This window comes from Acinetobacter sp. 1294243 (genome assembly GCF_000588015.1).
GTDB classification, from domain to species: domain Bacteria; phylum Pseudomonadota; class Gammaproteobacteria; order Pseudomonadales; family Moraxellaceae; genus Acinetobacter; species Acinetobacter pittii.
In genome coordinates this window covers 115,344-230,686 of sequence record NZ_JFXG01000003.1, presented here as the reverse complement: position 1 = coordinate 230,686, position 115,343 = coordinate 115,344, and the positions used below count along the sequence as shown (strand labels likewise).

Genomic DNA, 115,343 nt, shown 5'->3' with positions numbered 1-115,343 from the left:
TAATAAACCAAATCAAAATCAATATTGAAAAATATGGATTACAAGTTATGGGAATTAGTGCAACGAACTATTTACCTTCTTTCAGTTACAGTGTGGGTTTATATGAGAGTTATCAGCATCCTGAAATTATTTGTTTTGGATTACCTACGGATCTAGCTCATCTCATTATTAATGATGTAGCAAACCTAATTAAAAATGGCGAAAAAATTACCTCCTATCAAGATTATGATGATCAGTTTTTTAAAGAAAGTCGTGCTCAGTTTTTACCTGTAGACTTCAGGAATATTGATGATTATTTTGGTGGGGCGTTAAATTATTACCAACATAATAAATTCTCAGCTTTACAATTAGTCTGGACTGATCGCAATGACAAATTTCCTTGGGAAGATGGATATCAAGAAGAGTTTATTTATGATCAGCCTTTACTAGATCGAAATGCTGATTTTAAATTTAGAGAGGCCAAAAATTTAGGGGTTTTCACCACTCGACAGTGTCTGGAGTTCAATCAACCTATTTTAAGAGTTGTACATGATCATGATGGAGATTGGCAATTTTTGACAGGTAATCAAGAACCTGAAGATATTCGTCTTGTCGCCTTAGAACAAATGATATTAAGAGATTCGAGCTTAAATGAAGTTTTTGATCTTGACTACGGCCAAACTGCTGAGAGAGACTCCATTAATAATTCATGGCAAATAACAAATCTTGATGAGTAAAAAGATTTATAAAATAATACTGTAATCTATAAAAATCTTATCGTAGCCAAAAACCCCTAAATTTCGTATTATACGTCTTTTAAATCATGGTGCTTTTTTATGGCCGCGTGGACTCCTCATGTCACTGTTGCTACAGTCGTAGAAAAAGACGGACGCTATCTGTTTGTAGAAGAGCATAGCGAAGGTTTTGTACACACAGTATTTAACCAACCTGCTGGTCATGTGGAATGTGGTGAATCATTAACAGAAGCTGCCATTCGAGAAACACTTGAAGAAACAGGCCATCATGTTGAAATTGATGCCTTGCTTGGTATTTATACTTATACCCCGCCCATGTTTCCGGACCGTACCTATTACCGTTTCTGTTTTCTAGCGCATGTAACTCAGGTTGAAAGTGATCCTCAACTTGACACAGATATTGTGGCTGCTGTGTGGATGACACCAGATGAACTCAAAGAATCTGCCCGTGCTCGCAGTCCTCTTGTGCTAAAAGCAGTTGAAGATGCTATGAAAGGCCACCATTATCCTTTATCGCTTATTTATGAGCACCCCTTCTCTCCCTCATTAACTTCTCATTTGGATGCCTAGTCCTATGCAACAACGTGTCATCGTCGGTATGTCTGGTGGTGTAGACTCTTCTGTTTCTGCAGCACTTTTACTTCAACAGGGTTATCAAGTTGAAGGTCTTTTCATGAAGAACTGGGAGGAAGACGACGGCACGGAATACTGTACGGCAATGGAAGACTTAGCTGATGCCCAAGCAGTAGCTGATAAAATCGGTATTAAGCTGCATACAGCAAACTTTGCTATGGAATATTGGGATCGAGTGTTTGAACTTTTCCTAGCTGAATATGCGGCTGGTCGCACACCAAACCCAGATATTTTATGTAATAAAGAAATTAAATTCCGTGCATTTTTAGATCACGCCATGACTTTAGGTGCAGACTTCATCGCAACGGGTCATTACGCACGCCGTGGTGAAACTACATATAACTCTAAAGGCGAAGCATATGCACCATTATTACGTGGTGTAGATAACAATAAAGACCAAACCTATTTCTTGCACGCTGTTCATGGTAGAGAAATTAATAAAACATTATTCCCAGTAGGTGAAATCGAAAAACCTGAAGTTCGCAAAATTGCTGAAGAACTTGATCTTGCTACAGCCAAGAAAAAGGACTCAACAGGAATCTGTTTTATTGGGGAACGTCGTTTTAATGACTTCCTTAAACAATATTTACCCGCTCAGCCTGGGAAAATTGTACTTGATACAGGTAAAGAAGTTGGTGAACATCACGGTCTGATGTACTATACGCTCGGTCAACGTGGCGGAATTGGTCTAGGTGGTTTGAAAGGTGCAGCAGAAGGTGCATGGTTCGTACTACATAAAGATCTGGCCAATAATCGCCTCGTTGTTGGTCAGGGACATGAACATCCACTCATGCAAAGTACTCAACTGTGGAGTGAGTCAATTGACTGGGTAGCTGGTGAACAAAATATTCCAGTTGAAGGATTACGCTGTACAGCTAAAACGCGTTATCGCCAACCTGATCAGGCATGTACAATTTTTATTGATGAAAACACTGAACACGGTGTTCGCGTTGAGTTCGATGAACCTCAGCGTGCTGTTACACCGGGTCAAAGCGTTGTATTTTATTCAGATGAAGTTTGCTTAGGCGGGGGGGTCATTCACCATACAAATGCCCCTACACCAAATTTTATTTAAGGGAATGAATGGCATGGTGGAGTTACCATTTCAACAATCACAAGCCTTGAATGTTCGCCAAAACCGTGCCCTTGCCTTGGCTGGGGTATTTCAGGCCACTCAGCTCACCCATATGACAGCCATGACGGGTCAGCAAAGTATTGGTGAAAGTGGTAACTTCTATTTTGAACTATTAATCAAAGCAAGTTTAAATATTCGCCCTACAGCCAACAATGGTGTTCAAACCTTAGATTTTTTTAATCAGTTGGCAGATATTTCTTTAGGGCTTAAAACACTCGAAAATTGTATTACTCAACCTTTTTCGAACATGCCTAAGTCTCGCCTTCCAAAAATGGGCACGGCCAAATTGCCAATGTCCTATGCGATGTCGCTCTTACAGCTAGAAAAAAAGGTTTATAGCAACCCTGAATATGTCGCAATCATTGAAAAAGCTCAGCAGAAAATTTTAAAACAGCTGTCTTTTTTTGATAATAACTACCTACACCCAAGCATTTTAGCCAATTTGGCGCAAACTTATGTTGATACGGCTGGCCAGATTAACCCACGCATTTTAGTTCGTGGTAATGCAGAAGCATTTAAAGATACCAACCATACTAACCGCATCCGTGCTTGTCTGTTTACTGGCTTACAAATGGCCCATTTATGGCGACAACTCGGCGGTAGTTCATGGAACATGATTTTTAGCAAACGTAAATTGCTACAGGATATTCAAGCACTTGCTCGTTTACAGTACCAAGTCGTTTAAGACTATAAACGAGATTTTTTAGTTTTATGTTTATTCCAACATTAAGGAATCGTTATGAACGCTTTAACCGCACTATCACCATTAGATGGACGTTATGCCAGCAAATGTGATGCGCTACGCCCTTTTCTTTCTGAGTTTGGTTTAATCCATGCTCGTGTCACTGTAGAAGTGCGTTGGTTACAAGCACTTTCTAACCGTCCGGAAATTGTTGAAGTTGCACCTTTTTCAAACGAAACAAATGCAGCTTTAGATGCAATTGTTAGCAACTTCTCTGAAGAAGATGCAAATCGTATTAAAGAGATTGAACGTACGACTAACCATGACGTTAAAGCAGTTGAGTATTTCTTAAAAGAGAAAATTGCTGGTATCGCTGAATTACAAAATGCGGGTGAATTCATTCACTTTGCATGTACTTCTGAAGACATCAACAACTTGTCTCATGCGCTTATGCTTAAAAATGGTCGTGAAGTTTTAGTATCAAGCATGAAGCAAATCCTTAATGCGATCTCTGCTTTGGCAACGACTCACGCTGAACAGCCAATGTTGTCTCGTACACACGGTCAAACTGCTAGCCCAACAACTTTGGGTAAAGAAATGGCGAACGTGGCATACCGTTTAGCTCGTCAAATCAAACAATTTGAAAACGTTGAGTTACTTGGCAAAATCAATGGTGCTGTAGGTAACTACAATGCTCACCTTTCTGCTTATCCAGATGTTGATTGGGCTGCTCATGCACAAGCTTTTGTTGAATCTTTAGGTTTAACATTCAACCCTTATACAACTCAAATCGAACCACATGATTACATGGCAGAGTTGTTTGATGCGTTACGTCGTTTCAATACGATTTTAATCGACTTTAACCGTGACGTATGGGGTTACATCTCTTTAGGTTACTTCAAACAAAAATTGAAAGAAGGCGAAGTTGGTTCATCAACCATGCCACACAAAGTTAACCCAATTGACTTTGAAAACTCTGAAGGTAACTTAGGTATTGCAAATGCAGTATTGGCTCACTTAGGTGAAAAATTACCAATTTCACGCTGGCAGCGTGACTTAACTGACTCAACTGTATTACGTAATATGGGTGTTGGTTTTGCACAAAGCTTAATTGCTTTCGATGCGTGCTTAAAAGGTGTTGGTAAACTTGAGTTAAATGCAAACCGTTTAAATGAAGATTTAGACCAAGCTCAAGAAGTTTTAGCTGAACCAATTCAAACTGTAATGCGTCGCTACAACATTGAAAAACCATACGAAAAGTTAAAAGCATTAACTCGTGGTCAAGCAATGACTCGTGACATGATGGTTAATTTCGTAAATGGTGATGAACTTTCTCAAGTACCAAGCGAAGAACGTGCGCGTTTAGCTGAACTTACTCCTGCAACTTATACAGGTAATGCAGCTGAACAAGCGAAACAAATTAACGATTTAATTAGCAAAATTTAATTAAAAAGTTTACAAAAAGCGGAGCTTAGGCTTCGCTTTTTTATTACACTCATATAAATCACAATAAAGACTTCATAAAATGAACGAAAAACAATTTAAACTTAAACACTATATTGCTCTTGGCTTGCTTTTGATTGCGATTGTTATTTCAGCTATTCAGCCTCTTGAATTTGAAGCCTATTTACTTCACCAAGCGGGCACTGTGTTTATGTTGATTTTGCTCTTTGTTATTTTTAAGAAGATTGGACTCGATTTTTTAAGTTTTACTTTCTATCTGCTGTTTTTGCTCATCCATATTGTTGGTGCACATTACCTGTATTCATACGTTCCATACAATGATTGGATACAACAAGCATTCAATTTTAACTTAGATCAATACATGGGTTGGTCCCGTAATATGTATGATCGTTTGGTTCATCTTGCCTATGGTATTTTTCTCTACCCTCTTACTTATCGCGTGTTTCAGGTGTGGTTACCATCAGTAAAGCCATTCAGTCTATTTTTGCTAGTGGTTCAATTTGTCATGGCATCAAGTGTTTTATATGAACTTATTGAATGGGCAATTGCTATCGGATTATCTCCCGAAGAAGCCGAAAATTATAATGGGCAACAAGGCGATATGTGGGATGCCCATAAAGATATGCTGTTAGCGACCATTGGTGCAATTTTCTATGGACTTCTTGCACTCATGATTCCATCTAAAACAAATAACTCATAAATAAAAAAGCGCTCAATGAGCGCTTTTTTTTAAGATCACTTTAGACAACAGGATAGGTTTGTTCTAAAAGGCTTTGTAAAACCGAAGAAGTCGTATCAGGCAAAACATGCTCAAGATTGGGAGTAATATTACTAGCGTTCGTAGTTATATCACTCTGATCATTTACCTGAGTAGGCTTTAATGCCGCTGAAGATAAAAGAGTTTCAATTGGGTCTGGTTCACTAGATGTAGAGCTTTTTAACAAATAATCTAATGGCAAAGATTTCTGCTGCTGGCTATCCGTTTCATTTGTTGTGCTTTGTACTAACTTTAATGTGTTTAACCCAACACTATCAGCAACAGATACAGTTTCTGTATGAGCAGTATCAACAGCTACCTCACTTAAACTCGCAACCTTTGGAGCGACCACGTCAAACGTAAAAGGTAAACTCACTTCACTGGTAAACCCTGCCTCATCGGTTTGCATTAAGGTAATAGTATGTTTACCAATGGCTAAAGTTTTATCAAGTGTAAATGACCACTCACCACTAGCATTTACTTGACCTATTTTAATAATTGAAATTGCTACTCCGTTATCGTAAATGGTCAAGGTCGCATTGGATTCAGCTTTGACAGTAAATTTTGGGGTCGCATCATCTGTTTCAGAGTTAGCAAGGATTTGTTTTATAGCGGTCCCATTATCATCATATACCTTAAAACTCGGTTTATCAGGAGGCGTATCCTTTGTACCATTGATTTCCAGAGCTACAGAACTATTGCCAGAGGTATCTATAGCAGATACAGAGGCCTTATCTTTAACAGTTAAAGCGGGTGAAATCGTAATTGTAAATTTCCCATCCGCATCAGCTACTCCACTACCAATAACCTTAGTACCTATTGTTATTTGTATTTTTGCATTAGCTTCGGCAGTTCCTGTTACTGTTGTGCCATCAGCATTAATTTGGGCTGTAGGTTTATCCGGTGCAATAGTATCATAGCCAGCTTTAATTTCTAAAGGCTTAGAGGTATTACCTGCTGCATCTTCAACAACAACTGTTGCCTTTTGGGACTCTTTTAATGCAGGCGAAAGCGTGATTTGAAACTCACCTTGTGCGTTTGCGGTACCAGTTCCAATCACTTTACCATCAGCATCTTTTATCTGAACTTTTGCATTAGGCTCAGTTTGTCCTTCGACTGTGGTACCTTCTTTATTAACTTCAACTAAAGGTACATCCGGAGCGAAAGTATCCTTTCCGGCAATAATTTTAGTTGGTTCAGATTTATTGCCTACAGCATCTTCAGCTATAACTTTTCCACCCGCGTCACTCGTCAATGGTGGAGTAAGCTTTAAAGAAAAAATACCATCTTTATTTGCAGTTACAGTGCCTAGTACATTACCACTAGCATCATAAACAGTGATTTTTGCATTTGGTTCAGTTCTACCATCTAAGATTGAACCATCTTCACTTAACTGGGCGCGTGGGGCATCTGGAGCAATTGTGTCTTTGGGACCTGTAATAGAATAAGCACTAGACTCTTTACCACCTTCATTTTGAGCAGAAACATTTAATTTATTTCCATCTGTCAAAGGTTTATCTAGCTTAATCGTAAAATTACCACTTGCATCTGCGTTACCTGAAGCAATCACATTTCCACTTAAATCTTTAATATAAATTTTTGCATTAGCTTCGGCTTTACCTGTGACCGTAACAGCATCATCTGCAAGTTTTACTTCTGTTGGTTTCGCAGTGGTTGGAACATTAACAGGCGAGTCATCTTTGTCATCATTATCAAAAGCCCAAAGATATAAACCTTCAGCAGCTAAAACAGCCAAACCTGCTTTTAGCACATTACCCATCGAAAAAGTTGGGGAATCATCAACTGCCATTGTCGAAGCTGGTTGGCTCGTGCTGGTATAGGCTAAATCTGTGACATGGTTTAAACCTGTATAGTCGATCACCTTACCCTGAGCGTCAAATTGTGCTTCAACAAATTTTCCATGTTCAGTCGGAAGAACAAGTGAATGTTCTGTTGTATTCGTTACTTCATTAAAGAAATTTTCTAAGACAATAGTCTCTCCATTTTTTAAATGGACGACTAGATTTCCACCTTGTTTTTCCACCGATGCTATATCTTTTTGACTTACACCAATTTGAATAATAGAAGGTTTACTTAACACGACCTTATTGAGCTGACCATCTTGCAGAACGTCCAAACCCTCTTTGGATGCTACAATTATTCTTGTCATTATTTCCTGTCCTAAATTTCAGTTATATTTTTAAATGTCTAACTTTTTAAATATTTCATTTAAAAGCTATTTTATTGTTGTTTAAAATATCAAAACCATGTGTTTATCACAATTCAAAAATTATATTTATCAATATTTATTTTTTACTTTCCATTAAAAATCTAAGCGTATTTAATAAGACAATTTTGAATATTAACTTTATAAAAAAACCAGCATTTAAGCTGGTCTTTTATAACATTTGAATTAGATAAACTTATAGTTTTGGATCACGTACCTGTACAAGCATCGTGTTCGCTTTTGCTAGGCTTTCCATGACTTTGCCGATTACAGTAGGAATCAAACTATCGGCCATTTGCGCTGCTTGTAAACCCAGCTTTTCACCTAAAGTCGCTTTCTTACGTGTATTAATGACATACACATCATGTTGCGGCAATAAAGCTAATAAGTACTCATCAGATGTTTGTAATTTATCAACAAGGTTCAAATCTAGAGCATCTTCACCATACCAATGCTCACCTGTCGCTACCTTATCAACATTAAGCTGTGGGCGATATTTTTCTACAAAGTGCTTAAATAAGACATGAGTTTGTTGCAACTCTTCTTCGAACTTCGCTTTACCTTCAGGCGTATTTTCACCAAACATAGTTACAGTACGCTTATACTGCCCTGCTGTGTAAAGCTCAAAATCCACATTGTGTTCTTTTAAAAGGCGATTAAAGTTTGGAACTTGAGCAACCACACCAATTGAACCCACAATAGCAAACGGCGCTGCAATAATTTCATTTGCAATACATGCCATCATATAGCCACCACTTGCAGCGACTTTATCAACACAAATTGTTAAATGAAAACCTGCATCGCGTAAACGCACCAACTGAGCTGCTGCTAGACCATAACCATGCACCATACCACCTGGGCTTTCAAGACGAACTACGATACGATCACGTCCTGCTTTAGCAGTTGCTAAAATCAGGGTAATTTCTTCACGCAAGTTTTCAACTGCCGAAGCTTGAATATCACCTTTGAAATCTAAAACAAAAATCTTCTGATTATTTTTACGGCGAATTTTAGCTTCTTTAGCAAGTTGTTGAGCTAATTGTAAAAGTTCTAAACGGCTTGCTGTAGTTTGCGCAATTTTTTTTCTCTGTTCATTGACACGTGCATTTAAATGGCTGACACGTATTTCCGCAGGGAGTTTAGGCAAATGGAATAACATAAAATTCTAAGCTCATAAGTTTATCTTTATAGCCTTAAGATGTGGTCCTTTTGATTAAAATTCAATAGCGATTTTGCAAAATAGAGTCATTTTCATTTATAAAATAAAAAAAAGAGCACATGGCTCTTTTTCTTTTATTGTTTATTAATCAACCGAAGCGACCAGTAATATACGCTTCCGTTAACTGATGGTCAGGTTGAGTAAAGACTTTTTCAGTTGAGTTGACTTCAATTAAATCACCTAAATGGAAATAAGCAGTACGATCAGAAACACGTGCCGCTTGTTGCATTGAGTGAGTCACAATCACAATTGTGTATTGATTCGACAATTCAGAAATGAGTTCTTCTACTTTTGCTGTTGCAATTGGATCGAGTGCAGAACACGGCTCATCCATTAAAATTACTTCAGGACTAACAGCAATGGTACGTGCAATACATAAACGTTGTTGCTGACCACCTGATAAACCTGTACCTGGCTGGTTCAAACGGTCCTTAACCTCATCCCACAAACCAGCTTTACGTAAGCTATTTTCAACAATTTCTTCTAGGTCATATTTATCACGTGCTAATCCGTGAAGTTTAGGACCATAAGCCACGTTGTCAAAAATAGATTTAGGGAATGGGTTTGGCTTTTGGAACACCATACCAACCTGAGCACGCAATAATACAACGTCTAGATTTGGGTCATAAATATTGTGGTTATCGAGGGTAATTTTACCTGTTACGCGGCAACCATCAATCGTATCGTTCATACGGTTTAACGTACGAAGAAACGTTGATTTACCACAACCTGAAGGACCAATAAATGCGATCACTTCATTTTGATAAATATCTAGGTCAATACCCTTGATAGCTTCAAAATCACCATAATAAACATGGGCATCTTGTGCACTAATTTTAATTTCGTTTGAGTTCTGTTTTTTTGAAGTATGTGGTTCAAAATGCGAAACATACGAAGTGCCATGATTCAGCGATTTATCTGTAAATTGAGATTGTTCAGTATTCACTAACTTATCCTTTTCTAAGGAATTCGTAATATCAATAGTATTCATGATTTATCCTCTATTACCAACGCACTTCGAACTTTTTACGTAACCAAATTGCAAGACTGTTTAAACCAATCATTAATGCAAGTAGTACGATAATCGCAGCAGCAGTACGGCCTTCGAAGAAGTTACGCAACTCATTCCCCTGCCATAAATAAACCTGTACAGGTAAAGCAGTTGCTTGATCAAATGGAGTTGATGGAATACTTGCAACGAATGCACTCATCCCGATTAAAAGTAAAGGTGCGGTTTCACCAAGCGCATGTGCAACACCAATAATTGCACCTGTCATAATGCCCGGTAATGCCAACGGTAAAACATGATGGAAAATCGTTTGGAACTTAGAAGCTCCCAAACCAAGTGCCGCTTGTCGAATAGAAGGTGGCACTGCTTTTAATGAAGCGCGTGTGGTAATGATGACTGTTGGTAGTGTCATTAAGCTTAAAACCAAACCACCCACCAACGGAGCTGATAAAGGCAAATGCATCCAGCCAATGAAAATTGCAGCACCGAGTAGACCAAATACAATTGAAGGAACAGCAGCAAGGTTATTGATGTTAACTTCAATAATGTCGGTAAGAACATTTTTTGGAGCAAACTCTTCGAGATAGATTGCGCTGGCAACACCAATTGGGATCGCAATGATGATCACGATGAGCATCATGAATAATGAACCCATGAATGCACCTGCAAGACCACTAATTGCTGGAGAACTACGTGAGTCAGGGTTCTTAAATAAGTTCAAGTTAAATGTACTTTCAAGAACGCCTTTTGCTTTTAAGTCATCTGCAAGCTTACGCACTTCTGGATCGAGTTGTTGCTGATCATCTGGTAATGAACGATCAATATTACCTTTTAACCAAACATCGACGTTCGCATCACCCAAGAAGGTAATATTTTCTTTTTTACCAATGAGTGATGGATCTGCAAAAACCATATCACGGAGGCGATAAGCTTCCGAGCTTGCATATAAGCTGCTTAGGTAGTCACGTTGCGATGCAAGTGCAGGATCTTTAGCAATCATTCCATTTACAATGATGCCATCCCAATCGACCATACCCATTTTAGTTTGCCAATCAACATAACGTTCTTGGTAATGTGCAGGTGTTTCACCTTGAGTACGTACAGGTACTGGTCCTGCATCAATCACTTTAGGGTCAAAGTAAATTGGAACATTCATACTGGTTTGCCAAAAAGCAGGTAAACCTTTTGCCAAAATACTACCGAACAAGAGAGCAACGAATGCAAGACCAATAATGACTGCCGAGAAACCCGCAAAACGGAAAGCTTTTTCTTTACGATGACGTTTAGCTAAGGATTTTTCAATAACCTGTTTACGTCGTTCACGTGTTTCGGCAGCAGTTTTCGGATCAAATACGTTCTGATCCATAGGAGACGATGTATTTGATGTACTCATTCGTATTGCTCACGGTATTTACGCACAATGTACAGTGCTACAATATTTAATCCCAAGGTAATAACAAATAGTGTTAAACCTAGCGCGAATGCAACCAATGCTTGTGGACTTGAGAAGTCTGTATCTCCAGTCAACTGTTTTACAATAGTTACTGTCACTGTCGAAACAGCTTCAAATGGATTTGCGTGTAAAAGTGGACTGTTCCCTGCTGCTAAAACCACAATCATGGTTTCCCCAACAGCGCGAGAGACTGCCAATAAGAAAGCGCCTGTAATACCCGGTAAAGCTGCCGGTAATACGACTTGACGAATTGTTTCAGACTTAGTCGCACCAAGTCCTAAAGAACCGTCACGTAGTGCACGCGGGACTTGAGTAATAATGTCATCTGACAAAGATGACACAAACGGGATAATCATAATTCCCATTACAAAGCCAGCAGTTAAAGCACTCGTCGCATTAATCTCTAAACCAACATATGCACCCGCTGCTTTAAAGAATGGCCCAATAATCATCATGGCAAATACACCATAAACAATTGTTGGAATACCAGCTAAGACTTCAATTGTTGGTTTTGCCCATGAGCGGAACCATGGTGAAGCATATTCAGCTAAATAAATTGCGATCATTAATCCAACTGGTACAGCAACGAGTAGAGCGATACCACTGACCATGAGCGTACCCCATAGCAATGGCAATAAACCATAACTGCCTTCAGCATTACCAGAAGTACTAAAGCCCGGATTCCATTCTGTACCAAAGAAAAAGTCCATTGGACTGACAAAACGGAAGAAGTGCATTGCTTCACCAAACATCGACATAACGATACCGATGGTTGTTAAAATCGCAACACCAGAACATAAAATCAAACCAACATTAATGGCACGTTCAACTTGGTTACGAGCACGATATTGTTGGCTGATTTTTTTCTTTGCCCAAACCAACCCCAATAAAGCAGCACAAATTACAACAGCAAATTTGGCAAAAGAGCCAATGGTTTGAAATTTTGCAAACTGTTGAGCAGCAGCTAATTCGTAGGCTGCCGGTTTATCGCTCACCCCAAAACCTGAAGCAATTGATTGAACACGATCAACCAATACACTTCTACCCGCTTCATCAAGAGAAGCACTTACAGACGCCGGAATATTATTAAAAATAATATGATTTAAAATACTTGGTTCAACCAAGTTCCAAATGATCAAAATTAAAAAAGCAGGGATACCGCACCAAAGACCAACCAGTGCGCCATAATAACCAGGACGAGAATGTAACGTCGCCGAGTTGCTTCCCTTACCTGCTATGTTACGGCTCTTTCTCAGCCCAAGTTGATATGCAATTGCCACGAGGGCTAACAACACACCGATAAGTAGCAGATTCATGTACTCTCCACTGTTTTCTCAATTGTCATAATTTGGAAAAACAAGTTAGACAAAAAGGCTGATGAACTCTTAAGATCACCAGCCTTCATTCAAACTAACTTATTTAACAGTTTTACCTGCTTTAAAGTCAGCCAAAACTTTTGCACGTTCAGCATCAGACATCGCGATTAAACCATCACGCTCAGCTTTAGAACCTTTACCAGTTGCTTTCTTGCTTACGAAATATTCTACATATTGCGGTAAGCCTTTAACTGATTTTAAGTGTTCGCCTTTCACGTAGAAGTACAATGGGCGAGATACAGGGTATGTACCATTCAATACTGTCTTCTCAGATGGAACAACGTTGTTTACTGTTGCTACACGTAACTTGTCACGGTTCATGTCATAGAAACTTAAACCAAACACGCCTACAGCACTTGGAGAAGTTTTTAAGCGCGCTAATGTTTCTGTATAGTCGCCAGCGATTTCAATTACACGGCCATCTTTACGGAAAGTAGAACATGCTTTCTTCTGAGCATCTTTATCTAAGCTCTTGAAGTATTCATATGCTTCACAACCAGCTTCAACCATTTTCTCTTGGAAAACTTCACGAGTACCGTGGTTAGATGCAGGGATTACAAGAGTAATCGGTTCATTTGGAAGTGTTTTATCAATTTGATTCCAGTTTGTATATGGGTTTGGAACCAATTTACCTTTTGATGGTAACTGTGCAGCTAAAGCAGCAAACACATGGTAAGGTTTTAATTTATAAGCTGCTTTGTGTGAGTTAGACGCGAATACAATACCGTCATAACCGATTTTGATTTCTTGAATTTGTTTTACACCAGCTTTGTTACAAGCTTCGATTTCAGTGCTTTTAATTTTACGAGAAGCGTTAGCAACGTCGATCGTGTTATCGCCAACACCTTGACAGAATTGTTTCAAACCAGCAGAAGAACCGCCAGAACCAACTACAGGAGTTTTAAATTGAGGGAAAGTATTACCAAACTCTTCAGCTACAACGCTGGCAAATGGTAATACAGTTGAAGAACCAGCAATTTGAATCGTATCACGAGCTGCATTTGCAGTCGTTGTTACAGCTGCCCCAGTTACTGCTAACGCAATTGCGATTTGACGTGGATTTAAGCGCATTCTGTTCTCTCTCATTAATGCAATAGGTTGTACGTCACTTTTTGTTGAGTGCTTGTACGCTCTTCGATAGCTGCATTGTGAATAGAAAATATGACAATTAAGTTACAGTATGATGACGCTTTAATGATTTCGATATTGTTAACTGTCACATTAATATTTTTTATGTACTATCAATTAGTTATTTTAAATATAGAGATTATTTTACCTTCTCTATCAATCTATATTATGACATTAACTAAAAATATTAAATTTTTATTTTTTATAAAATATAAAAACAAAAGGTATTATAAATATATTAAAAAACGGTAATTTAGTGATTTATTAATTTTATTATTTAAATATTTTCTGTCATTAAAATTATTATTAAAAATTTCTAGAAAAAATAATTTCTTTGTAACATGAAAATAATATGACAAGAGATAAAGGGTTACCAACCTTAAGGCTGATAACCGCAATATCATTGTCAATTTAAAGGATCAATTCGATTGTACTTCTGGCAAAACAACCATTTTTTTACGATATTTTAAGAAGTACATCACAGCTAAAACAGCAAGCCAGATTGGCCCTAAAATAACTGCCAATCTCATATCTGGAGTCATCGCCATAATAATAAGAATAAAGCATACAAAGCTAATGGTTAAATAATTACTCCAAGGACTCATAATACTTTGGAATTTAGTTTGGCGTCTTTGCAATTTCATTGCTTTAGTAAACTTCAAATGAGTCACTGAAATCATGAGCCAGTTAATAACAAGTGCAGCCACCACAAGCATCATGAAGAGCTGAAAAGCTTGACCAGGAATCAGATAATTCACGACCACACATATTGCTGTGATAGATGCAGAAACAACTGCTGCTGGAACCGGAATACCGCGACTGTTTACTTTTTTCAAAATTGCAGGAGCATTACCCTGCTCTGCCAAACCATGCAACATACGACTATTACAATAGATACAGCTGTTATAAACTGAAATAGCAGCAATCAAGACCACAAAGTTCAGAACGTTCGCAACACCGTTACTATTGAGTGACTGGAAAATCATGACAAATGGACTGCCGCCTTCTGCCACCATGTTCCATGGATAAAGACATAAAAGAATACCGATTGCACCGATATAAAAAATTAAAATACGGTACACAATCTGATTTACTGCTTTAGGAATAGTCGTTTCAGGTTTCTTCGTTTCAGCTGCAGCAATACCAATTAATTCCAAGCCACCAAATGCAAACATAATGACAGCTAAAGCCATGACAAAACCGTGAATCCCGTGCGGGAAGAAACCACCGTGTTGCCATAAATTTGCAACACCCGCTTGCGGACCTGCTGAGCCTGAAAGTAAAAGATAAGCACCGAAACCAATCATACTTAAAATGGCAACAATTTTAATGCAGGAAAATAAGAACTCGGATTCCCCAAAAAAGCGGACATTTACCAAGTTAATGCCGTTAATTAAAATAAAGAAAAATAAAGCAGTCAGCCATGTCGGAATTTCAGGCCACCAAAACTGTATAAACGTCCCAATCGCACTCAATTCAGCCATGCTGACGAGTACATATAATCCCCAATAGTCCCAGCCAGACATAAAACCCGCCATTTTGCCCCAATATTTGTTCGCAAAATAACTAAAAGAACCACTGACCGGCTCTTCAACAACCATTTCACCTAAATGGCGCATAATTAAAAAGGCAATAATTCCTGCAATTGCATATCCTAATAAAATTGAAGGACCAGCCAATTTAATTGTTTGTGAAAGACCTAAGAATAATCCTGTACCAATCGCCCCTCCGAGTGCGATGAGTTGAATATGCCGATTGGATAAGCCTTGTTTTAACTCGTGCTTATTGTTTGCATCCATAACATTATCTCCAATGTTGGTGTCACTTCCTGTACACCTTTATTCAGCACCATATCCGAAGGCCAGAACCCGGCCTTCGGAAATAAGTAGCTTTAATATGAGTCCATTTAATTTTTGAGAAGACTTGTCCTGTCTTCTATTTAAAAAGAGATTGCATCCTTACATTTAATCGGTTGGGAACGCTCCTTTAAAATTTCGTAACCGCGATCACCGTAGTCAAAACGAGCAATCACAGAAGCAAATTTTTTCAAACTTACCGGCGCATCCATTGCTGGTAGTTTTAATTCAATGAAAGTTAACTGATCATTTTGCTGAACATTTTCTAAAACGCTCTTGAGCTGGCCAGCGGTTTCAACCACATAAGTTGTATGGCCTTTTTTACCGTTAAATACCGCAGGAATTTCAGTGTATTTCCAGTTTTGCACGTCGTTATAGGCCGCGTTTTCACCCATAATTAAGCGCTCAATGGTATAGCCGCCATTGTTCAGCAAGAAAATGATTGGTTTTAAACCATGACGGATAATTGTAGAAAGCTCTTGTACCGTAAGCTGGAAAGAACCATCGCCAATAAATAAAATTTGACGGCGTTCAGGAGCTGCCAGCAAGCTACCAAGTAAAGCTGGCAAGGTATAACCAATAGAACCCCAAAGCGGCTGAGCAATATATTTAGCTGTAGCAGGAAGTTTGATACCTGACAAAGCAGAGTTTGATGTTCCTACCTCACCAATAATCACATCATCTTCTTTTAAGAACCCTGAAATGTAATTCCAAAGCACATCTTGGCTTAGCTTTTGTTGAGCTGGAGCTTCAATTACTTTCTGAGGTTGTTTTTCAAGAAGAGGTGTTGTTGATTTACGTGGCGCAACTTTTTTATTTAGCTCGACAAGTAATTGTCCAATTTCAATACCCGGAAAATCCTGACCAAAAATATTTAGGCCATAAGATTTAATTTCGATGTAGTTTTTGGTCTCAATTTGATGAGTAAATACAGCTGAGCCTACATCGGTAAAACGTGCACCAACACCAATTAAACAGTCAGATTGTTCAATGATATTTTTCACATGCGGTTGGCTTGCCCCACCCACATAAGTTCCAATGTAACGAGGTGAGCCTTCATCCATAATATTTTTTGCAGTATTCATCCCTGCAAATGGAATTGAGCATTTTTGAGACAAATCATTTAAAAGTGAAGTTACACCAAAAACTGAAGCTTCATTATCAATAAGAAGTGCTGGGCTTTGAGCATTTGCAATAATGTCACAAAGTTTGCTTACCACACTCTGCAATAATTCAGGTTCAATAGCTGGGTAGCTTAAGTCAAGCGGACGCTCAGATACTTCAATTTTAACGTGAGTAATATCGCCTGGTAGTTGAATGTGTACAGGACGGCGTTCAAGGAAACACTGGCGTAATACACGGTCAATTTCAAAAGCTGCATTTGCTGGAGTTAAACGTGTTTGGGCAACTGTGAACTCTTTCATACAGTTCATAATATTGTCGTAGTTACCATCGACAAGCGTGTGGTGTATTAGTGTGCCCTTTTGAACCGCATGTAAAGGCGGAATACCTGAGATATGAATAAGAGGTACATTTTCTGCATAGGCACCTGCGATGCCATTAATCGCACTTAAGTCACCTACACCATAAGTAGTTGCCAAGGCAGAAAAACCGTTAATTCGTGCATAGCCATCTGCTGCATAGGCAGCATTTAATTCATTACAATTTCCAATAAATTCGAGTTGTGGGTCTGCTTCAACTTGTTCTAGATATGAGAGGTTAAAATCACCAGGTACACCAAAGAGATGTTGGATACCCATTTGTTTTAAACGAAGATTTAAAAAGTCACCGATTTCTATGAACATTGCTCTATATCCTTTGAGACCAATTTTTATTCCATAGAAAAATAATATTTCATCTATCTTTTAGATTTCGTGCATAATGAAAACGCATTTTAATAAAAATACATGATTTGTGTATCATAAAAGGATTTTATGCAATGGATAAGTTCGACTGGCAAATCATTCAGGCACTACAAAAGAATGGACGGCTCACTAATCAGGAAATAGGCGATTTAATTGGCTTATCTGCTTCGCAATGTTCAAGAAGAAGGCAGCTACTTGAGCAAAAAGGGATAATTCTAGGCTACACTGCGCGCATCCAGCAGCAGGCGCTAGGACTGGAAGTTACAGCGATGATACATATTAATCTAAGAACACACGAGGCAAAATCACAGCAGGCTTTTCAAGAACTCATTGAAGCTGAAGACAACATTCAGGACGCATTTTCAATTAGTGGTGATGCAGATTTTATTTTAAAAGTTGTTGCAGAAAACTTAGAACAGCTTTCTCAATTTGTGACTGAAAGATTACTTTCTTATAATTTTATTGGGCACATAAAGTCTTACATCGTTCTTAAAAAAATTAAAGAACAGAATCATTTTTTAATCAAACCTAAAAGCATGAGCTATCATCACTCTCAATAAAATAACTCAGCTTTTCACTCTTAAAAGTGAAAATAAAAAGGCGGATACTAGATCCGCCTTAAAATTAATATTTAGACTTTACTGATATGAACCGTTTGCCCAATCGTATTTTCAAGCAAGCCTTCCAGACCAAATTCAGCACCTAGGCCAGACATTTTCCAGCCACCAAAAGGTGCATGAGGCAGAACCTCCGCATGGGTATTAATCCAAACAGTTCCGCATTGAAGCTGACTAGCATAAGTCTGAGCGGCTTTAATATCAGAAGACCAAATTGAGCCACCTAAACCAAACTCACTGTCATTGGCACGAGCAATAGCATCGTTAATATCGGTATATTTTAAAACAGGCAACACTGGACCAAACTGCTCTTCTTGGACCACGCGGCAAGAATCAGAAACTTCAGTCAAAATAGTTGGTGCAATAAAATAGCCCTGCTCCGGTAATTGTTGTTGCCCAGACAGCGCTTTTGCACCTTGAGAAATAGCATCAGCAATAAGTGCTTTCACTTTGTTATATTGCATTTGGTTTTGTACTGGGCCAAATGTTGTAGAAGATGCCATTCCATCACCCACAACTTGGGCGTTGGCAATATCAGCTAGTTTTTGAGATAAAGCTTCATATTGGCTTTCATGCACGTATAAGCGCTTTAACGCAGCACATGTTTGACCAGCGTTTAAGAATGCCATATTAAAAATCTTAGCTGCAATTTCATCAATATTTGCATCTGGTAATACAATACCAGCGTCATTACCACCAAGTTCTAAAGTTAAGTGTTTTAGCTGCTGAGCTGCACCAGCCATAATGTGTTGGCCTGTTCGAGTTGAACCCGTAAATACAACTTTTTGTACATCAGGATGAGAAGATAATGCTTCACCAATCTCACCAGCACCAACCACAATTGAAATAACACCAGCAGGGACTTCTTGCTGAATGATTTCACATAAACGTAAAGTTGAGAGTGGTGTGTATTCAGAAGGTTTGCTGATCACAACGTTACCCGCACGCAATGCAGGCATGATGTGCCAAACTGCAATCATCAGTGGCCAGTTCCATGGCGTAATTGAAGCCACTACACCTAATGGTTGGCGATGGCGCTCGATACGCTTAGTTTCACTGTCTTCAATTACTTCTACAGGTAAATCCATTGCAGCCGCATAACGCGTCCAGCCAATTGCACCCTGCACTTCCATTTGTGCAAGCGCCAATGGCTTACCTTGTTCAAGCACAACCAGCTCCGCGAGCATTTCAGCATGCTTTTCAATGCCATCTGCAATCTTGTTCAAGATTGACTTACGCTCTTCGTGCGAGACTTGTTGCCAAGCTTTAGATGCTTGTTTAGCAGCACTCACTGCCTGATTGACTTGCGCAACCGATGCTTTTGCACAACGTGCAGCAGTTAAGCCAGTAGCAGGGTTAAGAATTTCTAGTTCACCTTGTTCACCTGAACAAAGTTGACCGCCAATAATGAGTTTAAATTCATTGAACATATTCGCTTGTTGCATTTCTTCTTCCTTGTCTTAATTGTAATTACAGCCACTTACTTTTTTCAGTTAAAGCGGGATTATTTAAAGTGAGTACGATATTGATATATCAATGCGACCCAAAATATCGGGAACATACCAATACAATAAGAAATTTGCTCCCCATAAATCATGCATAATTATTTTTGTTTTGTGAAAATATGCATGATTTGTGCATGTATTCTTTTCTTCATACACAATCCAAATAAAAACAATCTGCAATAAAAAAGCTCGGTAATAAACCGAGCTTTTTTTGTTATCAACTCAATTAGTCAATTGGTGGTACATAGTTACCAGAAGCAATTGCATCTTTAATGCGGTCAGCTTCAGCCAATACTTGACCTAAAAGGTTTTTAACGTTTTCAAATGTCACAACAGGGCTTAATGTTGTCATTTTCAATGACTGTACATTACCAACTTTTGTTACACCGATATTTGCTTCACCACGTGCAAACAATTCGTCCGCTACGTTTTGGTTCAAGCTATCGATAAACTCAACTGGATAGCCTTGTGGAACAACGCGGAATAATACCGAAGCAAACTGTGGTTCAACTAAAAGTTCTAAACCATCAGTTGCCTTGATGTAATCTGCAACTTCACGAGTAAGTTTTACACCATGGTCAATCATTGAACCATAAAGGTCTTCACCTAGTGATTCGATTGTCATCCACAATTTCAATGCATCAAAACGACGAGTCGTTTGTAATGACTTAGACACAAGGTTTGGTACACCGTGCTCTTCATCATAAGCAGAGTTCAAGTATTCAGCTTCGTAGTGCATGAAACGATAGTTCGCTTCATCTTTCAACAAGAACGCGCCACAGCTAATGCTTTGGAAATAATGCTTATGGAAGTCGAGGGTAATCGAGTCAGACAACTCAATACCATCAAGCATTGCACGATAGTCATTTGACAGAATTAATGCACCGCCCCATGCCGCATCGATATGCATCCATGAACCATATTTATTGGTAATTTCACGGATTTTCTTCAATGGGTCAATTGCACCAGCATCGGTTGTACCTGCTGTCGCAACGACACAAGCAACAACTTTACCTTCAGACTGAAGATGCGCCATCGTTTTTTCGAGAGCATCTACATCCATCTGTGCATTTTCATTCACAGGAACAGTTACAACTGACTGGAAGCCCATGCCCATCATTGCCATGTTCTTTTGCACAGAGAAATGTGCATTTTCAGAACAAATGACTTTGACGTTTTTCATTGCATCGGCAGGAATACCATCACGCTGTACAGACCATGGATTACCATTTTCGTCTTTCCAGTTTTTCGAGATGCACCAGTCACGAGCAAGTAACACACCCATCAAGTTAGATTGAGTACCGCCAGAGGTGAAAACACCTGCCTGACCAGAACCATAACCCACTTTTTGACGCAACCAATCAATGAGCTGAACTTCCATTAATGAACCCGCTGGGCTTTGATCCCATGAGTCCATAGACTGGTTAGTTGCATTAATTAACACTTCCGCGATCTGGCTCATCACCATGGTTGGGCAGTGTAAATGTGCTAATGAATGTGGATGATGTACTTTCAAGCTTTTATTCAAGAAAAGCTCAATCATACGTTGAAGAGATTCTTGTACACCCATACCTTCTTTTGAAGGTTGGAAAGAAATTGCTGAACGCAATTCTTTAATGCTACCACCAGTGTACATCTTTTCATTTTGCAACCATGCTGAAACGGCTTTTACCGCTTCGCCCATTGCTGACTCATAGTCAGCAATGGATTGTGCATCATTGCAGAGTAACGCTTTACGATGTTCTGCAAAATCCACCATACTTATGCGCCTCGTACTGCAACCAATGCTTCTGCAATTGCTTTCTTAAAGCGAGCAACTACTTCAACACACTCGTCTTGAGTGATGATTAGCGGACAAAGTAAACGAATTACCGTACCGTTACGTCCACCTTTTTCAAGCAATAATTTATTGTTGAAACAAGCAGTTTGAATCGCAGCAGCTAATTGTGAATCAGCAGGATGCGAACCAATACGATCAGCTGGTTTACGCTCGTCAACGATCTCAACACCGATCATTAAACCACGACCGCGTACGTTACCGATACATGGGAATTCTTGAGCTAATTTTTTAAATTCAGCTTGTAAGAAGTCACCACGCTCTTGCGCATTTTGAGCAAGATTTTGTTCGCTAATCGTTTTTAATACGACAAGACCAGTACCCATAGCAAGTTGGTTACCACGGAAAGTACCCGTGTGACCAGCAGGCTGCCAAGCATCAAATTTACGTTTAATACCTAATACTGCAAGTGGTAAACCACCACCTACTGCTTTAGACATTACAACAACATCAGGTTCAATACCTGCATGTTCAAATGCAAACATTTTGCCTGAACGTGCAAAGCCAGCTTGAACTTCGTCTAAAATTAAAACGATGTTGTGCTTTTCAGTCACTTCACGGATTTTTTGCAACCATTTTACTGGAGCTGTAACTACACCGCCTTCACCTTGAATCGCTTCAAGAATAACAGCAGCCGGTTTTGTTACACCGCTTTCTACATCTTCAATAAAGTTTTCAAAGTAGTAAGTTAAAGCGTCAACACCAGCTTCACCACCTAAACCAAGTGGGCAGCGGTATTCATGCGGATATGGCATGAATTGTACGCCTGGCATTAAACCGTTAACTGCATTTTTTGCACTTAAGTTACCAGTCATAGCAAGTGCACCATGGGTCATACCATGATAACCGCCAGAGAAACTGATCACTGAACTACGGCCAGTGTAAGTCTTAGCAAGTTTGATTGCTGCTTCAGTTGCGTCTGCACCAGCAGGACCACAGAACTGCAAGCAATATTCTTCTTTACCACCAGGTAAATATGCTAACAATGCTTCAGTGAATGCATCTTTTAAAGGTGTGGTTAAGTCTAAAGTATGCAATGGCAAACCACTTGCCAATGTATCTTGAATACTTTGAATCACCGCAGGATGATTATGACCTAAAGCCAATGTACCTGCCCCAGCTAAACAATCAAGGTACTGTGTACCTTCAACATCAGTAACCCAGCATCCTTGTGCTTTCGCTATCGCTAACGGTAATTTACGTGGATAGCTACGAACATTTGATTCCATTTGACTTTGGCGAGTCAAATAATATTCGTTAGTAGCATTAGTGGCAGGGTTAACGGAAGTAACGCTCATATCGGATTACCATCTCTGATAGGGGGAGAAAGAAATAAGTCTGGTGACGATTGGTCCTTTGACTCGGTGCTTTATAGAACTAGTAAAGACACTTATTTTATATCTTGTAACTAGGAGCGCGATGATACCTAATTTTACAAGAAAAAAAACGTCTTTTATGTACTTTACTCATCTAATCTTATTGAAAAAATGTATCATCCCAATAGTTATGATGAATTATCATCATACTATGTGACAACCTAAAGAAAATATTCTTTTTTTATATTACTTTGATTTTTTAAGTTACATTGAAACACTTTAATTTTAAGATTTTAATTTTTAAAGACTTTATATTTACCAAAATTTAAAAAAACCTGATCTGACTATTACAAATACGCCACAAAATCTGCAAAAGTTATGCATAAGTTATGTTTAACATTTCCTAATGAAAAAAATTAAATTTATATTAATTTTTAAAGGAAAAATTTATGCGTACTTTAGCCGTATCCACCCTTCTTTTAGGTTCTCTCCTTAGCCCTTTAGTTTTTGCTCAGGATGACAATGCTTTGAACTACAATATTGTAAATGTACAAGCGGAAGCTTCTCGCCAAGTTTCTAATGATGAAATGCATGCAACTTTATATATTGAAAAAAGTAACAAACAACCAGCCGAGCTTTCAAACCAAATTAATCAGCTGATGAATCAGGCACTTAATGTTTCTCGTAAATATCCACAAGTAAAAGTGGAAACTGGTGCTCAAAGCACTTATCCAATTTACGATAACGATAGCAATAAGTTAAAAGAATGGCGTGGCCGCGCTGAAATCCGTCTTGAAAGTAAAGACTTTAAAGCTGCTAGCCAGTTAGTAAACGAATTACAGCAAAACTTCCAAACTCAATCGATTAATTTTACGGTTTCTGATGAACAACGTAAAAAAGTTGAAAATGAGTTAATGGTAGAAGCATCTAAAAACTTCCAACAACGTGCTCAAATGTTGACCCAAGCTTGGAATAAAAACCAATATACTTTGGTCACTCTAAACCTGAACACAAATAATTATTTCCCTCAACCTGTAATGCGTGCCAGCATGGCTAAATTTGCTATGGCCGAAGCTGCACCAGCTCAAGACATGGCAGCTGGTGAGTCTAAAATTACTGTGAATGCAAACGGTTCAATTCAGTTTAAATAATTTGTTTCTCTAAAAAAAAAGCCCTGATTAGTTCAGGGCTTTTTTTTGACTTATTTTTTAAAAGGTAAAGCGTATTTAAATATACGGCCTACCACTTGTCCAAACTGTTTAGCCAGACTTGCATTGTTATAATTTAGACCATATTTTTTACATACAGCTTCAACTTTTGGAGCCATTTGGCGATAACGACGCGCTGGAATATCTGGGAATAAATGGTGCTCAATTTGATGGCTCAAATGTCCGCTTAAAATATGTAATGCTTCTGAACCTTTCAAATTAGAAGAACCACGAATCTGGCGCATATACCAGTGACCACGGCTTTCTTCTTGTAAAACAGACTTTGGAAATACTTCTGCATCTTTTGTGAAGTGACCACAGAAAATAATCGTAAACGTCCAGATATTACGAAGACCATTTGCAACCAAATTACCAGTGAATACAGGTAAAGCTGCTGGACCTGCAATTAAAGGGAAGAAAACATAGTCTTTAAAAAGTTGTTTTCCAATCTTTTTATTCACAGGTTTTAATTCTTCCAAGAATTTTGCCATGCTCTTACGCTTGTAAAGAACGCGACCAATTTCAAGATTCTGAATAGCTACGCCCCATTGGAACAATAAACAAAATGGGATGCTATAAACAGGTTGAAGCAAGAAACCTGGCTTCCAGCGTTGCTCTGGGAATAAACGAAGTAAACCGTAACCAATGTCATCATCAATACCTTTAATATTGGTATAGGTGTGATGTTTATAGTTATGAGTTTGACGCCAGTTATCAGAAGTACCGACAGTATCCCACTCGTAAGTTTGACCATTAAATTTAGGATCGTTCATCCAGTCATATTGACCGTGCATCACGTTATGACCGAGTTCCATGTTTTCCATAATTTTAGAGAAGCCTAACAGACCTGTTCCTAAAATCCATGCTGGTGGGAACCAACCTGCAAACAAACATGCACGACCTAAAAAGCTACTATAACGAATTGCAGCATAAACACGGCGGATATATTTAGCGTCTTTCTCACCCAAATCATCCAATACTTCTTGCTTGATCTGATCGAGCTCTTTTGCAAATGCATCAAGTTCTGCTGGAGTCAAATCTCGATTTTTAGGATTTTTAAAATATTCGACTTTCACGGGCATATTCATAAGAGTTCTCTCTTAAAGATCAATAACTAGATCGGATTTTGCTGAGTTCACACAAATTTTGAGTAATTGGCTTGGTTCAGTGTTTTCGCTACCGTTAAGTAAATTACGTGTTGAACCTTGGGATTTATTACAAACACATTTATTACAAATTCCCATACGGCAACCATGAGTTGGTTTAAGACCTTCATGTTCAAGGCTAACCAGAATTGACTGGCCTTTAGGAATTGCAATAACCTTATTAGACTGGGTTAATGTGACATTCACATAACCAATATCATCAGCAGAGCTTTCATTTGTTAAGCTAAATGCTTCTGTTAAAACGGCTGGAGCTTTTTCAAAAAGTTGCTCAACAGTCGCCACAAAACCAGAAGGTCCACACGCATAAATTGTGCTGTTTTCTACATCATCAACTAAAGCTAAATGCTCTGCATTTAAACGTTCATCATTTGGGGTTTCTTGTGTATAGAAAACCTGATAATTAAAGTTCGGATATTGCTGCGCAACTTTTTCAAAGTATTCAACAAAAGCTGCATCTGAACGTTGTTTTACCCAATATAAAAGTTGCACCTGAACTTTATCTAACTGCTGGCTTTGTTTAATCGCAGTAATCAAGCTCAACATTGGGGTAATACCACTACCCGCAGCCAACATAATTAAATTCGGTGTTTTGATGTTTTGTTGCATGTCACCATAAGGTTGACCAAGCTCAAAAACATCACCGATTTTGCTTTCAGAAATAAACCAGTTACTCACGATACCATCAGCAACTTTTTTTACGGTTAAACGTAAGTGCTGAGCATCAATTTGCGTCAAACTATAAGTACGTTCATAGCGACGACCAGCAATTTCTACAATCACAGGATGATGCTGGCCTGCAACGCCCATTTTCACTAAGCGGTTGCATTTTAGCGTCAGGCTCACCATGTCATGAGCGACAAATTCTTTTTTTACAATTTGAACAAGTCCGTGCTTTACAGACCATAAAGGATTAACTTTTTGTAGCCAGAAATTAGCCATTTCTTTATCAAAGATGGCTTGTGTCAATGAATTGAATAGAGAATTTCTCTTTTCGATTGCTTGCATAACTGAAGGCTCTGTCGCTCTTTTTTAATTATTATACACATGTATATATATTTGTATATACACCCGTACTTTTAATTACAATTTCACAAGTTCAGCTTCTAAGGCTATAATCCTGAGAGTTTACAAATATATTGAACAGCATGACCCAATCTTCACTTTCTCAGAACCTGAATGACACACCTCAACAACAAGATGTCATTGAAATTAAAACAGCTACGCGTTCTGTTGGAAGAAAAGCGACAATTACTAAAGAAGAACTTTTTCAGGCCGCTTTAAACCTCATTGGTCCGCAAAAAAGTATTGCGTCATTGAGTTTACGAGAAGTAGCTCGAGAAGCAGGAATTGCGCCAAATAGTTTCTATCGACATTTTAAAGATATTGATGAATTAGCAATTTCTCTAATTGACCGCGCAGGTATCGTTTTACGTAAAATTATCCGTCAGGCTCGCCTACGTGCTTCTTTACAAGAAAGTATTATTCGTAGTTCTGTCGATATTTTCCTTCAACAACTCGATGCCGATGAAGGTAATTTAAGTTTATTACTACGTGAAAGTTTTACAGGTTCTGCTTCTTATAAGGCTGCCGTAGACCGCCAGCTCAACTTTTTTCAGCAAGAGCTACAAGAAGATTTAATTCGTCTTGAACGCTTAAATAACAATCACCTGTATCACCCAGACCTTGTTGCTAAAGCAATTACTCAACTTGTGTTTCACATGGGCGCCAAAGTGATTGATTTGCCGATCAATCAACGTGCAGAAGTTGCTGAACAAACCATGATTATGATTCGGATGATTTTAGAAGGTGCACGTCATTTAGATGAAGCAAAAATTCGCTAAAATGATCTAATGAATGGCTTGTTGATGAACAGGCCATTTTTACATCTAACTCCTCTATTTTCCAATAAAAATATAATTCACTGATTGAAGCGAATAGCTTGCCAGAGTATAAATAATCATTCCGTTTGCTCTTTCTCCTATATTCCCAACGATCTCAGGGATCCACATGCAAAATTTGAATAATCGTCAAAGTCTGATTGCAAGCTACATTCTAATGGGCATCTTTTTGCTTTCGGTTATCCCATTACATCTATTAGCAAGTTTTTTTGCAGGCTTTCTCATTTATGAAATTATTATTAGTTTAAGTTCGGTTGTAGAACGTTATATTGATGGCCAAAGAGCCCGTATTTTTATTAGTATTTTACTCAGTATCGTCACCATCTCACTTATTGGTTTTTTCATAACGAGTCTGATTAGTTTTGTTGTATACGATCTAAAAGGCGTCGGATTACATAGTATTAATAGCAAGGTTGATCAAACCCTCCTTCATTTGCAAGCAGAGATCACAAAATATCTGCCAGGTTATATTCCTGATAGCGTGACAGATCTAAAAGACGAAATCTTTGCATTTATGAAAGATAACGTCACCACCTTAAAAAACACCAGTTCCGATATTTTGCATAACTTCGTGACCATGGTCATGGGATTAATTATTGGTATTTTGGTAGCAATACATGGTTTTCATCGCCGTACGCCTCAGCCTGTTTTTAAGTCACTGCTTATCCAACGTATTCAAAAACTATCAATTTCATTTAAAAATGTTGTTTTTGCCCAAATAAAAATTTCAGCGATTAACACCCTGCTCTTTATTTTATTCGCCTTTATTTTGTTGCCGCTTTGGGGAGTTCACCTTCCTTTTGCCAAAACTTTAACTATTTTGACCTTTATGTTTGGTCTCATTCCAATTTTGGGGAATCTACTTTCAAACACTTTAACGTTTATTGCAGCTCTTACAATTTCCCTAGGGCTAGCAGGAGCAGCATTACTTTACCTCGTTTTGGTTCATAAACTTGAATATTTTATTAATGCTAAAATTATTGGGCATAAAATCAATGCAAATGCATGGGAGATTTTATTAGCAATGCTAGTATTTGAGTCAATTTTTGGCTTAGGCGGTTTAATCGCAGCTCCAATTTTTTATGCGTATTTAAAGCTAGAATTAAAAGACGCTGGGCTTATCTAACTCAAAATCGATGTATAAAAAAAGCGCCCTCTCGGCGCTTTTTTCATTGTGGGTAAGTTACGGCTTAACCACAACTAACACTTGAATTGCTTCTGGTGTAACAGTTAAACCATCAAGTAAGCTCAAGCCTTCTTTTTGCAGTTTCTGTAAACGCTCAATTTCGTCTTGACGAATACTTGGGTTGAACTGTTTTAGATAAGTTAAACGGTCAATTTCATATTGCCATTTATTGCCATAATGTTCTTTTGCTTGTTGCTGAAGCTGCGGTAAATCAACTTTCGCAATTTCTAACGCTTGTTTATAGCGCTGCTCAATGATATCACGGCGAGCTTTAACTACTTGGCGGCAGCTATTGCCATCTAAATGATGTAAATATGGTTTTAAAATTGTTGGATCAATCTTTTCAGATAAATCCTGTCCATTTTCACTTAACAATACACGGATAAGCTGCTTAGGTAAGCTTGATGGCAAGTTCAAAGATTTAGGTGCAACAACATCCACTTTAAACCAGACTTCAATTAATACTGAACCCTGCTTTAAAGCATTAGATTTGAGTACAGCAACATTGGTACTACCAAATGATTGTGTACGGATCATTTCCATAACACTTTCAATGAATGGGTGCTCTAAAGTTAAATACTGAGCATCTTCACGAAGCTGAGCTTGATCGCGATAGAACGTTGCGGTCATACCTTCTTCGTCTAATGCCAAACCTTGCACTTGCATTTGGTCGGTCGGTTTAATAATCACCGTACCATTACTTTGCTCATCAAAATCGATATTGGTTGATGACATGAAACGCTTCACAAACATTGGTAGCGTAGTATTGTCGTCATAGTCTTCAAGAGCTTGAACAATTTCTTGTGCCACAATAGGACGACATGAATTATATTCAAGTAAACGATCTCGGCCAGCTTGAAGTTCAGCTTCTAAGGCTTGACGTTGAACATTCACCTCTTCAAGCAAATCTTCAAATGTTTGACCTTGGTCTGCAAGTAAACAATCTTTTAATTCAACAATAAAATTCTCTTGCAGCGTTTGCGCTGTCGGAGAAATATTGCTGAAAATATTTAGTGCTTCGTTATACCAACGGAACATACGCTCTTGAGCTGTTCCCACAAGGTATGGCACATGAATTTGGATACGGTTTTCTTGACCAATACGGTCTAGACGTCCAATACGTTGCTCTAAAACATCTGGGTTAGCTGGTAGATCAAATAAAATTAGATCACTGGCGAATTGGAAATTACGGCCTTCCGAACCAATTTCCGAACACAATAGAATCTGAGCGCCATAGCTTTCTTCAGCAAAATAAGCAGCAGCTTGGTCACGCTCAAGTAAGCTCATGCCTTCATGGAACATTGCCGTACGAATGCCTGCATGCAAACGCAACACATTTTCTAAAGATTCAACTACTGGTCCGCTACGCGCAATTAAAAGCACTTTTTTATGCTTAAGATCTTTGCGTAAAATTTCCATTAACCATGGCACACGCGGATCATTTTGCATCCATGAACCATCAATTTGTGCTTCTTCAGGCCACATCTGCTCACGCAGTTTGCCATCTTTTGACCAATCTTCTGGTGCTGGTAATGGTGCTGGTTGACAATCACGACCTGGGAAGCCCTGAATGGCTTCACGTGTATTACGGAATAAAATACGTCCAGTACCGTGACGGTCTAATAATTCGTGAATTGCTCTAAAGCGTTGGTCAGGCTGATCTTCAATGCTGTGACCTAACAAACCTTCTAAAGCAGATAAATGCTCTGGTGTTAGAGCTTGATCCGACATGAGCACTTCAGCAATTTTTGCAGTCTGCTGGTACTGAGTCTCTTCATCTAAGAAGCGCTCTAAACTACTAAAACGCTGTGGATCAAGTAAACGTAAACGTGCGAAATGACTTTCTACACCTAATTGTTCAGGTGTTGCAGTGAGTAATAGTACCCCTGCTGTATTTTCAGCGAGCTCTTCAATTAAATCGTAGCGATCATTACCGCCTTCTTCTTCGCTCCACATCAAATGATGTGCTTCATCGACGACGAGCAAATCAAAACCAGCTTCTATGGCTTTTTTACGCAAATCATCATGGTCAACCATTAAGTCAACGCTGGCAATAATGCATTGCTCAGTCAAGAACGGGTTAAGCTCTGGATCATGTTCTTTAATAGATGCGGTACGCGTTAAATCAAACAGAGAGAATTGCAAGTTAAAACGGCGACGCATTTCAATCATCCACTGATACTGAAGAGAATCAGGGACTAAAATCAGAATACGTTCTGAACGACCAGTTTTAAGCTGTTGGTGGATAATTAAACCAGCTTCAATTGTTTTACCTAAACCAACTTCATCGGCAAGTAAAACACGAGGTGCAAAACGTTTACCAACTTCATGTGCGATATAAAGCTGATGAGGGATCAGGCCAACACGTGCACCGACCATCCCACGTAGAGGACTGGTCTGCATTTGTGCTTGCATCAACATCGCTTCAATACGCAAGTCATACCACTCTTTATAGTCAACTTGACTTGCAAGCAAACGATCTAAAGGTTTAGATAATTGAATTTGCGCACCAATACGTGTTTCATTAAGCGCTTTACGCTCTTGCTCGCCATTTTCTAAAGTACGAACAACGTTGTAACGCAAAACGCCATGACGGTCTTCAACAGACTCAACGATCCACTTTTGGCCTTCTTGATCTTGAACTTCATCATTCGTATTGAAGATGATACGAGATAGTGGAGCATTATTACGTGCATATACACGTGTCTCATCACTTTTGGGGAATAAAATGCTGACAGATCTTTCATCTACATCAATAAGAACACCTAAACCGAGCTCAGTTTCTGTGTCTGATAGCCAACGTTGACCAATAGCATACTGCTGCAATTTTTCCACCTTTCTCTCAAGTTCGCACTACATATTGTACGATGCAAATTAGCTTATTTTTGCATCTTTTTATGTAGTCTTTAAAGCAAAATTTTGAAGCAAAAACCAATTAAATTGCTTTGCTACAAAAAATCACGCATTAAAATTTTTACATTAAAACGGTACAGGACAGTCAAAAGTTAATGTTTCTGCTGTGACAGGATGATTAAAACTTAACTGTTTGGCATGCAAACATAAACGCGGAACAAGTTGCTGCTCCGGTGTTGCATACAGCGTGTCACCTACAATTGGATGCCCAAGATATTGCATGTGTACACGGAGTTGATGAGATCGGCCCGTAATTGGTGTTAATTTGACACGAGTTACAGGCTGTCCCTGAATCTGAAAATGTTCTATTGCCTGCCAATGTGTTAAAGCAGGCTTATTGTGAGAAGCGTCGACAATATGTAAAGGTGGTCGGCTTGGGTCATAGATGACAGGAATATCTACAGTCCCCTCACCCTCTAAATGACCTGCGACAAGCGCTTCATATATTTTTGAAGTCTGACGATCTTGAAATTGACGTGCAATTGCACTTTGACCGCGCTTCGATAAACCAAATACTAAAATACCTGAAGTATCTCGGTCTAGACGATGAATGAGCAAAGTTTTAGGTTCAATTGCAACCAACCTTGTCAAAACGCTATCATGTAAATCACCCTTACCAGGAACACTCAAGATGTCCGAAGGTTTATGAATCACCATAAAATCATCATCACGATAGATCAGATGTTCACTTAGAAAATCACTCAAAGTTGTATTCCCAAGGTAAGATGAAAAACAAGCGGGCAATAATAAAAAGCTTACGTCCGAATTACAATGCCGTTCGGGTAAATTAACAGCAGAATTTGCAAATATTATGGATCACTTGAGGTCTATAGTCAGTCAAGGCTTCAATAACTGCATAATATGTTGCAATGTCGGTGCTTGCATTATCTCTTCAGCACTTAAGCTCGCACCATTTGCACGCCATAGATCGACCAAATAATTCACAGCAGACTGATCTAGTCCGTAGTTTCTTAAATCAATTTCAGGATGGATCTCCATAGGATGTCGCCCCACATGTTCAGCAATTGCCAATAAGATTCCTTTATCTGACAAGATATAAGAGGACGGCGTACTTAAAGACCATAACCGCATTAAGCTCTGCGTATTTAAATGTTTTATATGGTCAAAACTGATCTTTTCAACCCATTGGATATGCTGCTCTAGATTAGCCGCCAAGATCGCATCATTTACAACACTGACCTGATCTGTAATCGATAAAACAAGCTGCATGACTTGTTTAAACAGAGGCGACAAATCACCTGCCATCATAACTTGGGCTTTAGTATTTGATGACAAACGCTGACCAAGCTCCAACATGGTTTGTTGAAGCTGAGATGTCTCAATAAAAATAATTGAAATTTCAAGTGATTGAGCGCGCTTAATCAACAATTCCAAATGATTCGCCAATGGTTGCTCAGACCAATCTGGTCGTAGTTTAAGCTCATTGAGCCCAACCATGAGCAAAATACTTTGCGCTGACTCAATTGACCAATTTGAAGTACTTGCAGCTAATTGGATTTTTCGAGGTAAGGGATAAAACATTGTTCTCTACAAATATAAAAATAGCTCAAATTAAAAAGCCCGTTTAACACGGGCTTTTTTGCTTACTTCATTTCAGCGAATGTTTCTTTTGCAGCCTGAATGGTAAATTCAATATCTTCATCAGAATGTGCAGATGAAATAAAGCCTGCTTCAAATGCTGAAGGTGCCAAGTTTACCCCACGCTTTAACATGCCATGGAAGAACTTTTTGAAAGCTTCAATATCACATGCCAACATTGAGTCAAAGCTTGTAATATCTTCTTGGTCAGTAAAGTAAAGACCGAACATTGCGCCAGCTTGCTGAGTCTTAAATGGAATACCCGCTTCATCAGCTGCAGCTTGTAAGCCTACAAGTAGCTTTTCAAGTTGAGCAGATAATTTGCTGTAAAAGTCAGGTTGGCGTAAATGTTTAAACATTTCAATACCAGCACGCATAGCAAGTGGGTTACCAGATAATGTACCGGCTTGGTATACACCGCCTAAAGGTGCGATACATTCCATGATTTCACGCTTACCACCAAATGCACCAACTGGTAGACCTGCACCAATAATTTTACCTAAAGTCGTTAAATCAGGTTTAACGTTATAAACCGATTGCGCACCACCTAAAGCAACACGGAAACCTGTCATCACTTCATCAATAATGAATACAGATTTATATTCATCACAAATATCACGAATGGCTTGTAAGAAACCGTCAATTGGTTTCACCATATTCATGTTGCCCGCGACTGGTTCAATAATAACGCCCGCAATTTCATGGCCGAACTTAGCAAAGCATTCTTTTAATGCTGCAATATCGTTGTAAGGTAGTGTTAAAGTGTGTTTAGCAAAATCAACAGGAACACCTTTCGAAGTCGGTTCACCCTCACCTAAAGTAAGTAAGCCCGAACCTGCTTTTACTAAAAGTGAGTCAGAGTGGCCATGGTAACAACCTTCAAACTTCACAATTTTGTCACGGCCAGTATAACCACGCGCTAAACGAATAGCCGTCATGGTCGCTTCTGTACCCGAGTTAGTCATACGCACCAATTCAATGGATGGCATGATTTCACAGATAATATCTGCCAGTGTTGTTTCGTGTACGGTTGGTGCACCAAAACTTAAGCCATCTTCTGCTGCTGTTTGTACAGCCTTAATAATCTCTGGATGAGCATGACCCAAAATCATTGGCCCCCAAGAACCAACATAGTCAACATAACGCTTACCATCGACATCCCATAAATAAGCACCTTTGGCTTTCTCAATGAAAACCGGTGTTCCTCCAACGCCATTAAAGGCACGTACCGGAGAGTTCACACCACCTGGAATGTGTTTGCTGGCTTGTTTAAATAACTGTTCTTGCTTTGGAGATAAACTCATGGAAATGCTCGTCTTAAATATCTAAAAAATAATTTTGAAAGCTTAAGAAAATAATTGTGCCCAGGCCTGTACACGGGCAGGAATTTCAGCAGTTGATCGGCCTAATATATCACTAATGACTGCACAGAGGTCAGCCCCAGCCTCAATCACAGGTTTTGAGTTTTCAACAGTTAAACCACCAATCGCACAAATTGGTACATCATATTGGGCTGCTGCTTGCTTAATTACTTCGATCCCCACATTACCTGCTTCAGGTTTTGTAGAGGTCGCATAGACTGCACCAAATGCAATATAAGTCGCGCCATCTGCAATTGCTTTTTGTGCAAGCTCTAAAGAATTCAGACAAGTACGACCAATAATGACGCCTTCTGGTAATTGCAATTTTGCATCGGTAATTTCACCGTCACTTTGACCTAAATGCACACCTAATCCAAACTGAGCGGCCAGTTTTAGGTCATCATTAATCACAAAAGGAACTTGATATTTTTCACATAAAAGTTTGATCTGTTCAACTTCAGCAGGCTGGTCGACTTTTTCTACTTTCTTACGACGGTACTGTAAAATTGCGACCTGACGAGTTGCGAGTGCGGCATCTAGTTTTTCTAATAATAGTTGGATTGGGTCATCGTTGGTAATGAGATATAAACCGCGCATACTCTACTCTCGCTTTAAAAAACTTGGCTAGTATAACGGATTTATAGGACATCATAAGTACCGATTGATATAGGCTTACCAGTACCAATCGGTATATTTAGAATAGAAATAAATATTAGCTGGGAATTTTATCGTGCTTACGGTCAATCAAACTTAAGCGACCAGTCGCAACGTCAGACAACATTCGCCAATCAGAAATAAAGCTATAGAAAGGCTGTTTAAAACTGGCAGGCTTATTTTTTTCAAACACAAAATGTCCAACCCAAGCATTTGCATAACCCGCTACCAAACCATAGAGTACATATTTGGCTTGCTTCTTACGGACTGCTTTTGAAAAAAAGTATAGACCAATGCTACTGCCCACCACATGCAAACGTCTGCTCATGATGTTACGGTGTTCAGTTAAATAAAAACGATAAAATTCCTGATAGTTTTTAATCGGCAATTCAAACTCTGGCTGAGCTTCATGGCTAAAGTTTATTGGTGCATTCACGATCATCTTCCTGATTTTTATTTGATCAAAACGTCACCTGATTGTACACCTAAATAAAAGTGTAGCGTCATATGTTTGATTGTAACTTTCTCTATCAAAACCATTATTTTTAGAGCTAAGCTATTATACTTATTCAAGATAGTCTAAATACCTGATTCAGGGAGATATATTATGGTCGAAGTCGAACTAAAGTTTCAGTTACCTGAATCGAAGAAAAAAACTGTCCAGCAATACTTAAAAAAACACAAAGCAAAGAACATTCACTTACAGGCAAAGTATTACGATACTCCTGATCGATTACTTGCAAAAAACGGTATGGCCTTACGTTTACGTAAAGAAGATGATCAATGGGTACAAACATTTAAAGCCGCAGGTCAAAGCCATCTCCACCGTGTTGAAGAAGAAATTCATTTAGGTGTGTGTGACCAAGAACCTGACTTAAACCTTGAGTTATATCAAGATAATAAAGTGGTAACTGATTTAATTAATACGGCTTTAGGAACAGAAGCTGAAAAATTAAGTTTGCAGTTTGAGACTGATGTACATCGTACCTACCATGTGTTTGAAGCAGATAATACAGCGATTGAAGTTTGCTTAGATGATGGTGTCGTAAAAACAGCAGATGCACAAAGTGTAATTTGCGAAGTCGAATTTGAACTCAAACAAGGGGCTGTGAAAACGCTAATTCAGTTTACGCAGCAATGGATTAATCGTTACGCACTTTGGCTTGATGTAAGAAGTAAAGCCGAACGTGGCAACTTATTAGCACTAGGACAAGCTGCCTCACCTGCTGTTCATGCCAAAGCTCTGAAACTAAATAAAGATATTACTGCTCAACAGGCTCTCAAAAAGATTGTCGAAATCTGTTTAGAACAATTTTTACCAAATATGGCTGTAATTGCCGATGGCGTTGCTGAAGCTGAGCATATTCACCAAGCACGTGTGAGTCTACGTCGTTTACGTAGTGCCCTTAAGCATTTTACAGGTTGGTCAGGCGAGCTAAATCCTGTTTGGGAAGAACAAATTGCTGAGCTTTTCCGTAAACTTGGAGATACTCGTGATGAAGATGCTATTCGCACCGAAGTGTTACCTATTATTCAACAACATGGATCACCTGAGCTTTTACTACCAGTTTCAGCCCAGCCCTCAAAAGAGCTCTCAATAATCTTTACCTCTGCGGATACGATTAAGCTGTTACTCAATTTATTAGCATTTGCTTATTCAGAAGAAGATTCCAAGTCCCCAAAAGGCAGCTTAAAAAAACATATTAAAAAGAGTTTAGATAAGTTACATCATAAAGTGATTAGTAATGCTGAACACTTCTCTGAGCTTGAAGTGACTGAACAACACAAAATAAGAAAGCAAGCTAAGCAGTTACGTTATTGTGTTGAGTTTATTTCTAGTCTTTATCCAAATAAAAAAGTACAGCAATATTTAAAACAGCTACAACCTGTGCAAAATACCCTAGGTCAATATAACGATTTGTTTATTGCAGAAGGTATTTTTAACAATGTGGTTGAACAAGATCCGTCTTTTTGGTTTGCTCTAGGTTGGGTCAAAGCCAAACAGCCACAATTACAAAAGCGCTCAGCAAAAGCTTTACAGACTTTTAGTCAGGCTGAAACTTTCTGGTAATTTATAAAAAGTCGCTGTAAACGTGCAGCGACTTTTTATCGGTATTTACCAAATACTTTCCACACACCGTTATCTGCTAACGGATCACTATAACTATCACTACGTTGCTTTCTTGGCTTATCCCGAGCATCGACCAATTTAAAATGCGGCTCAACCCCTAGCACAATCCCATTCGTATAAAACCGTGAACGAGTATATTCGCTTTGCCCATGTTGAAACACATAGGTTCTTAAATCAATGAATTCACGGTGAGCAACCAAAGCCGCGGTATCATCGCTTTGCAACCATTCTTGCATTGTAAATATCTGGTCTGTTTCAAACTGTCCGCATTTTTCAATAAGACTCGCTACACCGCGGAAAGTTTTAGATTCTTTTGCGCGTGTTTTATTAATCCTTATTCGGTCTACGTGAAAAAAGAATAGCGGTAAATTTAAATGACTTGGCAGATGAATGACATCTGGTAATTCATCTTCCATAAATGGCTGAAAAAGCTCTTGTGCCCTTTCAATTAAGCCCTGCCATTGACGGTAATAATTTTCGACTTCTTGTTGCAAGCCATAATAAATCGGTAGCCCTTCAACATGCTCTAAATATTGGGGTGGGAAAACATGCTGGCGTAATAAAGCAATATCTGTCTTTAAACTTTGAATCGCAATTGCATCTTGCATATTAGTCTCTCCTACCAATACTTAGGCTATTTACAGACTAAGTCAAAGGTTTTGTTTCCGCAAGCGTTTGCCTATAATAAGCAGCTCTATTTTTGCGGGAATAAGTCATGTCTCAAAAGATTAATGCAACAGATATTACTGAAGAAGAAGCATTAAATGCTGTTTTCTTTGAGCGTGCGGATGAATTTATTAAACAGGCTAATGATTTTTGTCGCCCGCCAAAAGATAAAAAAGTTGATCCAGCTGAGCTACGTGGTCAAGTGAGTGCTGCAATGTTATTTGCTACTGCCCGCTTCAATACATGGGTCGCAGCAAATAACTTTAAAGATGGTAATGAAATGCGTGATGCGAAAGATCAGGTTATGTCTTACCTTCTTCAGCAATTTCAAATGATGCTTGAAGATAACTTCGATGAATATTGTGAACAATTCGAAAATTATTTACGTTTCCGTAAAAATGAAGATTTTCACGCGCACAAACATGATCATTAATGTGATTTAAAGACCCAAATAAAAAGCCACATTTGAGTGGCTTTTTATTTGCGAGAAGACTTTATTTCTTTGCGGCCTGACCATATTGATCAGCCATCACTTCGACCAAATGTTCAGGTTTAATATACTTCTTAATTACTCTGTTAACGTCAGCAACAGTCAATTTAGTTAACTCTTGATCATGACGAATTCGGTCTTGCAATGTTTTGTTTGTTTCAAGCTGTAGATTTAACATGCCATGAATATTACGCTCATCTTCTAATGCCGTAACTCGTTTCTTCATGATATCTGCTTTAGCAGCTTCAAGCTCTTGCTCAGTTACCCCATTTTTAACCAAGTCATTTAACACTTTGTGTATTGAAGCAGACACTTGTGCTGAGCGACCTGAAGTATAATTTGCACTAATGCTTAAGGCCCCTACATTCGTATCACGGTCAAGTTGTAGCCCACTTCCAAAACCATACACCAGCGCATTTTTCTCACGAAGCTCTTGAGCTAAACGTGATGAAATTTGAGACTCACCTAAAATATAGTTCATTAAAATGAGAGCAGATGCATCTGGATGGTTTTTCCCAACTGGAATTGAAAGCACACTTTGGTAGCTACCAAATTCACGCTGTTCAGATAAAACATGAACTTGCTGTGCTGGAAAATCAACGTGATCAATCAAGATTTTTTGATATGGCTGCTTACCGTTCCAACGACCAAATTCCTGATTCAGTAATTTTTGCATTTTTTTCGCATCAAATTCGCCTGTAATAGCAATTTGAGCATGGTTCATTGCAAAGAAACGCTCATATAACTCTTTCACTTGCTCTTGAGTTGCATTTTTCAACTGCTGTTTTGCCAGTTCAGGTTCAAAGTGATAACGCAAATCACCCGGTTGATATTCTTCAAGCAAACGTGAAAGTGTTAAGCCAGCCACGACATCTGGCTCGGTATAAGGACGATCAAGGCTTGATAAACTTTGCGATTTAATTAAATCAAATTGAGATTGCTCAAATTTCGGATTTTTCATCACATCAAGAACAAACTCGAAAAACTCATCAAATTTTTCTGATTTAGACTGAATATTAATGGTCATGCCATTGCCGTCAGCACTTGCATAAGCCGCGCCGCCCGCATCAATCGATTTATCGGCAATATCTTGCAAACTGTATTTATCAGAACCACGAAGCAATAGATATGAAGTTAAATCAACGACCGTACCCTTATTAAATAAAGATTTTTCTGTTCCAAAGTCCATCGTAATCGTTGCATAAGTACGATCATCACGTGTTTCAACTGGGAATAAAGCGTACTTCATTCCATTTTTCAGTTTTCCACGGATAATCTTTTTCTCATTGCTTTCAACATATTGCTTAGAAGTTTTTAAAAACTCCGCAACTTCTTGTTGATACACCTTTGGATCTTTTAAAGGCTCTGCCTTTGCTTCTACCTGATCTAGAGTTTTAGGTGCTTCTTTTGCATTTTGCTGTTGAGCTTTTTTCTGATCTTCAGGTGTTGGTAAAATATCACCGTCAATGCGATGCTCAGCCACAAGGAATTGTTTTAAAGTTTGATTCACTTGGTCTAACTTAACGTTTTCTACTGAATCTAAATCTTTAAAATATTGATCCCACTGACCGCCAGCGACAGTGTAATCACTTAAACGTGACCCAAGTGCTACCGCATCTTTAGTAATTAAATCACCTTGAGTTTTCATTAAACTCTTAACACGATTTAATTCAACCTCAGTAAAAGGCTTTCCTTTCTCGATACCCGCTAGCAGAGAGCTTTCAACTTTTTTAGGGTCATTACTTGGTGAATAAATGGCACCCAAAAACACCACATTAAAATCTTGGTCTAACCACGTACTTGCATCAACATTTGTGGTAATGCCTGTTTCAACCATATTCTGGTATAGATGACCACTTGGCTGCATGGTATATAACAAAGGTGCTAAAGCGAGTGTTGGCTGAATTTTGGTATTTTTACCATTCATATAGATATGGAATTTAGCGAGATCGCTCCCCTTTTTCACTATGAATTGACGATTTTTCATTTTTGTAGAGTCAAGCACAGGAATCTGTACAGTTTTAGGAACCGCTCTTGCCGCAATTGGACTAAAATATTGATCTATTGTTTTTAAGACATCAGTCTTATCAAATTTACCTGAAATCACCATAACCGCATTATTGGGTGCATACCAGCTACGATAAAACTGGTTCAGTTCAGGCATCTTAATAGATTTAAGCTCAGGCAAATCACCAATCGGTAAACGACCTAAATATTGGTTACCATAAGCTGACTTCCACATTTGATCCATCAGCACAGCAAAAGGCTGATCCATACGGACTTCACGTTCACGCTTTACAATTTCAATCTCGGAAGGAACAAACTTTTCTTGAAGAACTAATTTATCCATACGCTCAGATTCAAGATACAGTACCTGATCAAGCGCAGTTTTTTCTGGACGAACGATATTAGTATATTTTGTTGAATAATAATCGGTGCTGGCGTTTGTCATCAATGTATATTGATCTAAACGACGCTGGAACTCTTCCCCTTTAACATTTTGTGTCCCCTTAAAAGCCAAGTGCTCAAGCAAATGAGCTAAGCCACTTTTACCTTGCGGGTCATTTAATGAGCCTGTTAAATAAATGGTATTAATAAAGATTTTATTTTCTTTGTCATTCGGCGCAAGTACAATCCGAAAACCATTATCTAATTTATATTCCTCAATATTTTGCTTACTTTTTACTAGTGTAGTTTGTGCCCAAGACGCAGCACTTAAACCAAGAATACATAGGGAGAGTGTCAGTTGTTTAAACTGCATAAACATATAAATACCAATTAATTTGAATAATAAAAAATCAATAGTTGTGGGACTATAGTAGGAAATTTAAGCTGACTTTCATAGTAAAGTTTTGAAAAAAAGCCGTTTATTTAAACGGCCTTATATTTTAAGGAAAAATTTCAGCTTGCATATAAAGCTTCCCATACCCTGAAACTTCAATACGTTCCTGATTCAGGATATTGCAATATAAAACGCCTCCACGGCTAGAAGCCTGATAAGCCATAATATTATTTTTATCGAGTTTCTCTGCCCATAATGGTGCTATTGCCGTATGAATTGAACCCGTAACTGGATCTTCCTCAATGCCCGCGACAGGTGCAAAATAACGCGATACACAATCATATTGTTGATCAGCTTTTGAGGTGATTGCAACATCCATCCCTGCAGTGGTAATCGCAGTCCGTTTACCTAAGGCTTTAAGTAAGTTCATGTCAGGCTGCTCATCTAACACGTCTTGCACTGATTCATACTCAACAATGTAGGCTTGAACATTTTGATAAACCGCTTTAAAGGGTTTTGTTAATGCTTGACGTAAAAGAGCTGGATAATCTTCAACTTGATGAGCTTTGCGAATTGGAAAATCCATTCTAATTTTACCGTCTTCATCTTGGTGAACAATAAAAAGCCCTAAATTTCTGACATGAAAATTAAGAGTCTTTTTCTCGGTAAAATCTTTAAATAATATGAAAGCACTGGCAAGTGTGGCATGCCCACAGAAATCAACTTCGATCGTTGGAGTGAACCAACGGATTTCATAGTTTTCAGAGTCTATAATTTTTACAAAAGCAGTTTCAGATAAGTTGTTTTCAAGTGCTATCTTCTGCATTAAATCTACATCTAACCACTCTTTTTCAACAACGACAGCGGCTGGATTTCCACGAAATAGCTCTTTTGTAAAAGCATCGACTTGATACATTTTCATGATAGTGCTCTCTTTTGTAATAGACTCATTTTCGAAAATTATTTAAAAGAAAAACAGATACAGTTTTTTTTAAATTAACATCACAGTAATAATTTATGCATATAAAAAAACGGCTCATCTAGAATAGAGAGCCGTTTTTTTACTGATCTTTAATGATGTTGAGTTAATTCAATTTCATCTTCACTGTTTAATATTTCTTTATCAGTCTGGCCCATGAATTGACTCGTCACTACACCCGCAGTCATTGAACCATTTACGTTTAATGCAGTACGTCCCATATCAATGAGGGGTTCAATTGAAATAAGAAGCGCAACCAATGTTACAGGTAAACCCATTGCAGGAAGAACAATCAGCGCAGCAAAAGTCGCACCACCACCCACTCCGGCAACCCCAATTGAACTTAAAGTCACAATACCAACTAACGATGCAATCCACATTGGGTCTAAGGTGTTGATACCCATAGTTGGTGCAACCATCACCGCGAGCATTGCAGGATACAAACCTGCACAACCATTTTGACCAATAGTCGCCCCAAAAGAAGCAGAGAAACTTGCAATAGATTCAGGCACACCCAAACGACGAGTTTGCGTCTCAATGCTCAGTGGAATACTTGCTGCACTTGAACGACTAGTAAATGCGAACGTTAAAACTGGAGCAACTTTCTTAAAGAATTTAAGAGGAGAAACGCCTGTAAGCGTCAAAATAATGGCATGTACGATAAACATAATCGCCAAGCCTAAATAAGCCGCCACCAAGAACCCGCCTAGATTTAAGATATCTGCGACATTTGAACTAGCCACAACTTTGGTCATAAGCGCAAATACACCATACGGCGTAAGTGTCATCACGAGACGAACGAGCTTCATTACCCATGACTGCAACGTCTGAATCGCAGTAAGAATACGTTGACCTTTTTCTGCGTCGTCCTTCATTAGGTTAAGCGCTGCTATACCTAAAAAGACGGCGAAAATAACCACGCTAATAATTGAAGTTGGGTTTGCACCAGTTAATTCAGCAAATGGGTTACTTGGAATAAAGGAGAGAATAAACTGCGGTACACTTAAATCGGTAACTTTACCTACATAGTCCGTATTAATGGCAGTTAAGCGTGCAGTTTCAGCAGCACCTTGCACCAAACCTTTTGCAGTTAAGCCAAATAGATTAGTAACGAATACCCCTACCAGTGCAGCAATCAGTGTTGTAAAGAGTAAAGTACCAATTGTATAAAAACTGATTTTGCCTAAAGATGAGGCTTGGTGTAATTTTGCAACCGCTCCCAAAATAGACACAAATACCAAAGGCATCACGACCATTTGTAAAAGTTTTACATAGCCGTTTCCAACGATATTAAACCAGCTAATAGATTCAGCAAGAATCGGATGGCCACCGCCATAAATCAAATGTAGTCCTAAACCAAACCCCACACCTAGAACTAAGCCAGCCAGTACTTTTTTAGATAAGCTCCAGTCCGTTTTACGTGTTTGGGCGAGTAAAAATATTAACCCGACAAAAACCACAATATTGATGATTAAGGGTATATTCATTCCCAAACTCCAAATTATTGCTTGTGTCATCTTTCAAGGGGGCATATTTGACCATAGCCAGCCTATATAAACTACCCTTTTCCACAATTTTATAGCATCAAGATGATTACAAACCTCTGTGAGAATATAAAATGACTTTTTCATACATATATATCACTTTTAATTTATAAATTAAGTTGGATATTTACGTATGAAAATCAATCACAACCTAAGCAACATTTAATTCAAATTGTTGCTCAATAAAATGAATAAACTGCTTTAAATTGCTTCCCCATGTTTCAGGCGACTGGGCAACCAAGTAGGTAGTAAAATGAGCGGATTCAGTATTAAGTTCAAAACAACTTAATGACACTTTCTCGACTACTTTGTTTAGATATGACTTTGGCAATAAAGCAAAACCAACGCCTAATTCCACACAGCTTACAATCCCGTCCAGACTGCCCATTTCCATAATTTGTGAAGGCGGAACACTGTGATCATTTAAAAATAACTCGATTGCATGACGATAAGAACAACCTTGTCGAAACGCAATAAATCGGGTCTTTGCAAGCTTGGCAACATCTGGAAAGTGAGTTTGCTGTTTCGGACAAACCAAAACCAATTGTTCTTGCCAAACAGGTAAACTATACAACTCTGGAATTAAATATTTAGAAGCAACAAAAGCACAGTCGACCTCTCCTTGCTGCACAGCGCTTAACAAATATCGTGTCGGGTGAGTTTGCAGCTCAATCGGCAAATTCGGATATTGCTGCATACATTGATTGAGTAATTGAGGTAGACGTATTGCTGCTGTCGTTTCCATACTGCCCAAACGAATGGTTTCGTTCGGGTCAATATCACCCTCTTGAAAGATTTTTTTCGCTTTATTATGTAGAGCAATCATTTGAACAGCATAACTATGCAGCTGTTGTCCGGCATTCGTTAAAGTCACAGGGTTATTACGATTGAATAAAATAACCCCTAACTCTTCTTCAAGTTTTTTCACATGGCTCGTGATATTCGATTGCACCGTATACATTTTTTGTGCAGCCAAGGAAAAACTTCCACTCTCTGCAACAGCTAAAAAAAACTCTAGAGACTTAAGTAACATACCACTATCTCAAAACAAGATAATAACTATCATATTAAATCATTTTTAAAGATTTAAAAACTCGCTTTTAATAATAAAAAAATTGAGCGTCCTCTCATGTCTACGTTTTATCGAATGAGCTTAATTGTCTTTTTGGCAACTTGTTTGGGAATTGGTGTTTTTAGATTTTCCTATACTGCGCTTATGCCCATCATGATCGAGCAATACCAATGGACTCACGATTTTGCCAGTTACTTAGGGAGCGCAAATTTATTGGGATATCTCATTGGTGCCTTATTAGCGCTCTTAAGTATTAAAGAAAAGTACATCCCACCCATGATTGTCTTGTCGGCTATAGCTGGCAGCCTCAGCCTACTAGGCTGTTCATTTATGGATATGCCTTTGGTGTGGTTCATTTTTTGGCGTACGATTTCAGGTATTGCTGGCGGCTTACTTATGATTTTGGCGCCTAGCTTTGCAATGAAATACACTCCCAACACGCAAAGATTAAAAGTTAATTTCTTAGGATTTAGCGGGATTGGTGTCGGCGTTTTATCCGCCACTATTATTATTCCTCTACTTAAAAATATGCCCGTACATTATGTTTGGAATATTTTCGCGGGTCTTTCTCTATTAGGAAGCTTAACTCTTTATCGATTGTTAAGTCGTAATACTGCCCAGATTATTAAGCCGCAATCGACCACTATACAAGCCTTACAAAAATCACGTTTAGGCCTTGTCATTATTATTGCCTATATGTGTAGTGCCTTTGCATATATTCCACACTCTTTGTTTTGGATGGATTATTTATCTGGAACTCTGCATTTTCCCCTACAGCAAAGAAATCTATTTTGGGTTCTCTATGGAGTGGGAAGCTGCATTGGTGCACTTGTCGCTTATTGCTTAAGCAGACTAATCGGATATCTACAGGCCATTAAATGGTTATATACCATTTACAGCTTAGCCGTTGTTTTGCCGTTCCTTTCACATACCGCATCTTTACTGGCCTTATCTTCGCTTCTGACAGGCTTACTGACTCCCGCAACCGTATTTATTAGTTCTTATAGTCTGCTACAGATTTATGAGCACCGTTATCAAAAGCTTTGGAGCCTTGCCACCATTGGCTTTGCCAGTACTCAACTTTTGGGTGGTGTTGTCATTAGTACTTTGCATCATTTGCATTGGTCTTATGCACATCTCTTTCTTTTGGGTGGAACCGTTCTTCTCTTTGCGGTTTGCCTTTTAATTCCCCTACGCCCTTCTTTCACCTCAACTCTCGGAGAAACCAAATCGTGAAAACTCTGCTCTTTCCTTTATTTCTAGTTGCTTTCGTTCTTGTTATTCAAGCCCTAGACCAGAGTTATCAAAAGAAAATCGGCTTTATTAAAACTCCGAAACATCCCGAATTTATGCAATAAAAAAAGCCCTCAACCGAGGGCTTTTTAATAGAAGATTACTCTCCCATATGTTTAATAATTGCATCACCAAATTCAGAACAACGTAACAAGGTTGCACCCGGCATTAGGCGCTCAAAATCGTAAGTTACGGTTTTGGCAGCAATTGCTCCAGAAATTCCTTTAATGATCAGATCAGCAGCCTCTGTCCACCCCATATCACGCAGCATCATTTCCGCAGAAAGAATAATAGAACCAGGGTTTACTTTATCCTGACCTGCATATTTAGGTGCTGTGCCATGCGTTGCTTCATACACAGCAATAGCACCACCAATATTTGCACCCGGCGCAATACCAATACCTCCGACTTCCGCTGCCAAAGCATCAGAAATATAATCACCGTTTAAATTTAGCGTGGCAATCACAGAGTAATCGGCTGGACGCATGAGAATCTGCTGTAAAAATGCGTCTGCAATGACATCTTTGATAATGATGTCTTTACCCGTTCTAGGGTTTTTAATTTTAACCCATGGACCACCATCAATCAGTTCTCCACCGAAACGATCTAGAGCCAATTCATAACCCCACTCTTTAAATGCGCCTTCGGTGTATTTCATGATATTGCCCTTGTGAACCAACGTCACAGAAGGCTTGTCATTTTCGATTGCGAACTGAATGGCTTTACGGACTAAACGCTGTGTTCCTTCTTTCGATACAGGTTTAATTCCAATGCCACATCCTTCAGGGAAACGGATTTTTGTGACACCCATTTCTTCTTGAAGGAACTTAATGACTTTTTTTGCCTCTTCAGAATCAGCTTTCCATTCAATCCCTGCATAGATATCTTCCGAGTTTTCACGAAAAATCACCATATCGGTTAATTCGGGGTGTTGAACGGGTGATGGAACGCCTTCAAACCAACGCACTGGACGTACGCAAACGTATAGATCTAATTCTTGGCGCAATGCAACGTTGAGTGAACGAATACCTCCACCTACTGGTGTGGTTAAAGGACCTTTGATTGATACAACAAACTCGCGAAGTGCTTCAAAAGTTTCTTCAGGCATATAGTTGCCATAAATTTTATTGGCATTTTCGCCGCAATACACTTCCATCCATTCGATTGAGCGTTTGCCACCGTAAGCTTTTAAAATCGCAGCATCTACGACTGCTTTCATGGTTGGTGTAATATCCACACCAATACCGTCGCCTTCAATGAAAGGAATAATTGGATGATTTGGTACGTTCAGTGATAGGTCTGCATTTACTTTGATTTTGTCGCCGTCGGCAGGAACCACGATCTTCTGATAACCCATTGTGTAGATTCTCCCTTTTATAATACTTAATTAACTAAAAATAATTATCGATAAACAATACTTTCAACTTTTATTAACGCATAATAGCTTAATCGAATTTAATTCTTTTTGAGATTTATGTGGGAAATAAGCAAATTTCCCACTTAAATATAGCTCAATGTTTTCTCTAGTTATTTGAAAGAAGAAGCCATTTTTTATGAAAATTGTGATTCTCAACAAGCCATATGACGTTCTCTCCCAGTTTCGTAAAGACGAAGCGCACATGACCGTCTCTGACTTTGTTGATGACCCGACTTTGCGCTTGGCAGGCCGTCTTGATATGGACTCTGAGGGTTTAGTTTTTTTAACCGATCATGGTGGTCTGAATCAGTTCATTACCAACCCTGCAAATAAAAAATACAAAACGTATTTAGTTCAAGTTGATGGCGATGTAACCGAAGAAGCGCTTGAGCAACTTCGTAAAGGTGTAGAACTGAATGATGGTATGACGCTTCCTGCAAAAGCCATTAAAGTAAGTGAACCTGAATGGTTATGGGAACGCAATCCACCCGTACGTTACCGTGCAAATATTCCAACATCTTGGATTGAGATTTCAATTTGTGAAGGCCGTAACCGCCAAGTTCGTCGTATGACTTCTGCGGTAGGTTTTCCAACTTTACGTTTAATTCGTACTAAAATTGGCTCAATTGACTTAGTTCAACTTGGCTTAAGACCGGGTGATGTAAAAGAAATTGAACCATTACTCTACCCTGACTTTAAAGATGTACCAGCTGAACAGCCTTATCGCTCGCGTTCATACGTGAAAAAGCCAGGCGGTGCTGGTGGCAAACCAATGGTTCGCAAGAACAAAGATGGTTCTGCGAAAAAGTCTGGTACAAAACGTATTTGGCAAATGGATGAAAGCGAGAAACCACGTCGTAAGACCAATGGTACAACTCGCCCAAATACCAAAGCACCACGTGGTCGTGGCCGCAATGGTCGATAAGATTTAATCTTTTAAAAGCTCACATCAGTGGGCTTTTTTAATATCTTTTTTTAAGAAATAAAAAACCGGTGCATATGCACCGGCTCTTAAGCTATTTACTAACGAGTGAGTAATTAAGCCTCAACTGTTGCAAGAGCTGCATTAAATGTAGCACTTGGACGCATTACAGCATTTACTTTAGTTGGGTCAATTGCGTAGTAACCACCGATGTCCGCTGGTTTACCTTGTACTTGAGCAAGTTCAGCAACAATCTTCTCTTCATTTTCAGCTAAAGCTTTAGCAAGAGGAGCAAATTTAGCTTTCAACTCAGCATCTTCGTTCTGAGCAGCAAGTGCTTCAGCCCAGTAAAGTGACAAGTAGAAGTGGCTGCCACGGTTATCGATTTCACCAGTACGACGTGATGGAGACTTGTCATTGTCAAGCAATTTACCAGTCGCTTCATCAAGTGTCTTCGCAAGTAACTTAGCACGAGCATTATTTTCTTTAATACCCATTTCTTCTAAAGATACTGCAAGCGCAAGGAACTCACCAAGTGAATCCCAACGTAAGTGGTTTTCTTCAACAAGTTGTTGTACGTGTTTTGGCGCTGACCCCCCTGCACCAGTTTCGTACATCCCCCCCCCCGCCATTAGCGGAACGATAGACAACATTTTTGCAGAAGTACCAAGTTCCATAATTGGGAACAAGTCAGTTAAGTAGTCACGTAAGATGTTACCAGTCACAGAAATCGTGTCTAGGCCACGTACTACGCGCTCAAGTGTGTAACGCATTGCACGTACTTGAGACATGATTTGGATATCAAGACCAGTCGTATCATGATCTTTTAAGTACTTTTGTACTTTCTTGATCAATTCGTTTTCGTGTGGGCGGTACGGGTCAAGCCAGAAGATTGCAGGCATACCTGAGTTACGTGCACGAGTTACTGCAAGTTTAACCCAGTCACGAATCGGAGCATCTTTAACCTGACACATACGCCAGATATCGCCTTCTTCAACATTTTGAGTCAATAACACTTCACCAGTGTCAAGATCGGTAATATTTGCAATACCAGCTTCTGAAATCTCAAAAGTCTTGTCGTGAGAACCGTATTCTTCAGCTTTTTGAGCCATCAAACCAACGTTTGGTACTGTACCCATAGTCTTCGGATCGAAGTTACCATGCCACTTACAGAAGTTGATCATTTCTTGGTAAATACGGGCAAATGTTGATTCTGGCATAACAGCTTTAGCATCATACTGCTTACCATCAGCACCCCACATTTTACCACCGGCACGGATCATTGCTGGCATAGAAGCATCAACGATGATGTCGTTTGGTGAATGGAAGTTTGTGATGCCTTTTGCTGAGTCAACCATTGCAAGTGCAGGACGGTGTTCTTGACAAGCATGCAAGTCTTCAATGATTTCTTCACGCAACGAAGTTGGAAGAGTTTCGATTTTCTCGTACAACCCAGCCATACCGTTATTAACGTTAATGCCTAATTCGTCAAATAACTTACCGTGTTTTTCGAAAGCTTCTTTGTAATAGATTTTCACACAGTGACCGAAAACGATCGGGTGTGAAACTTTCATCATTGTCGCTTTTACGTGTAAAGAGAATAAAATTCCCGCTTCTTTACAATCATCAAGTTCTTTTTCATAGAAATCACAAAGTGCTTTCTTGCTCATGAACATTGAATCAATGATTTCACCTTCTTGAAGCGCAACTTTTGGCTTAAGAACAATGCTCTTACCACTATTTGTGATAAGTTCCATTTTCACATTACGCGCGCGATCAAGTGTCATTGATTTTTCACCATGGTAGAAGTCACCTTCTTCCATATGTGAAACGTGGGTTTGTGACCACTGTTTCCACTCGCTCATTGAATGAGGGTGTTTTTTCGCATAGTTTTTAACTGCTGCTGGAGCACGGCGGTCAGAGTTACCTTCACGAAGGACAGGGTTTACTGCTGAACCAAGGCACTTACCATAACGAGCTTTGATTGATTTTTCTTCTTCAGTCGTTGGATTTTCCGGATAATCTGGAATTGCATAACCTTTTGATTGAAGCTCTTTAATACATGCAGTTAATTGCGCAACAGACGCACTAATGTTCGGGAGTTTGATAATGTTTGTATCTGGATCTTGTGTAAGACGACCTAGCTCTGCAAGGTTGTCGGATACCTTTTGCTCTTCACTTAGGTAATCAGCGAATTCTGCGAGCACACGTGCAGCTACAGAGATGTCACTTTTAATAATCTCGATGCCAGCTGGCTTGGTAAAGGTCTCAATGATCGGCAGTAGCGAATAGGTCGCCAATAATGGCGCCTCATCAGTCAGTGTGTAAATAATAGTTGACTTTTCACCAGCCATATATAGCCCCTTCCGTTTGATTGAGTGTTGAGGACCGAGCTTGTGGCCCAGTGCCTACGAACCGATATGCTTAAATAAAACCCTGAGAGTATCGGCTCTCATTGTCTTCCAGTCAACGAAATATCCAGTGATAACGACATTTCGCAGCGAAATAATACATAATTTAAATCTATTGATAATATTCCTATACCCAACTTTAAGTAATACATAATTCATCATTACTTTTTTATGGACTGAATACGATTAAATTACATGAGATATCTTTCAGAGTTCTGACAATTATTATACTTTTCATTCAAAACAAACTCAAAGATAAAACGGATTTCATCTTTTAGTAGCACTTAAAAATAAAAAACCGATGTACAAAACATCGGTTTTTTATATACTATTTAACTGTTATTTAAGCTTTTAACCATTTTTCAGTTTTAGCCTGATCTTCAATAATAAGTTCAACTTCAGTTAAATCAGATGTAGCACACTCAACTTCAAAAGATATTAACTCATCGCGACGGAAAGCATACACAGTATAAGTACCGCCCTGTTTTGCATACTTCTCAACAAGTTTAGTGGTCGCTTTTAAACCATCAATTGCGATAATTACATCATTGGCAGAAATACCTGCTTTAGCTGCTGTGCTATCGCGGCGAGCACTTTGCACGAGTACGCCTTCTGGCTTATCAACAAGTTTCAAACCAAGTGGCAAAGATTTGTCAGTTTTAACTCTATAACTTAAGCCAAACTCAGGGAACAGTTGATCAAGTGGTAATTCATCAGTGGTATTAATCAAATGATTAATTTGTTCAATCCAGCTATCACCCGTCAGTTCTTTACATAAATCAAAAATAGTTCTTTCATTTACTTGCATACCATTTTGAGTGTTTTCATATAACCGACGCATTAAAGCATCAAGACTAGAACCACGTAGACGTAAACCTAAATCTAGACATAATGCAACTAACGAACCTTTATTGTAGTAACTGGTACCCGCATTATTCGAGTTTTCATCTTGGCGATAAAATTTTATCCACGCGTCAAAACTTGACTCTGCAACTGTTTGAACAAAACGACCCGGGTTTTGCAAGTAGCGGTCAATTTGTGCTTTGAGTAAATCAAGATAAGACTTCTGAGAAATCACGCCGCTACGTAATAAAATCAGGTCATCATAATATGAAGTAAAGCCTTCAAATATCCAAAGTAAAGAAGTATAACCTTCTTGATGCAAATTATAGTTTGCAAAGTTTTCTGGGCGGATAAACTTGACTAACCATGAATGAAAATATTCATGACTACATAAGCCTAAAAAGCGTTGATAATCTTTAGAAGGTTCAGTGGGTTCATTCGACTTTGGCAAATCCTCACGCGGTGTAATCAAGCTTGTGCTATTACAATGCTCTAATCCGCCATAACTATTCCCCGTTGCCATGGTCATAAAAGTATAGTTTTTAAATGGTGCTGAACCGAACATATTAATTTCAGCTGCACAAATTTTTTCAATATCGGCTTTTAGACGATCAATATTGGTATTGTGCGAACCAGAAATTACGAACTCATGTTCAATGCCGTTCGTCTCAAAACTAAAGCGTGTTTGATCAGCCAACTCAAATGGACTATCGATCAGTTGATCATAATAATCTGCTTTTAAAGTAAATCGACCTTTAACTAAGCTTTTTGAAGCTAAGCCCGTTGCTAACTGAAAATGCTTTAATTCATCTGGCAAGAAAACTTCGACTTCACAAGCAGACTGTTCTTGCCCTTCTAAAGCTAAACATACACATGCTGGATTAATATATAAGCGTGTCTGGTCTACATACGCACCACGTACAGACAAATCATATGCATACACATCATATTCAATCGTCATTAATTCGTGGTCTGTATTAAATAAACGCCAGCGATTCTTACTCGTTTTTTTAATGTCCAGCAGACGTCCAGCTTCATCATAAGCTTTAACGGATTCAATATGTTTTGAGAATTCTCGAATTAGATAACTACCCGGAATCCACGTTGGTAACCAAAGTTCCTGATTCGGGTTGGCTAAAAAACGAATTGTCACGTGAACAAGGTGCTGTTTGTAATCATCGAACTCAATTTGATAATGCAACATAAATTCTTCAATTTAAAATAAGAACGGCTTCACATTAGATTATCACTTTTTTGTATCGTCTTGCGTAGATGTATTTTTTGGCAACAATTCCCACTAGCCTTCCACGAAAAAAAGGCATAGCATGCTGTGCATCTGTGTCCCGTATTTGCCAGTGAAGTTAAGGTCATCCGTGAAATTTTTTCTATCTCTTTTTACCCTCTTTAGTATTTTTTGTACTACCGTAACCAATGCTGCATTACTCAATATTGCACCTGAAAGTGTTGAAGCTGCTGCATGGACTATTGTAGATACTCAATCGGGTCAAATCATTGCTGAGCATAATAGCCATGTTCAACGCGCACCAGCATCTTTAACCAAAATGATGGTTGCATACATTGCCCTAAAAGAGATTAAAGCTGGAAAACTGAAAAAAGAAGAAATCATTACTGCAACTCCAGTGGTTAGTGTTGTGCAGTGGGATGAATCACAAATGTATCTTAAAGCTGGTGAACAAATTTCAGTTGATCAGTTATTGGCAGGTCTAATCGTGATGTCTGCTAATGATGCAGCCGTGACTTTAGCTGAAAAAATCTCTGGTGATGTTCCGCGTTTCGTGCAACGTATGAATCAGGAAGCTCAAGCTTTGGGTATGAAAGATACTCATTTTAGTAATCCTGCCGGAATTACGATGCCTGACCATTTCACTACAGCACACGACCTTAGCTTATTAAGTCAGGCATTAATTAAACAAACCCCTGAATATTTACATTATTCAAAAATGCCAAGCTTTAGCTATAACCAACGCTTCCATCATGCGACAAACCTTGCGCTCAAATATGATCCATATGTAGATGGCCTTAAAACGGGATATACCAAAGCAGCAGGTTATAACTTGGCACTCACAGCTTCACGTCCTTCATTCTCATCTGACTTAACTCAAAGACGTTTATTAGTCATTGTTTTAGGTACACCGAGTGCTGTAAAACGCGCTGAGATTGCAGATAAATTAATGAATCTTGCTTACGCCTATACACGTGATGAAGTGATTATTCCTGAGCAGAAATTAATTGCTGAACTACCTGTTGTAAAGTCGACTTTAAAAATGTTTAAGGTTGAAACAAAGCAACCAACAATTGTAACGACATCTTTATATGCAGACCCAGCACCAATTGACCTAAATACTTTTGATAATGCAACCCAACGCGTTCAAGTACTCGATAGTAACCAACAGCTCAAGGTGATTGCTCCACTTGAAACGACTCAAACACATGTAAACATTGAGCTCAATGAAAAACAATTAACTGCGCCATTAATGAAAGTCGTAAGTTTGGCAACAGTATCGATTTATCAAAATAATCAACTGATCCGTAGTCTTCAAATCGAAGATAACGTACATATTGAAGAAGCCAATATTTTCCAAAAAATCGCAATGTGGTTTTCTAGCCTCTTCTCTATTTTTTCATCAAGTGAACATAGTGCTGCAAAACTCTACCCTGTAGATTCGCACTAAAAACATCAAATTGTGCACAGACGCACAATAAATTTTATAAATAAAAGATGGCATAATTTAGCCATCTTTTTTTATAGAAAAATAATTAGGTGAAAAAATGACCCAAAATTTACATCATATTGTAATTGTTGGTGGTGGTGCTGGCGGCTTAGAACTGGCCACACAACTCGGTGAAACTTTTGGGAAAAACCGTAAAGCAAAGATTACATTGGTTGACCAAAACCTTACCCATATTTGGAAACCATTGCTTCACGAAATTGCTGCTGGCTCTTTAAATCCGCACGAAGAACAAACTAACTATTTTGCGCACTCAGAAAAACATCATTACGAATTTGTACTCGGAACATTAGTTGGGGTTAATAAAGATAAAAAATTAATTGAACTAATGCCCCCTCAAGTGTCTAAGGATCAACAGAATCATTCGCAAGAGCTAAGTTATGACACACTTATTTTAGCGCTTGGTTCTGTATCAAATGACTTTAATACCACGGGAGTGCGTGAAAACTGCCATTTCCTTGATAGCAGAAAGCAAGCCGATATTTTCCAGCAAGATTTATTACATCTTTATATTGAAGCTCAGAATCAACCCAATCAGCGAACTTTAAATATTGGAATTGTTGGTGCGGGAGCAACAGGTGTGGAACTGGCAGCTGAGTTAATTGAGACAACTAAAAACTTTTATCGATATGGTTTAAAGAAGATTCATCCAAACCAAGTCAAAATTACACTAATTGAAGCTTCTGAGCGTATTTTACCTGCTCTAAGCGATAAAACTGCTGAACACAGTGCTGGGCAACTCAAAAAAATGGGTGTTGAAATTTTAACTCAACACCGCGTTGAAAAAATTGATGAGCATTGCATCTACTTTAGCAATGGCAACCAACTCAAAAGTGATATTACCGTTTGGGCCGCAGGCGTAAAAGCACCAAAGGTATTAGAAAGTTTTACCGATTTTAAACGCGATAATATTAACCGCCTGATGGTCTATGCAACCTTGCAAACCTATTCTGATCCAAATGTATTTGCGTTTGGTGACTGCGCTCATTGCCAACTTGATGCAAGACATCCTCCACTTGGCCCCCGTGCTCAAGTTGCAAGCCAACAGGCCAGCTTTTTAGTCGATGCTATGGCTGCTCGACTAAATGGCCGATCACAGCCGATGTTTACATTTAACGACAAAGGTTCTCTCGTGTCTTTAAGTCGTCATAAAGCCGTTGGAGAATTACTTGGAGATGTAAGCGTGCAAGGCTATATTGCGAAAACAATGTATGTCTCTTTATATCGTTTACATCAAGCAACGATTCACGGATATACTCAGGCTGGACTACTCACAATGAAAGATTTACTTACAAGACGTGTACGTCCAAAAATTAAGCTGTATTAAGTTGAATTTTTTAAGTTCGTCCCTATTTATATAAAAACGCATCAGAAAAAGTGCCAAAGATTAAGATTTTGTAGTCTACAAAATTTATTTTTCACTTTATGATGTACGCTTCAATTGATTGAATGGATCAAAAACATGACTGCTATTGCAAATAACCACGTGGTTTCATTCCACTACAAATTAACAAACGCTGAGGGTGAAACACTTGATCAATCTCAAGGTGAACCACTTGCCTATTTGCACGGTGCAGGCAATATCATTCCTGGTTTAGAAAATGCATTAACAGGTAAAACTGTTGGTGAAAAATTCACTGTTAACGTTCCAGCTGCTGAAGGTTATGGCGAATACAACCCAGACCTAGTACAAGAAGTTCCAGCTCAAATGTTCCAAGGTGTTGAGAACATTCAACCTGGTATGCAATTCCAAGCTCAAACAGATGACGGCGTACAGATCGTTACTGTTAAAGCGGTTGAAGGCGACAACGTTGTTGTTGATGCTAACTTCCCACTTGCTGGTCAAGATTTAACTTTTGAAGTTGAAATCGTAGAAATCCGTGATGCTTCTCAAGAAGAATTAGATCACGGTCACGTACACGGTGCTGGTGGTCATCACCACTAATTCATCTTTAAAGATGATAAGAGCAAAGCTTCGGCTTTGCTTTTTTTATATATTTATTTTTATATAATATTTTGATAATAATTCTTTAACTCACCTCACTCTATAAGGGCCAATTTTCATGTCAAACGTAAATCAGCTAATTTGGTTTCGTCAAGATTTGAGAGTTCGAGACCATGCTGCTTTATGGCATGCCTCTCAACAAGGGCCTTGTATTGGGTTAATTATTTTATCGCCTGAACAATGGAAAATGCATCACGATGCGCCTATAAAAATTAATTTCTATTTACGTCAACTTCAACAACTAAAAAAAGAACTAGAACAACTTAATATTCCCCTTATTATCCAAGTCATTCCTTACTGGAAAGATATCGCTGATTATATTGGTGAACTTAGCACTCAACTTAATATTGAAAATGTCTATTCAAATATAGAGATCGGCGTTAATGAATTAAAAAGAGATAAAACTGTACAAGATTTTTTAAATCAACAAGGTAAAGAGCTCTTTTTATTCCATGACCGTACGATTTTTCCTTTATGCTCTATTCGCAATCAGTCACAGCAGCCCTATCAGGTTTTCGGTGCATTTAAAAAAGCATGTTATTCAAAATTGGATATCAGTGGTTTACCTCAATGCTATCCAATTCCTGAAAAGCAAAGTAGCTATCCAGCGTCTTTTTCAAAAATAAACAGCTTAACTCTAGAAGATATTGAAGCTTTTTTTGATCCTTCTGTTTCTAAAGAGCAACAAGGCTTATGGCTAGCTGGAGAAAATTTTGCTCTAGAGCAGCTCGACATATTTATTAAAGATCATTTATCTGATTATAAATTAGAACGTGACTTTCCCAATGTAAGAGGAACTAGCCAACTTTCCCCCTACTTAAACATTGGGATTTTGTCTATCCGCCAGTGCCTGCAAGCTCTTTTTAGGGCTGAACATGGCAACTTTCATTTGACAAATGAAGGCCAGCAGACTTGGTTAGATGAACTCATTTGGCGAGAATTTTATCAACATATTTTATTTGATTTCCCCCATGTTTCTAAACATATTCCGTTTAAAAAAGACACTCAGAAAATTAAGTGGAATCACAACCCAGAGCACCTAATTGCATGGCAAACGGGCCAGACAGGTATACCGATTATTGATGCTGGAATGCGTCAACTTTTAAAAACGGGATGGATGCATAATCGTGTTCGCATGATTACCGCTATGTTTTTATGTAAAAACTTACTCATCGATTGGCGAGTAGGTGAACAATGGTTTATGGAGCATTTAATCGATGGGGATTTAGCAGCAAATAATGGTGGCTGGCAATGGTGTGCTTCTACCGGAACTGATGCCGTACCTTACTTTAGAATTTTTAACCCTATTGCTCAATCAAAGAAATTTGATCCAAATGGAGATTATATTCGTCAATGGGTTGAAGAATTAGCTCATCTAGACAATAAAGCCATTCATGAGCCCTACTCGACTAAAACGAATATTCAGTTAAATTATCCAAAACCAATTGTAGATTTAAAGGAAACTCGTCTTAATGCAATTGAAACTTTCAAGAGTATTTAAATAAGAATTACGTCTTAAGTGTTTATTTTTAATTAAAAAATAATAACAGTATTTGACTATAGTGAGACTTTGTTCTACAAATAAACATAATAGATACTTAAAAAAGGCCATAAACAACAACAACTTCGCAATGTCTCACATTTAGTAATAAAAGTATAAAAAAATTAACATTACAATAAGGTAGCTATAGCTCACATGCAACAAAAGAACCCTGGAAGAACACTCGTCTTATGGATTATCGCAGCTCATCTATTTATGGGCATGGTGGCGTATGAGTGGTTGCCTGTAAGTTTTAGAGGAAGCTGGATTTTTATTCTCATTCTTTTAATTTCTGGAGCTTTTTTACAAGTTGGTGCATCCTTAATTGTGGGCTTACTCGCTTTTATCGGTGTTGCAGTATATTTTCTACTCGACTTAGGGGCTCAGACGCATATTGAACGTCAGCTTCTTTTACTTTTTATTATTCCCCTCATTCCTCTTTTTCTGAGTGCTGTTCGCCATAATATTGAAATTAACGTTCAAAAATACCGCGATATTCAAAGTTATGACCGTAATTATCGCCGTGATATTTTCCCGCTTAGCGCACTCAAGTATTTTCAACGCAGTTTCTTTAAGCTTCTTGATCATCATCACATTCAAGACTATGAAGTCTTTGAAATTAGAATTCTCAACCGAAGCTTAATTAAAGAAATGTTAGGCGACGATGTGTGGAAAACCACTCAAAATGAAATGATTAAAATTTTGAGCCAACATCATCCACAAGAAATCGTTTTCCAGTTTGCTGATGATGATCTTGAAACTATATACAGCATTGTAATTCGCAAGCAAAAAACGGATGAAGAACCTGAATTTATTAAAAAGCTAAAAGAAATTATGACTTTGCGGCTTGAAGTCGAATATAAAGTTATTCAGATTCCACCTGAAGAGGAGATTACTTAATGTCTAATCTTCTTAATATTTGTGGAATTATTATTGCATCTAGTCAGTATCCTGATGCCACTTTACAGCAGTTCTATCGGCAATATTATCATTGTGAGATTAAAACGGAACAAACAAAAACAGAAGTTCAGAGTACCGATGATCTTTCAATGTTTTTTCCATATCAGGATACATGGTGGCCTATCTTTACAATTGACCAGATCAGCTCGGATAGCTTTCAACGACTTATTCATAAAGGGTTCAAGCCTGGCATTATATTGCCGGATGAAGTTTTTAGCTTTTCTCATTATTTCTTGCTCAAAGAAGCAGTCAGCCAAGGTGCGATTCCGATTGCACTTTATAAATCAGAGCAACCTCAATATTTTGCGGCTAAAGCCACATTTTCAACTGCAATTGGGTTGCGCCCAATGGCTGCTTTTGTCTCAACGGGATGGGATGAAAATTTAATTTCACAGACCGCTGGTAGTTATATTATTCAATTTAACCCTTCGCAGCTCCCGTTACCCTCTAGAGAAATTAAGCAAAAACAGCATTTATTTTATTCGGCTAAACGTTTTAACGGTCATATTTCTGGGTATGAAATTATTATTAATCCTCCTGCTGATCTACCCACAACAAATATTCGATATCCTCAACTCGGAATATCTTGGAAATTTAATAAGATTAATTACATAAGTACGCCAGAGCATGTAAAAACTAATTTCCTTGGATACATTTTTATCGGTTTAAGTACTGTTGTAGTTCCACTCGATCTAATTCTGACGAGTACCTACCCTGACCTCCTTGGTACGTTTGGTAGCTATATTTCATGGTTCTCTCTTGTAATCGGGTTGATTTTATTAGTCTTGCTCATCTCGTCTATTATCAGGAGGGTTAAATCAAATGGCTCCCATCGATATTCTCTTCTTATTTGGATTTTTAGGGATTTGGATTCCACAAGCATTTTGGGCGTGGTTAAGTTATCAAGCTTGGAAATATTCAAAAACAGCAGAAAAAGAGTTACAAAACCTTCCAATACCAGAGAGATGGCCCGTTTTGAGTGTCTTGATCCCTGCCTATAATGAAGGTGTTGTGATTGAAGATACTTTGCATGCAATTGCTCAACAAGATTACCCAGCCGAAGCATATGAAGTTTTACTCATTAATGATGGGTCAAAGGATAACACCCTAGAAATCGCCGAAAATTTGGCAAAAATTTATCCTTGCATAAAGATTGTTAATGTTCCTAAAGGAATGGGGGGTAAAGGTAAATCTAGAACGCTTAATAATGGCCTCCCCCATGCTAGAGGCGAATTGATTGTTGTCTATGATGCGGACAGTACACCAGAACCCGATTGTGTTCGCTTGCTAGCTCAAACCCTACTTGCCGATAAAAAATTAGTAGCCGTTAATGGAAAAGTAAGAACACGTAATTGGCAAGATAGTATTTTGACCCGATTTATTGCCATTGAGTTCATCTTTTTCCAATGGATTTTCCAAGGCGGTCGTTGGCAACGTTTTGAGCTATCGACATTAATGGGTACTAACTATGTGATTTGGCGTGATGCTTTAGAAACCTTAGGCGGTTTTGATGAAAAGTCATTGGTCGATGATACAGAAATGAGTTTTAGGATTTTCATTGGTCAAAAACGGATTAAATGGGTGCCCTATGCAATTGGTTGGCAGCAAGATCCTCCATCTCTGAGTGTGTTTGTTAAACAGCGTTCACGTTGGACCCAAGGTAATTTTTATGTGACTCGTAAATATTTATCCGTCGCATTAAGAACGCCTTTTCCTATCGGAATTGAAATTCTTAACAACATTATGTGCTACATACTTTTTGTACCCGCTTTATTCTGGAGTCATATCACCTTAACCCTTGGCATACTTGATATTGCGGGTATTTCAGTTCCAGGCCCATTCACAACTCTATGGGGACTGTCATTTTGCCTATATGTGGCACAAATGTGGTTTACGCTTTCACTCGAAAAAGTTAAACCAGAACTCTACTTTTATTCAGTTCTATCTTACGTAAGTTACTCAAAATATTTCTATTTATTGTTTTTAAAGCCGCATATGACATGCTTAAAAATAAAATACAGGGCAACTCCCTTCAATGGTACAAAACGGAACGTAGCAAGGAGAAAAAATAAATGAAAAAGACTTTTGATCTTTACAAAACAGCTCAAGTGCTCCTTGCCAGCACCAGTCTTATGCTCGCCATGTCTGCTCATGCGTATACATGGGAACTGGACGATATTAGTACTTCTACTAAATACACAGTCGAGCCTCATTTTTTCTATATTGGCAAAGGTGCCCAGTGGCAAAACATTCAATTTTCAAGTGATTATTCCACTGAAAGCGATACAACTTTACTTGTAAAATATGATGATAAACTCATTTATAACACTACCCTAAGTGGGGATGGTCAAGTCAAATTTGATATTCCAGCAAGTCAGAGTGGTTTTCACCGTTTAGATTTTATTATTCAACAATATGCGAAACCGACTACGCTGAATCAAACCAAAGAAACATTCTGTACAGAAGATATTGATCACCTAACTTATTTAAGTAATTCCCAGCTCGACTTTACACCTATTCGTAATGAATATCGCTTAAAAGATTTGCCAGATGCTTTATATAACCCACAAGCGAGACGGCCTACTCCATTTGTTGGTATTTTAAAATACAACCGTAAAGAGATTATAGAAGCCTCCATGCTCGCCAGATTAGCAAGTTCATGGACCTCCATAACACCTGTTGAATGGGTTGATTCAGGACAAACCAATTTAAATCCTGAAACAAACTTTATTATTGAAGTTATTCGCTCAGCAGCACCACTAAAAGGCGGAGCACTAGTACAAATTGCAAAACCTGTAGAAGGTGTGCCTACCTTATCAATTACTTATCATACTCAACAAGATTTAACGAGCGCAGTAAATGGACTAATTAATTCTTCTTATGTACAACAATTGAGTACAGGAAACGCAGTTTTTCCAAATACAATATCTAATCCAACATGGGCTCAATTTAAAAAAATCGATACACTCGCCGATTTAGGTATTCAAGATTTCAGATTAAATCACGCTGAAAAAAACTTATTTCTTGATTTCCCTGCGGTATGGCAACCAACCGATATCTTGCAAGGACAAATCGCACTTCGTATTCAAAGTGGTTTATTACAAGGTTCCAATATTACAGCTTGGATTGATGGAGGACTTGCTGGAAGCATGAAAACAGCCGACCTTGCTTCAGACCCAGTAAACCGTCAGTTCAATATTTTTGCAAAAGCTATTTCTAATACGACAAATTTTAGTCTAAAGCTGGAAAATTCAGTGATAGCCAATTCCCAATGTTTACCTAACGCACATGGTTCACTTTGGATTGATACAGCCAAATCTACTGTAAAGCTACCTCATAAACTTAAAAATGGTGTAGCCGCAATTTCAATGACTTTAGCAACAACCCCCACAATTGCGGTTGATGGTCAATCTGGTGCATTAAATATCGCGATTGTGTTAGGTCAAACTGCGAAAAAAATGCTTTTAACCCAAGCACCAATGCCTCTCAACCTAGTCCGTTATTCACCGAGCGCGCCACAATCTGTAAATGTCCGCGTTAACAAAGATATTTATCAACAACAAGTACTAATGCATCAGGATATTATTTATGCACCTGCTGCCCAAAATGGTTTTATTGTCAGTTATAACAATAACCGCTTTGATGTGATTACCGACTCACAAGGTGGCGCACAAACGTTTATGCACCTTTGGGAAAAAATACAACATAAAATTCCAAACAACGTGACGAAAATGCTGGTTTCAGAAAATGGAAATATCTATGTTTTACAAAAACTCATTGTCGGAAATCAAAAGGCGCCTCTAGTCCAACAGTCTTCTTTCTTCTTATTAGTTGTGATTATCTCTGCAATTATGATAATAATTATCTTCTTGTGGTACTGGTTAAGACGAAATAATGAGAAAACAGATACCAATTAAAATAGCTGCTTTTATTATTTTAATTATATGTAGTGTCATCGTATATGCGGGGCTTTTCAAACATCAAGGTCAAGCCCCTCATATTGAAGGTGTTTTCTGGCAACCTGACAATAACACTACTCCTCCAGAAGGAAATTGGCACTATTTAGGTGTTGATACATTTGTTCCCCAATGGTCTGTTGTTGAATCTAAATCTTGGTGGAAAGAATCAAATTTTCCACAATGGGAAAAAGCTATTAATTTAGAAAAGATTAAACAAGAACCTTGGGCAAAAAATCTCATATTGGGCTTAGCCGGTGAATATAATGAACCTAAAGCTCGGGCTAATGTCATTGAGTTAGGCGAAAAATCTGCCCAAATTATAAAAGAGCAAAAAACAGCATTTAAAGGTTATTACTTTCCGGTAGAAGCAGATCCAACTTGGCTACGAGTCAGTGCTTTAGGTCATGTGTTATCGAAGCTTCCTTCACCAGTCTGGGTGAGTATTTATAGTGGCGAAACTGAGCCTGAAAATTATGATTTATGGGTTAAAAGCTGGCTGCCTGACCATACGGGAGTTTTTTTCCAAGATGGTGTTGGCGTAGGCGTTCGATCACCTAAACAGGCCAAACATATTTTAGATCAGCTTGAAGATAAACTTGGAAAAGACAAAGTAATTATAGTATTAGAAGCTTTTAGAGTGAAAAAGAATGGGCAATTTAGAGCCGCATATCCTTGGGAAATTATTTCTCAGCTAAAAGCATATGAAGGTAAAACTGTTTATATTTTTGATGGTCCTCATTACATGAGCCGCTGGTGCGTTAATATTGTGAGCTTATGGTACCGCCTCACTTATGGTCATGCCAACAAAACCATAAATGAGACGAGATCCTTAAATCATGATTATGCCAATTCATAAGATTTAGCAATTTGATTGAGAATACGTTGAGCTGCTTGCCCATCGCCGAATGGGTTTTCTACATGCGCCATTTTTTCATAGTGCTGTTGGTCAGTGAGTAACTTTTCAGCTTCTTCAATAATTTTTTCTTGATTTGTCCCCACCAAAACGCCTGCCCCCACCTCAACCACTTCTGGTCGCTCGGTAGTGTCCCGCAAGATTAAAACTGGCTTATTAAATGATGGACTTTCTTCTTGTAAGCCTCCCGAATCCGTCAAAATAAAAGTAGATCGGTCTATCACTGCCAATAGACTTGGGTAGTCTAATGGTTTAACAAGATGAATTTGGGAATGGTCTTTAAACTTATCATGGACTACGTCATGGACGGCTGGGTTTAAATGTACAGGCCAAATGAAATGTAAATCAGGATGTGCTTGAGCTAAGTGCTCAACCGCATTGCAAATATTTTGAATTCCACCGCCAAAATTTTCACGACGGTGGGCAGTAATAAGTACTACTTTGTCATCTTGCTTTAATTGAATTCCATAAGGTTCAAGCCGGTTCTTCAAATCAGATTTTTCAGCAATTAATTTACGCCCTAAATACACCGCATCAACAACTGTATTGCCTGTAACCGTAATGAGCTCTGACGGAATTTGTTCATTGAGTAAATTTCTTTTTGATTGTTCAGTCGGGGCAAAATGCCATTTAGTAATACGTGAAACCAACTGACGATTTCCCTCCTCTGGAAAAGGATGATCTAAATCATAAGAACGTAAACCAGCTTCAACATGCGCAACAGGGACTTTCATTGAAAACGCGACTAAGCCAGCTGCTAAAACAGTTGTTGTATCACCTTGGATAACAATTGCATCTCGTTTTTGCCCATCAGTGTATACATTCTCGATTTGGCTCAAACCATGAATTAAGAGCTGATTTAAACTTTGTCCAGCATTCATAATTTTAAGACGGTGGTCAATTTCAACCCCAAAGAAATCTATCGCATCTCTTACTAGTTCGTCATGCTGTCCAGTAAAAATCACTTCAACTTGAAAGCGAGGGTCTTGTTTTGCCAATAAAATAACAGGGGCAAGTTTGATTAATTCAGGACGGGTTCCAAATACAATAGATATAAAAACTTTATTCACTTTAGAAATCCTTATAAAAAACGAGTTCTACTCGAGTATTGTTGTAATGATCTTTCGTATTTACTGGCACATCTTTAAAGTAATTGCCATATAGTCGTTCTACACGTAATTTTATAGGTTGATAATTAAAAGGCTGCCATGAAATACCTGGGCCATATTCAAATAAATTATTGTAATACTCATCTTTACTGTCAGCTAAGCCATGCAATTTCATATACGCCTGTACAGTGCCCGTTTCCCCCTTATAGACATTCAAACCCGTACGTAAGCGTAAATCGCCAATAACGTTATAATCTTCTCTAGAATAAGTCGCAGCATTGCCATATAAATCAGTGAAGTAATCATTAAAACAAAGTGACTGATTACAACTATTTTGAGAATACCATTCTTGATAACCTGCTATCCCACCCACAACACTTTCACGAAATTTATCTCTATTTCGGTCAATCAGATCATAGCTTCCACCTACTTCTAAATACATGCGTACAGGTATAGAAGTCCAAGGTTGATAATTAGCGCCGACACCTAGAGTTACTGCATTTTCATCAATAATTTCAGGTCGTACTCCGCCTTGAGATTGAGTATCGCGGTTTAGATTTAAAAAGCCATACACCTGCGCTCGACCATTATCGAGGTTCTTACCATAGCGAGCTTTAAGTGGGAAAATTACATCGTCGTAACGTGATTCATATGAAGGTGCAAAATACACATCACGGAAATAAGTTTTGACTTCCCCTCCACTTAAATTCTTTACGGCCTGTGTCGCCTTATTGGCAATATCCGCATCTTTAGATTGCGTAAGCTCCTTAAAAACTACCAAAGCCTCTTTGTTATGTTTTTGAGAATTCAGTAGATAAGCTTCTTGGAGTTTTAAATTATCATCTGCTGGATCTAATGCCTCTGCTTTTCTTAGACTTTGCAAAGCAGCATCTTGTTTCCTTAACCTAATCTGTAAATAAGTTAAACTTTTCCATACTTTAATATCTTGTGGTGTCATCTCTCCAAGTTCTAATAATAACTTCTCGGCATTTTCAGGTTGAGTCTTTTCAATTTTATAAAATTGATCCCATTTATCATAAATTGGATTACCTGGTTTATATTCTTGATTAACAATCTCTTGCGCAAAACTAGTCTCAACACTTAAGAGGCCTAAAGCTGGACAGATCGAACCAATAACGATAAAGGAACGGGTTATAGATTTTATTGTTTTGCTATTCATTGGGACCTCTAGAGTAAAATAGGTAGAATGCTTGCGTAGCAATCAAATTAAAATTTAATCAATAAGTATTATAATTAAACCCATAAATGACACTGTTTATATAAGTAGATGAGTTCTTTAAATTGTTCATTTTATCTCCTTTAATATTATGTTTTAAAAAAGTTCTTATCTGTTTGTTTTTCCTATAATGACACATTTTTTAATCGTATTATTGTAAATAATCTTATAGGATAAGATAAAAATTTATAACTACAAATAGGGGAAAACATGTCCTTTTCTCAGCATCCAGAACATCATTTTATTCACCGCTCAGGTTGGTTAAGGGCGGCCGTTTTAGGGGCAAATGATGGAATTATTTCTGTTACTAGCCTAATTATGGGAATGGCTGCAAGTGGGGCTTCTGCTCATACACTTCTTATTGCATGTATTGCTGGTTTAATTTCTGGTGCAACCTCTATGGCTGCAGGAGAATATATTTCAGTAAAATCACAAGAAGATATTGAAAAAGCCGACTTAAAATTTGAAGAACAAGAACTCAAAAAGCATCCGCAGCGTGAATTGGACGAACTCACCCAAATTTATATATCCAGAGGCTTAGCACCTGACTTAGCTCTACAAGTTGCTACTGAACTTACAAATCATGATGCATTAGGGGCTCACGCGCGTGATGAAATTGGTATTCATGAAAATACCGCAGCAAACCCTATTCAAGCCGCATTAGCTTCAGCTGGCTCATTTTCATTTGGGGCATTGTTTCCTATGCTGGCTATTTTACTCAGTCCAGATATATGGATCGAAAAAACAGTCTTAATATTTGGCATTATTTCATTAGCCTTTTTAGGAGCGCTATCAAGTCATTTCGCAGGTACTTCCAAGCTTAAAGGGAGTCTACGCATTACCTTGTGGGGAATTTTAGCGATGGGCTTTTCAAGCTGGATCGGCTCTTTATTTCATGTTACTCCACTTTAAAAAGTCAGAACTTATCAATGTTTAAGAACTAAATATTTAAAAACTAAATGCCCAATATTATTTGCTCTTGGTTCGGTTTTCACGCTATGGTGAATAGAAAGAAATGAGGTGAATAAAATGGACCTATTACAACAACTTGAAATTAAACATCCAATTTTTCTTGCCCCTATGGCAGGTGTATCTACACCTGAACTTGCAGCAGAAGTTTCTAATCAGGGTGGTCTTGGATCCTTAGGTCTAGGTGCAAATACGGCGCAAAGTGCACGTGAACAGATTTTAAAAACCCAAACACTTACAGAAAAATCATTTCAGGTTAATTTTTTCTGCCATCAACCCGAACAACTAAACCCTCAAACCTCAGCACAATGGATTGAATATTTACGCCCCCAATTTGAAAATTTCGGAGAACAGCCTCCTCAAAACTTAAACTGTATTTATCCAAGTTTTCTTGATAATGATGATTTTTTAAATGTCGTATTAGAAACCAAACCTAAAGCGGTCAGTTTTCATTTTGGCATTCCCCATCCCCATCAAATTCAGGCATTAAAAGATGCCGGAATTATTACGATGGTATCTGCTACCAATTTAGTTGAAGCACAAGCCATTGAGGCAGCTGGTATTGATATTATTATTGCTCAAGGGATTGAAGCTGGCGGACATCGTGGAATTTTTAATAAAACCTTTGATGCAGCAATTAAAACCAGTGATTTAGTACATCTGATTGTCCAACATTGCAAACAACCTGTGGTAGCCGCTGGCGGTATTATGAATGGAGCACAAGCACGACATATGTTGAGCTTAGGAGCTAGTGCTGTTCAACTCGGAACAGCATTTGTTCAATGCCATACATCAAACGCATCTGCCGAATATCGTAAAGCTTTATTTAATGAGCCTGTGACACAAATTAGTGCCAGTCTTTCTGGACGTCCTGCACGTGGATTGCTCAACCATTGGCACACACAAATTGATCTACCAAATCGCCCTTCTCAACCAGAATATCCATATACTTATGATTTGGCTAAGCAACTCAATGCAATTGCAAGCAAAAATAAAGACTATGGCTTCGGCGCTTTTTGGGCGGGTAGTAATGTCTCTCAAATACGAGAGCTAGATGCTGCTGATCTGGTTAACCAGTTAGTTGTAGAAATGCTAGAAGATGAATAAATCTTAAAAAGCCAGTAATCATATACTGGCTTTTTATTTAATGGGTTTCTAGTAAGTTAACCTGCTCAACTTGCACATCACTCATCAAATTGCCTTCAGCCAATAACTGATTAAAATAGTTTTCGACTACTATTGCCTGTTCAGCAGTGCTTTCAACTTTATACATATTTTGGCGGAATTCGTTACTTGAGCGTAATCCTTTGGTGTACCAAGCAATATGTTTACGGGCAATACGGCAGCCAGAGTATTCACCATAAAATTGATAAAGTTCTGATAAATGTCCTAGTAACACCTGCTTCACCTCTTCAATATTAGGTGCAGCCAAATGTTCACCAGTTTTTAAATAATGAGCAATTTCACGAAAAATCCATGGCCGACCTTGAGCAGCGCGACCAATCATAATTGCATCTGCCCCTGTATAGTCGAGTACATATTTTGCTTTTTCAGGACTATCAATATCACCGTTCGCAATAAGTGGAATATTGATTAATTCTTTAACGTGTTTGATCAAATCATAACGTGCTGTATTTAGATACATGTCTTCGCGAGTACGGCCATGTAAAGCTAGCGCGGCAATCCCCGCTTCTTCTGCCCTTTTTGCGACTCTTAAAATATTTTCTTGGCCATTTAAAAAGCCCAAACGGGTTTTCAAAGTCACGGGAACATCAACAGCAGCAACAACCGCATCAAGAATTCGAGCCACTAAGTCTTCATCTTGTAATAACGCTGAACCAGCGAGCTTATTACATACTTTCTTGGCAGGACATCCCATATTGATATCAACAATTTGTGCGCCATTTGCTACTTGATAACGTGCAGCCTCTGCCAATTGCTCAGGATCAGAACCTGCAATTTGAGCAGAGATTGGAGCGAGTTCACCATCAAAGTTCGCACGGTAGAGGCTCTTTTTGCTCATCCGCAAAGTTTTATCAGCAGTCATCATTTCACTGACTGCATGGCCTGCGCCAAAATACTTGCAGAGTGTTCTAAATGGACGGTCAGTTACTCCGGCCATAGGAGCAACAATTAAATTATTTGACAGTTGATAGGGACCAATATACATATATATTCATACAATTGATGATCAACATAGTATACTTCATCCGCTTAATCGGCTCATCTTTTTATGCAGGTGCTTTCCTCGCCATGAACAAACCGTTGTCTTCCCGTTTTTTATTAAAATCATTCGGCATGGCTGCCGTATGCATGAGTTTAGCTGCTTGTGGTGATAAAGCTTGGTGGTCAAACAATGATGAGCCTGAACTAGAAAGCCAACAGATTAAACGTCTAATTCCATCACGTGTGCATGACCGTGAGTCATGGGCTAAAGATATTGATGACATTATGAAAGACTTGGATATTCCTAAAACCAAGAAAAATGTCTGTAGTATTGTAGCTGTAGTGGATCAGGAATCCAACTTTGTTGCCAACCCTCAGGTGCCTGGATTGGGGCAAAAGGCAGTTGAAGAAGTTAGTACACGTTTAAATGAAAAATTTGAAGATAAACTTGGCAAAACCGTTGGTGGAACAATTGCTGGTTATTTTGAAGAAGTTCTAAGAACTCAGCCTTCTCCTGATAACAACTATATGAGCCAAATGCGTAAGGTTAAAACCGAGAAAGAACTCGACTTACTTTACCGAGAAATTTTCGACTTCATGGCTAAACACTATCATGTGAGTGCCTTAACTGGTGCAGCCAAATTGGTTGGTCAAGATATTGGCGAGAAGATGAACCCTATTACGACTTTGGGTTCGATGCAAGTTCATATTAACTATGCTAAAGCCAATAAGCGTTCGAGTATGAGTACTGCTGCGCTCCGCGATGACCTATATACTGAATACGGTGGTTTATATTACGGCATACATCGTTTAATGGTTTATCCGGCAGACTACGATAAAGCCATTTATCGTTTTGCGGATTATAACTCTGGTATGTACTCTAGCCGTAATGCAGCTTTTCAAAAAATGCTAAAAGAACTTACCGATAAAGATATAAGTCTTGATGGCGATCTACTTCTTTATACAAAAGATGGTGATCCACGCGCAGTTCAAAGCGAGTCAGAAAAAGAACTGATCACGGTATTTGCAAAAAATAATGTATTGGTTACCCCACGACAAATCCGTGATGATCTTAAATTAGAAAAAGAGAAAAAGTTTGAAAGTACTCAAACTTATATTGCGCTGACTAAACTTTATAAATCAAAAACTGGCAAAGAACCACTCTATGCAATTATGCCTCAAGTGGTAATTTCTGGGCCTAAATTAAGTCGTGATTATAATACCAATTGGTATGCAACCCGCGTAAACGGACGATATGAAACATGTATGCAACGAGCGAAACGAATAAGACTATAAAAAGTCTCGCCCTGTTCGATTTTGATGGAACCTTGTGTAGTAAAGATAGTTTTACAGGGTTCATCTTTTATGCTTTATCTAAGCGTCACATTGTTAAGCAAGGCTTGAAAATTCTGCCATGGATTCAAGCCTACTATCTTAACTTTTATCCTGCCCATGCTATGCGTGCCAAGTTATTCCGTAGCATGTTTAAAAATACGCCTGCAATCGAATTACAAAAATTAGGTGAAGAATACGCACAAGAGTTAGTCTCTGTGCTTTCGCCTGAAATTTTTAATCAGTTACAACACCATCAATTGCGTGGTGATCAGGTCGTATTAGTTTCAGCTTCAATTGATGTCTATCTTGCTCCACTTTGCAAGTTACTAGATATCGAATTAATTTGTACTGAAACTCAAATTAAAAACGGCATGATGACGGGTTACTATTCCACTCCAGACTGTAGTAGTGAACAAAAGAAGTTAAGAATACATCAGCAATATACGCTACAGCATTACCACCAGATTTATGCTTATGGTAATAGCTCGGAAGACTTAGACATGCTTAGTCTCGCCACACATCCATATATGGTAGGTGAAGACCGTGTTTTACCTCGTTTAACACCAGAAAAAAAGCTCGCTTAAAGCGAGCTTTTTTATTTGAGTAAATCTTAATAAATTGCCATATGATCACGGTGAATCATTTCAAGTGAACGAGCTTCACCAAGCACTTGATAAACCTTATCTGAGGCTAAGCCTTTAATAATTTCGGCTGATCGTGAACTAAAGTTCACTCGACCTACCGCAATACGTTTACCTTGTTTATCGACACATTCAACCACATCACCACGATCAAAATGTCCTTCAACATTTTTAACTCCAACAGGGAGCAAACTGCGATGCTTCAATTTAATCGCTTCAACAGCACCATCATCAATCACAAGACGACCTGCTGTTTGTAAATGAGCAGCGAGCCACTGTTGATGAGCAGTCATGCGGTCTTTATCTGTAGTAAACAAAGTGCCTAGCATCTCACCTGCCATCGCACGTGATAAGACATTATCACTTTCGCCACTCGCGATGAGGGTTGGGCAGCCAGATTTAGCAGCTAAACGTGCAGCACGAACTTTAGTGACCATGCCACCTCGCCCAAGCACACCACCACCGCCGGCCATATCGAACAAATCATCATCCATAGCCCGAACAGTAGAGAGTAATTTAGCATCAGGATTATGACGCGGATCTGAGTCAAACATACCTTGCTGATCGGTTAAAATGATCAGCAATTCTGCATGAACCTGACCTGCCACCATAGCAGCTAAGGTATCATTATCACCAAAACGGATCTCGTCAGTAGATACCGTGTCATTTTCATTAATAACAGGAATCACACGCCAATCAATCAAGTTTTGCAAAGCATCACACGAGTTCAGATAACGACGGCGATCTGCCAAATCATCATGAGTCAATAAAACCTGAGCAGTACGAATACCGTGGTTTTCAAGCACACTAGACCAAGTATGAATTAAGCCCATCTGCCCAATTGCAGCACAGGCTTGTAGACTGGGTAGATCGGTGGGTCGACTCGCAAGCTTCATACGAACCATACCTTCTGCTACAGCTCCTGATGACACTAAAATAATCTCGTGTCCAGCATTGTGCAGATCTGCAATCTGTTTCGCCCAATGCGAAATAGCGTCCAGATCTAAACCTTGCCCATTAGCTGTAAGTAAAGATGATCCGATTTTAACAACGATTCGTTTACACTCACTGAGCTGACGTTGCCCATCGACCACTTCTATCATGTTTCCCTCGGTTTTCTAGTCACGAACGTAGATGACTTCTACATCATTGTCGTCTTCATCATCGTCAAAATCATCATCATCGTCCATCATGCTTTCGAGACGTTGTGCTCGACGCATTGCACGATATGCTTCTTTTGCCGCAATGGTTTGTTCACGTGTTTCAACTTCTAGTTGTTCACGGAAAGCTCTTACTTCTGCTGCGTATTCAGGATCTTCAACTTCGCGTTCACGTTGTTGTTCAATCTGATCCATCAGGTAATACACAACTTCTTTTGTACCTTCGCTTAATAAGCCCGATGTCTTAAAGACAGGTCCAGTCCACTCTAGTTCATCTAGAATGTGCTGACACCACTCTTCGCGGCTTTCTTCAGCAATCTGATCAAGTTTATTGAGTACTAAAACAACTGGTAATTTAGCCAAAGTTGGTGAGAACTTAGCCAACTCATTCATAATAGCTTTTGCATTATGCGCTGGATCTGAACCATCAATTGGTTGTACATCAATAATGTGTAAAAGAATACGAGTACGTGCCAAATGTTTAAGGAAGCGAATTCCTAAACCAGCACCTTCTGCTGCACCCTCGATTAACCCAGGAATATCGGCCATTACAAATGAACGATGACGGTCAGCATCGACTACACCCAAGTTTGGAACCATGGTTGTAAATGGATAATCTGCCACTTTTGGTTTTGCAGCGCTTACAGCACGAATGAAAGTAGATTTACCGGCATTTGGCATACCTAGCAAACCAACATCTGCCAATACTTTTAATTCAAGACGAATTTCGCGGAACTCACCTTTTGTACCAGTGGTACATTTACGCGGTGCTCGGTTAGTTGATGATTTAAAGTGAGTGTTACCTAAACCACCTTCACCACCACCAGCAACCAGAATTCTTTGGCCGTCTTCAACCAAATCGCCAATAATATCGCCTGAATCTGTATCAACAATTGTTGTACCAACGGGTACTTTTAAAACCACATCTTCACCACCACGTCCAGTACAGTTAGCACCTGCACCGTTTTTTCCACGCTCAGCACGGAATTTACGTGTGTAACGGTAATCGACTAGCGTACTTGTATCGTCATCAGCTTGAATATAGATACTTCCACCACGTCCGCCATCACCACCATCTGGGCCACCAAATGGTACAAATTTTTCACGGCGAAAACTGGCTACGCCATTGCCACCGTCGCCAGCCTCTACGGTAATGACTGCTTCATCAACAAAGCGCATCTGCCAATCCTCTAAAAACTCTAAAACCGCCTATTCTGCCATATTTTCATAAAATTCTCGAATAGAAAATGGAACAATTCCATTTATAACGATCTGTTTTATCTTTAATCCAGCATATGCTTTTAGTTTTGCAAATAGGATCCTTATAAAAAATAAAATTTAGTCAATTTATTTAATTATCAAGGATGAACATTGCGCAGAGGTAAGGTCATTTGCATATCAAGATTTGCTTTTGTTTTTGGCACAGAATTATACATGATGGCATTAAATGAAGAGACATTCCCCATTTCCATAGGATCATTTACGTTTAGGCTTGGTTTAAACTGATGTTTCACCGATAAATTTACAGGTTCATCGAATTCAAAATAAACTGGACCATCAAAAACAATTTTAACGGGAACGGTATAACTACGTTTTAAATTAAAAGGCACATCTAATTTAATAGGGATATCTAATTTAAGTGGAAATTTTGGTAAAAACTTACTTTGATAAACCAAATCTGTGGTGGTTTCTAAAGGCATAACCTGATCAATTTTTAGAGTCGTTGAATAATCGACACTTACCGTAATAGGTGTTTCTACAGCAAAATTTAAATCTGCCAAATATTTCCCTTTTAGGGGTAAAGTTAATTGGCGATCTATATCTAAAGTTGTATCAAGTTTACCAATAGACTGAACCTGCAAAGTATTACCAACTTGAATTTTTGTTTCTAAAGAGTCAGGTAAACTAATATCGGCATTATGAGCCGAAACGACTAAATTTGCTTGAATATTGAGATACACCCAAAACATAATAGCGGCAAGTATCATCATTAAAAAGAAACTAATTAACATACTCTTGAGTGAACGGAACATTAGCATCCACCCTATTGATCAGCTGTCTTTTGTGATGTTTCTGAACCTAATACTCGATTTAATCGCATAGTGGACAGAGGAATCTTTAACTCACCATTTGCAATCTTAACAGGCAAAGTATTTTTCACATCAACCGAAGCATTTAATGCAGTTTTAACAGGTACATTTAAATTCCCTTCGATTGGGATATTCGTGTCTAATCTTGCTTTTAAAGGAATATGTAGATTTTCTTTTAATACCGTGCGTACTGGGGCATCAAATTTTAAATGAACCTTTTGCTCAAGCGGGACATTAATATCAATTGGCACATCAAGTTTTAATGGAATCGTTCCTTTTAATGGCAACGTAATATCACGGCCTAAAACTCGCACCTGAACCTTAGTATCAATTGGTAGATTTTGTTCAACTTTTAATGTTTCTTTGACCGGGATGGTTGTGCTAATCGGCACCATATTATCGAAGTAAACACGCGGAGTTAATGTTTGTGTTAAAGGAATATTCAGTTTCTCATCAATTGGAATACTGGCATTTACGCGCCCCTTTACATCCACATTTAAAGCATCTTGTACTTTAACCTTAACCTGTAGAGGCTCTTGTAAATCAATAGCAACTGCCTGATTTTTCAGTGGAATATAAATATTAAAGTGCTTAAATACCCATATTGCAATGAGTACACCACATAAATTGGCAATAATGATGAATACAAAAACGACCAACAAACGTTTAAACTGCGACAATTCCTATCCCTTACTATTTTCTTTTTTTCCTTAATTTGTATTCTCATTTATTTACAAAAAATAGTCAGCATATATTTTGTACGGTTGTAAAAAAACCCAGTCTAAACTGGGTCTTTTTGTGAAAATATTTTATAGATCGTTAAATGATCTTAAGCATTCAATTCTGCTGGGATTTTTTTGTAGCTTACGCCGCACATTTGTTCAGCAATACGTAATACCTGACAGCTATAACCAACTTCGTTATCGTACCAAACGTAAGCAGTTAAACGGTTACCAGAAGTAATCGTTGCTTGAGCATCGTATACACCTGCTGTACGAGAACCGATAAAGTCACTCGATACAACTTCAGTCGAGTTGGTATAACCAATTTGACCTTGAAGGTTAGAGTTAATCGAAATTTGACGAATGTATTCGTTCACTTCTTCACGATCAACTTCTTTATCAAGCGTTAAGTTCAAGATTGCAAGAGATACGTTTGGTGTAGGAACACGTACAGAGTTACCAGTTAATTTACCTTTCAATGCAGGTAATGCTTTAGCAACTGCTTTAGCTGCACCAGTCTCTGTAATTACCATGTTCAAAGTAGCAGCACGGCCACGACGATCTGCTTTATGGTAGTTATCGATTAAGTTCTGGTCATTTGTAAATGAGTGAACAGTTTCAACATGACCGTTAAGAACTTTATATTTGTCATCCAATACTTTAAGAATTGGAGTAATTGCATTTGTTGTACAACTTGCAGCAGAGATGATTTTGTCTTCATCTAAGATATCTGTGTTGTTTACGCCAAATACAACGTTTTTCATTTCGCCTTTACTTGGTGCAGTCAATACAACACGTGCAACGCCTGGGCATTTCAAGTGTTGGCTTAGACCTTCAGCATCACGCCATTTACCAGTGTTGTCGATTAAAAGTGCGTTTTCAATACCGTATTCAGTATAGTCAACTTCACTTGGGCTAGACGCATAAATGACTTTAATGAAGTTACCGTTAGCAATGATTGCTTCGTTTTCTTCATCAACAGAAATTGTACCAGCGAAAGTACCGTGAATAGAGTCACGACGAAGTAAAGAAGCACGTTTTGCCAAGTCACCGTCCGAAGACTTACGTACAACGATTGCTTTAAGGCTTAAACCACGACCTAAACCTGATTGGCTAATGATTAAACGAGCCAAGATACGACCAATACGACCAAAACCGTAAAGAACTACATCTTTAGGTTGTTCAGAAGTTGCGCTACCTTTGATTGACTCAACTGATTGAGCAACAAAAGCATCAACATCACCGCCTTTTTCTTTGTATTCAACAGCAAGTTTACCGATATCAACTTCTGCAGAACCAATATTTTCAACTTTTGCTAAAGCTTCTAAAATTGGGAATGTGTTTACAACAGAAAGTTCAACGTCTACAACACGTGTACGACGGTGAGTTTTCAAAATTTGGATAACAGAACGGTTAATTAAAGAGCGACCGTAAACAGATACGACAATATTTTTTTCACGGTATAATTGACCGATTAATGCAATCATACGTTCCGCGATTTCTTCACGGTTTTTCCAACGGCCTTGGTGTTCAGCGTGCAGGGCGATGATAGTGTCTTTGCTCACAGATACGTCCTCTAATTAATTATATCTAGGCGTGATTTTTAAAACCCCGTAATTGTAATGGAATTATTGGCAAGAATGAATCAAAAGCTGACGTTAGTGACTAGATTTTCCTAAAATTCATCATAAATTCATAAAATACCTATAATTATTTTTTATTATCTTATTGTTTAAAGCAGCTAAATTTTTGCTTTTTCTTACTTTTTAGGTTCTGACAACCTAATTGAACTCATCATTTTTTAATCTTTTTTGATATTTCGTGATATTAAGTTGCAGATTTTGGGCTTTTTGCCGTTGTTGATAAAGATGAATTGCCCCTTCTAAAACGAGTACAAAAACAGCACACCAAATCGGAATATAAGTGAACCATTCTTCTTGACCAATGCTCTCCCCTAAAACTAAAGAAGCTAAAGCAAGTAATACAGGTTCCAAATATCCTAAGAGTCCAAACACAACTAAAGGTAGAAAGCGACTTGCCAGAATATAACTTCCCAGACCAATAGCACTTAAAATTCCAAGCCCAATAATGATCAAAGAAAGACTTGGTTGGTCTATAAATTTACTGTATGGCAGCAAACCTGTATGCGTTAAATAAATCGCAACGGGCATAATAATGACCAAATCCCACCAAAAGCCCCCTAAATTATCTGTTTTAATTTTTTTACGTAATAAAAAGTAGGCAGAATATCCAACTGCTACCAATGCAGTTTCCCACGCAATACTTCCTAAACGCCATATCTCATGGCTAACACCAATGACTGCAAGAATAATTGCTACCCATTGAAATTTTGATATTTTTTCGCCATACAACACACTTCCAGCTAAGACAAGAACCAGCGGTAATAAGAAATATCCCAAAGAGACTTGTAACCCACGCCCATGCATCGGCCCCCACAAAAAAAGCCAAAGTTGTACTGAGGTTAAAATAGAGGTTGTGATTAACAATAATAGTAAAGAAGGTTTAGCCAAAATACGTTGATAGATATTTTTGATATAAGCTAAATCACCACTCCACCACATAAATAAAGTAAGGAACGGTAGTGTTGCAATAATCCGCCATCCAAAAGTTTGCTCACTATCTAGCTGGCTTAATAATTGAGTATAAAAATAAAGTACACCAAAAGTGAATGATGCCATGACAGAGAAGATCACGCCCTTAAACATCATAAACCTCTTAGACTTTAGTAAAAATAACTCACTACAATACTTGATTTATCCACTATAAAAAAGAAAAAACCATGTAAAAACATGGTTTTTTCTTAAACAGACATATACCACTATTCTTTATGCTCTGTACGAATAATATCTCGAATATCAAAACCTAATGTTTTTGCATAATTTAAATATTCATCTACCACTTCTTGCTCTGGATGAGGGTCTCTTGATAACACCCAAAGGTATTTACGTGAAGGTTCCCCAACCAAAACAGTCTGATAGTCTTCATCTAGCTTTAAAATCCAGTAATCCCCACGGATTACCGGAATCCATCTTACAGCTTCCGGTAAAAAACTTACCTTCAATTTGGTGTTATATGGCGGGGTAACCACAAAAGCCTCCCCGATAGATTGCTGTAATTGTTTTCTATTATCGTAGCAGCGATTATCTACTACTACATTTCCATTTTCGTTTAAGGTGTAGGTTGCAGATACATTATAAGCACATTTTTTCTGGAAAAATGCAGGCTTACGCGCGACTTCATACCAAACACCTAAATATCGGTCTAGTTCAACTTTATAGACAGTTTGTAAGGGTTTCGGCTGGGCATAGACATAGGTTCCAACAGCCAAACCAGCCAGAACGACACCGCCCAACGCAATTTTAGCCAAACGCCAGCTGGCTTGCGGAACATTATTTCGAAATGCCATTGTTGCCCTCAACGATTAGTTGTGAATACAAAAGAACTCAAATATCTACAGTAGCTTGTTTTTTAAACACATTATGTAGCGTTATGTATTCGTTTATTGCAACATTTGCGCTTTTAGTCGAATGATTTCATCACGTATCCGTGCTGCTTGCTCAAACTGTAAATCTTTCGAAGCTTTTAACATCTCTTTTTCAAGCTTAGTAATATGCTTACTAAACAATTTTGGATCAGAGAGAATATGTCTTTCGTCAGCACTTAAAGCTTGTGCTTGTTCAAGCACCTTCTCATCAATTTCGTCGTCTGAAAGCACTTCGCCTGAATCAATTTCTTTGATGACCTGACGAACAGCACTACGTGGCGTAATACCATGCAACTCGTTGAACTCAATTTGTTTAGCTCTACGGCGTTCAGTCTCATCTATTGCTTTTTGCATAGAATCAGTAATTCGGTCAGCATATAAAATTGCTTTACCTTTCACGTTACGCGCGGCACGACCAATTGTCTGAATGAGTGAGCGTTCTGAACGTAAAAATCCTTCTTTATCTGCATCTAAAATAGCAACTAAAGAAACTTCTGGCATGTCGAGACCTTCACGCAACAAGTTAATACCGACTAAAACGTCGAATACACCTGTACGTAACTCATGAATAATTTTGACACGTTCAACCGTATCAATATCCGAGTGTAAATAAGCGACTTTAACCCCATATTCTTTTAAATAAGAAGTCAGATCTTCCGCCATACGCTTTGTTAAAGTAGTCACTAACACACGTTCATTTAGGTTCTTACGAATATTGATCTCAGAAAGAACATCATCAACTTGAGTTAATACAGGACGAACTTCAATTTCAGGATCGATTAGTCCTGTTGGACGTACCACCTGTTCAACCACTTGGTCAGACTTTTCTAGCTCATATTTAGCAGGTGTTGCACTGACAAAAATGGTCGTCGGCACAATGCGTTCCCACTCTTCAAATTTCATTGGTCGATTATCAAGTGCGCTTGGTAAACGGAACCCGTAATTCACTAAATTTTCTTTACGCGATCGGTCACCTTTATACATTGCTCCAATTTGCGGAACTGTAACATGTGACTCATCAATAATCAGCAATGCATCTTCTGGTACATAATCAAATAAAGTTGGAGGCGCTTCACCAGCTGGACGACCAGACAAATGTCTTGAATAGTTTTCGATACCATTGGTATAGCCCAACTGTTGCATCATTTCTAAATCATAACGGGTACGCTGCTCAATACGCTGGGCTTCCAGCAATTTGTCATGTTCACGGAAGAATTTAAGTTGATCTTGTAACTCATCTTTAATTGTATCAATAGCACGAGTTAGATGATCTTTCGGCGTTACATAGTGGCTTTTTGGATAAATCGTAACACGTGGAACTTTACGAACCATTTTACCCGTTAACGGATCAAACCAACGGATCGAGTCGACCTCGTCATCAAATAGTTCAATACGAATCGCATGTTGATCAGATTCGGCAGGGAAAATATCAATAATTTCACCGCGAATTCGATATGTACCACGTAAGAACTCAAGTTCATTACGCGTATATTGCATTTCAACCAAACGGCGGATAATTTCATCACGACTTACACGGTCGCCCTCAACCACATGCAGTAACATTTGCATATAAGCATTTGGGTCACCCAAACCATAAATTGCAGAAACCGAGGCCACAATAATTGCATCACGACGCTCTAATAAAGCACGTGTTGCTGATAGTCGCATCTGGTCAATGTGATCGTTAATGGCAGCATCTTTTTCAATAAAAGTATCTGAGGATGGAACGTAAGCCTCGGGCTGGTAGTAATCGTAGTAACTTACGAAATACTCAACTGCATTATTAGGGAAGAACGCTTTAAACTCTCCATAAAGCTGGGCAGCCAAAGTTTTGTTATGAGCCATCACAATTGTAGGTCGCTGTGTTTGAGCGATCACATTCGCCATGGTATAGGTTTTACCCGAGCCAGTTACACCCAGCAATAACTGATTACGAAAACCATGCTCGATACCATTTACCAGCTTTTCAATGGCCTGTGGCTGATCACCTGCTGGCTGATAATGAGTGACCAAATCAAAAGGTTGATTTTCGTTCAAAGTTATCTCTCTTTATGAAAAATTGAATTTAACGTCTCCCCTTTTAATGGGGATTTTTATCTTAATTTAAAGTCTAAATTGAGCTGAAAATTCAATGTAAAAGATTAAGCATCTTAACACTTGACCAATACCCTAATCGGTTGCAACATGAAGCTATCCATTAAACAAAAAGTATAACCATGACCTATCAATATCATGATGAAAGTATTGTAACTGAACTTCCCGAAGATACAGTTTTTGTATTTGGAAGTAATCTTGCTGGACAACACGGTAGTGGTGCAGCGCGCGTTGCAAGTCAGCACTTCGGAGCAGTTGAAGGTGTAGGTCGTGGCTGGGCTGGTCAAAGCTTTGCAATTCCAACTTTAAATGAACACATTCAACAAATGCCACTTTCACAAATTCAGCATTATGTTGAAGACTTTAAGATATACACAAAAAATCATCCTAAAATGAAATATTTCATTACTGCATTAGGTTGTGGCATCGCAGGCTATAAAGTTTCTGAAATCGCTCCTCTTTTTAAAGGGATTTATCACAACGTTATCTTTCCGGAATCTTTTAAACCCTATGTAGAAGATAATGCAGTATCTCAATTTCCGACTTTAACTCAAAAGATGGTACAAAGTTTCATTAATGATGAAGTTATTTTTTACTTTAATCATGGCAGTGAATCATTTGAAGAAGCTTTAGATAAAACTGATTTATCAGATGCTGAAAAAGCAATAGCTCTTATTGTCTTAAATGAAGAGTTGTACCCACGAGATCGTTATGGACGAGGCCGTGATCATGAGCTTAGTGATATTTTAGGGAAGTTAAACGGTAAAATTTTCAATCTTCATGGAAACTCTGAAGGTGCCATGATTTTTGTGAGTGCTGTTGTTGCACTGATGGAACTTTACGATTTTGATGAGCAAGATTTTATTAAGTTATGGCGTGGTGAAAAAAACATTGATCACCCTATTAATCGTTAAGTTTTCTTATGAATTTATGAGTTAAGCAGATAATCTCTGCTTTCTCATTATTTTATTTTTAATTACATTTAATCCTTTTATTTTTAATTATTCTAATATATTTAAACTCTTTATCCTCCCAAATCTTAATTTTTCTCATTATACTTTAAGGCAAACTGAATACTTAAAGAAACATATGGAAACTTTAGATTCTTCGATTTTTGACCTTAGCCCAATTCCAATGTGGATTGAGGATTTCAGTGAAGTTAAACAACAATTTGATTTATGGAGAAAGCAAGGAATTGAAAACCTCCATGAATTTTTAAATCAAAATAAACACTTAGTTATTGAATGTGCTCATAAAATTAAAATTATTCGTGTTAATCAAAAAACTTTAGAACTTTTTGAAGCAACAACCCACGAAGAACTATATTCAAATTTGAATCTTATTTTTAAAAAGGAAATGTTCGAATCACATATTTATGAGCTTGAAGCGTTATGGAATGGCAAAACCCATTTTTCAAGCACTACCGTGAATTACACCTTATCAGGCAAACGTATTGATGTTCAGTTAAGAGGGTCTATTTTACCTGGTTCTGAATCTACCTTTGAACGTGTATTAATTACTACAGAAGATATTACCCCTTATCAAAATGCACTCCGTCAGGAAGAAAAAAATCGTCGACTGGCTGAATCTATGTTTATCTACTCACCTACTTCACTGTGGGTCGAGGATTTCAGCCGTATAAAGAATAGAATTGATCAACTTAGGCTATTGGGAATTGAAGATTTTAGAACTTTTCTAGATGTTCATCCTGAGTTTGTCCGCCAGTGTGTAGAAGATATTTTAATTTTAGATGTTAATCAGGCCACGATAGATTTATTTAAAGCTCCTGATAAGTCGACACTTTTAAGAAATACACATAAGATTTTTGCTGAAGAAATGGTTGAAACCTTTCGAGAACAACTCATCGAGTTATGGCAAGGCAATATCCATCATAAACGTGAAGCCGTTAACTACGCTTTAGATGGCCAAATAAGAAATGTTTTGCTTCAATTTACCGTTTTTCCGGGATATGAAGAGACTTGGGGATTAGTACAAGTTGCACTGACAGATATTACTGCACGGAAAAAAGCGGAAAACTATCTCGAATATTTAGGGCAACACGATGTTCTTACCAAACTATATAACCGTGCTTTTTTTACAGAGGAACTTAATCGCTTAAACCGAAGTATTATTCGACCAGTTTCTTCAATTTTTTTAGATATGAATGGATTAAAAGAAACAAATGACCAGTTTGGGCATGATATTGGAGATGGTTTATTACGCCGTGTTGGAAATATTTTAAGTCAGGCTATTTCAAATACAGCCTATACTGCATCCAGAATCGGTGGTGATGAGTTCGTGATCTTAATGCCAGGTGCAGATGAAGCGCACGTTCAAATCATGCTTCAAACGATTCAGGAGCTTTTTAATATCGACAATCAATATTATTCAAGCCATCCAGTAATTATTGCAATTGGACATGCAACCACTCAAACAAATGAACAGATTGAGGACATGTTAAAACGAGCAGACCATCACATGTATCAAAAGAAAAAAAGTTATTATCAAGAAATTTTATTCAATCAATAAAAAACAGGCATATTGCCTGTTTTTCAAAAATTAGCGTTTTCCCATAGAACGACGCGTACCACGTGGAGGCATCCATGTTCTATCCGCATATTGCTCTGGTTTTGGACGCACTTGGTTGTGTACCGCATCATCTGCTTGATTGCTTTCATTCGGCATTGGGAATGGCAATTTCACCAAAGCCTTTTTCTGTTTTGGCTGTTGCTCAGTCATGATTCATTCTCGAAATTTCGATTGCGACCTATTATAAATGATTTTTATCATTTCTTTTCAAAAAAGCTTCAATTGAGTAAAACAGCAACAAGAATCTTCTTAAATTAAACTTTTTTACATCTAAAAATACCCGTATCCGCAAATTGCTTAATTTTTGCGATAAGATAGTATGCTTTTTATTTTTTAATCCCATAAGAGGAATATTGCCGTGGACGTACGTCTTTCTGATCGTGTCAATGCTATCAAACCGTCCCCTACACTTGCTGTAACAAACAAAGCTGCTGAACTTAAAGCTGCTGGCAAGAACGTGATTGGTTTAGGTGCTGGCGAGCCAGATTTTGATACCCCTCAACACATCAAAGATGCTGCAATTGAAGCGATTAATAATGGTTTCACCAAATATACGGCTGTAGATGGTACTCCTGGGTTAAAAAAAGCAATTATTGCTAAGTTCAAGCGTGATAATAATCTTGATTATCAAGCGAACCAGATCTTGGTTTCTTGTGGTGGTAAACAAAGCTTCTTTAACTTGGCACTTGCTCTATTAAACAAAGGCGATGAAGTTATTATTCCAGCACCTTTCTGGGTAAGCTATCCAGATATGGTCATTATTGCTGAAGGTACTCCAGTCATTGTGAAATGTGGCGAAGACCAACGCTTCAAAATCACTCCTGAACAATTAGAAGCTGCTATTACACCTAACACTCGTTTAGTTGTATTAAACAGCCCATCTAACCCAACAGGCATGATTTATAGCAAAGCTGAATTAGAAGCTTTAGCTGAAGTTTTACGTCGTCATCCACAAGTATTTGTTGCATCTGACGATATGTATGAACCGATTCGTTGGGAAGATGAGTTCTACAACATCGCAACTGTTGCACCTGATTTATATGACCGCACGATTGTTTTAAACGGTGTTTCTAAGGCATATGCAATGACAGGTTGGCGTATTGGCTATGCAGCCGGTCCAGCGAAAATCATTGGTGCAATGAAAAAGATCCAATCACAGTCAACTTCTAACCCAACTTCTATTTCGCAAGTTGCTGCTGAAGCTGCATTGAATGGTCCACAAGACGTTTTACAACCTATGATTGAAGCGTTTAAACGCCGTCATGACTTAGTTGTAAATGGCTTAAATGATATTAAAGGTATCTCTTGCTTACCTGCTGATGGCGCTTTCTATGCCTATGCAAACATTCGTCCTCTTATTCGTGCAAAAGGCTTAAAATCTTGCACAGAGTTCTCTGAATGGTTACTAGAAGAAACTGGCGTAGCAGTTGTTCCTGGTGATGCATTTGGTTTAGGCGGTTTTATGCGTATTTCATATGCAACAGCTGACGAAGTACTCGTTGATGCGTTAGCTCGTATCAAAAAAGCTGCTGACTCAATTGAAGGTGTAGACGCTGCTATCGCTTCAATTGAAGCTGAAAAAGCTGCGAAATAATCTGCATTTTGCATAAAAGGGGTTCTCTTGAGAGAACCCTTTTTTTTCATTCACTTATGCATTTTTAGCTTTTTGAGGTCTTACATAAATAACTAATAAAATTCCAAATAAAACCATAAAACTCGATAAAATCACTCGCCCTGTCACACTCTCATTTACAAATAGGCTTCCACCTATAATCGCCAAACATGGCACACTTAGCTGTACTGTACTCGCTGTCACTCTATCAATATGCTTCAAAATCGCATACCAGAGTACATAAGCCCCGCTTGAAGTGACACCACCCGACAAAATCGCTAAGATCCATCCTTGCACGTCAATGTAGCGATCTTGGGCAAGTAATACATTCGCCAACAAAACCATTGGCACAGCTAGCGTAAAATTTGCCAACGTACTACCAATAGGCTGCGTCATATTGCGACCCGCGATGCTGTATCCCGCCCATGCCAAACCAGATATCACCATAATTAGAGCATATCCCCAATCAGGCACATGAGTACCGGGTAATAACAAAACACTGATTCCAGCTAAAGCAATACATAGGCCTATACCACGGTACATGCCAATCTGCTCACCCTGCCAATAGCCATAAAGCACCATAGTCAGCTGTACAACTCCAAACAATAAAAGAGCACCAATCCCAGCGTCGATTTGAAGATAAGCATATGAAAATGCCAAAATATAAACCGCTAGAAAAAATGCGTTTTTTAAACTCCATTGGACTTTGGTTTGAGACGATTTTGAATATAAAAACAGTCCTAATAAAACAACTGCACCACTTGCTACTCGTATGAGGCTAAAAGTCATTGGGTCAATATGTTGGCCTGCCAAAGCCAAACGACACAATACAGAATTCGCTGCAAAACCCATCATTGCTAGTGCAATTTTAAAAAGCATTGTCCTTATGCTCCTGTTATTTTTTATAGTGTATAAGAAGACCCGCTTATCTATCTAATTCATTATGTAACTCATTTAATTCAATTTTTATAATAAAGGAACTTTATATTAATTGGACAAGTTTTTAAGATTCAACTTATCAGTTCAATCTTTAACTATAGAATTGACTTATCGATAACTTAATAATAGGCTAATATCAAGTTCCATTTTAGAACTTTAAGAATTAAAGGACCCCAAAAATGAAAAATCCGATGGAAATGACTGGCCTTGAATTTTTACAAGCAATGGTAGAAGGCCATATTCCACCTGCCAGCATTAGTAAAACAATACCTATGCAACCTACTGAAATTTCAGAAGGATCTGTTACTTTTAAAGCTCAAGCAGATCATAACCATTTAAATCCACTCGGTGGCGTACATGGCGGTTTTGCTGCTACAGTTCTAGATTCAGTGACTGGCTGTGCAGTACATACGATGTTACCTGCCGGTGTAGGTTACGGCACAATCGACCTTAACGTAAAAATGTGCCGCCCTATTCCCAAAAATCAGACTTTAATTGCAACAGGCAATATTATTAATTTAAGTAAAAATTTAGCTATTTCTGAAGGAAAGATTATTGATGAGGAAGGTAAACTGTACGCCTATGCAACAGCAACCTGCATGATTATTCGTCGATAATGATTAAAGGCAGCCTTAAACCGCTGCCTTTTTTATTGAGTCCTCTTGATTATTTGGTCGTTCACAAGTTTTTGCAATCACATACGGCGCCCAAATATTTTTAAGTTGGAGCTCTATAATTTCTTGATGCTCGTCAGACCAAGCTAAAACTTTATTTTTACCCAACAGTAACTCCCCTTCCAATTGAAAAATATATAAATCTTTAGAAGAGTTTAATGGTTTTGAACTTTTTAAAACTTTAAGTAAATTATGCACATTCCATTTAGCGCTAAACCAAAGTTGCAATAAATCACCTAAATATAAATCCTGCTTTTTGAAAGGGTAAGCATTAATCCATGCACCTTCTACAGGTGTGTAATAAGATTCTGATTGATTTAAGATATTTAGATAATTGTGTTGATAGAAATCAAAATTAGAAAAAATAGAAGCGATCGTAAGCGTTTTCATACTTATCTCCGATTTAGCCATTTTAGTGCTGGCAAGTTGGTTTAAATCCACACTGTTTGGATTTCTCCAAACGCTTGTTCTTTTTTGAATCTATCAATTGATTTTTTAAAGTGCAAGTAATTTCTTAACTCATCACTCAACTGATCAAATAAAAAGCATACGACACAAAAATGAAGTAAACATGACAATTTAGACTTGACCCTTCTCAAAATCTCCTTATAATCGCATGCAGATTCTCCCATAGCTCAGTCGGTAGAGCGACGGACTGTTAATCCGCAGGTCCCTGGTTCGAGCCCAGGTGGGAGAGCCAAATACTAAAAAGCCCGCAGCATTAAAGCGGGCTTTTTTTTGCCATAAATTTATCAATAACTATAAAAAATCCTCTATCAGCAGATAGAGGATTTTATTTTCTCTTAGAGTCTTTATTAGATTTAACGCTCTAACCTAACTCTAAAGAATCTATTTTCTTCTTAAATTATTATTCCACTTCAACCACTTTTAAAGGATTAAAAGATTGAGTGGTCGGCATCATTTCAATACGATTAATATTAATGTGTGGCGGTTGTGAAGCAATCCAAGCTACCGTATTTGCAATATCTTCAGGCAAGAGTGGATTCTTTTTATCATATAGACTATTTACTTTATCCTCATCACCTTTAAAACGCACAAGAGAAAATTCAGTACCTCCACACAACCCTGGTTCAATGTTAGTTACGCGCACACCTGTACCAGCCAAATCAGCACGAAGATTTAGACTAAATTGCTCCACAAATGCTTTGGTTGCCCCATACACGTTACCACCCGGATATGGATATGTACCTGCAATTGAGCCCATATTAATAATCAAACCTGATTTTTTCTTTACCATACTTGGCAAAATTAATCGGGTAATCGTAACAAGCCCCTTAACATTGGTATCAATCATCGTGTACCAATCATCCAATTCTGCTTTATCTGCGGGTTCCAATCCTAATGCCAATCCAGCATTATTCACCAATAAATCAATTTGACCGATTTGAAATTCGGCTGGTAAATCAACCAATACTTTATTTATATTTTCTGCGGTATCTGTCATGTCAAATACTAATGGGTAGAATTTTTCACCAAGTTCTTGTTTTAGTTCTTCTAGTTTTTCTGCTCGTCTTCCGCAACCAATAACGTTATATCCTAACTCAATCAGCTTTTTTGAAATGCTATAACCAAAGCCCGCTGAGGCACCTGTAACTAATCCTAACATTCTTATATCCTTAGAAATGATCAACTATTTCAGTTGAACTCATGATGAACATATCAGCCTTTATATTTACACAATATTTATTATTAGCCTAAAAAAATAAAAGTTTTTTTAAAAATTTTAAGAGAAATTAAAATCTAGAAAAAATATATTTATTAAATAATTATATGCATTAAAAAACTAAAAGCAGAACATGCTTACTGCCGAAGAGATAATGTGCACCTAATAAAAAAGTTTACCGTGAAAGGTAAACTTTTTTTATTTTAGACATCCAAGACTAAGCAGGAATACCACTATGAAAACGGAAAGTATCATCTGGTGTTAAAATCAGATTCTTTTCAACTTCACGGATATGATTTATTCGCTGTTGAATATCCTCTTTAGGATCTTTCATTTTTGCAGTTTTCGCCACATCAAGCGCAAGTGCAAGATAGTCTTCAAAATGACGAGATTCTGACTTAAGCAAGTATCGATAATAACGTCCTAACTCATCATCTACACGCGGTGCAAGTGCATAAAAACGCTCACATGAACGAGCCTCTACGAATGCACCAATCACCAGCACATCAATTAAAGCTTCTGGCTCATACGTACGAATCTCTTTACGCAACCCACCTGCATAACGCCCAGCACTTAAACCAGTCCACTCTTGACCGCGCTTAGCCATAAGCTCAAGTACTTGTTCATAGTGAAGCATTTCTTCTCGTACAAGTTGAGCAAGTTTTACTTGTAAGTCAGGAAAGAAGCTATAGCGGAACATTAAGTTCATTGCTGTACTAGCAGCTTTCTTTTCACAATTAGCATGATCTTGCATCAAGATATCTAAATTATTGATTGCCTCATCCAACCATGCATTTGGTGTTTGACATCCTAAAAAGGCCACCACAGGTTGCATTAATTCATCGTAATTGATACTCGACATAACCAACTATCCTGCTGCCTGAATCGCTGTTTTCATATCTTTAACAGCTTGAACCAGACCTACAAAAACACTTTCAGCAATAATTGAATGACCAATGTTTAATTCATGAATTTGTGGAATAGCTGCAATTGGCGCAATATTTTTAAGGTTAAGGCCATGACCTGCATTTACAACCAAACCTTTTGAAGCTGCATACTCAACACCTTTGATAATGCGCTCTAACTCGGCTTGTTGATCTTGCTCCGTTTCCGCATCCGCATATGCACCCGTGTGCAACTCAATCGTAGGTGCGCCACACGCAACTGCTGCATCAATTTGAGCTAAATCAGCATCAATAAATAATGATACATCACAACCAATAGCCGCTAAAGTTTGAGTTGCTGCTTTAACTTTTTCAAAGTTACCTACTACATCTAAACCGCCTTCAGTTGTTACTTCTTGGCGTCTTTCTGGCACAAAACACACGTGCTGCGGCTGAATTTCTTTCGCAAACTCGACCATTTCATCAGTAACAGCCAACTCTAGATTCATACGTGTTTTTAATAATGGACGCATGCGACGTACATCGTCATCTTGAATATGGCGACGGTCTTCACGCAAATGCAAAGTAATCCCCTCTGCACCCGCTTCTTCACAAATAAGAGCAGCTTCTACAGGGTCTGGATAAGTAGTACCGCGCGCCTGTCTCAAAGTAGCAACATGGTCTATGTTTACACCAAGCAATGCAGCCATAAATAAATCCTAATTACGATTGAGTTTGAGTATTTTGAATCCACAATTGTCGACTTTTTAGGGGACGATCTCCTAAAAGCGATGTAATCATTTGACGGTATAGTTTACCTAATAATTGCAATTGTTCGTGAGAAAAATCCTGGCCTTGCTCATAATCCAGCATAGATAAAATTGCTTTACCTGACAATGAAGAACGACTTGCCTGAACAACAGGCGCAAAACCTTCGGTCACCTGAAATTGATAAAACTGGTGAGCCTGTATTGGCTGTTGTTGAGTATCAATTGAGAAATCAATCGCGTAACCCAGCTCAGGAAGTAAAACATGTTCGAACTGGCGCAAAATCTGTCTCAGAAAAAGATCAGGATTTTCGTGGGAAGATAATTGCTGTAATTGAAGCAAAGTTAACTGATATTGTTCAAAAGTTTGTGGCATTGCCTCTTCTAATGGGCAAAGTCTAAGAACAATTTCATTTAGATAAAAACCAGCAAAAAAAGCATCACCAAAAAAGAAAACAGGCTGATTTAATATTTCCAGCTTAGTAAAATTTTTGAGTTCACTTTTACCTGTGGCTTGCAGTCGAATAGGTTGATATTGAGGGGGCGGAGTCTGTCTTAAAATACCATCGACTCGCCCATATTCCTGAGTAAAAAGATGCACAATATGACTTTTTTCACGGTACTTACGGTGATGAATCATATATCCATGGAGGACTTCATTGCGCATCATAAAAAGAATCTATTCCTCAGATTCTTTTTCTTTTTTATCATCCTCATCATCACCGTCAGGAATAACAGCACCTACAACAGCTGCTGTACCTTTAACTACACCTTTAGTAGTTTTATAGGCGATACCTACTGGTACGGTTACAAGCTTATATACACAACCTTGTAACATCAATGTACATCCAACTATAGCGATTAATGATGTAATTGTTTTCATACCAGCATCCTTATCCTTTAGATATCACTATATCCTAAGCTTTTCAGAGCACGCTCATCATCAGACCAGCCACCCTTCACTTTTACCCAAAGTGTGAGCATAATTTTTTGCTCAAACATTTTTTCCATGTCTTTACGAGCATCCATACCAATCGTTTTAAGCTTGGCACCTTTTTCACCAATCACAATGGCTTTTTGACCAGCGCGGTCTACAAAAATCGTTGCATCGATATAGGTACAAGCCGGCTTTAAACGACCAGTTTTTTCATTAACAGTTGCTTCTTCTGTTTTGAAAGATTCAATTTGTACTGTTAAATCATAAGGAAGCTCTTCACCCAACTGACGCATGATTTTTTCGCGAATAATTTCACTTGCCAAGAAGCGTTCAGAGCGGTCAGTAATCTGATCAAATGAATACAATGGTGGTTGGTAAGGAAGGTATTTCTCAATCGTTTCACTCAAGTGTTCTAAGTTTGCACCACGCAAAGCAGAAACAGGAACAATCTCAGCAAAATTCATAAGTTTGGTACGTTCTTGAATCAGAGGAAGAATCTCTCTTTTATCTTCAAAAGTGTCCGCCTTATTAATGACCAAAATAACCGGCATTTCAGCGTTCTTGAGTTTTTCAAGCACTAAATCGTCGTTTTGAGTCCACTTATAAGCATCGATAACGAATAAAACTAAGTTAACGTCACGTAATGCAGAATGAGCAGCACGGTTCATCATTTTATTAATAGCACGCACTTCTTTTTTATGCATACCTGGGGTATCTACATATACCGCCTGCATCTTTTCGCGCGAATCAATACCAATAATTTTATGACGTGTTGTTTGAGGTTTACGCGAAGTAATAGAGAGCTTTTGACCCAATAAATGGTTCATGAGGGTAGATTTACCCACATTTGGACGTCCCACAATCGCCACAAATCCGCTCTTAAAATCCGAAGGGATTGTTACGCCTTTGGAACTAAAAAATTGATCAATCAGATTATTAGGATCTTGGTCTTCATTTGAATCTGGATTGATTTGATCAGAATGCATCGACATGCAGGTTATTGCTCCAATAACTTTAAAATTTCCGCCGCTGCTGCCTGCTCGGCAAAACGACGACTTGAACCCTCACCATAAATCTTCGGTAAACCATCTACCACACATTCCACTTTAAAGTGCTGATGAGGTGCATCACCCTGAATATCTACAACCTCGTAAACAGGGAGAGGTTTTTTACGTGCTTGTAGATACTCTTGTAAACGTGATTTCGGATCTTTGAGTTGATCTGTAGGTTCTATATGGTCTAAATAGGGTATGTACCATTTTAGCACAATATCTTTAAGTAAGTTGAGATCACCACTATCAAGATAAATTGCACCAATAATCGCTTCTACCGTATCGGCTAATATTGACTCACGATGATGACCACCAGATTTCAACTCGCCTGTACTTAATATTAAACACCGACTAAGTTGCAAATCGGTTGCAATCTTACCTAACGCTTCTTGGCGAACTAAGGTCGCACGCATACGCGTGAGACGACCTTCATTTTCATTTGGATAAGCATGATATAGATAATTGGCGATTATCATGCCTAATAATGAATCACCGAGAAACTCTAAGCGCTCGTAATTGTATTTGTGACTCACCGAACGATGAGTCAAAGCTAACTGTAACAATTCAAGCTGCTTAAATTGATATCCGATTCGACTCAGTAAGCGAGGATCACTTAGTTTGAACTGATGTTTTATCAAAACTCTTCTCAAATGTTAAAACTAAATCAATATTGAATAAGAAAGGTTTTCTTACTTCATATTTCTTTTTGACCGTTAGACCTGACTGATTAAACACTTGAGCGATCTCTTTAAAGTGGAGATCACGAATATTGTTCATTTCGAGTCGCTGATCCATTTGTGCTATAAACTTTTGTGGTGTGATCTCAGAAGAGCTTTCTTTTAAAAGCTCTTCTATCTGATTATTAATCAGCCGATCATCCCAATATGCTGGCCAAACTGCAAGTACAGCTTTTACTGCAACTGCAAATATAACCACCCCAAATAAAATTGCTAAATACGAAGTACCCTGTTGTGCCTTACGCATTTCTTTTTTTCCTAATGGTTGTTTTTAATCTATTTTTCCATTTCGGCTAAAGTTAGGAAGGTGTAAACCCGGTTCTTTATGCATCCACACGTAGAATGCTCGTCCTGTTAAGTTTTCTTCAGGAACGAACCCCCAGAAACGACTGTCTGCACTTTGATCGCGGTTATCCCCCATTGCAAAGTAATGTCCTTTTGGTACAGTCACTTCCCAATATAAACCGTCTTGGTTCGCATATTTACCATTTTCAACATAGTTGATAAACGGTGCTTGGCGCGCCACATTTACGCCTTCAAGCTCACGCATCGTAAAGGTATGCTCACCAATCGTCTCTTTATGATAAATAGACGTTGGCGTATCCATCACATCTTTTTCACGACTGAACTGTGTTAATACTTTCGGTACTTTTTGCCCATTAATAATTAATTGCCCATGGTCATAAACAATATGATCGCCAGGTAAACCGATTACACGTTTAATATAGCTAATAGTCGGTTGAGGTGGATAACGGAATACAATTACATCACCACGCTTCGGCTCACCTACATCAATAATTTTTTTATTAACGATAGGTAAACGTACACCATAATCAAATTTATTCACCAGAATAAAATCACCAGTTTCTAGAGTTGGCACCATAGAATCCGACGGAATATTAAACGGTTCATAAAGAAATGAACGAAGTACAAGTACTACAGCTAAAACTGGCCAAAAGTCATAGGCCCATGTAATGACAAAATTTTCGTTCCCGCGTCCTTTATTTGCACGCTGTTTTAATACAAGTTTATCTAACAACCACACTGCAAATAGAATCAGCGTAACTGGAACAAGAATTAAATTAAAATCAAAATCCACATGACCTCACTCGCAGCCTCGCTGCTTGTATTACAGTGGGGGAAAGGAAATTATTCATTTTCCCCACCCTCATTTCTTATCTTTCTACTTTCAATACAGCCAAGAACGCTTCTTGTGGAATTTCAACGCTTCCCACTTGTTTCATACGTTTCTTACCTTCTTTTTGTTTAGAAAGTAGTTTTTTCTTACGCGAAACGTCACCACCATAACATTTTGCCAATACGTTTTTACGCATCGCTTTTACGGTAGAACGGGCAATAATTTGCGCACCGATTGCTGCCTGAATAGCAACATCGAACATTTGGCGAGGAATTAAGTCTTTCATTTTCTCAACCAATGCAATACCACGATGGCGTGCATCATTACGGTGACAAATCATAGCCAAGGCATCAACCTTTTCGCTATTAATTAACACATCAACCTTAACTAAAGCTGAACTTTCAAAACGTACAAAGTTATAGTCTAGCGATGCAAAGCCACGAGAGCATGACTTTAATCTGTCAAAGAAATCCATAACAACTTCAGCCATCGGGATTTCAAATGTAATAGAAACTTGGTTACCCAAGAATTTCATATCTTTTTGTACACCACGACGTTCGATACAGAGCGTCATTACGTTCCCTAAATACTCTTGAGGAACAAGGATATGACATTCAGCAATTGGTTCACGCAAATCTTCTACAGTCGATCCATCCGGCATTTTTGATGGACTATCGATGTAAATCGTTTCGCCTTTCTTGGTTAATGCTTCATAAATTACGGTAGGTGCAGAACTGATGAGATCAAGATCGTATTCACGCTCTAAACGCTCTTGTACAATTTCCATGTGCAGCATACCTAAGAAGCCACAACGGAAACCAAAGCCTAAAGCATCTGAACTTTCTGGTTCAAAGAATAAAGCCGAGTCGTTAATCTGCAATTTTTGTAGCGCTTCACGGAACGGTTCAAAGTCACTCGCATCAATAGGGAAAAGACCAGCATATACTTGCGGTTTAACCTTTTTGAAACCAGGTAAAGTTGCAACGTCTGGTGTAGAAGCAAGAGTAATTGTGTCACCTACTGGTGCACCAAAAATATCTTTAATACCCGCAATAACAAAACCTACTTCACCAGCTTCAAGAATATCTGTTTCAGTATGCTTAGGATTAAATACACCTACAGAAGTGACCGGATGAGTTTGTCCTGTCGATTTAACCAACATTTTGTCGCCCTTGCGGATACGACCTTGTTTAATACGAACAAGAGAAACTACGCCTAAGTAGTTATCAAACCATGAGTCGATAATTAATGCTTGTAATGGTGCTTCACGATCACCTTCTGGCGCCGGAATAACATCGACTAAACGCTCGAGTACACCTTCAACACCTAAACCAGTTTTTGCTGAACAGGTTGGTGCATCTGTCGCTTCAATCCCGATAATTTCTTCAATTTCATGAATTACACGTTCAGGTTCAGCCTGTGGTAAATCAATTTTATTTAGAATAGGAAGAACTTCTAGACCTTGTTCAATTGCTGTATAACAGTTTGCAACTGATTGAGCTTCAACGCCTTGTGCTGCATCTACAACCAGTAACGCACCTTCACACGCAGCTAATGAACGAGAAACTTCATAGGAGAAGTCAACGTGCCCAGGCGTATCAATAAAGTTCAGTTGATATTCCTGACCATTTGGATGGGTGTAATACAGCGTGACAGAAGCGGCTTTAATGGTAATCCCACGTTCACGCTCAAGCTCCATTGAGTCTAAGACTTGAGCTTGCATTTCACGATCTTGTAGACCACCACACATCTGAATAAAACGGTCAGCCAATGTAGACTTACCATGGTCAATGTGGGCAATAATCGAGAAATTTCGTATATTTTTGATATCGACGGATTTTTTAGCTTGCGCCATGGGTTACCTTGAGAAAATATAGAGTGCTATGTAGCTTGTTTTAATACACAGCCAAAGCGGTTAAATAAATTGCGTGAGATTATAACAGATTGCCGATATGAAAAAGATATAAATTCTTTCTTTTAAAAAAGCTTTTTAAACTTCTCAACATAAAAAACTATTTCTCTTTGAAGAGTACTTAAATCAGAACAGTTTTAGCTCGTACTTAAGTAGACTTGCAGATAAATTATTGCCTGTCTCATTAGCTATATGCCCAATCAATTCAAATCCGAGTTTCTGCACAACTTGTTGAGATCGAATGTTCTGTTCAAATATTTCAGCCCAAACATATTTTATTTGTTTTTGGAATAATCTCTCTTGTTTCAAATACTGGATGAGCCCTACTAGAGCCTCTTGCATATATCCCTCACCCCATGCATTAGGATGAAGTTCATAACCAATGACAACCGCAAAATCATCATCACTCTGTTTGATAGTATTTACACCACATGTTCCCAACATAGTTCCATCTTTTTTTAGACGAATAGCATGCCTAAAACCTAGCTGTTGATTGCATTTTTTATGCATTTTTTCAATTAAAGCCCCAGCTTCTTCTAATGAAGTAAAGGCTTTTAAATCATAAAATTCGAGTACGCTTGAATTTGAAAATAAGTCAAAGACAAAATTTTTATCAGCTTCTGTAAGATCACTTAAGATTAATCGATCGGTTTCTATGGAAAATAAATTCTTCAAATTCCAGCCTCTCTTTTTTACTTACTTATCATACGAAACGGTAAAATCGTAAGGGTTTATGCTTGAGTCAAGCGGCTTATATGCATGGGTAAAAGTTGGCGACATTCGTTTTGGACGTCCTGTAGCAATTTCAATACATGCCCATTTGGTATTTCCGACAAATAATACGGTCTGATCTGATGGACGAAAAAACACATACTGGCGGAATGAATAAAGTGCATTAATGTCATCTAACCATGTACGTAACACAATTTGTTCGCCTTCAAATGCAGCTTTACGATATTGCACATGATGCTCAACCGCGACCATGGCGTGTTTTAACTCAAGATATTTAGTTACCCCTACTCCCAAAGTTTCAACATGAGCAGCAGCTACATCCTGCATCCATTGAACATACATTACGTTATTTACATGCCCTAATGCATCAATGTGATGTGGCTGCACCTGAATATGTAAATCAAAAATACTACTCACAAATGAACACTCTTATTTATTAACCTTAAAACTGAAATAAGTGTAGGTAGATATCGCTAAACGCTCAAGATAAATAACAAAAACCACCCATTTTCAGGGTGGTTTATTGATTGGATTGGGGATTATTGAATACGTAAACCAAGCATTGCGCGCTGTCCCTGACGAATAATAGCAACACGTGCTACGGTATTTTTCGGCAAGTTAGAAACAACTTTTGCAAAATCCTGACTATTTAAAATTTGGTTATTATTGACTTGAGTAATCACATCGCCCGGAATGATATTCGACAATGATGCTAAACCACCACGGCGAACATCTTGTACATAAATACCACCTTTTACGCTCAATGCATTTTTTTCCGGTTCAGCTAGATCACGAATACTCATGCCTAAAACTGGCCCTTTAGATGCAGCACCTTGTGCACCAGTAGCAGGTGTTTCATCTGGTGCAGTCGTTAAAGTCGCTGAAATATTACGTGTTTTATCATCACGTAACACTTCAAACTGAACGGTTTGATTTGGCTGTACTTTGTTTAATGCATACAGTAAATCACTCGTACGAAGTACAGGCGCACCATTTAATTTTAAAATCACGTCACCCGCTCTTAGCCCTGCTTTTTGTGCAGGTGAGTTCGGAGAAATTTGAGTAATTAAAGCACCTTCAGGTTTTGGTAATTTGTAGGCATCAGCAAGGTTTCGATCAATATCTTGCATCATCACCCCAAGATAAGAGCGTGTTACTTTACCTTTTGTTTTAAGCTGGTCGGCAACATCCATAGCTACATCAATCGGAATAGAGAAAGACAAGCCCATATAGCCGCCAGTACCACTAAATATTCGAGAATTTACCCCGACCACTTCACCATTTTGATTAAATAATGGACCACCAGAGTTACCTGGGTTTAAAGCTACATCAGTTTGAATAAACGGCACCGAAGTTTCACCGCTCATATTTCGTGATTTTGCACTCACAATACCGGCCGACGCAGAGTAGTCAAAGCCAAACGGCGAACCAATAGCTAAAACAGGTTCTCCGACACGTAAACGGTCAACATTTCCTACTCGTAAAGCTGGATAGTTAGTTCCATTTACCTTTAACAAAGCAACGTCTGTACGCTCATCACTACCCACCACGGTTGCATCAATTTCACGGCGGTCATTTAGAGTGATGCTGATACGAGAGGCATTTTCAATCACATGGTGGTTAGTAAGTAGGTAACCATCTTTACTAATAAAGAATGCACTTCCATAAGCTGTCTTTTCTTGTGGACCTTGTTGCTGTGGAATGATGACCTGATTGCCAAAGAAACGTTTTAAAATTTCAGGAACTTGCTGTTGCAACAGTTCATCCTGAGTCATTTTTTTTACGACATTTACACTCACGACTGCTGGACTAACTTGTTCAACAAGATTTGAAAAATCAACAGCAGCATTTGCTTGAACAGCAGCAACTGTAAATACCGCTGCATACATTCCTTGTTGTAAATAGCGAGATTTCATTCGGTGCTCACCCACAATTGGTCTACGAGAATAAGGATAAAACTGTTGTATCACAACGCTTTGAGGTTGTGCGTAACAATATGTTTATTTGTAATACGTCATCACAAGGATTATTTTACGCATTGCAACTTTTTAAGCCAATTGCAATTTTTCTCTGAGTTAGAGCGCTTAAGCTCTTGCCTTTTTAGATAAAAAGGGGTGTCATTAGCGGACGTTTTAAATTGATGCGAATGGACATGCCTAATTTACAGACAATTCACCACTTTGACGTGATTATTGTGGGCAGCGGCGGCGCTGGTTTAAGTCTGGCTTTATCGTTACCAAATCATTTTAATATTGCAGTTTTAGCCAAAGCTGCTCTAACCGAAGCAAGTACCTTTTATGCTCAAGGTGGCGTTGCTGCTGTTCTTGATGAGACTGACTCTATTCAACAGCATATTAATGACACTATGATTGCAGGCGCTCATTTATGTGAAATGGACGCGGTACAACATACTGTAGAAGGCGGCCGCCCTTCTGTTGATTTTCTTTTAAAACAAGGCGTGCAATTTACCTTAGATGAAGATGAACAACTTCACTTAACTCGCGAAGGTGGTCACTCGCAACGTCGCATTATCCACTCTGCTGATGCAACAGGCAAAGCCATTTCAACCACTTTAGTTGAGCGTGCCAAAGAACGTAAAAATATTACTATTTTTGAAAACTATATTGCGATTGATTTAATCACCTCACATAAATTAGGCCATACCGACCAAGCGAATCGCGCTATTGGTTTATATGCATTAGATGAAAATACTGAAAAGGTTCATACTTTCCTTGCACCATTCACCGCGCTAGCTTGCGGCGGTGCGATGAAAGCTTATCTGTACACATCTAATCCAGATATTGCCACAGGTGATGGTATTGCTATGGCTTATCGTGCAGGTTGCCGTGTAGCCAATATGGAATTTAATCAGTTCCATCCAACGTGTCTCTATCATCCTCAAGCACGATCATTTTTAATTACCGAAGCTATGCGTGGTGAAGGTGCTTATTTGCGCCTACCTGATGGCGAACGTTTTATGCTGCGTTTTGATGATCGTGCAGAACTGGCTCCTCGCGATATTGTGGCACGTACCATTGACCATGAAATCAAGCGTCTCGGTATTCGCCATGTATGGTTAGATATTACCCATAAATCACCTGAGTTTATTAAAGAGCATTTCCCTACACTTTATGCAAGATTGCTTGAGTTAGGCATCGACATTACCAAAGACATGATTCCAGTGGTGCCAGCAGCCCACTATACATGTGGTGGTGTTGTGGTTGACTCAAATAGTCAGACGGATATTGAAGGTCTCTATGCGATTGGTGAAACGTCTTATACAGGCTTACATGGTGCAAACCGTATGGCAAGTAACTCATTACTTGAGTGCTTCGTTTACGGTATGAGTGCGGCAAAAGATATCGAAAATAAATTTGATGAAAACTTCAAATTACCCGAAGTACCAACTTGGGATGACTCACAAGTAACTAATCCAGATGAAGATGTGGTGATTTTACAAAACTGGGATGAGTTACGTTCGACCATGTGGAACTACGTTGGTATTGTAAGGACTACTAAACGTTTAGAACGTGCTTTACACCGTATTGAAATGTTAAAACGTGAAATCACCGAATATTATCAAGACTACCGTGTTAGCAAGAACCTGATTGAGCTGCGTAACCTTGTTTTAGTATCGGAAATGATTGTTCGCTGTGCTATGCAACGTAAAGAATCACGTGGTTTACATTACACACTCGATTATCCGGAAACTTCCAGCGAGATTCGTAAAACTGTTTTGACTCCTCCAAATTTTGCAGTAGAACAGCCATTGGTTAATACCGACATTTAAGCTGTTCTTCTACTCTACAAAAAAGTACAGCTCTGGCTGTGCTTTTTTATTTGCTTTGATATTTATGCTCTAGGTGGGATTGAATAAGTCGCAGTCACATGCGCAACAGGTTCATCCAGACCAACTGAATAAATCCAAACCTCACCCACCACCAAACTCTTTCCTACTTTCATGAGTTTACATTCACTACGTAAGTCTTGATTACCCGCAGGTTTTCTTAAAAAATTAATATTAAAGTTGGTGGTTACGGCTAAACCAACAATACCGATCTCACCTAATATCGCAATATATAAAGCAAAGTCTGCCAAAGTCATCATGGTTGGGCCAGATATGGTACCACCAGGGCGTTGATGCCTTTGATCGACATGATAATAAACAACTGCAGCTTTGGGGGTGACTGATTCAATCGTGCAGTGTTCAAGACTTGGGGGAAATTCCTTTTCAAGAAATGCCACGATTTCTTCTTTTGAGCTTTTCATCCTTGTTATTCTTCAATCTATAAATTATATGTAAGATAGCATAAGAAAATAACAAATATTTTCTATGACGTTTTAAATCAGAATTAACGTCATTTTTCACCACTCCCATATTTTTATAAGAGTGGTTCATCCAATTGCTTAACCTAAATATTGCAAAGCCTGTTCAAACACCTGATCAGGACTTTGTGTTGCATCTATTCGCTTAATCCGTTCCGGTTCAGCCTTCCATAAGGTTTCATAACCTTCACGAACCTTAGTAAAGAAGCTTAACTTTTCTTGTTCAAAGCGGTCTAAAGCTCCACGTTCACGTGCACGGTTCATACCAAGTTCAATCGGTGCGTCTAGCCAGAAAGTCACCTCCGGCATGCGTGAAACGAAGTTCTGATTTAAAAGTTGTAATTTATCTTGGCTTAAACCACGACCAGAACATTGATAAGCAAAACTCGCATCGGTAAAGCGATCACTTAATACAATTTTGTTAGCTTCTAAAGCAGGCAAAATAACTTGTTGTAAGTGTTGAGCACGTGCTGCATAAATGAGTAATAACTCGGTATCATGACTCATATTTTCATCATGATTTACCGCCAAAAGCATAGAACGAATTTGCTCAGCTAACGGTGTGCCCCCCGGCTCTCGAGTTAAAACAACTTGTTTGCCATGCTCTTCAAAATGCTGATGAATTTTTCGAATGAGTGTAGTTTTACCTACCCCTTCCGTGCCTTCAAAGCTGATAAACATCTCTTTTCCTTATTTCTTCGATCTCAACACGGATAAATATTCTTGCACTGCTTGATTATGTGCTTGCAAGCTTGCCGTAAATTTATGTCCACCATTACCAGTCGCAACAAAATAGATGTTATTTGAATCATCTGGATGTAATGCTGCTTCAATTGCCTTTTGGCTTGGCAAAGCAATTGGAGTTGGCGGTAAACCATTAATAGTATAAGTATTATATGGTGTTGGAGTACGGAGGTCTTCTCGGGTAATGTTGCCTTTATAGTTATTACCCATTCCATAAATAACAGTTGGATCCGTTTGTAAACGCATACCGAGTTTTAAACGGCGGACAAAAACTCCAGAAACTTGTGTAAGTTCACTGTCTAAACTCGTTTCTTTCTCAACAATAGAAGCCATAATTAATGCTTCATATTTATCTTTATACGGTAAATTCGGCGCACGATTTGCCCAAGCTGTATCTAGAGCTTTTATTTGACGATGATATAAATCGGTCAGAATTTTCTTGTCAGTCTCGCCTTTGGCAAAGAAATAAGTATTCGGCGCGAACAAGCCCTCTGGATGATCGTAAGGAATCCCAAGCGCTTTCATAAGCTGATCATTAGGTAAATCCAATATTGTATTTTTTACATTTTTATCATTTTTTAATGCAGTAATAAGCTGTTTAAAAGTTGTACCTTCAATCACCAAAACACGATTCATCTGAGCATTATCAGCGTCAGATAACATCTCTAATACTTGTCTTACGCTCATCCCTTGTTCAATTTCATACACACCAGCTTTCATGCTGTCATGAATCATAAACTTTTGATAAAGCTTCAATACGATAGGAAAGCTAACTTTATCTTCTTTTGCCAAACGGTCAATAAAACCAGAATAAGTTTCCCCAGATGTAATAGATAACATCTGTTTTTTTCCTTCGATAGGATAAGCCTTAAACAAACTTGACCATAAAATGGCAAACGTAAAAATTAAAACAATAAAAAGGCTAATTAGAACCAATCGCTTAGAAAATTTTGGAGCTTGTTTTTTGTTATTTTTCTTGGCGTTTTTTGCTTTCGCATTCACAGGTGGCTTCGGCATATTAATGAATCTGATTTAAGTTAAGGATATGAAATAAATCTATGCATGCCTGTGTATCTAGCGTTTTCTCGCCTAAATGAGTAACCACTCGCATAGGGTTTAAAGCATTACAAAAGAATAGACTTTGTATTTCAGATACTTCATCTAATTCAATCACACGTACTTCACAGGCAATACCATGGTGCTGCATACGCGCCAGAATTTCTGCCCGCATTACACCGTGGACGCCATTATAGCGAAGTTCAGGAGTAATCCATCTATCATTTAAACGAATAAAACAATTACTACTGACCCCTTCAACAATATAACCTTGTACATCAGTAACTAATGCTTCAGCCCACCCGAGTTGATCTGCTTCTTTTTTTAGCAATACTTGTTCAAGGCGGTTTAAAGATTTAAGCCCCACTAAGCTCGGCATGGTTAAACCTAGAGCCTGATTTAAAACACCGCACTGGATAGAGTCAGGCACAAACGGCTCTAAAGCTTTTGGATAAAACCAGATATAAATATCAGCTTCATGTTTTGGCAGACTATAACCGCGGTCGCCTTCCCCACGACTAATCACAATTTTTAAAGTGCCATTGAGTACGAGGTTCTGCTTTTGCAGTTGCTGCAAACTCAGTTCAATTAATTCAAAATTTACAGTTAAAGACAGTTTTTGACATGCAAGTTTTAGACGTTGCCAGTGCCTTTCTTTAAGCTCAATTTGGTTTTGAAAAACACGAATTGTGGTAAAGCATCCATCTCCATAATGAAAGGCTCGATCTAATAAAGGAATAGTCTCAACGGGTTGCCCATTTTTAAAACACCACATGTTTGCTCCATCCTTTGCTAAAAGCCGTACAACAATACAGCACCTTTCATTTAAATAATAAATGATTGATTTTAAAAAATTATACCCATTTCGTATCTGCTTTTGAAACTTGTTATATATCAAGATTTAAGAATAGTTTATCTCTTTTTATTATTTCTATTTTTTTCATATTAAATTCGTTTTTTATTATTTTTTTAGAATAAAGACTAGCGCTATTCTGCGTTCATGTTTTGAACATTTCATATTTTTTGAGGACTTATCTCATGCGTTTTTCTCAATTAAAAGTCGGGGTTATCGCTGCACTTCTTTCTGTTTCGTCATTTGCAGCCCAAGAATTTTTAAACGTTTCTTACGATCCTACTCGTGAGCTATATACAGATTTCAACAAACAGTTCGGTACTTACTGGAAACAACGTACTGGTCAAGATATTGAGTTTAAGCAATCACATGGCGGCTCTGGTAAACAGGCTCGTGCGGGTATCGATGGTTTAAATGCAGATGTAGTGACATTAGCACTTGCAGCAGATATTGATGAAATTGCTGAAAAAGCAAAATTACTTCCAACCAACTGGCAGAAAAAACTGCCACAAAACTCAACGCCATATACATCAACCATTGTATTTTTGGTGCGTAAAGGCAACCCAAAGCAAATTAAAGACTGGGCTGATTTAATCAAACCAGGTGTAGAAATCATTACACCAAACCCGAAAACTTCTGGTGGTGCTCGTTGGAATTATCTTGCAGCTTGGGCTTGGGCAAAACATCAACCGGGTGGCAATGATGCGAAAGCACAAGAATACGTTCGCCAAATTTATAAGCACACTAAAGTTCTAGACTCTGGTGCTCGCGGTGCGACGACTACTTTCGCTGAGCGTGGCATTGGTGATGTATTACTGGCTTGGGAAAATGAAGCTCATTTAGCTATTCGTGAACAGCCGGGCAAATTTGAAATTATTACTCCATCTCTTTCGATCTTAGCTGAGCCTCCAGTTGCAATTGTGGAGAAGAATGCAGCTAAAAAAGGCAACTTAACCATTGCTAAAGGTTATCTGAACTACTTGTATTCACCTGCTGGTCAAGAAATTGCAGCACGTAACTTCTACCGTCCGCGTAACGCAGCTGTTCTTAAAAAATACAGCAATGTATTTAAACCATTGAAGCTTGTAACAATCGATAAAGAGTTTGGTGGTTGGACAAAAGTACAAAAACAACACTTTGATAATGGTGGTGTTTTCGATCGAATCGTGAAAATCAATAGTGCAGAGAAGTAATTCTTTGCACTAAAGGTAAGGAGAACAGACATGATTCACACTGTAATTGTTCCGGGTGTAGGTGGCAGTGAACATCAGCATTGGCAATCTTGGTTGCAGCGTCAACTCGTGTCTAGTTCTCGTGTTGAGCAAAAAAACTGGGATAGACCTGTATTAAGCGAATGGGTTGAGCAATTCGTTAAAACAGTTCAAGCAGCTCAAGCTCCTGTTCAAATTGTTGCACATAGTTTTGGATGCTTAACGAGTGTAGCTGCTTTGGCTGAGCATCCAGAATTAAAAAGCCAAGTTAAGAAACTAATTTTAGTCGCTCCAGCGAATCCGGCACGCTTTGGGGAAGCAGGGTTTGCTCGCCATAGCTTGACCGACTACAAAGATTATTTTCATCAATTAAAAATTGATGTGCCTGCAACGCTACTCATTAGTGAAAATGATCCATGGCTCGGCTTTTTTGATGCGTTACAACTTGCAAAATCATGGAAGTTAAATCCCGTTAATCTTGGTGAAGTGGGCCATATTAACGTTGCCTCAGGTTTTGGACCATTTCCGGATTTGCTGAACTATTTGATCCCAGAAGATTCGATGTGTAGTCACTCATCTATCGACCCGGTAAAAACACATTTCTCTTTGAAATTTGCTTAATACCAATCTTTATACCTCACTGTTTATCTTTATTTATTCGCTTACTGGTTTCAGCAGGCTTTTCTCTTTGAGGAAATATCATGTCGCAGCGATCCCGAGTGCTGCCTGGGTTTGGTCTATCTTTGGGCTTCACCCTCGCCTATGTGTCTTTTATTGTGCTTATTCCATTAGCCGCAGTCTTTATCAAATCATTTGGAATCGGATGGGACGGATTATGGGAAATTTTAACGTCTGAGCGTATTTTGAAATCGCTTCAACTCAGCTTTAGTTCAGCTTTAATCGCAGCATCTATTAATGTTGTGTTTGGTCTACTTTTGGCTTGGTGTCTTGTCCGCTATAACTTTCCAGGAAAGCGTCTAGTTGATGCATTGGTCGATTTACCTTTTGCTCTTCCGACCGCAGTTGCAGGTATTGCACTGACTTCACTCTATGCACCTACTGGTTGGTTAGGTCAATATCTGGAACCACTTGGTATTCAGGTTGCCTATACGCCTATCGGAATTACGCTGGCATTGGTCTTTATTGGTATTCCTTTTATTGTTCGGACCGTTCAACCGGTACTCAGCGATATTGAAACCGAACTTGAGGAAGCAGCTTCAGCACTTGGTGCAAATCGTTGGCAGACCATTACTAAAATTATTTTACCCATCTTACTACCTGCTCTATTTACAGGCTTTGCTTTAGCGTTTGCTCGCGGCGTGGGTGAGTATGGTTCTGTTATTTTTATTGCAGGTAACCAGCCATTTAAAACAGAAATTGCACCGCTGATGATCATTTCTCGTCTTGAAGAATATGATTATGCAGGCGCAACGACCATTGCAGCAGTCATGTTAGTTCTCTCTTTTATCATCCTATTTGTCATTAACTTACTTCAAGCATGGGCAAACCGTCGTACAGGGAGAAACATCACATGAATTTACATACCGACAGTAATGCACTTGCCTTGAAGTTACAGTCTCGTGATGCAACACGTGAGCCAACTTGGGTACGTTATACCCTCATTACAATCGCACTGATTTTTTTCGTAAGTTGCCTCATATTGCCACTCATTCTGGTTTTCGTAGAAGCATTTAAACAGGGACTTGAAGTCTATGTTCAGGCTTTGATTGATCCAGATACGTTATCAGCAGTGAAATTAACATTACTCACCGCAGCAATTGCAGTTCCAATTAACGTGATATTTGGTGTTGCTGCAGCTTGGGCTGTTTCTAAATTCCAATTTAGAGGCAAGGCTATTTTAACCACGATTATTGACATGCCTTTTTCGGTTTCACCCGTTATTGCAGGTTTAATGATTGTTCTAATTTTTGGTGCTCAAGGTTGGTTCGGCGGCTGGTTAATGGATCATGACATCAAGATTTTATATGCCGTACCTGCAATTGTTTTAGCAACCATTTTTATTACAGTTCCATTTGTGGCACGTGAGTTAATTCCACTCATGGAAGCTCAGGGAACAGAGGAAGAAGAAGCAGCAATTGTACTCGGTGCATCAGGTTGGCAAACCTTTTGGAAGGTCACACTCCCTAACATTAAATGGGGTCTGATTTACGGCGTGATTTTGTGTAATGCCCGTGCCATGGGTGAGTTTGGCGCAGTATCAGTGGTTTCTGGTCATATCCGTGGTGAAACCAATCCCCTGCCACTTCATGTAGAAATTTTATATAACGAGTACACCTTTAGCGCAGCCTTTGCCGTGTCCTCACTGCTTGCCTTCTTAGCTCTTTTAACACTGATTTTAAAAACTTGGTTAGAGCTACATCAAGATAAACCAGAACCACATTCAACTGATTCGTAAGGAATGAAATCATGAGTATTCAAGTTAAAAATATTGAAAAACACTTTGGTGCATTCCATGCGCTTAAAAATATTTCCCTAGACTTTCCAGAGGGTGAACTGGTTGCGCTACTTGGACCATCTGGTTGTGGTAAGACGACTCTGCTTCGTATCATTGCAGGTCTAGAGTCAGCCGATGGCGGTCAGGTTTTACTTGAAGGTGAAGATGCGACTAATGTACATGTGCGTGAGCGTCAGGTCGGCTTTGTATTTCAGCACTATGCTTTATTCCGTCACATGACTGTATTTGACAATATTGCCTTTGGTTTACGCGTTCGCCCTCGTGCAACCCGTCCTTCGGAAGCTGAAATTAAAAAACGTGTCACTCGTTTACTTGATCTAGTTCAACTAGGCTTTTTAGCAGACCGCTACCCTGCTCAGCTTTCTGGCGGACAACGTCAGCGTATTGCTTTAGCCCGTGCTTTGGCAGTAGAACCTCGCGTGTTATTACTCGATGAACCATTTGGCGCTCTAGATGCCAAAGTACGCAAAGAATTACGTCGCTGGTTACGCAACTTACATGATGAATTGCATATCACTTCAATTTTCGTGACTCACGATCAAGAAGAAGCACTTGAGGTTGCAGACCAGATTATTGTCATGAATAAAGGTAATGTTGAGCAAATCGGTTCACCTCGTGAAGTTTATGAAAAACCTGCAACGCCATTTGTGTTTGATTTCTTGGGTCAGGCAAATCGATTTGAAGGTGAACATACGGAAGGTATTATCCGTATCGGTAATGACCGTATTCAATTACCAACAGCAGTTGAGGCACCTCAAGGAAAAGTGATTGCTTTTGCCCGTCCAGATGAGTTACATATTCACTCGCAACCGCAAGCGAATACCATTGAAGCGACTTTTGTACGTGAAATCTGGATTGCTGGAAAAGTAGTGGCCGAATTACAAGACCGTAATGGACGTTTAATTGAAATTGCTCTGAGCAGTGAAGCTGCAAAATTACATGCATTTAAACCTAATCAAACTGTTTGGGTGAGCGCATCTCAATTGCACTTATTTGCAGACCAAGTTGCTTAAGAAATATATTTGGTGAGGAAATATCTTGCGGATCTTTAGACGCTCCTCACCTCTTTTGAGGAAAAGTGTAAATGAACTTTCAACAATTAAGAATTATCCGAGAAACAGTACGCCAAAACTTTAACTTGACGGAAGCATCGGCTGCACTCTACACATCTCAATCGGGTGTAAGTAAACACATCAAAGATTTAGAAGATGAATTAGGTGTTCAACTTTTCGTTCGTAAAGGTAAACGCCTTTTAGGTTTAACTGAACCAGGACAGTCACTTCTTAGCATTGTTGAGCGCATGTTAGTGGATGCTGAAAATATTAAACGACTTGCTGAAGATTTTAATAAGGTTGATGAAGGAACATTAACGATCGCAACTACGCATACACAAGCGCGTTATGTATTGCCTCCAATTGTTAATCAATTTAAGAAATTATTTCCAAAAGTTCATTTGATTTTACAACAAGCTAGCCCTGTCGAAATTTCAGAAATGCTTTTACAAGGCGAAGCGGATATTGGAATTGCAACCGAGTCTTTAACGACTGAAGAAAATCTGGCTAGCATTCCTTACTACCAATGGCAACACAGTATTATTACCCCGCAAAATCATCCTTTAGTGCAGGCGGACAAGGTCACTCTAGAACTTTTAGCTGAATATCCACTCATTACATACCATGGTGGTTTTACAGGTCGATCTAAAATTGATAAAGCGTTTGAAGAAGCTCACCTAGATGCAGATATCGTAATGTCAGCTCTTGATGCCGATGTTATTAAAACCTATGTAGAACTTGGCATGGGTGTCGGAATTGTCAATGACGTAGCTTATGACACAGAACGTGATTATCGTTTAAAGCAAACCAAAACTGATATTTTTGGTGTTAATACGACATGGATTGCAGTTCGCAAAGGTCACCTATTGCGCGGTTATGGTTACGAGTTTATTTCTTTATGCTCACCTGATGCGGATATTAAAGCCCTTAAGAAAATTGCTTACCCAGATGAATAAAAATTAAAATAAATAAAAGCGCTTTTTAGCGCTTTTATTTTATTAAGTACAAAAAAACGAGCCGAAGCTCGTTTTTTTAAGCTTTATTACCAAAAGAAGTTCACACCAACTTTACCAACTGGCAACCATTGATATTTATCGTCGTTACGGATTTTATTTTCTTCAGCACGTAAATCTTTATCAAAGTCAGCACCGTTAACATTAACAAAAGTACCATTTGATTTAAGATTTACTGTTGGGTTACCAGTATAGTAAGCACCTACTTCACCGAATACGCCCCAGTTTTTATTGATTTTAGGTGCAAAACCAAAACCTAAATAAGGAGCGATATCATTTTTATAACTTAATTTACCATCCACTGACCCATTAAAGTTATAATTATTACCATTTACTTTAATAGTCCCATCTTGTGAACGTTTAGTTAGGTCATAATCGTTATCTAAATACGCCGCACCTGCAGCTACATATAAGCCTTGAGCCCAACGGTTAGTACTTGCACCCCATGGGCGAATTTCGGCATTTAAATATACGTTGTTATTATCCATATCAACGTCATATTTAGTACCATTAATTGATAAGTCATCTCTCCAAGAAATGTCACCACCGTTATAACCCAATGCTAAACCTACATATGGGTTTGCTTGCCATAATAAAGCACCACCGTAACCAGTTGTACCTACTTCAGCACGCGCCCCCACAGGAATTAATTGGTTTTTGTCAAATGCGTAGCTGTCATGAACAACAGCTTCATCTGCCATAGCAGCGCCAGCAGCGAATAAAGCTGTTGTGGTGACTAATACACGTAATGCTTTCATAGTTTTCTCCTCAAAAAGGCTCTGTTTTTAATTTATTCATCTTGTGACTGAAATCATAATAATGACAGCTTAGATTCTTTTTTATACAAAAAATGCTAGATTTCTGTTATTTTTTGATACAAATTGAGTTAAATTTTTATTTTCAAATCATTTTTGTGTAAAAAACACTTGATTATCTAATAAGCTTATTTTGATTTATCTCATTTATATCATCAATCAAACGTAACACGTTTTTTGAAAGATTCTTGTCACAAATTAGTGTAAAATCTTTAAAATTTTTTATGGAAGGAAGATCATGTCTCAGCTTTCTACGATCATTGAGCAAGCATTTGAAGACCGCGCAAATTTTACTGCAGCAGATTGTTCAAGCGAAATTCGCCAAGCTGTTGAAGAAGCAATTGCTGGTTTAGATAACGGTACACTTCGAGTTGCTGAAAAAATCAATGGTGAATGGGTTGTTCATCAATGGTTAAAAAAAGCTGTTTTATTATCATTTAAACTGAATGACAATAAACCAATCGAGTCATGTGATCTTCGTTTCTATGACAAAGTTGAAACTAAATTCTCTGGTTGGACTGAAGAGCAATTTAAAGCCGCAGGTGTTCGTGTTGTTCCTCCTGCTGTAGCACGTCGTGGTAGCTTCCAAGCTAAAAACGTGGTGTTAATGCCATCTTATGTCAACATTGGCGCTTATGTAGATGAAGGCACAATGGTTGATACATGGGCAACTGTAGGCTCATGTGCTCAAATCGGTAAAAATGTTCACTTGTCTGGTGGTGTAGGTATTGGTGGTGTTTTAGAACCATTACAAGCTAACCCAACTATTATTGAAGACAACTGCTTTATCGGTGCGCGTTCAGAAATCGTTGAAGGCGTTATCGTTGAAGAAGGCTCAGTCATTTCAATGGGCGTTTTCATTGGTCAATCAACTAAAATTTATGACCGTGAAACTGGCGAAATCCATTATGGTCGTGTACCAGCAGGTTCAGTTGTAGTTTCAGGCAGCTTGCCATCTAAATGTGGTACTTACAGCTTATATGCTGCAATTATCGTGAAAAAAGTTGATGCGCAAACACGTTCAAAAACAAGCTTGAACGATTTGTTACGCGCTGACTAATTTGTTATAACTCTGTTGCGGAGCTTTAATCGCTCCTCATCTCTACGATCAAACTGATCGTAGAGATTTTATTTTTTATATAGTGTGGTATTTCTAGAATGGCTTCCTTACGTTCCTCTGCAATTCCTGTCTCAGACCCTGCGTCCGGTTTACGCATTACCGAGATTTTTTACTCGTTGCAGGGTGAAGCAAATGCCTCTGGCCTACCGACTGTATTTATTCGTCTAACAGGCTGTCCATTACGTTGTAGCTATTGCGATACCACCTATTCCTTTGAAGGTGGCGAGCGTTTTTCACTTGAACATATCATTGAAACAGCTACACAATTTCAAACACCTTATATTTGTGTAACAGGTGGTGAACCTCTTGCTCAGCCAAACTGTTTGATTTTATTACAACGTTTATGTGAAGCAGGTTTTGACGTCTCTTTAGAAACTAGTGGAGCTCTTGATGTATCAAGAGTGGATCCCCGTGTTTCAAAAGTCCTAGATTTAAAGACTCCAACTTCTGGTGAAGAACATCGCAATCTCATCAGTAATCTTGACCATTTAACACCACGTGATCAAATCAAATTTGTGATTTGTAATCGTGAAGACTATGAATGGTCAAAACAACAAGTTGAAAAATATCAACTGCAAACCAAAGTCAGTACCGTTTGGTTCTCCCCTGCCTTTGCGGTTGAAAAAGGTGCTGTAGGCCTGCCACGTCTAGCACGTGATCTGGCACAGTGGATACTTGATGATAAATTACCTGTTCGTTTCCAACTTCAGTTACATAAACTGCTTTGGAATGATGAATCAGGTCGTTAATCACTCAATAAAATAAATCATTCCGAATATGGAGAAAAATATGCGCTCTCGTGCCATTGTTTTACTTTCAGGCGGCTTAGACTCAACCACTTGCCTAGCTTGGGCACAAGCGCGCTATGAATGTATTGCTATTAGTTTTATGTATGGTCAACGCTCAACCACCGAACTTGATGCTGCAAAAGCATTAGCTCAGCGTTCAGGTGTTGAACATCGTGTAATTAATATTGATCTAGCAAATTTAGGTGGATCAGCACTTACAGATCACAACATTGCAGTACCAGAACAGTTACAAGAAGGTATTCCTGTAACTTATGTACCAGCGCGTAACACTATTTTCCTCTCATATGCTCTAGCAGCAGCTGAAGTATTTAATGCTGAAGCTATTGTTATTGGTATCAATGCTGTTGATTATTCAGGATATCCTGATTGTCGCCCTGAATTTATTGATGCTTTTGCAAATATGGCCCGTTTAGCAACTAAAGCTGGCGTAGAAGGAAAACCACTTAAATTTGAAACACCCCTGTTACATTTATCCAAAGCGAATATCATACGTTTAGGGATTGAACATGGCGTAGACTATAGTCAAACGGTATCTTGCTACCAAGCAGATGCTCAAGGACGTGCGTGTGGTAAATGTGACAGTTGCCGTTTGCGTAAAGAAGGCTTTATCGATGCTGGTGTTACCGATCCAACACGCTATATACCGTAATAAGTAGGTAAAATTTATGAAGTTGTTAAAATCAAATCTTATTCTTTCATCTTTATTCTCAGCAGCTGCACTTATGGCTGGTTCAGCTCAAGCAGCTGAAAACCCAGTTCAAGCGGCATATAAAAGCACTAACGTTAAAGGTGCATTAGTTAACGTTTGTAAAGAACAAACTGCTAAAGGCGGCAAGTTAAGTTCATCTGAAGTTAGCAAATTCTGTAGCTGCCAAGTTGAAGCACAAGGTAAAGTGACTGAAGCACAAAAATGGGAAATCCAAAGCGCAATCAATGCGAAGAAAAGCCCAAGTTCTCTAGGATTTGTACAACAACAAAACCGTGATCTTAAAGCATGTTTCGGTCCTCAGTTAACAACTAAGCTTGAAAAGTTAACTGAAGATGCAATGAAGGCAGCTCAACAACAAGCTCCTAAAAAATAAGATTTTAATGTTCCAAATTAAGCCTGCATTTATGCAGGCTTTTTTTATAGCTCTGTTAAAATAACAGCACTTTTGACCAATTCATTTGATGTAAGCCATGCAAGAACAATGGAAAACTAATGCTAACCATAAAAGGTCTATTGTCTCATTTAGTGGAGGCAAAGATAGTTCTCTAGCACTCTACCATGCAATGCAGACAGGCGAAGTGATTGGATTGATCGTAATGCTAGAAGGACAAGGCCAACGTTCTCGCTCACATGCCATGCCTCTTGATATTATTCAAGCGCAAGCTAAAGCAATCGACTTGCCCGTGTTTATGGCTTCATCAAGTTTGAATGAATATGAGGTAAAGTTTATTGAATTACTCAATCAAGCAAAGCAACAAGGAGCCGAGGTACTGGTTACAGGTGATCTTGATATGCCTGAACACGGCTGTTGGCATGATCGAGTAACGCAACAAGTGGGGCTTCAATTAGGAATGCCTCTTTGGTTACGTCCGCATCGTGAAGTTGTTGAAGAATTTATTCAACTTGGATTCAAAAGTGTCATTGTTACTGTGAATCTAAAACTCGGAATGAAGGAGGAGGATTTAGGTAAAACCTTAACTTTAGAATATATCCAAGAGCTTGAGAACCGTGGCATTGATCCATGTGGTGAGGGCGGTGAATTTCATACGACCGTGATTGATGGGCCAATTTTTAACAAAGCAATCCCTGTAAGAAAACTCAATATTGTTTATCATGAGGAATACGCTTTTTTACCACTTGAATTAGATCAAATTTAACTTTTAAAGGATAAGAAATGTCTGAGAATATTCAACTGCCAAATCAGGTGTTCCCTACTACACACGGCGAAGTGAACTTGACCGAAGTCGAAAATGAATGGCTAATTATTTACTTCTATCCTAAAGATTCAACACCAGGGTGTACAACACAAGCAGTGGGTTTTTCTTGTTTGAAAGATCAGTTTGATGCTTTAGGTGCCCGTATTTTCGGTATTTCACGTGACTCGGTAAAAGCCCATCAAAATTTTACAGAGAAGCAAGCACTTACTATTGATCTGATCAGTGATAAAGAAGAAATTCTTTGTAATCACTTTGATGTGATTAAAGAAAAGAATATGTATGGTAAAAAAGTCATGGGTATTGAACGTTCTACTTTTATTTTCCATAACAAAACTTTAGTTAAAAGCTATCGCAAAGTTAAAGCAGCTGGGCATGCAGAGCAAGTTCTAGAAGACTTAAAAGCTCTACAAACAGCTTAATAAACTTAAGAAACAAAAAGCGGGCATGATGCTCGTTTTTTGTATATGAACAAATTACTTACTCCTTTACTTTGGCGTATGATAAAGACATTAGAATAATTCACGCTAAGGTATTTACATGAGTCTGCTCAAAGTTTGTAATTTACTGTCTAGTGGTCTTGTTATTTCTGCATGCTCCGTTAGTTCATCCAGTATGCCGCCCTCAATTACACCATCTACCACACAAGTTGAAACTCCACCTATAAAAATAAGTTGCCAAGATTTACAAAACCCTGCCTATCAACAAACCGTACTTAAAATAATTAATCAGATTCGCCAGCAATCACGCCAATGTGGACAACAACATTTCGCTGCAACCAGACCATTAAGTTGGAGTAATAATTTATATAAAGGTGCACTTTCTCATAGTGAAGATATGGCAACACACAACTTTCTCGGACATGTTGGCTCCACGGGACTAGATTTAAAATCACGTTTGAAAATTTATAATACACTCGGTAAAGCCAATGGTGAAAATGTCGCGAGTGGACAGAAAACATTAGATGAAGTGATGTCTAGGTGGCTGTCGAGTCCCCTACATTGTAGTAACCTAATGAACCCTAAATTTACAACCTATGCAATTGCTTGTGCTTCTGATCAATCTGTAAAACAAAAGAGCTATTGGACTCAACAATTTGGTACACGTTAAAAGGAAAAAAGATGCAATCAGGTTCGATCACCCCTATTTTAAGAATTTTTGATGTCGAGTTAGCTCAATCATTTTATCTTGAGTTCTTAGGTTTTCAGCTTGATTGGCAACACCAATTTGAAGACAACTTTCCGTTATATTTACAAATTTCTAAAGATGATTGCGTTATTCATTTATCCGAGCATTTTGGAGATGCGAGTCCTCATAGCGCGATCCGTATCTATTGGGAACATATCTATGAGTTGCACAGTGAACTAAGCCAAAAAAATTATAAATTTTCTAAGCCTCAAGTTGAAAAAACAGATTGGGAGACACTTGAACTCAGTATCACCGATCCTTTTTCTAACCGAATTATCTTTTGGGCAGATGCTTAATCGATATATATTTATTCAAAATCATCGAGATTAGAACGATCATCTTCTTCAAAACGTTGTTGCAACTGTTGATAAGTGCGTGTTTTTTTAAATTCATCCAAAAATTGAATAGTTCCTACAGGGAAAAATTCCGTTTGGATTTCACCACGATAATAAGCTTCACGCATTGGCGTTGCCGAAATTGAATCTTTTAAACTATCTAGTTCAACCATAATCCACTCAGGAAATAGTCGTAAATAATATGAAGACTCATCCTTAAAGTGTCCAATCAAACCAACTTTTGAGTTCGGTTCAATTACGC

Annotated in this window: 106 protein-coding genes, 1 tRNA gene and 2 pseudogenes (2 of these 109 cut by a window edge); 48 read left to right on the top strand and 61 right to left on the bottom strand. The window is 38.5% G+C overall.

Annotation, left to right across the window (positions count from 1 at the left end; translation table 11 throughout):
- The 6 genes from J655_RS10640 to J655_RS10615 all read left to right on the top strand — a co-directional run.
- Positions 1–716: the 3' portion of a DUF4262 domain-containing protein gene (locus J655_RS10640; protein WP_032007355.1), read on the top strand. The gene continues 43 nt to the left of window position 1, outside the view; only the last 716 of its 759 coding nucleotides appear in the window; its start codon lies beyond the left edge, outside the window; it ends in the stop codon at positions 714–716.
- 99 nt (positions 717–815) lie between these two features.
- The gene (locus tag J655_RS10635; protein ID WP_032007356.1) at positions 816–1,304 is read left to right on the top strand and encodes an NUDIX hydrolase; all 489 of its coding nucleotides are present in this window, start codon (positions 816–818) and stop codon (positions 1,302–1,304) included.
- A 4-nt stretch (positions 1,305–1,308) separates the two neighbouring features.
- On the top strand, positions 1,309–2,442 hold the full coding sequence (gene mnmA, locus J655_RS10630; RefSeq protein ID WP_032007357.1) for a tRNA 2-thiouridine(34) synthase MnmA: 1,134 nt from the start codon (positions 1,309–1,311) through the stop codon (positions 2,440–2,442).
- A gap of 13 nt (positions 2,443–2,455) precedes the next feature.
- Entirely contained in the window at positions 2,456–3,187 is a 732-nt protein-coding gene (gene hflD / locus J655_RS10625) for a high frequency lysogenization protein HflD (RefSeq protein ID WP_002118587.1), read from the top strand.
- Positions 3,188–3,241: 54 nt separating this feature from the next.
- Positions 3,242–4,630: an adenylosuccinate lyase gene (gene purB / locus J655_RS10620; protein WP_002118712.1), complete on the top strand. Its 1,389-nt coding sequence runs from the start codon at positions 3,242–3,244 to the stop codon at positions 4,628–4,630.
- Positions 4,631–4,709: 79 nt separating this feature from the next.
- Positions 4,710–5,348 (top strand): DUF2238 domain-containing protein, encoded by a 639-nt coding sequence (locus J655_RS10615; protein ID WP_032007358.1) that lies wholly within the window; start codon positions 4,710–4,712, stop codon positions 5,346–5,348.
- A gap of 40 nt (positions 5,349–5,388) precedes the next feature.
- Here J655_RS10615 and blp2 read toward each other — a convergent pair whose 3' ends face one another.
- From blp2 to J655_RS10575, 8 genes are all read right to left on the bottom strand, one after another.
- Positions 5,389–7,575 (bottom strand): Ig-like repeat protein Blp2, encoded by a 2,187-nt coding sequence (blp2, locus tag J655_RS10610; protein WP_032007359.1) that lies wholly within the window; start codon positions 7,573–7,575, stop codon positions 5,389–5,391.
- A 253-nt stretch (positions 7,576–7,828) separates the two neighbouring features.
- Positions 7,829–8,791, bottom strand: a complete 963-nt coding sequence (gene sohB / locus J655_RS10605; RefSeq protein WP_032007361.1) for a protease SohB — start codon at positions 8,789–8,791, stop codon at positions 7,829–7,831.
- Between the two features lie 148 nt (positions 8,792–8,939).
- Positions 8,940–9,842 (bottom strand): phosphate ABC transporter ATP-binding protein PstB, encoded by a 903-nt coding sequence (gene pstB / locus J655_RS10600; protein ID WP_005067963.1) that lies wholly within the window; start codon positions 9,840–9,842, stop codon positions 8,940–8,942.
- A gap of 13 nt (positions 9,843–9,855) precedes the next feature.
- Positions 9,856–11,253 carry a phosphate ABC transporter permease PstA gene (gene pstA, locus J655_RS10595; protein WP_032004488.1) on the bottom strand — a complete coding sequence of 466 codons (1,398 nt, stop codon included), beginning with the start codon at positions 11,251–11,253 and terminating at the stop codon, positions 9,856–9,858.
- Positions 11,250–12,629 (bottom strand): phosphate ABC transporter permease subunit PstC, encoded by a 1,380-nt coding sequence (gene pstC / locus J655_RS10590; RefSeq protein WP_002119004.1) that lies wholly within the window; start codon positions 12,627–12,629, stop codon positions 11,250–11,252. Before pstC ends, pstA begins: the two co-directional genes overlap by 4 nt.
- A gap of 99 nt (positions 12,630–12,728) precedes the next feature.
- Positions 12,729–13,760 carry a substrate-binding domain-containing protein gene (locus J655_RS10585; protein ID WP_002118975.1) on the bottom strand — a complete coding sequence of 344 codons (1,032 nt, stop codon included), beginning with the start codon at positions 13,758–13,760 and terminating at the stop codon, positions 12,729–12,731.
- A 476-nt stretch (positions 13,761–14,236) separates the two neighbouring features.
- Positions 14,237–15,616 carry an amino acid permease gene (locus J655_RS10580; RefSeq protein WP_032052348.1) on the bottom strand — a complete coding sequence of 460 codons (1,380 nt, stop codon included), beginning with the start codon at positions 15,614–15,616 and terminating at the stop codon, positions 14,237–14,239.
- 140 nt (positions 15,617–15,756) lie between these two features.
- A complete protein-coding gene (locus J655_RS10575) occupies positions 15,757–17,478 on the bottom strand; it encodes an alpha-keto acid decarboxylase family protein (protein ID WP_017480613.1) in 1,722 nt (573 codons plus the stop codon).
- Between the two features lie 134 nt (positions 17,479–17,612).
- Between J655_RS10575 and J655_RS10570 the strand changes: the two genes are divergently transcribed.
- Positions 17,613–18,098, top strand: coding sequence for an Lrp/AsnC family transcriptional regulator (locus J655_RS10570; RefSeq protein WP_004700117.1), 486 nt, complete (start codon positions 17,613–17,615; stop codon positions 18,096–18,098).
- A 71-nt stretch (positions 18,099–18,169) separates the two neighbouring features.
- On the opposite strand, the gene J655_RS10565 is transcribed toward J655_RS10570, so the two are convergent.
- From J655_RS10565 to J655_RS10555, 3 genes are all read right to left on the bottom strand, one after another.
- Entirely contained in the window at positions 18,170–19,600 is a 1,431-nt protein-coding gene (locus J655_RS10565) for an aldehyde dehydrogenase family protein (protein WP_017480612.1), read from the bottom strand.
- Between the two features lie 286 nt (positions 19,601–19,886).
- The gene (locus J655_RS10560; RefSeq protein WP_002118849.1) at positions 19,887–21,419 is read right to left on the bottom strand and encodes a pyridoxal phosphate-dependent decarboxylase family protein; all 1,533 of its coding nucleotides are present in this window, start codon (positions 21,417–21,419) and stop codon (positions 19,887–19,889) included.
- Between the two features lie 2 nt (positions 21,420–21,421).
- On the bottom strand, positions 21,422–22,795 hold the full coding sequence (locus J655_RS10555; RefSeq protein ID WP_002118718.1) for a diaminobutyrate--2-oxoglutarate transaminase: 1,374 nt from the start codon (positions 22,793–22,795) through the stop codon (positions 21,422–21,424).
- Between the two features lie 467 nt (positions 22,796–23,262).
- On the opposite strand from J655_RS10555, the gene J655_RS10550 reads away from it, so the two are divergent.
- Entirely contained in the window at positions 23,263–23,964 is a 702-nt protein-coding gene (locus J655_RS10550) for an SIMPL domain-containing protein (RefSeq protein ID WP_005803821.1), read from the top strand.
- Between the two features lie 50 nt (positions 23,965–24,014).
- Here the strand turns inward: J655_RS10550 and J655_RS10545 are convergent, their stop codons facing one another.
- Together J655_RS10545 and J655_RS10540 are read right to left on the bottom strand one after the other, a co-directional pair.
- Positions 24,015–25,109 carry a fatty acid desaturase family protein gene (locus J655_RS10545; RefSeq protein ID WP_002118415.1) on the bottom strand — a complete coding sequence of 365 codons (1,095 nt, stop codon included), beginning with the start codon at positions 25,107–25,109 and terminating at the stop codon, positions 24,015–24,017.
- Between the two features lie 12 nt (positions 25,110–25,121).
- Entirely contained in the window at positions 25,122–26,192 is a 1,071-nt protein-coding gene (locus J655_RS10540) for a ferredoxin reductase (RefSeq protein ID WP_017480609.1), read from the bottom strand.
- Between the two features lie 140 nt (positions 26,193–26,332).
- Between J655_RS10540 and fabR the strand changes: the two genes are divergently transcribed.
- Complete coding sequence (gene fabR, locus J655_RS10535; RefSeq protein ID WP_002118668.1) at positions 26,333–27,028, top strand: HTH-type transcriptional repressor FabR; 696 nt, start codon at positions 26,333–26,335, stop codon at positions 27,026–27,028.
- Between the two features lie 166 nt (positions 27,029–27,194).
- Positions 27,195–28,211, top strand: coding sequence for an AI-2E family transporter (locus J655_RS10530; protein WP_005067939.1), 1,017 nt, complete (start codon positions 27,195–27,197; stop codon positions 28,209–28,211).
- 57 nt (positions 28,212–28,268) lie between these two features.
- Here the strand turns inward: J655_RS10530 and rapA are convergent, their stop codons facing one another.
- The 6 genes from rapA to J655_RS10500 form a co-directional block, all read right to left on the bottom strand.
- Positions 28,269–31,106 (bottom strand): RNA polymerase-associated protein RapA, encoded by a 2,838-nt coding sequence (gene rapA / locus J655_RS10525; protein WP_032052347.1) that lies wholly within the window; start codon positions 31,104–31,106, stop codon positions 28,269–28,271.
- Positions 31,107–31,250: 144 nt separating this feature from the next.
- Positions 31,251–31,889 carry an RluA family pseudouridine synthase gene (locus tag J655_RS10520; RefSeq protein WP_005307342.1) on the bottom strand — a complete coding sequence of 213 codons (639 nt, stop codon included), beginning with the start codon at positions 31,887–31,889 and terminating at the stop codon, positions 31,251–31,253.
- 132 nt (positions 31,890–32,021) lie between these two features.
- Positions 32,022–32,726 (bottom strand): isochorismatase, encoded by a 705-nt coding sequence (locus tag J655_RS10515; protein ID WP_032052346.1) that lies wholly within the window; start codon positions 32,724–32,726, stop codon positions 32,022–32,024.
- Between the two features lie 62 nt (positions 32,727–32,788).
- Positions 32,789–34,087 carry a glutamate-1-semialdehyde 2,1-aminomutase gene (hemL, locus tag J655_RS10510; RefSeq protein WP_005073243.1) on the bottom strand — a complete coding sequence of 433 codons (1,299 nt, stop codon included), beginning with the start codon at positions 34,085–34,087 and terminating at the stop codon, positions 32,789–32,791.
- A gap of 42 nt (positions 34,088–34,129) precedes the next feature.
- On the bottom strand, positions 34,130–34,741 hold the full coding sequence (thiE, locus tag J655_RS10505) for a thiamine phosphate synthase (protein ID WP_032052345.1): 612 nt from the start codon (positions 34,739–34,741) through the stop codon (positions 34,130–34,132).
- 115 nt (positions 34,742–34,856) lie between these two features.
- Positions 34,857–35,240, bottom strand: a complete 384-nt coding sequence (locus tag J655_RS10500) for a DUF962 domain-containing protein (RefSeq protein ID WP_075383512.1) — start codon at positions 35,238–35,240, stop codon at positions 34,857–34,859.
- A gap of 165 nt (positions 35,241–35,405) precedes the next feature.
- On the opposite strand from J655_RS10500, the gene J655_RS25515 reads away from it, so the two are divergent.
- Positions 35,406–36,869, top strand: coding sequence for a CYTH and CHAD domain-containing protein (locus tag J655_RS25515; RefSeq protein WP_032006969.1), 1,464 nt, complete (start codon positions 35,406–35,408; stop codon positions 36,867–36,869).
- Between the two features lie 35 nt (positions 36,870–36,904).
- On the opposite strand, the gene J655_RS10490 is transcribed toward J655_RS25515, so the two are convergent.
- Entirely contained in the window at positions 36,905–37,537 is a 633-nt protein-coding gene (locus J655_RS10490; protein WP_032006967.1) for a hypothetical protein, read from the bottom strand.
- Positions 37,538–37,644: 107 nt separating this feature from the next.
- Here J655_RS10490 and J655_RS10485 point away from each other — a divergent pair, with 107 nt between their 5' ends.
- Positions 37,645–38,028, top strand: a complete 384-nt coding sequence (locus J655_RS10485; RefSeq protein WP_002118682.1) for a DUF3144 domain-containing protein — start codon at positions 37,645–37,647, stop codon at positions 38,026–38,028.
- A 61-nt stretch (positions 38,029–38,089) separates the two neighbouring features.
- On the opposite strand, the gene J655_RS10480 is transcribed toward J655_RS10485, so the two are convergent.
- The 4 genes from J655_RS10480 to J655_RS10465 form a co-directional block, all read right to left on the bottom strand.
- The gene (locus tag J655_RS10480) at positions 38,090–40,852 is read right to left on the bottom strand and encodes a M16 family metallopeptidase (protein ID WP_032006966.1); all 2,763 of its coding nucleotides are present in this window, start codon (positions 40,850–40,852) and stop codon (positions 38,090–38,092) included.
- Between the two features lie 121 nt (positions 40,853–40,973).
- On the bottom strand, positions 40,974–41,789 hold the full coding sequence (locus J655_RS10475) for a PhzF family phenazine biosynthesis protein (RefSeq protein ID WP_032006965.1): 816 nt from the start codon (positions 41,787–41,789) through the stop codon (positions 40,974–40,976).
- Positions 41,790–41,938: 149 nt separating this feature from the next.
- The gene (locus J655_RS10470) at positions 41,939–43,333 is read right to left on the bottom strand and encodes an L-cystine transporter (RefSeq protein WP_032052343.1); all 1,395 of its coding nucleotides are present in this window, start codon (positions 43,331–43,333) and stop codon (positions 41,939–41,941) included.
- Between the two features lie 208 nt (positions 43,334–43,541).
- Complete coding sequence (locus J655_RS10465; protein ID WP_017399282.1) at positions 43,542–44,423, bottom strand: LysR family transcriptional regulator; 882 nt, start codon at positions 44,421–44,423, stop codon at positions 43,542–43,544.
- 96 nt (positions 44,424–44,519) lie between these two features.
- Between J655_RS10465 and J655_RS10460 the strand changes: the two genes are divergently transcribed.
- Complete coding sequence (locus tag J655_RS10460) at positions 44,520–45,698, top strand: YbfB/YjiJ family MFS transporter (protein ID WP_032041975.1); 1,179 nt, start codon at positions 44,520–44,522, stop codon at positions 45,696–45,698.
- Complete coding sequence (locus tag J655_RS24485; RefSeq protein ID WP_017399280.1) at positions 45,695–45,820, top strand: hypothetical protein; 126 nt, start codon at positions 45,695–45,697, stop codon at positions 45,818–45,820. Before J655_RS10460 ends, J655_RS24485 begins: the two co-directional genes overlap by 4 nt.
- A gap of 35 nt (positions 45,821–45,855) precedes the next feature.
- On the opposite strand, the gene icd is transcribed toward J655_RS24485, so the two are convergent.
- Entirely contained in the window at positions 45,856–47,112 is a 1,257-nt protein-coding gene (gene icd, locus J655_RS10455) for an NADP-dependent isocitrate dehydrogenase (RefSeq protein ID WP_032052342.1), read from the bottom strand.
- Positions 47,113–47,308: 196 nt separating this feature from the next.
- Between icd and J655_RS10450 the strand changes: the two genes are divergently transcribed.
- Positions 47,309–48,097 carry an rRNA large subunit pseudouridine synthase E gene (locus J655_RS10450; protein WP_032006962.1) on the top strand — a complete coding sequence of 263 codons (789 nt, stop codon included), beginning with the start codon at positions 47,309–47,311 and terminating at the stop codon, positions 48,095–48,097.
- 113 nt (positions 48,098–48,210) lie between these two features.
- Here J655_RS10450 and J655_RS10445 read toward each other — a convergent pair whose 3' ends face one another.
- Positions 48,211–50,448: an NADP-dependent isocitrate dehydrogenase gene (locus J655_RS10445; RefSeq protein ID WP_002118624.1), complete on the bottom strand. Its 2,238-nt coding sequence runs from the start codon at positions 50,446–50,448 to the stop codon at positions 48,211–48,213.
- 400 nt (positions 50,449–50,848) lie between these two features.
- Positions 50,849–52,552: a M61 family metallopeptidase gene (locus tag J655_RS10440; protein ID WP_032052341.1), complete on the bottom strand. Its 1,704-nt coding sequence runs from the start codon at positions 52,550–52,552 to the stop codon at positions 50,849–50,851.
- Between the two features lie 169 nt (positions 52,553–52,721).
- Here J655_RS10440 and J655_RS10435 point away from each other — a divergent pair, with 169 nt between their 5' ends.
- The 9 genes and pseudogenes from J655_RS10435 to J655_RS10395 all read left to right on the top strand — a co-directional run bounded on the left by J655_RS10435 (position 52,722) and on the right by J655_RS10395 (position 63,418).
- Positions 52,722–54,041 carry a D-alanyl-D-alanine carboxypeptidase PBP6B gene (locus J655_RS10435; RefSeq protein ID WP_017480597.1) on the top strand — a complete coding sequence of 440 codons (1,320 nt, stop codon included), beginning with the start codon at positions 52,722–52,724 and terminating at the stop codon, positions 54,039–54,041.
- A gap of 97 nt (positions 54,042–54,138) precedes the next feature.
- A complete protein-coding gene (locus J655_RS10430) occupies positions 54,139–55,425 on the top strand; it encodes an NAD(P)/FAD-dependent oxidoreductase (protein ID WP_005067905.1) in 1,287 nt (428 codons plus the stop codon).
- 135 nt (positions 55,426–55,560) lie between these two features.
- The gene (locus J655_RS10425) at positions 55,561–56,043 is read left to right on the top strand and encodes an FKBP-type peptidyl-prolyl cis-trans isomerase (protein WP_002118581.1); all 483 of its coding nucleotides are present in this window, start codon (positions 55,561–55,563) and stop codon (positions 56,041–56,043) included.
- 118 nt (positions 56,044–56,161) lie between these two features.
- Entirely contained in the window at positions 56,162–57,604 is a 1,443-nt protein-coding gene (locus tag J655_RS10420; protein ID WP_032052340.1) for a cryptochrome/photolyase family protein, read from the top strand.
- Positions 57,605–57,799: 195 nt separating this feature from the next.
- Complete coding sequence (locus J655_RS10415) at positions 57,800–58,543, top strand: hypothetical protein (RefSeq protein ID WP_002118735.1); 744 nt, start codon at positions 57,800–57,802, stop codon at positions 58,541–58,543.
- Positions 58,543–59,436: pseudogene (locus tag J655_RS10410) on the top strand (hypothetical protein); the annotation flags it as partial. The gene J655_RS10415 and the pseudogene J655_RS10410, both read left to right, overlap by 1 nt.
- A pseudogene (locus tag J655_RS10405) lies at positions 59,426–60,675 on the top strand (glycosyltransferase family 2 protein). The pseudogenes J655_RS10410 and J655_RS10405, both read left to right, overlap by 11 nt.
- Positions 60,676–62,520 (top strand): hypothetical protein, encoded by a 1,845-nt coding sequence (locus J655_RS10400; RefSeq protein WP_002118983.1) that lies wholly within the window; start codon positions 60,676–60,678, stop codon positions 62,518–62,520.
- Complete coding sequence (locus tag J655_RS10395; protein WP_017386261.1) at positions 62,498–63,418, top strand: hypothetical protein; 921 nt, start codon at positions 62,498–62,500, stop codon at positions 63,416–63,418. Before J655_RS10400 ends, J655_RS10395 begins: the two co-directional genes overlap by 23 nt.
- Here J655_RS10395 and wecB read toward each other — a convergent pair.
- Positions 63,403–64,545: a non-hydrolyzing UDP-N-acetylglucosamine 2-epimerase gene (gene wecB, locus J655_RS10390; RefSeq protein ID WP_032006957.1), complete on the bottom strand. Its 1,143-nt coding sequence runs from the start codon at positions 64,543–64,545 to the stop codon at positions 63,403–63,405. The two genes, J655_RS10395 and wecB, sit on opposite strands and share 16 nt — an antisense overlap.
- 1 nt (position 64,546) lies before the next feature.
- Positions 64,547–65,764 (bottom strand): tetratricopeptide repeat protein, encoded by a 1,218-nt coding sequence (locus tag J655_RS10385; RefSeq protein ID WP_002118409.1) that lies wholly within the window; start codon positions 65,762–65,764, stop codon positions 64,547–64,549.
- A 267-nt stretch (positions 65,765–66,031) separates the two neighbouring features.
- On the opposite strand from J655_RS10385, the gene J655_RS10380 reads away from it, so the two are divergent.
- Both J655_RS10380 and J655_RS10375 read left to right on the top strand, forming a co-directional pair.
- On the top strand, positions 66,032–66,733 hold the full coding sequence (locus J655_RS10380; protein WP_002118524.1) for a VIT1/CCC1 transporter family protein: 702 nt from the start codon (positions 66,032–66,034) through the stop codon (positions 66,731–66,733).
- A gap of 117 nt (positions 66,734–66,850) precedes the next feature.
- Positions 66,851–67,897, top strand: coding sequence for an NAD(P)H-dependent flavin oxidoreductase (locus J655_RS10375; protein ID WP_005073201.1), 1,047 nt, complete (start codon positions 66,851–66,853; stop codon positions 67,895–67,897).
- 37 nt (positions 67,898–67,934) lie between these two features.
- On the opposite strand, the gene dusB is transcribed toward J655_RS10375, so the two are convergent.
- The gene (dusB, locus tag J655_RS10370; RefSeq protein WP_005067871.1) at positions 67,935–68,960 is read right to left on the bottom strand and encodes a tRNA dihydrouridine synthase DusB; all 1,026 of its coding nucleotides are present in this window, start codon (positions 68,958–68,960) and stop codon (positions 67,935–67,937) included.
- Between the two features lie 83 nt (positions 68,961–69,043).
- Between dusB and J655_RS10365 the strand changes: the two genes are divergently transcribed.
- Positions 69,044–70,252, top strand: a complete 1,209-nt coding sequence (locus tag J655_RS10365; protein ID WP_049069290.1) for a DUF1615 domain-containing protein — start codon at positions 69,044–69,046, stop codon at positions 70,250–70,252.
- Positions 70,219–70,875 (top strand): HAD-IB family hydrolase, encoded by a 657-nt coding sequence (locus tag J655_RS10360; RefSeq protein WP_005067866.1) that lies wholly within the window; start codon positions 70,219–70,221, stop codon positions 70,873–70,875. Before J655_RS10365 ends, J655_RS10360 begins: the two co-directional genes overlap by 34 nt.
- Positions 70,876–70,901: 26 nt before the next feature.
- On the opposite strand, the gene proB is transcribed toward J655_RS10360, so the two are convergent.
- The 8 genes from proB to uvrB all read right to left on the bottom strand — a co-directional run bounded on the left by proB (position 70,902) and on the right by uvrB (position 80,446).
- On the bottom strand, positions 70,902–72,035 hold the full coding sequence (gene proB / locus J655_RS10355) for a glutamate 5-kinase (protein WP_002118789.1): 1,134 nt from the start codon (positions 72,033–72,035) through the stop codon (positions 70,902–70,904).
- Positions 72,036–72,050: 15 nt separating this feature from the next.
- Entirely contained in the window at positions 72,051–73,271 is a 1,221-nt protein-coding gene (cgtA, locus tag J655_RS10350; RefSeq protein WP_002118576.1) for an Obg family GTPase CgtA, read from the bottom strand.
- A 179-nt stretch (positions 73,272–73,450) separates the two neighbouring features.
- A complete protein-coding gene (locus J655_RS10345) occupies positions 73,451–74,125 on the bottom strand; it encodes a hypothetical protein (RefSeq protein WP_005073191.1) in 675 nt (224 codons plus the stop codon).
- Between the two features lie 11 nt (positions 74,126–74,136).
- Positions 74,137–74,862: a hypothetical protein gene (locus tag J655_RS10340; protein WP_017399267.1), complete on the bottom strand. Its 726-nt coding sequence runs from the start codon at positions 74,860–74,862 to the stop codon at positions 74,137–74,139.
- 149 nt (positions 74,863–75,011) lie between these two features.
- Entirely contained in the window at positions 75,012–76,469 is a 1,458-nt protein-coding gene (locus J655_RS10335) for a glyceraldehyde-3-phosphate dehydrogenase (protein ID WP_002118702.1), read from the bottom strand.
- 216 nt (positions 76,470–76,685) lie between these two features.
- The gene (gene rarD / locus J655_RS10330; protein ID WP_080973528.1) at positions 76,686–77,633 is read right to left on the bottom strand and encodes an EamA family transporter RarD; all 948 of its coding nucleotides are present in this window, start codon (positions 77,631–77,633) and stop codon (positions 76,686–76,688) included.
- A 110-nt stretch (positions 77,634–77,743) separates the two neighbouring features.
- The gene (locus J655_RS10325; RefSeq protein ID WP_032007010.1) at positions 77,744–78,331 is read right to left on the bottom strand and encodes a lipocalin family protein; all 588 of its coding nucleotides are present in this window, start codon (positions 78,329–78,331) and stop codon (positions 77,744–77,746) included.
- 93 nt (positions 78,332–78,424) lie between these two features.
- Positions 78,425–80,446 (bottom strand): excinuclease ABC subunit UvrB, encoded by a 2,022-nt coding sequence (uvrB, locus tag J655_RS10320; RefSeq protein ID WP_002118463.1) that lies wholly within the window; start codon positions 80,444–80,446, stop codon positions 78,425–78,427.
- A 179-nt stretch (positions 80,447–80,625) separates the two neighbouring features.
- Here uvrB and J655_RS10315 point away from each other — a divergent pair, with 179 nt between their 5' ends.
- On the top strand, positions 80,626–81,417 hold the full coding sequence (locus tag J655_RS10315) for a hypothetical protein (RefSeq protein WP_002118650.1): 792 nt from the start codon (positions 80,626–80,628) through the stop codon (positions 81,415–81,417).
- 175 nt (positions 81,418–81,592) lie between these two features.
- A complete protein-coding gene (locus J655_RS10310; protein ID WP_032041973.1) occupies positions 81,593–83,032 on the top strand; it encodes a sensor domain-containing diguanylate cyclase in 1,440 nt (479 codons plus the stop codon).
- 30 nt (positions 83,033–83,062) lie between these two features.
- On the opposite strand, the gene J655_RS10305 is transcribed toward J655_RS10310, so the two are convergent.
- Positions 83,063–83,242, bottom strand: a complete 180-nt coding sequence (locus tag J655_RS10305; protein WP_002118942.1) for a hypothetical protein — start codon at positions 83,240–83,242, stop codon at positions 83,063–83,065.
- Between the two features lie 208 nt (positions 83,243–83,450).
- On the opposite strand from J655_RS10305, the gene J655_RS10300 reads away from it, so the two are divergent.
- A complete protein-coding gene (locus tag J655_RS10300) occupies positions 83,451–84,686 on the top strand; it encodes a pyridoxal phosphate-dependent aminotransferase (protein ID WP_002118408.1) in 1,236 nt (411 codons plus the stop codon).
- A gap of 54 nt (positions 84,687–84,740) precedes the next feature.
- Here the strand turns inward: J655_RS10300 and J655_RS10295 are convergent, their stop codons facing one another.
- Positions 84,741–85,583 carry a DMT family transporter gene (locus J655_RS10295; protein ID WP_032007008.1) on the bottom strand — a complete coding sequence of 281 codons (843 nt, stop codon included), beginning with the start codon at positions 85,581–85,583 and terminating at the stop codon, positions 84,741–84,743.
- Between the two features lie 239 nt (positions 85,584–85,822).
- Here J655_RS10295 and J655_RS10290 point away from each other — a divergent pair, with 239 nt between their 5' ends.
- Entirely contained in the window at positions 85,823–86,260 is a 438-nt protein-coding gene (locus tag J655_RS10290; RefSeq protein ID WP_032007007.1) for a PaaI family thioesterase, read from the top strand.
- Between the two features lie 15 nt (positions 86,261–86,275).
- Here the strand turns inward: J655_RS10290 and J655_RS10285 are convergent, their stop codons facing one another.
- Both J655_RS10285 and J655_RS24475 read right to left on the bottom strand, forming a co-directional pair.
- On the bottom strand, positions 86,276–86,707 hold the full coding sequence (locus J655_RS10285) for a hypothetical protein (protein ID WP_032007006.1): 432 nt from the start codon (positions 86,705–86,707) through the stop codon (positions 86,276–86,278).
- Positions 86,708–86,748: 41 nt separating this feature from the next.
- Positions 86,749–86,895 carry a hypothetical protein gene (locus J655_RS24475; protein ID WP_080973532.1) on the bottom strand — a complete coding sequence of 49 codons (147 nt, stop codon included), beginning with the start codon at positions 86,893–86,895 and terminating at the stop codon, positions 86,749–86,751.
- A 46-nt stretch (positions 86,896–86,941) separates the two neighbouring features.
- On the opposite strand from J655_RS24475, the gene J655_RS10280 reads away from it, so the two are divergent.
- Positions 86,942–87,017 (top strand) — tRNA-Asn (locus J655_RS10280).
- Positions 87,018–87,185: 168 nt separating this feature from the next.
- Here the strand turns inward: J655_RS10280 and J655_RS10275 are convergent.
- The 13 genes from J655_RS10275 to J655_RS10225 all read right to left on the bottom strand — a co-directional run bounded on the left by J655_RS10275 (position 87,186) and on the right by J655_RS10225 (position 98,076).
- Positions 87,186–87,944 carry an SDR family oxidoreductase gene (locus J655_RS10275; protein WP_032007005.1) on the bottom strand — a complete coding sequence of 253 codons (759 nt, stop codon included), beginning with the start codon at positions 87,942–87,944 and terminating at the stop codon, positions 87,186–87,188.
- 274 nt (positions 87,945–88,218) lie between these two features.
- On the bottom strand, positions 88,219–88,863 hold the full coding sequence (locus tag J655_RS10270) for a tRNA-(ms[2]io[6]A)-hydroxylase (RefSeq protein ID WP_002118428.1): 645 nt from the start codon (positions 88,861–88,863) through the stop codon (positions 88,219–88,221).
- A 6-nt stretch (positions 88,864–88,869) separates the two neighbouring features.
- Complete coding sequence (gene pdxJ, locus J655_RS10265; RefSeq protein ID WP_002118629.1) at positions 88,870–89,595, bottom strand: pyridoxine 5'-phosphate synthase; 726 nt, start codon at positions 89,593–89,595, stop codon at positions 88,870–88,872.
- Between the two features lie 13 nt (positions 89,596–89,608).
- Positions 89,609–90,322 (bottom strand): DNA repair protein RecO, encoded by a 714-nt coding sequence (recO, locus tag J655_RS10260; protein ID WP_016140294.1) that lies wholly within the window; start codon positions 90,320–90,322, stop codon positions 89,609–89,611.
- Positions 90,323–90,331: 9 nt separating this feature from the next.
- The gene (locus J655_RS0104325; protein WP_005067833.1) at positions 90,332–90,535 is read right to left on the bottom strand and encodes an NF038104 family lipoprotein; all 204 of its coding nucleotides are present in this window, start codon (positions 90,533–90,535) and stop codon (positions 90,332–90,334) included.
- A gap of 17 nt (positions 90,536–90,552) precedes the next feature.
- Positions 90,553–91,575, bottom strand: coding sequence for a GTPase Era (gene era / locus J655_RS10255; RefSeq protein WP_081403787.1), 1,023 nt, complete (start codon positions 91,573–91,575; stop codon positions 90,553–90,555).
- A gap of 11 nt (positions 91,576–91,586) precedes the next feature.
- Complete coding sequence (gene rnc / locus J655_RS0104320; protein ID WP_005067830.1) at positions 91,587–92,279, bottom strand: ribonuclease III; 693 nt, start codon at positions 92,277–92,279, stop codon at positions 91,587–91,589.
- Positions 92,251–92,625: a DUF4845 domain-containing protein gene (locus tag J655_RS10250; RefSeq protein WP_032007002.1), complete on the bottom strand. Its 375-nt coding sequence runs from the start codon at positions 92,623–92,625 to the stop codon at positions 92,251–92,253. Before J655_RS10250 ends, rnc begins: the two co-directional genes overlap by 29 nt.
- Before the next feature lie 24 nt (positions 92,626–92,649).
- Positions 92,650–93,477 (bottom strand): signal peptidase I, encoded by an 828-nt coding sequence (gene lepB, locus J655_RS10245; RefSeq protein WP_005067825.1) that lies wholly within the window; start codon positions 93,475–93,477, stop codon positions 92,650–92,652.
- A gap of 76 nt (positions 93,478–93,553) precedes the next feature.
- Complete coding sequence (gene lepA, locus J655_RS10240; RefSeq protein WP_002118606.1) at positions 93,554–95,371, bottom strand: translation elongation factor 4; 1,818 nt, start codon at positions 95,369–95,371, stop codon at positions 93,554–93,556.
- 183 nt (positions 95,372–95,554) lie between these two features.
- Entirely contained in the window at positions 95,555–96,103 is a 549-nt protein-coding gene (locus tag J655_RS10235) for a GNAT family N-acetyltransferase (protein WP_032007001.1), read from the bottom strand.
- A gap of 21 nt (positions 96,104–96,124) precedes the next feature.
- Positions 96,125–96,577, bottom strand: coding sequence for an acyl-CoA thioesterase (locus J655_RS10230; RefSeq protein WP_032007000.1), 453 nt, complete (start codon positions 96,575–96,577; stop codon positions 96,125–96,127).
- A gap of 122 nt (positions 96,578–96,699) precedes the next feature.
- Positions 96,700–98,076, bottom strand: a complete 1,377-nt coding sequence (locus J655_RS10225) for a Do family serine endopeptidase (protein ID WP_005067820.1) — start codon at positions 98,074–98,076, stop codon at positions 96,700–96,702.
- 230 nt (positions 98,077–98,306) lie between these two features.
- Between J655_RS10225 and nadB the strand changes: the two genes are divergently transcribed.
- On the top strand, positions 98,307–99,950 hold the full coding sequence (gene nadB, locus J655_RS10220) for an L-aspartate oxidase (protein WP_000367525.1): 1,644 nt from the start codon (positions 98,307–98,309) through the stop codon (positions 99,948–99,950).
- A gap of 62 nt (positions 99,951–100,012) precedes the next feature.
- Here nadB and J655_RS10215 read toward each other — a convergent pair whose 3' ends face one another.
- The 4 genes from J655_RS10215 to pabC form a co-directional block, all read right to left on the bottom strand.
- The gene (locus J655_RS10215) at positions 100,013–100,429 is read right to left on the bottom strand and encodes a PaaI family thioesterase (protein WP_032006999.1); all 417 of its coding nucleotides are present in this window, start codon (positions 100,427–100,429) and stop codon (positions 100,013–100,015) included.
- Positions 100,430–100,567: 138 nt separating this feature from the next.
- The gene (tmk, locus tag J655_RS10210) at positions 100,568–101,167 is read right to left on the bottom strand and encodes a dTMP kinase (protein WP_014207373.1); all 600 of its coding nucleotides are present in this window, start codon (positions 101,165–101,167) and stop codon (positions 100,568–100,570) included.
- A gap of 9 nt (positions 101,168–101,176) precedes the next feature.
- On the bottom strand, positions 101,177–102,247 hold the full coding sequence (gene mltG, locus J655_RS10205) for an endolytic transglycosylase MltG (RefSeq protein ID WP_032006998.1): 1,071 nt from the start codon (positions 102,245–102,247) through the stop codon (positions 101,177–101,179).
- A 1-nt stretch (position 102,248) separates the two neighbouring features.
- Positions 102,249–103,061, bottom strand: coding sequence for an aminodeoxychorismate lyase (gene pabC / locus J655_RS10200; protein WP_002118496.1), 813 nt, complete (start codon positions 103,059–103,061; stop codon positions 102,249–102,251).
- A 263-nt stretch (positions 103,062–103,324) separates the two neighbouring features.
- On the opposite strand from pabC, the gene J655_RS10195 reads away from it, so the two are divergent.
- From J655_RS10195 to J655_RS10170, 6 genes are all read left to right on the top strand, one after another.
- Positions 103,325–104,332: a sulfate ABC transporter substrate-binding protein gene (locus tag J655_RS10195; RefSeq protein WP_032032931.1), complete on the top strand. Its 1,008-nt coding sequence runs from the start codon at positions 103,325–103,327 to the stop codon at positions 104,330–104,332.
- 30 nt (positions 104,333–104,362) lie between these two features.
- Entirely contained in the window at positions 104,363–104,971 is a 609-nt protein-coding gene (locus J655_RS10190) for an RBBP9/YdeN family alpha/beta hydrolase (protein ID WP_002118423.1), read from the top strand.
- A gap of 80 nt (positions 104,972–105,051) precedes the next feature.
- Positions 105,052–105,885 (top strand): sulfate ABC transporter permease subunit CysT, encoded by an 834-nt coding sequence (gene cysT / locus J655_RS10185; RefSeq protein ID WP_005067805.1) that lies wholly within the window; start codon positions 105,052–105,054, stop codon positions 105,883–105,885.
- Positions 105,882–106,766 (top strand): sulfate ABC transporter permease subunit CysW, encoded by an 885-nt coding sequence (cysW, locus tag J655_RS10180; protein WP_032052338.1) that lies wholly within the window; start codon positions 105,882–105,884, stop codon positions 106,764–106,766. Before cysT ends, cysW begins: the two co-directional genes overlap by 4 nt.
- Positions 106,767–106,777: 11 nt before the next feature.
- Entirely contained in the window at positions 106,778–107,839 is a 1,062-nt protein-coding gene (locus J655_RS10175; RefSeq protein ID WP_002118816.1) for a sulfate/molybdate ABC transporter ATP-binding protein, read from the top strand.
- Between the two features lie 71 nt (positions 107,840–107,910).
- The gene (locus tag J655_RS10170; RefSeq protein ID WP_032006995.1) at positions 107,911–108,834 is read left to right on the top strand and encodes a CysB family HTH-type transcriptional regulator; all 924 of its coding nucleotides are present in this window, start codon (positions 107,911–107,913) and stop codon (positions 108,832–108,834) included.
- Between the two features lie 86 nt (positions 108,835–108,920).
- Here J655_RS10170 and carO read toward each other — a convergent pair whose 3' ends face one another.
- Positions 108,921–109,649 carry an ornithine uptake porin CarO type 4 gene (gene carO, locus J655_RS10165; RefSeq protein WP_017480570.1) on the bottom strand — a complete coding sequence of 243 codons (729 nt, stop codon included), beginning with the start codon at positions 109,647–109,649 and terminating at the stop codon, positions 108,921–108,923.
- 295 nt (positions 109,650–109,944) lie between these two features.
- Between carO and dapD the strand changes: the two genes are divergently transcribed.
- The 8 genes from dapD to J655_RS10125 all read left to right on the top strand — a co-directional run bounded on the left by dapD (position 109,945) and on the right by J655_RS10125 (position 115,042).
- A complete protein-coding gene (dapD, locus tag J655_RS10160) occupies positions 109,945–110,766 on the top strand; it encodes a 2,3,4,5-tetrahydropyridine-2,6-dicarboxylate N-succinyltransferase (protein ID WP_002118664.1) in 822 nt (273 codons plus the stop codon).
- Positions 110,767–110,864: 98 nt separating this feature from the next.
- Positions 110,865–111,575 carry a 7-carboxy-7-deazaguanine synthase QueE gene (queE, locus tag J655_RS10155; protein WP_002118723.1) on the top strand — a complete coding sequence of 237 codons (711 nt, stop codon included), beginning with the start codon at positions 110,865–110,867 and terminating at the stop codon, positions 111,573–111,575.
- Between the two features lie 40 nt (positions 111,576–111,615).
- Complete coding sequence (gene queC, locus J655_RS10150) at positions 111,616–112,284, top strand: 7-cyano-7-deazaguanine synthase QueC (RefSeq protein WP_002118843.1); 669 nt, start codon at positions 111,616–111,618, stop codon at positions 112,282–112,284.
- Between the two features lie 16 nt (positions 112,285–112,300).
- The gene (locus J655_RS10145; protein ID WP_005073124.1) at positions 112,301–112,717 is read left to right on the top strand and encodes a hypothetical protein; all 417 of its coding nucleotides are present in this window, start codon (positions 112,301–112,303) and stop codon (positions 112,715–112,717) included.
- Positions 112,718–112,814: 97 nt separating this feature from the next.
- A complete protein-coding gene (locus J655_RS10140; protein WP_032052337.1) occupies positions 112,815–113,501 on the top strand; it encodes a diphthine--ammonia ligase in 687 nt (228 codons plus the stop codon).
- A 17-nt stretch (positions 113,502–113,518) separates the two neighbouring features.
- Positions 113,519–113,980 carry a peroxiredoxin gene (locus tag J655_RS10135; RefSeq protein ID WP_002118936.1) on the top strand — a complete coding sequence of 154 codons (462 nt, stop codon included), beginning with the start codon at positions 113,519–113,521 and terminating at the stop codon, positions 113,978–113,980.
- A 118-nt stretch (positions 113,981–114,098) separates the two neighbouring features.
- Positions 114,099–114,668, top strand: coding sequence for a CAP domain-containing protein (locus tag J655_RS10130; RefSeq protein ID WP_005073120.1), 570 nt, complete (start codon positions 114,099–114,101; stop codon positions 114,666–114,668).
- Positions 114,669–114,679: 11 nt separating this feature from the next.
- Positions 114,680–115,042, top strand: coding sequence for a glyoxalase superfamily protein (locus J655_RS10125; protein ID WP_005067793.1), 363 nt, complete (start codon positions 114,680–114,682; stop codon positions 115,040–115,042).
- 11 nt (positions 115,043–115,053) lie between these two features.
- Here the strand turns inward: J655_RS10125 and J655_RS10120 are convergent, their stop codons facing one another.
- Positions 115,054–115,343, bottom strand: partial view of a nicotinate-nicotinamide nucleotide adenylyltransferase gene (locus tag J655_RS10120; RefSeq protein WP_075383547.1) — the 3' portion only. 286 nt of this gene lie beyond the right edge of the window; 290 of the gene's 576 nt are visible here — the last part of the coding sequence; the start codon falls outside the window, past its right edge — the gene reads right to left on this strand; its stop codon occupies positions 115,054–115,056.

What these genes read in the sequence shown, in the direction of transcription:
- J655_RS10635 (WP_032007356.1), top strand. Translation starts at nt 816, where the DNA reads ATGGCCGCGTGGACTCCTCATGTCACTGTTGCTACAGTCGTAGAAAAA.
- mnmA (WP_032007357.1), top strand. Translation starts at nt 1,309, where the DNA reads ATGCAACAACGTGTCATCGTCGGTATGTCTGGTGGTGTAGACTCTTCT.
- hflD (WP_002118587.1), top strand. Translation starts at nt 2,456, where the DNA reads ATGGTGGAGTTACCATTTCAACAATCACAAGCCTTGAATGTTCGCCAA.
- purB (WP_002118712.1), top strand. Translation starts at nt 3,242, where the DNA reads ATGAACGCTTTAACCGCACTATCACCATTAGATGGACGTTATGCCAGC.
- J655_RS10615 (WP_032007358.1), top strand. Translation starts at nt 4,710, where the DNA reads ATGAACGAAAAACAATTTAAACTTAAACACTATATTGCTCTTGGCTTG.
- blp2 (WP_032007359.1), bottom strand. Translation starts at nt 7,575, where the DNA reads ATGACAAGAATAATTGTAGCATCCAAAGAGGGTTTGGACGTTCTGCAA.
- sohB (WP_032007361.1), bottom strand. Translation starts at nt 8,791, where the DNA reads ATGTTATTCCATTTGCCTAAACTCCCTGCGGAAATACGTGTCAGCCAT.
- pstB (WP_005067963.1), bottom strand. Translation starts at nt 9,842, where the DNA reads ATGAATACTATTGATATTACGAATTCCTTAGAAAAGGATAAGTTAGTG.
- pstA (WP_032004488.1), bottom strand. Translation starts at nt 11,253, where the DNA reads ATGAGTACATCAAATACATCGTCTCCTATGGATCAGAACGTATTTGAT.
- pstC (WP_002119004.1), bottom strand. Translation starts at nt 12,629, where the DNA reads ATGAATCTGCTACTTATCGGTGTGTTGTTAGCCCTCGTGGCAATTGCA.
- J655_RS10585 (WP_002118975.1), bottom strand. Translation starts at nt 13,760, where the DNA reads ATGCGCTTAAATCCACGTCAAATCGCAATTGCGTTAGCAGTAACTGGG.
- J655_RS10580 (WP_032052348.1), bottom strand. Translation starts at nt 15,616, where the DNA reads ATGGATGCAAACAATAAGCACGAGTTAAAACAAGGCTTATCCAATCGG.
- J655_RS10575 (WP_017480613.1), bottom strand. Translation starts at nt 17,478, where the DNA reads ATGTTCATAGAAATCGGTGACTTTTTAAATCTTCGTTTAAAACAAATG.
- J655_RS10570 (WP_004700117.1), top strand. Translation starts at nt 17,613, where the DNA reads ATGGATAAGTTCGACTGGCAAATCATTCAGGCACTACAAAAGAATGGA.
- J655_RS10565 (WP_017480612.1), bottom strand. Translation starts at nt 19,600, where the DNA reads ATGCAACAAGCGAATATGTTCAATGAATTTAAACTCATTATTGGCGGT.
- J655_RS10560 (WP_002118849.1), bottom strand. Translation starts at nt 21,419, where the DNA reads ATGGTGGATTTTGCAGAACATCGTAAAGCGTTACTCTGCAATGATGCA.
- J655_RS10555 (WP_002118718.1), bottom strand. Translation starts at nt 22,795, where the DNA reads ATGAGCGTTACTTCCGTTAACCCTGCCACTAATGCTACTAACGAATAT.
- J655_RS10550 (WP_005803821.1), top strand. Translation starts at nt 23,263, where the DNA reads ATGCGTACTTTAGCCGTATCCACCCTTCTTTTAGGTTCTCTCCTTAGC.
- J655_RS10545 (WP_002118415.1), bottom strand. Translation starts at nt 25,109, where the DNA reads ATGAATATGCCCGTGAAAGTCGAATATTTTAAAAATCCTAAAAATCGA.
- J655_RS10540 (WP_017480609.1), bottom strand. Translation starts at nt 26,192, where the DNA reads ATGCAAGCAATCGAAAAGAGAAATTCTCTATTCAATTCATTGACACAA.
- fabR (WP_002118668.1), top strand. Translation starts at nt 26,333, where the DNA reads ATGACCCAATCTTCACTTTCTCAGAACCTGAATGACACACCTCAACAA.
- J655_RS10530 (WP_005067939.1), top strand. Translation starts at nt 27,195, where the DNA reads ATGCAAAATTTGAATAATCGTCAAAGTCTGATTGCAAGCTACATTCTA.
- J655_RS10515 (WP_032052346.1), bottom strand. Translation starts at nt 32,726, where the DNA reads ATGTTTTATCCCTTACCTCGAAAAATCCAATTAGCTGCAAGTACTTCA.
- hemL (WP_005073243.1), bottom strand. Translation starts at nt 34,087, where the DNA reads ATGAGTTTATCTCCAAAGCAAGAACAGTTATTTAAACAAGCCAGCAAA.
- thiE (WP_032052345.1), bottom strand. Translation starts at nt 34,741, where the DNA reads ATGCGCGGTTTATATCTCATTACCAACGATGACCCAATCCAACTATTA.
- J655_RS10500 (WP_075383512.1), bottom strand. Translation starts at nt 35,240, where the DNA reads ATGATCGTGAATGCACCAATAAACTTTAGCCATGAAGCTCAGCCAGAG.
- J655_RS25515 (WP_032006969.1), top strand. Translation starts at nt 35,406, where the DNA reads ATGGTCGAAGTCGAACTAAAGTTTCAGTTACCTGAATCGAAGAAAAAA.
- J655_RS10490 (WP_032006967.1), bottom strand. Translation starts at nt 37,537, where the DNA reads ATGCAAGATGCAATTGCGATTCAAAGTTTAAAGACAGATATTGCTTTA.
- J655_RS10485 (WP_002118682.1), top strand. Translation starts at nt 37,645, where the DNA reads ATGTCTCAAAAGATTAATGCAACAGATATTACTGAAGAAGAAGCATTA.
- J655_RS10480 (WP_032006966.1), bottom strand. Translation starts at nt 40,852, where the DNA reads ATGTTTATGCAGTTTAAACAACTGACACTCTCCCTATGTATTCTTGGT.
- J655_RS10475 (WP_032006965.1), bottom strand. Translation starts at nt 41,789, where the DNA reads ATGAAAATGTATCAAGTCGATGCTTTTACAAAAGAGCTATTTCGTGGA.
- J655_RS10470 (WP_032052343.1), bottom strand. Translation starts at nt 43,333, where the DNA reads ATGAATATACCCTTAATCATCAATATTGTGGTTTTTGTCGGGTTAATA.
- J655_RS10465 (WP_017399282.1), bottom strand. Translation starts at nt 44,423, where the DNA reads ATGTTACTTAAGTCTCTAGAGTTTTTTTTAGCTGTTGCAGAGAGTGGA.
- J655_RS10460 (WP_032041975.1), top strand. Translation starts at nt 44,520, where the DNA reads ATGTCTACGTTTTATCGAATGAGCTTAATTGTCTTTTTGGCAACTTGT.
- icd (WP_032052342.1), bottom strand. Translation starts at nt 47,112, where the DNA reads ATGGGTTATCAGAAGATCGTGGTTCCTGCCGACGGCGACAAAATCAAA.
- J655_RS10450 (WP_032006962.1), top strand. Translation starts at nt 47,309, where the DNA reads ATGAAAATTGTGATTCTCAACAAGCCATATGACGTTCTCTCCCAGTTT.
- J655_RS10445 (WP_002118624.1), bottom strand. Translation starts at nt 50,448, where the DNA reads ATGGCTGGTGAAAAGTCAACTATTATTTACACACTGACTGATGAGGCG.
- J655_RS10440 (WP_032052341.1), bottom strand. Translation starts at nt 52,552, where the DNA reads ATGTTGCATTATCAAATTGAGTTCGATGATTACAAACAGCACCTTGTT.
- J655_RS10430 (WP_005067905.1), top strand. Translation starts at nt 54,139, where the DNA reads ATGACCCAAAATTTACATCATATTGTAATTGTTGGTGGTGGTGCTGGC.
- J655_RS10425 (WP_002118581.1), top strand. Translation starts at nt 55,561, where the DNA reads ATGACTGCTATTGCAAATAACCACGTGGTTTCATTCCACTACAAATTA.
- J655_RS10420 (WP_032052340.1), top strand. Translation starts at nt 56,162, where the DNA reads ATGTCAAACGTAAATCAGCTAATTTGGTTTCGTCAAGATTTGAGAGTT.
- J655_RS10415 (WP_002118735.1), top strand. Translation starts at nt 57,800, where the DNA reads ATGCAACAAAAGAACCCTGGAAGAACACTCGTCTTATGGATTATCGCA.
- J655_RS10400 (WP_002118983.1), top strand. Translation starts at nt 60,676, where the DNA reads ATGAAAAAGACTTTTGATCTTTACAAAACAGCTCAAGTGCTCCTTGCC.
- J655_RS10395 (WP_017386261.1), top strand. Translation starts at nt 62,498, where the DNA reads ATGAGAAAACAGATACCAATTAAAATAGCTGCTTTTATTATTTTAATT.
- J655_RS10385 (WP_002118409.1), bottom strand. Translation starts at nt 65,764, where the DNA reads ATGAATAGCAAAACAATAAAATCTATAACCCGTTCCTTTATCGTTATT.
- J655_RS10380 (WP_002118524.1), top strand. Translation starts at nt 66,032, where the DNA reads ATGTCCTTTTCTCAGCATCCAGAACATCATTTTATTCACCGCTCAGGT.
- J655_RS10375 (WP_005073201.1), top strand. Translation starts at nt 66,851, where the DNA reads ATGGACCTATTACAACAACTTGAAATTAAACATCCAATTTTTCTTGCC.
- dusB (WP_005067871.1), bottom strand. Translation starts at nt 68,960, where the DNA reads ATGTATATTGGTCCCTATCAACTGTCAAATAATTTAATTGTTGCTCCT.
- J655_RS10365 (WP_049069290.1), top strand. Translation starts at nt 69,044, where the DNA reads ATGAACAAACCGTTGTCTTCCCGTTTTTTATTAAAATCATTCGGCATG.
- J655_RS10360 (WP_005067866.1), top strand. Translation starts at nt 70,219, where the DNA reads ATGTATGCAACGAGCGAAACGAATAAGACTATAAAAAGTCTCGCCCTG.
- proB (WP_002118789.1), bottom strand. Translation starts at nt 72,035, where the DNA reads ATGATAGAAGTGGTCGATGGGCAACGTCAGCTCAGTGAGTGTAAACGA.
- cgtA (WP_002118576.1), bottom strand. Translation starts at nt 73,271, where the DNA reads ATGCGCTTTGTTGATGAAGCAGTCATTACCGTAGAGGCTGGCGACGGT.
- J655_RS10345 (WP_005073191.1), bottom strand. Translation starts at nt 74,125, where the DNA reads ATGTTCCGTTCACTCAAGAGTATGTTAATTAGTTTCTTTTTAATGATG.
- rarD (WP_080973528.1), bottom strand. Translation starts at nt 77,633, where the DNA reads ATGATGTTTAAGGGCGTGATCTTCTCTGTCATGGCATCATTCACTTTT.
- J655_RS10325 (WP_032007010.1), bottom strand. Translation starts at nt 78,331, where the DNA reads ATGGCATTTCGAAATAATGTTCCGCAAGCCAGCTGGCGTTTGGCTAAA.
- J655_RS10315 (WP_002118650.1), top strand. Translation starts at nt 80,626, where the DNA reads ATGACCTATCAATATCATGATGAAAGTATTGTAACTGAACTTCCCGAA.
- J655_RS10310 (WP_032041973.1), top strand. Translation starts at nt 81,593, where the DNA reads ATGGAAACTTTAGATTCTTCGATTTTTGACCTTAGCCCAATTCCAATG.
- J655_RS10305 (WP_002118942.1), bottom strand. Translation starts at nt 83,242, where the DNA reads ATGACTGAGCAACAGCCAAAACAGAAAAAGGCTTTGGTGAAATTGCCA.
- J655_RS10295 (WP_032007008.1), bottom strand. Translation starts at nt 85,583, where the DNA reads ATGCTTTTTAAAATTGCACTAGCAATGATGGGTTTTGCAGCGAATTCT.
- J655_RS10290 (WP_032007007.1), top strand. Translation starts at nt 85,823, where the DNA reads ATGAAAAATCCGATGGAAATGACTGGCCTTGAATTTTTACAAGCAATG.
- J655_RS10285 (WP_032007006.1), bottom strand. Translation starts at nt 86,707, where the DNA reads ATGAAAACGCTTACGATCGCTTCTATTTTTTCTAATTTTGATTTCTAT.
- J655_RS10275 (WP_032007005.1), bottom strand. Translation starts at nt 87,944, where the DNA reads ATGTTAGGATTAGTTACAGGTGCCTCAGCGGGCTTTGGTTATAGCATT.
- J655_RS10270 (WP_002118428.1), bottom strand. Translation starts at nt 88,863, where the DNA reads ATGTCGAGTATCAATTACGATGAATTAATGCAACCTGTGGTGGCCTTT.
- pdxJ (WP_002118629.1), bottom strand. Translation starts at nt 89,595, where the DNA reads ATGGCTGCATTGCTTGGTGTAAACATAGACCATGTTGCTACTTTGAGA.
- recO (WP_016140294.1), bottom strand. Translation starts at nt 90,322, where the DNA reads ATGATGCGCAATGAAGTCCTCCATGGATATATGATTCATCACCGTAAG.
- J655_RS0104325 (WP_005067833.1), bottom strand. Translation starts at nt 90,535, where the DNA reads ATGAAAACAATTACATCATTAATCGCTATAGTTGGATGTACATTGATG.
- era (WP_081403787.1), bottom strand. Translation starts at nt 91,575, where the DNA reads ATGCATTCTGATCAAATCAATCCAGATTCAAATGAAGACCAAGATCCT.
- J655_RS10250 (WP_032007002.1), bottom strand. Translation starts at nt 92,625, where the DNA reads ATGCGTAAGGCACAACAGGGTACTTCGTATTTAGCAATTTTATTTGGG.
- lepA (WP_002118606.1), bottom strand. Translation starts at nt 95,371, where the DNA reads ATGGCGCAAGCTAAAAAATCCGTCGATATCAAAAATATACGAAATTTC.
- J655_RS10225 (WP_005067820.1), bottom strand. Translation starts at nt 98,076, where the DNA reads ATGAAATCTCGCTATTTACAACAAGGAATGTATGCAGCGGTATTTACA.
- nadB (WP_000367525.1), top strand. Translation starts at nt 98,307, where the DNA reads ATGGACATGCCTAATTTACAGACAATTCACCACTTTGACGTGATTATT.
- J655_RS10215 (WP_032006999.1), bottom strand. Translation starts at nt 100,429, where the DNA reads ATGAAAAGCTCAAAAGAAGAAATCGTGGCATTTCTTGAAAAGGAATTT.
- tmk (WP_014207373.1), bottom strand. Translation starts at nt 101,167, where the DNA reads ATGTTTATCAGCTTTGAAGGCACGGAAGGGGTAGGTAAAACTACACTC.
- mltG (WP_032006998.1), bottom strand. Translation starts at nt 102,247, where the DNA reads ATGCCGAAGCCACCTGTGAATGCGAAAGCAAAAAACGCCAAGAAAAAT.
- pabC (WP_002118496.1), bottom strand. Translation starts at nt 103,061, where the DNA reads ATGTGGTGTTTTAAAAATGGGCAACCCGTTGAGACTATTCCTTTATTA.
- J655_RS10195 (WP_032032931.1), top strand. Translation starts at nt 103,325, where the DNA reads ATGCGTTTTTCTCAATTAAAAGTCGGGGTTATCGCTGCACTTCTTTCT.
- J655_RS10190 (WP_002118423.1), top strand. Translation starts at nt 104,363, where the DNA reads ATGATTCACACTGTAATTGTTCCGGGTGTAGGTGGCAGTGAACATCAG.
- cysT (WP_005067805.1), top strand. Translation starts at nt 105,052, where the DNA reads ATGTCGCAGCGATCCCGAGTGCTGCCTGGGTTTGGTCTATCTTTGGGC.
- cysW (WP_032052338.1), top strand. Translation starts at nt 105,882, where the DNA reads ATGAATTTACATACCGACAGTAATGCACTTGCCTTGAAGTTACAGTCT.
- J655_RS10175 (WP_002118816.1), top strand. Translation starts at nt 106,778, where the DNA reads ATGAGTATTCAAGTTAAAAATATTGAAAAACACTTTGGTGCATTCCAT.
- J655_RS10170 (WP_032006995.1), top strand. Translation starts at nt 107,911, where the DNA reads ATGAACTTTCAACAATTAAGAATTATCCGAGAAACAGTACGCCAAAAC.
- carO (WP_017480570.1), bottom strand. Translation starts at nt 109,649, where the DNA reads ATGAAAGCATTACGTGTATTAGTCACCACAACAGCTTTATTCGCTGCT.
- dapD (WP_002118664.1), top strand. Translation starts at nt 109,945, where the DNA reads ATGTCTCAGCTTTCTACGATCATTGAGCAAGCATTTGAAGACCGCGCA.
- queE (WP_002118723.1), top strand. Translation starts at nt 110,865, where the DNA reads ATGGCTTCCTTACGTTCCTCTGCAATTCCTGTCTCAGACCCTGCGTCC.
- queC (WP_002118843.1), top strand. Translation starts at nt 111,616, where the DNA reads ATGCGCTCTCGTGCCATTGTTTTACTTTCAGGCGGCTTAGACTCAACC.
- J655_RS10145 (WP_005073124.1), top strand. Translation starts at nt 112,301, where the DNA reads ATGAAGTTGTTAAAATCAAATCTTATTCTTTCATCTTTATTCTCAGCA.
- J655_RS10140 (WP_032052337.1), top strand. Translation starts at nt 112,815, where the DNA reads ATGCAAGAACAATGGAAAACTAATGCTAACCATAAAAGGTCTATTGTC.
- J655_RS10135 (WP_002118936.1), top strand. Translation starts at nt 113,519, where the DNA reads ATGTCTGAGAATATTCAACTGCCAAATCAGGTGTTCCCTACTACACAC.
- J655_RS10130 (WP_005073120.1), top strand. Translation starts at nt 114,099, where the DNA reads ATGAGTCTGCTCAAAGTTTGTAATTTACTGTCTAGTGGTCTTGTTATT.
- J655_RS10125 (WP_005067793.1), top strand. Translation starts at nt 114,680, where the DNA reads ATGCAATCAGGTTCGATCACCCCTATTTTAAGAATTTTTGATGTCGAG.